At 38.8% G+C, this 105,157-nt stretch carries 68 protein-coding genes; 32 read left to right on the top strand and 36 right to left on the bottom strand.

What is annotated here, in order from left to right:
- The 9 genes from H4O18_RS22265 to H4O18_RS16380 all read left to right on the top strand — a co-directional run.
- A partial coding sequence (locus H4O18_RS22265; protein ID WP_343065471.1) for a tyrosine-type recombinase/integrase occupies window positions 1–1,265 on the top strand: 1,265 nt, incomplete at its 5' end.
- The gene (locus H4O18_RS22260; RefSeq protein ID WP_246474346.1) at window positions 1,266–1,634 is read left to right on the top strand and encodes a site-specific integrase; all 369 of its coding nucleotides are present in this window, start codon (window positions 1,266–1,268) and stop codon (window positions 1,632–1,634) included. It abuts the gene before it with no gap.
- Window positions 1,635–1,641: 7 nt separating this feature from the next.
- The gene (locus H4O18_RS16410; protein WP_187586548.1) at window positions 1,642–2,514 is read left to right on the top strand and encodes a hypothetical protein; all 873 of its coding nucleotides are present in this window, start codon (window positions 1,642–1,644) and stop codon (window positions 2,512–2,514) included.
- 630 nt (window positions 2,515–3,144) lie between these two features.
- Complete coding sequence (locus tag H4O18_RS16405; RefSeq protein WP_187586546.1) at window positions 3,145–5,955, top strand: hypothetical protein; 2,811 nt, start codon at window positions 3,145–3,147, stop codon at window positions 5,953–5,955.
- 9 nt (window positions 5,956–5,964) lie between these two features.
- Window positions 5,965–7,407, top strand: coding sequence for a hypothetical protein (locus H4O18_RS16400; RefSeq protein ID WP_187586544.1), 1,443 nt, complete (start codon window positions 5,965–5,967; stop codon window positions 7,405–7,407).
- Window positions 7,408–7,707: 300 nt separating this feature from the next.
- Window positions 7,708–8,016, top strand: a complete 309-nt coding sequence (locus tag H4O18_RS16395; RefSeq protein ID WP_187586542.1) for a hypothetical protein — start codon at window positions 7,708–7,710, stop codon at window positions 8,014–8,016.
- A 571-nt stretch (window positions 8,017–8,587) separates the two neighbouring features.
- Window positions 8,588–10,096 (top strand): DUF5677 domain-containing protein, encoded by a 1,509-nt coding sequence (locus tag H4O18_RS16390; protein WP_187586540.1) that lies wholly within the window; start codon window positions 8,588–8,590, stop codon window positions 10,094–10,096.
- Window positions 10,097–10,259: 163 nt separating this feature from the next.
- On the top strand, window positions 10,260–12,899 hold the full coding sequence (locus H4O18_RS16385) for a TrlF family AAA-like ATPase (RefSeq protein WP_187586538.1): 2,640 nt from the start codon (window positions 10,260–10,262) through the stop codon (window positions 12,897–12,899).
- Between the two features lie 621 nt (window positions 12,900–13,520).
- A complete protein-coding gene (locus H4O18_RS16380; protein ID WP_187586536.1) occupies window positions 13,521–15,107 on the top strand; it encodes a CehA/McbA family metallohydrolase in 1,587 nt (528 codons plus the stop codon).
- A 369-nt stretch (window positions 15,108–15,476) separates the two neighbouring features.
- On the opposite strand, the gene H4O18_RS16375 is transcribed toward H4O18_RS16380, so the two are convergent.
- The 6 genes from H4O18_RS16375 to H4O18_RS16350 all read right to left on the bottom strand — a co-directional run bounded on the left by H4O18_RS16375 (window position 15,477) and on the right by H4O18_RS16350 (window position 27,742).
- Window positions 15,477–17,588 (bottom strand): c-type cytochrome domain-containing protein, encoded by a 2,112-nt coding sequence (locus tag H4O18_RS16375; RefSeq protein ID WP_187586534.1) that lies wholly within the window; start codon window positions 17,586–17,588, stop codon window positions 15,477–15,479.
- 4 nt (window positions 17,589–17,592) lie between these two features.
- Window positions 17,593–19,047 (bottom strand): DUF1501 domain-containing protein, encoded by a 1,455-nt coding sequence (locus H4O18_RS16370; protein WP_187586532.1) that lies wholly within the window; start codon window positions 19,045–19,047, stop codon window positions 17,593–17,595.
- A 23-nt stretch (window positions 19,048–19,070) separates the two neighbouring features.
- Window positions 19,071–21,374 carry a PSD1 and planctomycete cytochrome C domain-containing protein gene (locus H4O18_RS16365; RefSeq protein ID WP_187586530.1) on the bottom strand — a complete coding sequence of 768 codons (2,304 nt, stop codon included), beginning with the start codon at window positions 21,372–21,374 and terminating at the stop codon, window positions 19,071–19,073.
- A 182-nt stretch (window positions 21,375–21,556) separates the two neighbouring features.
- Entirely contained in the window at window positions 21,557–23,077 is a 1,521-nt protein-coding gene (locus H4O18_RS16360) for a RagB/SusD family nutrient uptake outer membrane protein (RefSeq protein ID WP_187586528.1), read from the bottom strand.
- A 17-nt stretch (window positions 23,078–23,094) separates the two neighbouring features.
- Window positions 23,095–26,424 carry a SusC/RagA family TonB-linked outer membrane protein gene (locus H4O18_RS16355; protein ID WP_187586526.1) on the bottom strand — a complete coding sequence of 1,110 codons (3,330 nt, stop codon included), beginning with the start codon at window positions 26,422–26,424 and terminating at the stop codon, window positions 23,095–23,097.
- A 154-nt stretch (window positions 26,425–26,578) separates the two neighbouring features.
- The gene (locus tag H4O18_RS16350) at window positions 26,579–27,742 is read right to left on the bottom strand and encodes a FecR family protein (protein WP_187586524.1); all 1,164 of its coding nucleotides are present in this window, start codon (window positions 27,740–27,742) and stop codon (window positions 26,579–26,581) included.
- A 119-nt stretch (window positions 27,743–27,861) separates the two neighbouring features.
- Here H4O18_RS16350 and H4O18_RS16345 point away from each other — a divergent pair, with 119 nt between their 5' ends.
- Both H4O18_RS16345 and H4O18_RS16340 read left to right on the top strand, forming a co-directional pair.
- A complete protein-coding gene (locus tag H4O18_RS16345) occupies window positions 27,862–28,461 on the top strand; it encodes an RNA polymerase sigma factor (protein WP_187586522.1) in 600 nt (199 codons plus the stop codon).
- Window positions 28,462–28,947: 486 nt separating this feature from the next.
- Window positions 28,948–30,138: an alginate lyase family protein gene (locus tag H4O18_RS16340; RefSeq protein WP_187586520.1), complete on the top strand. Its 1,191-nt coding sequence runs from the start codon at window positions 28,948–28,950 to the stop codon at window positions 30,136–30,138.
- 540 nt (window positions 30,139–30,678) lie between these two features.
- Here the strand turns inward: H4O18_RS16340 and H4O18_RS16335 are convergent.
- From H4O18_RS16335 to H4O18_RS16310, 6 genes are all read right to left on the bottom strand, one after another.
- Window positions 30,679–32,409, bottom strand: coding sequence for an FAD-dependent oxidoreductase (locus H4O18_RS16335; RefSeq protein WP_187586518.1), 1,731 nt, complete (start codon window positions 32,407–32,409; stop codon window positions 30,679–30,681).
- A gap of 376 nt (window positions 32,410–32,785) precedes the next feature.
- Entirely contained in the window at window positions 32,786–34,204 is a 1,419-nt protein-coding gene (locus H4O18_RS16330) for a sugar porter family MFS transporter (RefSeq protein ID WP_187586516.1), read from the bottom strand.
- Window positions 34,205–34,456: 252 nt separating this feature from the next.
- Window positions 34,457–36,634 carry a hypothetical protein gene (locus H4O18_RS16325; RefSeq protein WP_187586514.1) on the bottom strand — a complete coding sequence of 726 codons (2,178 nt, stop codon included), beginning with the start codon at window positions 36,632–36,634 and terminating at the stop codon, window positions 34,457–34,459.
- A gap of 584 nt (window positions 36,635–37,218) precedes the next feature.
- Window positions 37,219–38,880 carry a RagB/SusD family nutrient uptake outer membrane protein gene (locus H4O18_RS16320; protein WP_187586512.1) on the bottom strand — a complete coding sequence of 554 codons (1,662 nt, stop codon included), beginning with the start codon at window positions 38,878–38,880 and terminating at the stop codon, window positions 37,219–37,221.
- Between the two features lie 20 nt (window positions 38,881–38,900).
- Complete coding sequence (locus H4O18_RS16315) at window positions 38,901–42,365, bottom strand: TonB-dependent receptor (protein ID WP_246474344.1); 3,465 nt, start codon at window positions 42,363–42,365, stop codon at window positions 38,901–38,903.
- Window positions 42,366–42,533: 168 nt separating this feature from the next.
- Complete coding sequence (locus H4O18_RS16310) at window positions 42,534–43,667, bottom strand: FecR family protein (RefSeq protein WP_187586510.1); 1,134 nt, start codon at window positions 43,665–43,667, stop codon at window positions 42,534–42,536.
- A gap of 168 nt (window positions 43,668–43,835) precedes the next feature.
- Here H4O18_RS16310 and H4O18_RS16305 point away from each other — a divergent pair, with 168 nt between their 5' ends.
- Window positions 43,836–44,393, top strand: coding sequence for an RNA polymerase sigma factor (locus H4O18_RS16305; protein WP_187586508.1), 558 nt, complete (start codon window positions 43,836–43,838; stop codon window positions 44,391–44,393).
- Between the two features lie 156 nt (window positions 44,394–44,549).
- Window positions 44,550–47,852, top strand: a complete 3,303-nt coding sequence (locus H4O18_RS16300) for an amidohydrolase family protein (RefSeq protein ID WP_187586506.1) — start codon at window positions 44,550–44,552, stop codon at window positions 47,850–47,852.
- Between the two features lie 296 nt (window positions 47,853–48,148).
- Here H4O18_RS16300 and H4O18_RS16295 read toward each other — a convergent pair whose 3' ends face one another.
- The 6 genes from H4O18_RS16295 to H4O18_RS16270 form a co-directional block, all read right to left on the bottom strand.
- Window positions 48,149–49,576, bottom strand: a complete 1,428-nt coding sequence (locus H4O18_RS16295) for a bifunctional metallophosphatase/5'-nucleotidase (RefSeq protein ID WP_187586504.1) — start codon at window positions 49,574–49,576, stop codon at window positions 48,149–48,151.
- A gap of 287 nt (window positions 49,577–49,863) precedes the next feature.
- Window positions 49,864–50,502 carry a TlpA family protein disulfide reductase gene (locus tag H4O18_RS16290; RefSeq protein ID WP_187586502.1) on the bottom strand — a complete coding sequence of 213 codons (639 nt, stop codon included), beginning with the start codon at window positions 50,500–50,502 and terminating at the stop codon, window positions 49,864–49,866.
- Between the two features lie 12 nt (window positions 50,503–50,514).
- On the bottom strand, window positions 50,515–52,173 hold the full coding sequence (locus tag H4O18_RS16285) for a bifunctional metallophosphatase/5'-nucleotidase (protein WP_187586500.1): 1,659 nt from the start codon (window positions 52,171–52,173) through the stop codon (window positions 50,515–50,517).
- Window positions 52,174–52,175: 2 nt separating this feature from the next.
- Window positions 52,176–52,598: a sulfur reduction protein DsrE gene (locus H4O18_RS16280; RefSeq protein ID WP_187586498.1), complete on the bottom strand. Its 423-nt coding sequence runs from the start codon at window positions 52,596–52,598 to the stop codon at window positions 52,176–52,178.
- A 94-nt stretch (window positions 52,599–52,692) separates the two neighbouring features.
- A complete protein-coding gene (locus tag H4O18_RS16275; RefSeq protein ID WP_187586496.1) occupies window positions 52,693–53,091 on the bottom strand; it encodes a DoxX family protein in 399 nt (132 codons plus the stop codon).
- 116 nt (window positions 53,092–53,207) lie between these two features.
- The gene (locus tag H4O18_RS16270) at window positions 53,208–53,525 is read right to left on the bottom strand and encodes a hypothetical protein (protein WP_187586494.1); all 318 of its coding nucleotides are present in this window, start codon (window positions 53,523–53,525) and stop codon (window positions 53,208–53,210) included.
- Window positions 53,526–53,929: 404 nt separating this feature from the next.
- On the opposite strand from H4O18_RS16270, the gene H4O18_RS16265 reads away from it, so the two are divergent.
- From H4O18_RS16265 to H4O18_RS16240, 6 genes are all read left to right on the top strand, one after another.
- Complete coding sequence (locus H4O18_RS16265; protein ID WP_187586492.1) at window positions 53,930–55,690, top strand: sensor histidine kinase; 1,761 nt, start codon at window positions 53,930–53,932, stop codon at window positions 55,688–55,690.
- An 8-nt stretch (window positions 55,691–55,698) separates the two neighbouring features.
- Complete coding sequence (locus H4O18_RS16260) at window positions 55,699–56,367, top strand: DNA-binding response regulator (protein ID WP_187586490.1); 669 nt, start codon at window positions 55,699–55,701, stop codon at window positions 56,365–56,367.
- A 138-nt stretch (window positions 56,368–56,505) separates the two neighbouring features.
- Window positions 56,506–56,982, top strand: a complete 477-nt coding sequence (locus H4O18_RS16255; RefSeq protein ID WP_187586488.1) for a (2Fe-2S)-binding protein — start codon at window positions 56,506–56,508, stop codon at window positions 56,980–56,982.
- A 4-nt stretch (window positions 56,983–56,986) separates the two neighbouring features.
- Entirely contained in the window at window positions 56,987–59,161 is a 2,175-nt protein-coding gene (locus H4O18_RS16250) for a xanthine dehydrogenase family protein molybdopterin-binding subunit (RefSeq protein ID WP_187586485.1), read from the top strand.
- A 147-nt stretch (window positions 59,162–59,308) separates the two neighbouring features.
- The gene (locus H4O18_RS16245) at window positions 59,309–59,773 is read left to right on the top strand and encodes a (2Fe-2S)-binding protein (RefSeq protein WP_187586483.1); all 465 of its coding nucleotides are present in this window, start codon (window positions 59,309–59,311) and stop codon (window positions 59,771–59,773) included.
- 14 nt (window positions 59,774–59,787) lie between these two features.
- A complete protein-coding gene (locus H4O18_RS16240) occupies window positions 59,788–62,010 on the top strand; it encodes a xanthine dehydrogenase family protein molybdopterin-binding subunit (protein ID WP_187586481.1) in 2,223 nt (740 codons plus the stop codon).
- Between the two features lie 201 nt (window positions 62,011–62,211).
- On the opposite strand, the gene H4O18_RS16235 is transcribed toward H4O18_RS16240, so the two are convergent.
- The 8 genes from H4O18_RS16235 to H4O18_RS16200 form a co-directional block, all read right to left on the bottom strand.
- The gene (locus H4O18_RS16235; protein WP_187586479.1) at window positions 62,212–63,978 is read right to left on the bottom strand and encodes a hypothetical protein; all 1,767 of its coding nucleotides are present in this window, start codon (window positions 63,976–63,978) and stop codon (window positions 62,212–62,214) included.
- On the bottom strand, window positions 63,965–65,206 hold the full coding sequence (locus H4O18_RS16230; RefSeq protein WP_187586477.1) for an MFS transporter: 1,242 nt from the start codon (window positions 65,204–65,206) through the stop codon (window positions 63,965–63,967). Before H4O18_RS16230 ends, H4O18_RS16235 begins: the two co-directional genes overlap by 14 nt.
- Window positions 65,206–66,255, bottom strand: a complete 1,050-nt coding sequence (locus H4O18_RS16225) for a glycoside hydrolase family 130 protein (protein ID WP_187586475.1) — start codon at window positions 66,253–66,255, stop codon at window positions 65,206–65,208. The genes H4O18_RS16230 and H4O18_RS16225 overlap by 1 nt, the downstream gene beginning before the upstream one ends.
- Window positions 66,256–66,375: 120 nt before the next feature.
- Window positions 66,376–67,860 carry a RagB/SusD family nutrient uptake outer membrane protein gene (locus tag H4O18_RS16220; RefSeq protein WP_187586473.1) on the bottom strand — a complete coding sequence of 495 codons (1,485 nt, stop codon included), beginning with the start codon at window positions 67,858–67,860 and terminating at the stop codon, window positions 66,376–66,378.
- Between the two features lie 17 nt (window positions 67,861–67,877).
- Window positions 67,878–70,922 (bottom strand): SusC/RagA family TonB-linked outer membrane protein, encoded by a 3,045-nt coding sequence (locus H4O18_RS16215; protein WP_187586471.1) that lies wholly within the window; start codon window positions 70,920–70,922, stop codon window positions 67,878–67,880.
- 210 nt (window positions 70,923–71,132) lie between these two features.
- Window positions 71,133–75,338, bottom strand: a complete 4,206-nt coding sequence (locus tag H4O18_RS16210) for a hybrid sensor histidine kinase/response regulator transcription factor (protein ID WP_187586469.1) — start codon at window positions 75,336–75,338, stop codon at window positions 71,133–71,135.
- Between the two features lie 263 nt (window positions 75,339–75,601).
- Entirely contained in the window at window positions 75,602–77,212 is a 1,611-nt protein-coding gene (locus tag H4O18_RS16205) for a sulfatase family protein (RefSeq protein WP_187586467.1), read from the bottom strand.
- A gap of 200 nt (window positions 77,213–77,412) precedes the next feature.
- Window positions 77,413–78,261, bottom strand: a complete 849-nt coding sequence (locus tag H4O18_RS16200) for a ThuA domain-containing protein (protein WP_187586464.1) — start codon at window positions 78,259–78,261, stop codon at window positions 77,413–77,415.
- A 302-nt stretch (window positions 78,262–78,563) separates the two neighbouring features.
- On the opposite strand from H4O18_RS16200, the gene H4O18_RS16195 reads away from it, so the two are divergent.
- Window positions 78,564–80,444 carry a sulfatase family protein gene (locus H4O18_RS16195; RefSeq protein WP_187586463.1) on the top strand — a complete coding sequence of 627 codons (1,881 nt, stop codon included), beginning with the start codon at window positions 78,564–78,566 and terminating at the stop codon, window positions 80,442–80,444.
- A gap of 197 nt (window positions 80,445–80,641) precedes the next feature.
- On the opposite strand, the gene H4O18_RS16190 is transcribed toward H4O18_RS16195, so the two are convergent.
- The 4 genes from H4O18_RS16190 to H4O18_RS16175 all read right to left on the bottom strand — a co-directional run bounded on the left by H4O18_RS16190 (window position 80,642) and on the right by H4O18_RS16175 (window position 88,329).
- Window positions 80,642–82,009: a DUF2231 domain-containing protein gene (locus tag H4O18_RS16190; RefSeq protein ID WP_187586461.1), complete on the bottom strand. Its 1,368-nt coding sequence runs from the start codon at window positions 82,007–82,009 to the stop codon at window positions 80,642–80,644.
- Window positions 82,010–82,020: 11 nt separating this feature from the next.
- On the bottom strand, window positions 82,021–83,475 hold the full coding sequence (locus H4O18_RS16185; RefSeq protein ID WP_187586458.1) for a DUF1501 domain-containing protein: 1,455 nt from the start codon (window positions 83,473–83,475) through the stop codon (window positions 82,021–82,023).
- A gap of 9 nt (window positions 83,476–83,484) precedes the next feature.
- Complete coding sequence (locus H4O18_RS16180; protein WP_187586456.1) at window positions 83,485–86,283, bottom strand: DUF1553 domain-containing protein; 2,799 nt, start codon at window positions 86,281–86,283, stop codon at window positions 83,485–83,487.
- 687 nt (window positions 86,284–86,970) lie between these two features.
- Window positions 86,971–88,329, bottom strand: coding sequence for a glucosidase family protein (locus H4O18_RS16175; protein WP_187586454.1), 1,359 nt, complete (start codon window positions 88,327–88,329; stop codon window positions 86,971–86,973).
- Between the two features lie 318 nt (window positions 88,330–88,647).
- On the opposite strand from H4O18_RS16175, the gene H4O18_RS16170 reads away from it, so the two are divergent.
- Entirely contained in the window at window positions 88,648–89,085 is a 438-nt protein-coding gene (locus tag H4O18_RS16170; protein ID WP_187586452.1) for a VOC family protein, read from the top strand.
- Between the two features lie 123 nt (window positions 89,086–89,208).
- Here the strand turns inward: H4O18_RS16170 and ppnP are convergent, their stop codons facing one another.
- The 3 genes from ppnP to H4O18_RS16155 all read right to left on the bottom strand — a co-directional run bounded on the left by ppnP (window position 89,209) and on the right by H4O18_RS16155 (window position 91,697).
- Window positions 89,209–89,490 carry a pyrimidine/purine nucleoside phosphorylase gene (ppnP, locus tag H4O18_RS16165; protein ID WP_187586450.1) on the bottom strand — a complete coding sequence of 94 codons (282 nt, stop codon included), beginning with the start codon at window positions 89,488–89,490 and terminating at the stop codon, window positions 89,209–89,211.
- 193 nt (window positions 89,491–89,683) lie between these two features.
- Entirely contained in the window at window positions 89,684–90,862 is a 1,179-nt protein-coding gene (locus H4O18_RS22510; RefSeq protein ID WP_222942440.1) for a sensor histidine kinase, read from the bottom strand.
- A 25-nt stretch (window positions 90,863–90,887) separates the two neighbouring features.
- Window positions 90,888–91,697, bottom strand: a complete 810-nt coding sequence (locus H4O18_RS16155) for an alpha/beta fold hydrolase (protein ID WP_281387357.1) — start codon at window positions 91,695–91,697, stop codon at window positions 90,888–90,890.
- On the opposite strand from H4O18_RS16155, the gene H4O18_RS22400 reads away from it, so the two are divergent.
- The 11 genes from H4O18_RS22400 (at window position 91,696) to H4O18_RS16105 (ending at window position 100,831) form a co-directional block, all read left to right on the top strand.
- Window positions 91,696–91,827 carry a hypothetical protein gene (locus H4O18_RS22400; RefSeq protein ID WP_281387356.1) on the top strand — a complete coding sequence of 44 codons (132 nt, stop codon included), beginning with the start codon at window positions 91,696–91,698 and terminating at the stop codon, window positions 91,825–91,827. The genes H4O18_RS16155 and H4O18_RS22400 overlap by 2 nt on opposite strands.
- Before the next feature lie 342 nt (window positions 91,828–92,169).
- Window positions 92,170–93,084, top strand: a complete 915-nt coding sequence (locus H4O18_RS16150) for a DUF3667 domain-containing protein (protein ID WP_187586444.1) — start codon at window positions 92,170–92,172, stop codon at window positions 93,082–93,084.
- 129 nt (window positions 93,085–93,213) lie between these two features.
- Complete coding sequence (locus H4O18_RS16145) at window positions 93,214–93,930, top strand: SGNH/GDSL hydrolase family protein (protein ID WP_187586442.1); 717 nt, start codon at window positions 93,214–93,216, stop codon at window positions 93,928–93,930.
- Window positions 93,931–94,301: 371 nt separating this feature from the next.
- On the top strand, window positions 94,302–95,267 hold the full coding sequence (locus H4O18_RS16140; protein WP_187586440.1) for a hypothetical protein: 966 nt from the start codon (window positions 94,302–94,304) through the stop codon (window positions 95,265–95,267).
- An 18-nt stretch (window positions 95,268–95,285) separates the two neighbouring features.
- A complete protein-coding gene (locus tag H4O18_RS16135; RefSeq protein ID WP_187586438.1) occupies window positions 95,286–96,260 on the top strand; it encodes a nucleoside hydrolase in 975 nt (324 codons plus the stop codon).
- A 15-nt stretch (window positions 96,261–96,275) separates the two neighbouring features.
- The gene (locus tag H4O18_RS16130) at window positions 96,276–96,623 is read left to right on the top strand and encodes a VOC family protein (RefSeq protein ID WP_187586436.1); all 348 of its coding nucleotides are present in this window, start codon (window positions 96,276–96,278) and stop codon (window positions 96,621–96,623) included.
- A 406-nt stretch (window positions 96,624–97,029) separates the two neighbouring features.
- Window positions 97,030–97,833, top strand: a complete 804-nt coding sequence (locus H4O18_RS16125; RefSeq protein WP_187586434.1) for a helix-turn-helix domain-containing protein — start codon at window positions 97,030–97,032, stop codon at window positions 97,831–97,833.
- An 87-nt stretch (window positions 97,834–97,920) separates the two neighbouring features.
- Window positions 97,921–98,466 carry a cupin domain-containing protein gene (locus tag H4O18_RS16120; RefSeq protein WP_187586432.1) on the top strand — a complete coding sequence of 182 codons (546 nt, stop codon included), beginning with the start codon at window positions 97,921–97,923 and terminating at the stop codon, window positions 98,464–98,466.
- Between the two features lie 473 nt (window positions 98,467–98,939).
- Window positions 98,940–99,581: a VTT domain-containing protein gene (locus H4O18_RS16115; RefSeq protein WP_187586430.1), complete on the top strand. Its 642-nt coding sequence runs from the start codon at window positions 98,940–98,942 to the stop codon at window positions 99,579–99,581.
- Window positions 99,582–99,595: 14 nt separating this feature from the next.
- Entirely contained in the window at window positions 99,596–100,051 is a 456-nt protein-coding gene (locus tag H4O18_RS16110) for an SRPBCC family protein (protein WP_187586428.1), read from the top strand.
- A gap of 156 nt (window positions 100,052–100,207) precedes the next feature.
- Window positions 100,208–100,831 (top strand): hypothetical protein, encoded by a 624-nt coding sequence (locus H4O18_RS16105; RefSeq protein WP_187586426.1) that lies wholly within the window; start codon window positions 100,208–100,210, stop codon window positions 100,829–100,831.
- Between the two features lie 97 nt (window positions 100,832–100,928).
- On the opposite strand, the gene H4O18_RS16100 is transcribed toward H4O18_RS16105, so the two are convergent.
- The 3 genes from H4O18_RS16100 to H4O18_RS16090 all read right to left on the bottom strand — a co-directional run bounded on the left by H4O18_RS16100 (window position 100,929) and on the right by H4O18_RS16090 (window position 104,425).
- A complete protein-coding gene (locus H4O18_RS16100) occupies window positions 100,929–102,149 on the bottom strand; it encodes a hypothetical protein (protein ID WP_187586424.1) in 1,221 nt (406 codons plus the stop codon).
- A 207-nt stretch (window positions 102,150–102,356) separates the two neighbouring features.
- The gene (locus tag H4O18_RS16095; protein ID WP_187586422.1) at window positions 102,357–103,541 is read right to left on the bottom strand and encodes a M20 metallopeptidase family protein; all 1,185 of its coding nucleotides are present in this window, start codon (window positions 103,539–103,541) and stop codon (window positions 102,357–102,359) included.
- Between the two features lie 485 nt (window positions 103,542–104,026).
- The gene (locus H4O18_RS16090; protein ID WP_246474342.1) at window positions 104,027–104,425 is read right to left on the bottom strand and encodes an endonuclease domain-containing protein; all 399 of its coding nucleotides are present in this window, start codon (window positions 104,423–104,425) and stop codon (window positions 104,027–104,029) included.
- Between the last annotated feature and the right edge of the window lie 732 nt (window positions 104,426–105,157).

Genomic DNA, 105,157 nt, shown 5'->3' with positions numbered 1-105,157 from the left:
CAAAATGGGTTGTTAATACTTCTGGCAGTATAAACTTTAATAGGTCCAATGATAATTCCAATGCGATCGTTTTTCCGCAAAGATCTTATTCTATTTTCAATTCACACACAACTTTTGGGATTGATCCAAAAGTACACGCAAACGTACACGTTTTCAACATGAAATTGAAGTATTCCGAACCCAAGATCTATACCGGCGGGGTAGATATTCATCAATGGTCAAAACTCTCTAAGAAAGCAAAAAAAGCAGCTCTGGACAAAGATTGGTACGTCTACTTTTCCTTTCGGGACCCCGAAACTGGAATCTTGAAAAGACAGACCAACATCAAGGCCGGTGCCAACAGCTACAAGGAGATGAGGAAAAGGATAGCGCACCTAAGGACCATACAAAGAAATCTTTTCCTATTGCTCGAGGCCGGATTTGATCCCTATGGTGACAATACCGAACTGGAAATGGCCTTTATGGGCAATTCACCAAGTACCAAGACCAAGGAAGGACCAGCTCCAGTAAAAACCACGGAACCCGTACCTCTCGCGCAACCCATTAGACCTGTAGTACCTATACCGTCCACTCCGGACTTTCTAAAGAAACAACCACTTCCAACACCACCAACCCCACCAGCACCAACACCACCAACCCCACCAGTTACAACAGTCCCAGCTGCTACACCCCTTCCACCAGTCCCGACCACAACAGAAATCGAATCAGAAATTGTTACCTTAAAAGAAGCTTTCGAGTTGGCCTTAAATACCAAACGAAACGCTCTAAATGACAATTCCTACATAAAATACAAGAGCAGAATAAACAGATTTCTTAAATGGCTGCAAGATAACTCGTTGGCGGACGGCCCTATACTGGACATCAAAAAGAAGACCGTCATCCTCTATTTGAACGAAGTCCTGGACAATTCCAGTGCCAGAAACCGCAACAATACCCGGACCGCTCTTAGTTCCCTTTTCCAGGTTTTGGAGAACAATGAGATCATCACAGAAAATTTTATAAAGAAAATAAACGTATTGAAGTCCACCCCCACTAGGAACAAGACCTATACACCATCCATGGAAAGGGAAATTGATACCCATCTTAAGGAAAAGGATCCCTTGCTCCGGCTATTCATTCAGTTTATTTGCTTTAATTTTTTAAGGCCCATAGAGGTTTGCCGATTGAAGATCCAAGATTTGGACCTACAGGATGGCAAAATCTACGTAAAGGCCAAGAACAGTCCTGTAAAGATCAAGATCATACCTGAAATACTCTTGAAGTAATTGCCCGATCTATCCAAAAAGCACAAGGATCATTTTCTATTTACACCACAGGGAATCGGTGGGGAATGGACGGCCTCCGAAAACGATAAAAGGAACTATTTCTCCAATCGATTTAAGAAAGTGAAGGACCATTTTGGATTGGGAACAGATTATGGACTGTACAGCTTTAGACATACCTTCATTACCAAATTGTATAGGGAAATGGCCAAGAACGAAAGCCCGATGGTGGTAAAGAGCAAACTAATGTTGATCACAGGCCACAGTACGATCACTGCATTGGATAAATATTTGAGGGACATAGACGCGGCACTACCTGATGACTATTCCCATTTATTCGATTCAACAAACAAGGACAAAGACAAAACCTAATCCACGCATGGGCACTATGAAATATTTTGGCATATTCAAAAAGGTAGACCTTAATGCTTTGACCGAACCTAAAAGAAAGCAACTGCTGGTAAAAAAAGGCATATGGGAAACGCGGTTCAGAATTAACCTACCCAGAGATGGAAAAATGAGCTTGGTAAGTGCCACGGCCGACAATGAAGTAATCTATGTTTCTGAAATTGTACAGGAGGAACTCTATGGGTTTATACTAAAAACCTACCAAGAGGAAATTGCCGTAAACTTCCAGGATTTCTATTACCGTTTCAATGGAGCCATATATGGGCTGGAACCTGGGGAAATAAAAAAATTGGCGTTATTACAGTTTACCTTTAACTTCAAAAAAGCATTTGACCTTGCCGTGGATTTTACGCGTACGGAAGAAAGGGCCCCGGGAATCCAGAAGGTTGAAAATATGCCCAAATTGGAATTGATGGAAGCCAAACAGAATGCCCTAAAAAGCAATTTGGCGGAGTCAGACAAGTTGTTAGAGTTTCTGATGGGCCATGAAGCCTATTTTAAATCCGAAGCGGTCTTGGACAGCCCCATAATATCTAGTCTCATAGATTTTGAAACGGCCTTCAGAATTTTAAAGGCCCTCAACTTTGAATACAACTTTGAGACCCCTAGTAAATTAACCCCGGAAAAACCTGTTGTTCAAGTTGATGAAGAGAAACCCCTTCCAGAAGATAATGTACCGAATGTAAATGCCAAAGAACCGAAAGCTGATCTTACGGAAGAAACACCTATTCCAAACGACATAACGTATGAGGTAAATATTAAAAAGCCCAAAGCGGAACCTGTATTCTCCGATGATGATGCATTAGCCTATTTGATGGCCAAGGTCTTTAGTAAAAAGAGATAGTATTAACATCAACTTCTACCATAAAATAGAAGTGGTTATACTGTGGTTGATCTATGGTTAAAAAACGTGGTTATGAAGTGGTTAAAAGTTAGTTACTCAATGGCTAACATCACAACTAGAATCGTATAACGCTATTTTTAAAGTAGTTACACTTCAGTTAAGTGTGATTGTTATTACAATGGCCTTGTGGTTAAACAATGGTTATGTTGTGGTTAAGAGTGGTAGGATTTTTTGCATTTTAATAGTGGATTAATTGGTCAATTAATTACTTTATGTTTCAGATGAATGTAGATTCCTAACAAATCCAAAATGTATTTCAACGGTTATTTTTGAATTTTATTGATTAAGCGAAAATAAATTCTGATATTAGCTATGTTAGATGTTCGTTTACAAACATTTAGTCGCAATATTCTCCCCTATTTACACTAGCAAAATTTTATAAAATTAATAAGATTCTAAATACGTTAAATTGTATTAGTATCTGAAGTGCGCACTTTTAAAATTGTGTTATACATAGATATACAACAGTTACAAGTTAATCTATCTGTATGTTCCTATCATTTTACCCCGAACTCCCCAACACAATTTAGCCTAGACTTAAACTAATCAAGTAACTAAAAACACACTGTTATGGAGGAAATTACTCGGTTTTTACAAATTAGATCCGTTCAAAAAATGGCAGATGAAAACAAATCTGCTCTTGGATTGCCAATATTTCCGAATGTCGAATTAACTGAATTTGCTGACAAATTAAAAAAGGCTGGCTGCAATAAACAGGAGTATAGTGAGCGTATTGAGAGATATAAGATAGATCCAAATTCAACATATATCAGAGATCTTCCATCTATAAATCCTATTATCCTAAAAATTTCGCAATGGATTGATTATAAATCAAAACCAATTGGAGGCCAAGATTTTAAAGATTTTTTTGAATCTTTTTTTGAAAACCATAAAAGTGAAATTTTAAAAATGGACTTTGAAAAAGAATTGGAAATATTAGGCGATAATTTTCTTGTTTCAATTCATGATCATTTAGTCGCCATAAATTATCATATAGATTTCACCTTACTCATTAAATCACTCTACGTTATAAAAAAAAGTATCGATAAACAAAATCATGTTAACATTTTAAAAGGCAATGAGTGGCTGAATAAAATCGTAAATGCTCCACTGTTGGTACCAGAGGGATTATTAAATTATAATTGCAGTGCAGAGAAATTGGTAAAAATTCCCAAGGTGCCGGAAAGGTTAACGGAAGAAAATGTAAAGTGTGAATGCAAGTGTAATGAAACCTGTGAATCTCCAAGTAGTCATTGGACTGTGCTACACCCATATGTTGCCGATCTTCTCATTGTTAAGGAAGAGTTGCTGCGTTATGAAGAAAGTGATGTGGCATCTATTGAAAATATTCTTGCAGGAGAAAGTTTGAAAAGAATTCATAGAAATGTTCTAAAAACTGAAGACATTAATGAAGAAGAAAATGAATCAATATCAATAGAAGAAAAAGATCATCAAGTAAGTGAAAAATTTGCTCTTCAAAATGAGGTTTCTAAAACGATTCAAGCTTCTTTAAGCGGAGATGCTGGTATTACGGCGACAATGAAATATGGCCCAACAACCACAATTACCGCACATGCAAATATTGCCGGTAACTTTTCAAAATCCCAATCCAATTCTAGTGCACGCTCCTATGCTAAAGATCTGATAGATAGATCTGTTTCTAAAATGGAGGAAAAAGTAAGAAGACTACAAATTTCAAAGATCGTTCAGGAAATAAAGGATAAAAACACTCATTCAATTGATAATACAAAAGGGGAACATAGAGCAGGAATATTCTACTGGGTAAACAAAATTACAAAAGCGCAGATATATAATTTGGAAAAACACCTTATGTTTGACATAGTTATTCCAGAACCAGCCTCAATATACAAGAAGCTTATAACTGAAAAAAATAAAATTACTAAAAAGAAATTTGAACCTCCTGTAAAACCTAATTTGACTCCTGCTAGTATCAAAAGGGCTACATACGGTAATTTGCTAAATGAATATGGTTTGGCTGGTTCTGAACCACCTCCTAATGAATTGATATGGCTTGAATTTTCCTTTCATAAAAATCTCTCTGAAAGTGACGCCAGTAAGCCTACTGGTTTTTCAGAGATTTTTCAATCTCCGCAGATTTCTGACGGCTACAAAGCAGTTTCATTAACATTTGATATTAGAGTCAGTACAGGTCACCCTAAGGGTACTGGTCCAAAGGATGAGGTTGCAGTTACGGCCAACATATGTAATAAATGTATATTCAGCGAATCTATGAATGAGCATCTAAACAATAATCAGTCGAACAAAAATTGGTCTAAGTCAGATACTATTGCTTTGAATGGTGAAGAAGGCATTCTTACAATGGCAATTTCCGGTTTTAGTTCGCTACCTCTATCAATAAGTGGTGGTGCTACAATAAAGTGTGAATTATCTCCGGAAGGTTACGATAGATGGAAACATAAGATTTACAATCTCATCATGGATAATTATATGGTTCAACTACAAACCTATAATGCCAGTTTATCACAGGATCAGGAAATTTTACATCAGATTAAGGGAAATAATCCATTCCTAAATCGAGAAACTGAAAAAAATGAATTAAAACGAAATATTATCGCCATCTTATTAAATAATTATTTTAATGGAATCGGTTCAATTCTGGAAAGGACAGCACCATGCGGATATCCGGAAATCGATTTTAGAAAACTTGAGCAAGACGCCCCGGTAATTCAATTTTTTGAGCAGGTTTTTGAATGGAACTATCTTACTTATTTGTTCTATCACAGTATGTGGGCTCGTAAGTGCAAATGGCCTGATTTAATCAATGAAGATTCTGGAGATCCGCTCTTTGATAAATTCCTTATGGCAGGTGCTTGTAGGGTACAGGTACCTGTCAGGCTCGGTATGGAAGAAATATTCTTATGGTATTTGAAAACCCGCCAAATCTGGGGTGCAAGCGGAATTCCTCCCATCTCAGGAGACATTGAATACGTTTCCATGATACAAGAAATCATTGAATCTCGTCAAGGCGATTATTCTATTCGAGAAGGATTCATTAAGGCCACTCAGGGCAATGAAATAATCAGGTTAACGGAAAGCAAATATTATTGGGATGTCTTTAATAACGTATTAAATGCCTTAAACTTAGAAAATGACATTGACAGGGAGATATTAATCAATTACAAAATATATCGAATTGTAAAAGTAGAGCAGGTAAACGTGGCTGATACAGATATTTGGGATATAACTTTGGATAGAGCCTATCTTGATCCTACAGCAAATTCCCTTAAACACGCAGTGGGAGCTCTATACGTAGGTGCACCATGGGAAGTAAAGATTCCTACAAAACTTGTATACTTGAGAAATTCTCAAGATAAATTACCCCACTACCCACTGTTATAACAATAAATTATGAGTAACGGTACTGATGGATATAGCGCATATCAAACCCCCCCCAAGCTTTATGGTCCTCCAACACAAGCAAAACCCATACAGAAACCCGCGACCATACCTGATCCTGAAGGATACATTGAACCAAGTGCTGAATACGACAAAACCTATTTGATGCTCGGTGAATTCTTAACCGGACTTTTAACGACTAATCTAAGATACCCCACTGTTCAAAGAGCAAACTGGTCTAGGGAACTTCAAAAAATTTTAGTATCTATTGGAGCTCCAGGATATCGCAACGATGTTGAGCTTGCAGAAATACAAAAAGCAATTCTTGAGCTAAAACAAGCATTTCTGAAAGATTACGAAGAGGCAGTGGATTATTTTCATAATCTAGTTGAAGAATATGAATTAGAAGTTGCTGATTTAGAATTGAGTGTCCTTTTTAGTGATGTTTATGTTTTGCAAGTTCTTAAAAAGGAATTTGAGAAACTAGATGTAAGAGCACTCAATTGTGGTTCATTTTTGATTCAGGAAGATTTAATTGAATTTGATGCTGTCCTAGCAAAAGAGCAGCACATTATTCAGGGAGAGAGATTGGCGGCTAAGGAATGGCAAAAAATTAAAGCTGCTGAGGAAGATATTTTAGGTATCATGAACGAGGAAGAATTAGAAAAGCCAACTATTGCAGGTACAGCCTGGCAAATTGTGGGTTGGGATAGTCCAGGAGATTTTGCATCTGATGTTTTACTAACAATTTTTACAGCAGGTATTGGTAAAGGTGTGAAAACAGCAGTAAAAGTAAAACGAGCCAAAAGAAAACTTGATAAAATTAAAAAACTTGCGGAATTTCGTAAAGCCAGAAAAATTCAAAGAATTTCCCGGATTAAAATTGGATTAGAGTCAGCCATTACATCATTAAGGGGAATATATAAAATAAACGTATCTGATGTTGTAAAATGGTCCAAAAAGGAATGGTTACAAGTAGGACAAAAATATGTCTCAGATGAGTTAGGTGAAAAGCTAGGTGGGAGTGATCTAGAAGCGAATAAGAATATTTTGGAACGATTAAGTGCAGAAAAAGTAAAAGCGTATGTTATTTATGTAATAAAGGCGGATTCAAAGAGAGAAAAAAAATTGATGCGTCTATTCTTAGCACTGAAAATCGCAAAGAAATCAGAAACAGCAGATAGGTTTCTCAATGAATATCTTAAACAAAATTTTAAAAGAAGGCTTTTAGGGAACTTTGTTTACTATGGTATAAAATACAAATCTGAAGGTAAAGAAGTCTTTTCACCCGATTTCGTACATTCGATTACTACAAATACAATTAGTGAAATGACCCAGGATTTAGTAAGCAATGTTTATAATCTTGGGAAACTAACAGAATTTTTGCTAGAAGTTGGAAGAAAAAGTATTCAAACGGCAGTAACAAATTGGCTTAAATACGACCTATCTCAATGATTCCTTCTTTCAAAAAATAAATCATAAATATTTAACCTTAACTTCTACGTTTAAACACCTACTGTGATCAACAGCATGTATTCCAAGACCTCTCGCACCGCACCTACCCATGCTTTCCCTGAACTATTTGCGGACCCAACCTGCCGGGACCTACTTGCCTTTCCAACCCTCAGAGCCGAACACATTGCCCGTGACTTCCATGGCATCCGCAGCGGTCCTGCCATCTGCCAACGCCCCTATTATCCTTTAAATCAATGACCCTTGGAAACCCGATGCTCAAAAATATGCCAATTGCAATTAATGGAAGGCAAACAGAATGCACTGAAAAGCAATCTAGCAGATTCCGACATGCTATTTGAATTCTTAATGGGCAATGTAGGGTATTTTGATTCCCAGCTTGCCGTGGACAATCCCCTATTGAAATCCATCATTGCATTTGAAACAGGTTTTAGGATTTTGACCAATCTCAACTTTGAATACCATTTTGAAGAAATTAGAAAACCATCCACCCCAATTCTCGAAGAAATAATACCTATTCCAAAAGAGAAACCAATGCTTTCCGATCAGGATGCCGTGGAATATTTTTTGGCGAATGTCTTCAATAAATAACAGTAACTAGAGCATAAACTTCTACAGGGTGAAGCTGTGGTGCACCCTATGGTGATAGGCGGTGTGGTGCTCTTGTGGTTAAACCATGGTTTAAGTATTAATAAAAAACAATAAATTACTGATTTACACAGTGTTACCTCGTGGTATTTTTGCGGGCGTTAAGGTGCACCTGTGCACCACAGGTGGTGAAATTATTAAGGCCGCACTGCATATACTTCCATAAAATGATTCTTATATTTATCCTTTTCCTATTTCATAGAGAATGCAACTTCTTAGCCAATCAAAAAAAATACCGTTCAACGGATATAATCTAATTTTTATCGATTAAGCAAATACAAAAACCAATATTTGCTAACTTAGAAGGTTAATAGCAAATACTTGGTTGTAGTACTCCCCCCTCTTTACACCAGCAAAAATTTTATTGGATTAATAGGATTTATAAGTCAAATAAATGTATTTAGGTCCGGCCTAGTTGCTTTATAGTTTGCTATAAGTGGTAAATCATCAATGATGATATCCAATTGTTGGCAGTAATGCTGACCAAACTAAAACTGAAAATTGAACTTTAAATATGTCGGCTAAAAAAAGAAGAGGAAGAGTCAGACAAACAAGGACTGAATTCCAAAAAGCATTTGACCCTTATCCTGGAATGATACAACCTTTTTCTTGGTCAGATAGATTACCCGAAGTTCTTCATATCTCAATGGCACTTACAGATTTTGATTTTGACACAGTAAAAGCTGATTTCAAAATCATAGCCGATTTTGTAAATGATAAAGTTAAATGTAAACGAAGATTCCATTTTAATCTTTCTCATACCATTGAGTTAATAAAAAAGGACACAACTATTCTCGATGCGATATTTAAAACTTGCATTAAATCAGCATTTAAACAACTTCTTCCATTTTATTCAGAATTATTTGATTTCCAGATAAATTTTGAATTTAAACCAAATGGAAGAACATTGTTTCTAGGTTATAAAAATATTTTGAATGGGCGTTCAGATATATCAATTTTGTGCAAATACATTATGATTCAGTATGACCAAATTGGTAGAGAAGACCCTTTTGGTTTATTCAATTGGCAAACTACAGAAGAAATACTTCAACCAATGAATGTTTCGCGAGTTATGTCGATGTTTCCACCTTCAATTGGACAATCAGAGAATTTTGATATAGAATTCTGCGAGTATATTTGGTCGTATAACTATGTAAAATCACCACTTGTGCCTAAACCAGACGATAGTAAAACAGAAGAAGAACATTTCGCTGAAATGCAAATAGGAGAATTCACCGAAGAATTCAAAGAATTATATGCTGAATTCAAGAAGATAAATATGCTTGCGGTTTTTCATACTTTCATTGCAGAAGTAAATATGGGATTTGTAGCTAGAATTTCAAATTTGACATTAGAAGTAGTAGATTTTGTTAAACAGCATAAAGGCGAAATTGCGGAATTGGTATTTCGTACAACTTTGGAAACTTTTATTGTAGCAAATTGGTTGGTTAAAAGGCAGGACATTAAACTTCACAAAAGGTTTAGGGATTTTAGTACTGGTCGAGATAGGTTTTTTGGACAAAAAATTCTTGAACAAGCGGATGACGAAGCTATGAAAGAGGGAGCAAAAAAATTGATAAGTGATGCGATAAAAGAAGCTGGAGTTAGAGATATAGAAGTAGCAACGGAACGTGGCGATATTTTCGAGTTAAGAATAGACCAAATGGCTGAAGAAGTTTGGGGAAAGGACAATCAATACTATTTTCTTTATAAACGGTCATCTGGAGTTACACACGGACAATGGCGAGTTATTGCCAAATATCATTTAGCAAAAAGTCATAATCCTATGCACAATGGATTATATTGGTATAATGAAAATCCAAATAAATTTGCTGGTTTGATTCCCGCATTTTGTTGTTTACCAATGGCTACGAATTTTTTAATTACAATGCTAAACAGCTTGGGAACAGATGAATATGACGAATTGATTAGAAAACTTTCTGATTTAGAAGATAGAATTTGGAAACAATATATGATTTACAATGACAAATATGTTTTTCCTAAAAAGCCTAAAACTGAATAACCACGTACTGCCAAAAACGTATATAAAAAATAGCGGTTTCGGTGCTTAAAGGAAAGATTAATAATAAAACTAAGGTTTGTTATTATCTGAAAAGTTAGCGGGTAAAAATCCCCTACTTTTCATATACCAGACCGTTGTAAAGCATTAGCAAAACAAAATTATTATGGATTTTAAAAGAGGCTCTGAATGGAGAATATGGGATTTACACGTTCATAGTCCTGCTTCAGGTTTTGGAACTGAAGGTGATTATCCAAATTTCATTTCTAATTTAAAAAACTCAATAGCGGATGTTATTGGTATTAATGACTATTCGACTATTGAGGGATACTCAAAAATCATAGAATTAGGTGGTGTTGAAGGAAAGGTTCTATTTCCAGTTGTAGAATTTAGGATGAACAATAAAATTAACCACAAATCCTCTTCGGCTACAGATGGTGGTGTAAGTATTAATTTTCATATAATCTTCGACAATCAACTCACTATTAAACAAATTAATACTGAAATTAACTCTTTAGAATGTTTTTATGAAGGCGGAAAACTTACAAAACTTGGTCATGCAGAAAGTGATAAGCTAAATGAACTTTCATTTGATTTCTTTAAAACTATCAAAGTACTAGAAGAATCAGATATTCTTAAAGGGAAGTTTTTAGTTTGGATACCATATGACGAATATGGTGGAATTGATAATATTGACCCTGTTAATGATGCATATTTCAAACTCGGAATAATAAATAAAGCACATGTTTTAGGCTCAGGCAACAAAAAACAGACTCAATTTTTTCATAGTGAGAGATGTTTGAAAGAAGTTGGCAAAAATATACCTTGTATAAAAGGAAGCGATTCGCACCAATTAGACTACCCATTTGGTAAATTAAAAGACAAAGAATCAAATGCAATAGAAAAATACTGCTGGATCAAGGCTGACTTAACTTTCGGAGGACTTAAGCAAATAGTTTTTGAACCAATCGAACGAGTTAAAATTCAAAAGGAAAATCCACAGTATGATTTTGATAAACCAGTATTTGAGTCTATTAAAATTGTATCTAATTCCAAAGTTATAGACTCAGATAATTCTAAATTGGAATTTATTCCCACTGTGATTCCATTAAACAGAAATTTAGTTTCAATAATAGGTGGCAGAGGTCAAGGAAAATCTATGTTGATTAATTATGTAGCAAATGCCTTTAATAAAGAGATTGACGAAAAACTACAAAGCAAATTATTACTTAATGAAGATGTTATAATTTATTGGAAACAATCAAATGAATCGACCCTAAAAGAGTTTAAATTATATAAAAGAACTGAGTTACCCTTTACATTTATTTATCAAAGCAAAATTAAAGAGATAGCTGATGACCAAGAAAAGCTCAAAGAAGAAATTATTGAGATTCTAAAGGGTGCAGGATACAAAAAACCAATCGAGAAATTTGATGAATTAGATATCAAGGAAAAGTTCCAAAACTACTGGAATCTTAAAGACTGGCTAAATAAAAAAGATGAAGATCACAACCTAATAAATGACATAGAATCGTCCAATAAAAAAATTGATTCCATTAAGGAAAATATTGCCTTAGCAACTGACAGAGATAGCAAAGATTTATTGGATAAGTACATTCAAAATTTAGCCAATATCGAAATTTCAAAAGGAAAAATCTCCAAACTGAATAAGGTCAAAATAAAATTAGAGGAATTTGAGCAAGAGACCAATCCATTGTTAAAAGAACTAAGTCTGTCTGAGATAAGTTTTAAGACACAAAATGTCGAGATTGAAAAATTAGTTAGCTCAGAAAATAATAAAATAGAAGCTTTAACTCTCGAAAATATTCAGATAAGAGAAAATAACTTTAAAGACTTTAAAGGTGATTTAACTCAACTATTAAATAATCTAGAAAATTATAGGAATGAAATAGTTCGTATAGAAGCTCACATTGCTAACATTCGAGATAAAGAACTTGAATTATCTATTGTAAAAAGACAACTAAATGAAGTAATTAAAAGCTTTTATGACGCTTTATTGTTAGAGGCTAAATCAATTAATGACACTTGGGAGAAAAACATATTTGATAACCCTAATAGAGGTGAAAAAGAAAACCTTTTAATAAGAAATATTCTAGACAAAAGAGACATAAAGATTGAAAGCGAAATATTTTTCAATGTAAATCAATTTCTTGCGAGTGCAGGAAAATATATTGATGGACGAGTTGTCAAATCCAAATTTGATAAAATTAAAGAAATACTTGTATTAGGTGATAATATGGCACAAAGTGTTTTGGACTTTACTATTGAAAAGATTGAAGAAATTAGGAATGATAACGAAGGTGTTTTTTGGAATGGCATTGAGAATGACATTGCCAATGCCTTTTTAGACAAGCAAATTAGAGATAAGTATATTCAAGTAAGACCTAAAATCACAATAAAAGGTGATGAGTTGGATGATTTATCCGCTGGTCAAAAAGGCACTATATACTTATGCTTGAAACTAGCCACTCAAACTTTTAGTGGTCCATTGGTTTATGACCAACCAGAAGATGATTTAGATAATGAATTTATTAATGAAGAACTGATACAGTTATTTTCTGAAATCAAAGAATTTAGACAAGTAATAATTGTATCCCATAATGCTAATTTGGTTGTCAATTCAGACTCCGAACAAATAATTATTGCAAAGAATGAACTTGGTGGTTTGACATATGAATCTGGTTCTCTTGAAAATGATTTAATAAATAATGGGATTTGTAGAATACTAGAAGGAGGTTCAGTCGCTTTTGAAAAGAGACGAAATAAATATAATAATGTGAATTAAAAACGCTTTACAACACTGTATCCTATGAAAAGCCCTAGTCTAGTTCCAAAAGCTTAATATTTTGTTTCGTATCCGTCTCTAATTTTCATTTTGAGGTGTTGAATTGCCGGCTTGTATGGAGTAATTTATTTCTTATTTAGCGTAGATGATATTTTAATCAGAATAGCAGGATTCTTTGTCGCACTATTTAACACGCCAAAGCTCCGTAAGTGCACCATAGGGTGAAACCTAAAACACCGTAGGGTGAATTAAAATTAACGTCAGATAATTAATAAAAAGCTACACAACTTAAGAGGGTTAAAGTAGGGTGCATCCTATGGTGATGGTGTGGTGAATTTCACTGGCTAAACTGTGGTTAATTAGGATTTTAATATAACATAATGACATTTAACACCTGGTTACTAAACATTTATGTAGCATCAAGACTATTTAAGTAGAGGGTGAGGGTGTGGTGCAGATGTGGTGTTTTTTTCACTTCTCCTTTGATTTAATGATATAAAAAAAGGAACAATGGCCGCGTAAGCGGTATAGTTTATTAGCTGCTTATAAATCTGGCCTATAAAAATTCAAGATGATATTTAATTGTTAACTTTAAAAAGGTCAATAGTTAAATCACCCAAAATGAACCCACTGAAATTAGTCCTTGTTTTTTTATGTTTCACCTTTTCGTTCCATTGTCTCTGCCAAAAAAGTACAACTTCCATTAAGGTTACGGTTAAGGATCAAAATACAGGAATGCCAACTCCGGTTCGAGTTAAAATCACCGATTCTTATGGATATGTGGCCGGCATCCCCAAGGAGGCCATTTCTATTATGTATGGAAGGGACGACAAAGCGGAACGCTACGGTTTTCAACCAGATAGCACCTACTATATTGATGGCCATTTTAATCTTGATCTGCGCCCTGGAAAATATAAAATTACCCTATCAAAAGGGTTTGAATATCTAGATCAGGCGCATACTATCGAAGTTAAGGAAAGTGGAGGCAACACTTTTAGTTTTGAGATGAAAAGGTGGGTTAAAATGTCAGATTTAGGTTGGTATTCCGCCGATGACCACATTCATATTCGCCGGTCTCCAAGGGAAAACCCACTAATTTTGAAATGGGTCGAAGCCGAAGGGCTAAATGTGGGGGTCTTACTTCAAATGGGAGATTTCTGGGCAACTTATTTTTCCCAATATGCATTTGGGGAAGATGGAACATATGGACAGAATGAAAGCTTGCTTTCTACTGGCCAGGAGGACCCAAGAACGCACCAAATTGGTCATACAATCGCCTTGGTAGCCGATGATTTTGTTCGGCAACAAAAAGACTATTACGAATACGATAAGATATTTGATAGGGTTCATGAATTGAACGGGATAACCGGGTATGCCCATCAAGGTATGTCCTTTAATGGCTCAAGGGGTATGACGTTAGATGTGCTAAGCGGCAAAGTGGACTTTCTTGAACTGCTCCAATTTTGTGTCAATGGGGGCCCTCTGCTAACCCAAAATTATTACCACTTTCTGGATTTGGGCTATAAACTTACGGCAACGGCAGGATCCGACTTTCCCTGGTGTGGCCTTGGTCCTTCATTTGGCACCGACGACCCAAGTTGGAATGCCCGAATTGGCAATGTCAGGTTTTATACTTGGATAGAGGGAAAATTTGAGTATGCATCTTGGAAGAAAAATCTAAAGGAAGGACACACCTTTGTCTCGTCCGGCCCTATGCTTGTTTTTAGTATCGATGATCATCTCCCAGGTGATGAAATTAAGCTATCGGCACCGCAAAAAGTCTCTATTAAGGCAAAAGCTTTAGGAAATAAAGACCAAATTCCACTTTCAAAGCTGGAGATAATATCCCATGGAAAAGTGTTGAAACAAATAACGCCCGATGGTGATGATCGATCTTTGGAAAACATGGAATTGAACTTTGATCTTGAAGTAGAAAAAGGGACTTGGATAGCCGCACGCTGTTATGCAGGCCCAAATCAAGTTGCCCATACTACACCTATTTATATTACTGTAAATGACGGTGGTTTTCACAACCCGGAAACATTCGATGACTACTTGACATTAAATGAAAAGTATCTGGATGAACTGGAAGCGGAGTTGGATCAACCCAACGATCGGGTAGATATGCGCGCTTGGTGGTATCGTGACCCGCTACAAAAAAGAATTGCCGAAACACGAAAAATCATTGAAACATTGAGAGAAAAATAGAAATCGGAATTAGAAAATGTACTTCAGGAGTTCTTATTAGATATGCTCAGAAATGAACTTTCAACGTAAACGTCAAACTGTTTGTAATAGCGTTAAATAATATTAAAAAAAATAAACCGGCATTGAATTCACAACACCGGTTTAAACTCAACTAACTCAATTAATGGGCAATGCTCCTAATTATGGATGCGGAATCCGCAATATTCAGAATTTGGTTAAAAGAATTAAACCCATTTTTTTATCTACTCCCTGACTACTAATGAGACTTTAAAATATCCACACTTCTTTGGAATCTTTGTAAACTTCCAGCGCTGTTGCCAGATAACATTAAAATAGACTCTTTTTTATGCCATATCCCTTTTAGGATTCCTAAAAGAAAAACAGTTGATTCACCCGCATGGTACTATCTGTATTTGGCTGCCCTACTATTTTAAAATACTTCATGGACGACTCGGGAAACTTTATATAGATTTCTTTCAACTTTTCCATGTTGAGCTCATTGGCAAGGGTCAACTTCCTCAATAAAATCCAATTCTCCTTATCGTTGGAAGACCAAATTTCAATATACTTCACTGACGATTTCTTAGCTCCATTCGGATTACCACAACTAAGGACCACTTCTTTTATTGTAGGATTGGATGTACTAAAATCAGCTATGGCTATGAGTGGTTTAATATTGAAGGAAGCCCAAAATTTTGAATAATAGTAGGTATTGGCATCATTTTTAGAATCATCGCTCAATATTTCTGCTGCCTCGCCAGTGTATGAACTTAAAATTCCAGGATGAACTACCTCGACTTTATCGGGAACAAACCCCTTATCATAAAATGTAAATGATGAAACTTCACTTGGTAACCAGTCGTCTTTGTATGCAATTGCCTTTACTGTTTTAGATCTTTCACCTTGTAAATCCAATGCAATTCCAGAATCATAAATTGCGGATTTTTCATTGGGTTCAGTTTCGTCCAAAGTATATCTAATACTCACTCCGTTCATTTTATGCCCTAAGGAAATTTGGTCTCCCGAACTTATGATGTTCTTCTCACCTATTAGGATTGGTGGTGTTAAGCCCAGTTTTACTTCCGGGTCCGGAATATAGCCTTCATTTATCGTTACGCGTGGCAATTCTTTGCTAAGCGCCACAATGTCGGCATCTCTAATTTGCGTGTTCCAAATAAATAATTCCTTTAAATTTTTTATATTCTTTAAATACTTTAGAGCCGCAATGTCAACGGCGGTGCCTGCCAAGGAAAGTGATTGTAATTTGACACTGGCCACAAGGGCAGCCAAAGCATCATTGGTAATCTCGGTAAAGTTTAGCACTAAATGCTCCAAATTTTTAAGTTCACCTACGAATTGCAAGGTCTGGTTATCAATAGGCAAATTGGCTAAATTTAAGTACACCACCTGCTCCTTAACTTTTACCAAATCGGTTAAAAACTCTGGCTTGTAGGCACTCTTGCCATAAATAGCAACCTCAATTGCTGGTGAACTGGGAGATTTTTGAACTACAGATCGATAAGGATTATTGAGTTCTTCTATTAGTCTGGTACCTGCAAAATCAAATGTATAAGATTCTTTTTCACTATCTCCTTTGAGCCATTTTTTAGTTATCAATTGCTTTAGGCTATCCTCCTTTTTTAATAGGGCATATGAAATTTCAGTATCCGCACCGTGCCTTATCCAGCTTTCTATCAGCTCAATTTCTTGTGCCGTCAATTGTGTCTTGCCATCAGGGGGCATGTGCTCTTCATCTTCCAAGGGCAGTGCCACTCGCTGCAGCAACAAACTTTTTTCAGGATTGTGCGCCAACCATACCTCGCCGTTCTCGCCCCCTCTTGCTATGGACTCAACATTTGTTAAATCTAAATCTCCCTTGTGTTTTTGCGGATTATGACAACTTGTACACTTCGCCGCTAAAATAGGTTCGACGTAAGCGGTATAAATAGGTGTATTTTCGTCAAATTCCTTTTTATTAAGGGCCGTAATCGGTTCCATTAAAAAATTACTTCCATGTGTCAACCCGGCGCCGAAATGTCCTCCAAAAACAACACCCACAAAGCTTGTATAAAGCAATATCCTGTACACTTTTTTGGATTGATACATCAAGACCAAAGCATATACTATAAAACTGATCGCAATTCCAATCCATTTATGTAACGACATAAGTTCCGACTCATATCCTTCCAAGGATAGCACTAGGCCCATAATCGTTGCCAGTACCGTAGTAAGCGAGGTCAGCAGTAATAGAAAATAGTTTATCTTTTCAAAAGAAATGGGGTCTATATGTTTTCTAAACAGATTTAGCAATACCAGAAGCGCAATAAAAGCTACAGGAAAATGCAACACCAAAGGATGCATTCTACCTAAGGGTTGTAGCCAAAAGGGAATTTCTAAATAACTTTCGAAAACCACTAAAAAGGCCAAAAATATATGCAGAAAGAACAGTACGTTCAAAAAAAAGGGAATCGGTCTTTTCATAGTTTTATGCCAAAAGATCTTTTACTACATTGCCATGAACATCGGTCAAGCGGAACCTTCGCCCTAAATGTTTATAGGTCATCTTTTCATGATCTAGACCCATTAAGTGCATAATAGTAGCATGTAAATCGTGAATGTGCACTGGGTTTTCAGTAATATTATATCCCAATTCATCGGTTTTACCATAAGAGATCCCCGCTTTTACACCGCCACCAGCTACAAAAATACTGAAGCATCTTGGATGATGATCCCTACCATAATTATCCTTGGTCAATTTTCCTTGGCAGTAATTTGTTCTACCAAATTCCCCGCTCCAAATGACAAGGGTCTCATCTAATAGTCCCCTTTGTTTTAAATCGGTAATCAATGCTGCCGAAGCCATATCTACATCTTTGGCCTGACCTTGCATTTCACCCACCAAATTTGAATGCTGGTCCCAACCCTGGTGGTATAATTGCACAAAACGAACGCCCGATTCCGACAGCTTTCTAGCTAACAAACAGTTGGCGGCATAGGTGCCAGGAACCATGCAATCCGGGCCATACATCTTTTTAATATGGTCCGGTTCTTTGGACACGTCGGTAATCTCGGGAACGGCCGTTTGCATTCGAAATGCCATTTCATACTGTTTTATTTTTGCCGGGATTTCTGGATCTCCGAACTCATCATATCCCAGTTGGTTCAGGGAAGCCAAATTATCTAACATGGTTCTGCGTGTTTTCCTATCCATCCCATTAGGATTGTTCAAATACAAAATTGGGTCTTCGCTGGCACTTAATTGCACCCCTTGATGCGAACTATCCAAAAAGCCGTTGGACCATAGTTTTGAATATACTCCTTGTCCGTTGCCTTTTCCTTTTGACAACAATACACAATAGGCCGGCAAATTTTTATTTTCGCTGCCAAGGCCATAGCTGAACCAAGAGCCTATACTGGGTCTATTGCCTACCTGTGCCCCAGTCTGCATAAATGTTAGTGCGGGGTCATGGTTGATGGCATCGGTATGCATGCTCTTTATAACACAGATATCATCGGTAATCTTGGCTATGTTCGGGAACAGATCACTTACCCAGGTCCCGGAATTACCATATTGTTTAAATCCGAACTTTGAACCTACCAAGGGAAATGATTTTTGCCCAGCCGTCATACCTGTCAACTTTTGATCTCCTCTTACGGAGGGAGGAAGGTCCTGTCCGAACATATCATTCAATTTGGGCTTATAATCAAAACTCTCCAATTGGGATGGAGCGCCATTTTGAACCAATAGGATAATACGTTTCGCCTTAGCTGCAAAATGTTTTAAACCTAAGGGCAATTGGTCTTCAGCGACTTCTTTTCCAGATAACAAATCCGGCATCAATAAGGACCCCAAAGCCACGCCACCAAAGCCCAGTGCCATTTTACCCAAAAAATGCCTACGATTAGCGTTCAAGTGATGTTCAAAAATTTCCTTTTCCATAAGTTTTCCTATTTAAGTTTTGATCAACCTTTAACTATAGTTTCCTCCAGGTTATATATCGTGTGAATAATTTGCATAAGCGCGGCCACCTTAACGACATCCCTATCTTTGGCGGCCGGAAATTCCCCGACATCAATAAATGCTGCGGCCATTTCCGTTTCTTTTAAGAAGGCGGCTTCTTGTTCATGGTAGTAGCTCAGCAACATCTCTTTTTCTTCGGGTTTGATAGTTCTACATACAATTGTACCAAATGCCTTTTCAATTTTTGCTGCAACAGTACTTTCCTCCTGCATCAAATTTTCGGAAAGCACCCGAGCCGACTCCAAAATAGTGGGATCGTTTAGCGTTATCAAGGCTTGTAAGGGGGTCATTGTAGACTGTCTTTGCACCTCGCACTGATCACGTGTAGCGGCATCGAAAGTGAGCTGTACCGGAGGTAAAGTGGTACGCTTAATAAAAATATAGATGCCTCTGCGATATAAATCCTTACCGTGATCTTGCACATAGTTGGCCAAAACTCCCCTTCCTGAGCTGGCTGCTTCCCACAATCCGTCCGGTTGGTACACTCTTACACTTCGTCCACCGATTTCAGGATTTAACAAGCCACTGGTGGACAGAGCATGGTCACGTACCATTTCGGCATTAAAACGCAAGCGCGACATTCTTGACAGGTATTTATTATCCGGATCAATGGCCAGTTTTTCTTCGCTTACGACCGATGATTGTTTGTAAGTGGCTGACATGACAATTTTCTTAATCAACCGTTTCATGTCCCAACCGTTCTCCATGAAATCTGCCGACAACCAATTTAACAAGTGGACATTCGTAGGCAAATCGCCTTGCATTCCAAAATCGCCGGATGACCTTACGATGCCAGCACCGAAAATCTCTTGCCACATTCGGTTGACAAACACCCTACTGGTCAATGGGTTTTTAGGGTCGAACAGCCACTTTGACAAGCCAAAACGGTTGCGCTCATATACACTGTCATCAAAGGCTAAAACCGATTCTGGTGTCCGGGCCGTTACTTCTTCGCCCACATCATCATATATTCCCCTATTTAGAACGTGAGTAGTTCTAATATCCGGCTTTTCTTCAATGACCATTACGTCAACATCCTCCACTTCCTTTTTATTAATGAAAGGAAGTTTTTTCTCGACAACCTCGTCACTAATCGTTATTAGAGGAGGCTCCGCCAACACTTCGCCTATGCCTTTTGGCCTAAGGGGCATTCTATCGAAAAATGCAAATGTGCTGAAATAATCCTTATGGGAAATGGGATCATATTTATGGTCGTGACATTTTGCACATTCAAAAGTCAATCCCAAAAACGCCTTTCCAAAAGTATTGGTTCTATCGGTTACATTTTCAACCCTAAATTCTTCTTCAATAATGCCAGCTTCCTGATTTATTTTGTGGTTTCTATTAAAACCAGTGGCCAAAATTGTTTCCATATTTTTCTGTGGAACCAAATCGCCAGCCAATTGATAGGTTACAAATTTTTCATAGCTGTAATTTTGGTTAAACGCATGAATCACCCAATCCCGCCATGGCCACATGGTTCTTAATTGGTCATTTTGAAACCCATGGGAATCGGCGTATCGTGCAACATCCAACCAATGGCTTGCCATCTTTTCACCATACTGTTCGCTAGCCAATAGTTCATCGACAATTTTCTCATAGGCATCCTTGGCATCATCCTGTATAAATTTTTTCTGCATTTCTGGAATTGGGGGCAGTCCTGTAATATCTAAGGAAACTCTCTTTAACAGTCGCTCTTTATCCGCCGCTTCATTGGGGGTCAAACCTATATTCGACAATTTTTGCATTACGAAATAATCAATTTCATTATTTACCCAATCCGCATTTTTCAATTTGGGAAGTTCGGGTTTGTGAACTGCCACAAAGGCCCAATGAGGTTCATAGACTGCCCCTTGCTCGATCCACTTTTTTAAAACTTTGATTTCATAGGAAGACAATTTTACATTGGAGTCAAAAGGAGGCATTAACTCGGTACTGTCCTTTGCTGTGATTTTTTGATAGAGAACGGACTTTTCAAGGTTTTTGGGAACAATGGCAAATTCGTTATCCCTGTCCTTGAGTGCCTTATAGGCACCTTCAGGAGTGTCTAACCTCAAATCTTCGGCTCTCTTATTGACATCTGGCCCATGACAGGTAAAACATTTATCGGATAGTATGGGCCGAACATCAAAATTATAGTCCACAAACTCGGGAATTTTTTTTGATGGAATTGCTGCGTATTCACCTTCTTGTTTGCATGAAATTAAAACAGTGCAAAATAAAACAAGGTATAGTGTTTTCTTCATTTTGTAGTCATTTTGAAATTCTCATTTTGAGTCAATATTAACTTCTGCCATGCTTTGCCAATTTACAGGAACCCGTTAGAAATTTAAGTATGCTGACGATAGCCATGTATTCAAGGGCATAAATTAATTTCCCAATTACTATAAAAAGGTAATGCACTCTTTCAAGTGCATTACCACAATTATTAATACCCAGGATTTTGTTGCAAATTGGGATTTACGTCCATTTCAGATTGTGGAAATGGCCATAAATAATGTTTTGCTGGATTAAAAACACGCGGTGTTCCACTATCAGGTTCAACCAAGGTATTAAGATAGGTCTCGGCCAATTTCCATCGCTTGATATCTCCAAATCTTAGTCCTTCCAAAGCAAATTCGACCCTTCTCTCATTCCATATTCGGGCTCTCATTTCATCTTTTGTCAATCCGGCAGGGAGTGGTGGCATATCAATTCCCGGCCTTCCTCGCACTGCATTGACCGCATCATAAACCTCTGTTGTAGGCCCGCTAATTTCATTTGTTGCTTCTGCGAAATTCAACAATACTTCAGCATACCGAATCAATATCCAATCTTGTTCGCTTTTCGTGGAATAATCTACCGGCAGCTCCTCTACATCAGCTCCCTTGGTCGGCATAAGTCCTGTTGACGAAGGTGTATTATAGGCATAATCTACAACCTCTCCCGATGCCTTTATTGCCGGGTCATCAAAGGGTTTTAATGTAAATTCAAGCCTGGGATCACGGTTTGATTTAAAGTTATTAGGATCGTACAAAGGTGATGTTGAAATAGGAAGGCCATCTGTACACTCGAATGCATCCCTAAGTTCCGCGCGAGGATGCCAAGCTCCCCACCATTCTATTTGAATATCTTGTTGACTGGAATTATCAGGATTAAGATATCTGGTCGAAAACATTATTTCGGGATTGCCATCTTGCCCATATTTCAAAAACATGTTTTTAAAGTCATTGGAAAGGCTAAATTTTCCATCTGTCATTACCTGCTGAGCTGCAGCTGCAGCCCCCGACCAATCTTCTTGAAAAAGCAACACCCTTGATTTAAGCGCCAACGCAGAACCCTTTACGGCATGTCCAGAACTACTATAATCCGTATTGGGCAATTGGGCGATAGCAACATCTAAATCAGAAATGACTTGGTTAATTACCTCCGTCTTTGAACTTTGAGCTACTTTGGCCTCATCAATGTTTTCAAAAGGTTCGGTATAAAGCGGAACCCCTCCATAATAATCGGTCAACGTAAAATAAAACAAAGCCCTTAAGAACAGCACCTCTGCCTTATAAGTATTTATGGTACTGGCAGAAATAGGGGTCTTATCAATATTGGCCAAAAAATAATTACATGATGCAATTCCCTTATAACAATCGGTAAAGACTGATGAAATAAGCCCTCCTGATGTAGATTCTATAAGACCTAGAGCCATATTTTGTGCGTTCCCGTCGCCCCTGCTAACCTCCCCTCCAAGAACATCAAAACTCATGCTATGAAAATTGAATGTACTTGTATTCAACCTTGAATAACAACCGGCCAAAGCCATATCGGCATCATTCTGCGTATTCCAGAATGTAGGGCTGGAAATTTCCGTCAATGGATTTTTATCCAAAAAATCTTCCTCACATGAAAGGGTGAAAAGCGTTGATAAGACCATTATCGCACTTAAAACTTTGCCCTTAATTATATATATCTTCATAATATTATATTTTACAATTAAATTTTCAATTTAACTCCCATAGTGTATGTTGTTAGCTGGGGGTAGGCCGTAAACCAACCCGTATTCGCTTTTTCAGGATCAGATCCTGGCCACTTGGTTATGGTAATTAAATTATCGCCGGACATATAAACATTAAGGCCTTGTAAACCAATCGTTTTACAAATTTCTTTGGGTACATTATATCCGATAGACAAGTTCTTCAATCTTAGATATGAAGAATCTAATAACCAGTAGGTGTTCTGTGTTCCTGTGACAGGTCCATATCCTGTAACAAACATGGCAGGGTGAGAATTTGTAGAACCTTCTCCTGTCCATCTATTGTTTACAAAATCAAGAGTTGGGGGAGATCCCTGCATGTATGGCGTAAGTCCCCATGCTAAGGTCTGGACATGTGCTTTGGATCCTTCAAGCCCCTGGAAAAATAAAGACAAATCAAAGTTTTTCCAAGAAAGGTCTAGAGTACCCCCATAAAAGTACTTGGGGTGAGCACCATCTACCACGACCCTGTCGTCAGAGTTTATCGTACCATCTCCGTTTGCATCCTTAAATTTCAGGTCTCCCGGTTTTGGATTGAACGGATGAACGGCAGCTGCATCAATTTCAGCTTGATTTTGAAATATTCCATCGAATTCCACCAAATAATGGGAGTTAAATGGAAGGCCTACCTGTGTGGTGGTTTTTCCATACGTCGGAGATAAGATTTCAAGCACTTCATTTTTGTAACGGGAATAATTAATACTGGCGTTATACGAGAAATCACCAAACTTTTTCTGACTACCTACAATAAGATCTATACCCGTGTTCTTCATTTTACCAAAGTTCACTGTTGGAGCCGACAGTCCAATACTTGCAGGTACAGGAATTTGATAAAGGATATCATCCGTAACTTTGTCATACCAGTCGAAAGTTAGACTAAACAAACCATTTAGAACACTTATATCTACCCCAACATCGGTCATGGTGGTTGTTTCCCATTTTAGATTCCGATCCACCATACGGTTCTGAATTACGCCAGGTTCAGAAGAAATAAACGGGTACGAAGTGGTAGATAATACTTCTTGATAAGGATAAAGTCCAACATTTTGGTTACCCAATTGGCCCCAAGAAGCCCTTATTTTCAAATTGTTCAACCAATCCACATTATCCATAAACGCTTCTTCTGAAACCCTCCACCCTGCAGAAATAGAAGGAAAAAATCCCCATCGTGTATCAGGTGAAATTCTAGAAGTGCCATCATATCTTGCATTGGCCTCAAGTAAATATTTGCCCTGATAATCATAAGTTAAACGCCCAAAATATGATTGAATCGCCCATTCCGTTGCGCCACCCCCGGTAGATTGGCCATTAGAGGCTCCGGCATCTAGTTCTTTTAAGTCATTGGTCGGAAAATTAATTCTCTGACCTCTAAGATATCTGTCCTTAAATCCTTCTTGATTGTATCCTGCCAGGATACTAAAATTGTGATCTTTTAAGGACTTGGTATAATTCAAGGTCGAATAAAATGTAGTCAACTTGCTAGTCGTCCATCTATCTTCTACCCCTAGCCGCCAAGTAGCATTATTATGTGCATATGAACCATCTTTAAAGTAATAGTTGTCAACCGCATGCTCATGGTTCTTATACTGATTATTGTCAATAGTTAGGGCATATTTGGAATTCCAAGTCAAATCTTTGGTTAGATTAATCTCACTATAAAATTGAGGCAAAACATTGTACCGCGTCTCCGTCATCAGACCACTGGCATCTTGAGCGTCAGGGTTTCTTACTGTCCATTCAGCAATATCGGAACTATATCGGGCGACATATCCCGTACTTCCATCCGGTAAAGTCATCGTAGGTGTATAATTAGGTGCCGCGCCATATATGGCAAGAATTTGATAATCTACATTATTGTCCCAGTTACTTCTGGTTATTTCCTTGTTGACAAACTGTATATCACCACCGATCTTAATCCAGTCATTTAATCTTGAATCGACGGTAACTCGTCCGTTGAATTTTTGATATTCGTAATTACTGGTAATACCAGGTTGGTCAAGATAACCAAGGGAAGCACTGAAAACCGTGTTTTCATTTCCACCACTTATACGGAAGGACTGGTTATGCGCTATGGCTGTATTAAAAGTATGGTCGATCCAATTAAAATTGGGATAATTCACCGGATCGTTAGGATTGTTCCTAAAGCCATCTATTTCCGCTTGGGTAAAATGCGGGGCTTGACCATTCCTTGCTCTAGCTTCGTTCCAATATTGCATATAGTCGGCGGAATTATATAACAATTCTGGCAATCTGCTAGCACTCTGTGCCTGAACATTTCCGTGATAATCAATGACAAGGCCGCCGGCCTTTCCTTGCTTAGTGGTTATAAGGATAACCCCATTTGCGGCTCGGGCACCATAAATGGCGCTTGATGCAGCATCCTTTAATACAGAAACCGATTCGATGTCATTAGGGTCAAGGTTGGTCATATCACCACTTATGCCATTTATCAACACCAATGGATTACTTCCTGCTCCACTAAATGTACCTATTCCCCTAATACGCAAAGTATTTCCTTCATCCCCAGGTTTACCAGAAGAAGAAGAAACTTGAAGGCCAGGAACTCTACCCTGAAGTAAATTCTCGACATTGGATGCCGGTCTTTTGATAAGTTCGTCGGAACTTACCGTAGCTACAGAACCCGTAAGGTTTTCTTTTTTTTGCGTACCATAGCCAACTACAACCACTTCTTCCAAACCTGCGGCATCTTCGTCCATATTAACCACAATATTCGTCTGCCCACTAATTGGAACTTCTTTAGTTGCAAAGCCAATATAGGAAACAACTAGAATAGCATTTTGGTTTGTTATTTCCATGGAAAATTTTCCATCGAAATCAGCTGTAACCCCATTGTTGGTCCCTTTTTCAACAATGTTGGCTCCTGGTAAGGGCATACCTTCATTATCTGTTATGGTACCACTCACTTGAAATTGCAGTTTCTTATCCAAGATCTCAACTGAACTATTTTCAGATGTATACGCTGAACTTTTTTTCACTACAATAGTGGAGCCATCTGTGAAGTTGTAAGTAAAACTTAAAGGCGACAGTGCTTTATCCAATAAATCCCCTGCCTTAATCACTCCCTTCTTGAGTTGAATATTTGGAGCCGCTTTTAGGAGGTCGTGTCGATAGATAAACTTATAATCGGTCTGCTTGTTGATTAGCCGAAAGACCTGTTTAACGTTCAAGGTCACATCTGAATCGACAATAATCTCTGCATTTTGGCCTGTCCCATTGATAGGGTTTAGTGCTAATGAAATCGAACAAAATAGAAAAATTATGGATTTCATAATGAGATGTAAGAAAACTTTGCCCATTGGGCAAGGTGGTCGGTTGATTAATTTAATTTTCATAAATTTGTAATGGTTTAGTTAAACATTGTTTTAATTGATCTACTGGGAAAAAGGCTATTGCTGTGGAAGGTGCTGGCCTTTTCCTTTTTTCTTAATTGATATTAATTGTTTTATCGTTAATTTCAAATTTTAACTGGCCCTCACTTGTGGCCTCAATAAGTTTAAGAATATCTTCCACCGCTTTGGTTCTTTCCAATATTCCCGTAAAAACAAAATTCTTTTGTTTGGCATTCTCAAAAATAACCTCGGTATCATACCATCTTGAAAGGACTGTCATTATTTCCACCAGTGGTTTTTCATTAAAGGAAAACAAACCTTTTACCCATGATATTTCCTGGGACACATCAATTTCCTCAATATCTATTTTATCGCTTTCATGGCTAATTGTAGCCTGTTGGTTGGGCATTAGGGTTTCAGTAACTTCTCCTTTTTTTATTTTAACTTTCCCTACAACCAAAGTGGTAGCCATAACCGGGTCATTATTATAGGCCTTAAGGTTAAATTCCGTACCCAAAACATCGATCTCTTGGGATTTAGTAAGGACTTGAAAGGCAGCGCCTTTGTTTACGGTACTTGGCGAAACCTTAAAATAAGCCTCACCATATATAAGTTCTACCTGACGACTAATGCCATCCGTGAATTTTACAGGATATTTCAATTTAGTTTCTGAATTTAACCATACCTCCGTACCATCCGATAATTTTACAAAAAATTGGCCGCCTCTTGGGATGGTCAAATAATTGTAAAGAGGTACTTTATCACCAACCTCGCTTTGTCCTTTATCAGCATATACCAATTCCTCCCCGTTACTACTTACTTTTCCTGTTTGATATTTTTTTCCTTTTTCCAGCGCCACCTCATCTCCGTTTTCAAGGGTAAGTATGGCCTTATCGGTGCCAACTACAATTAAATTAGGTTGTTTTTCAGGTTCAGGCGTTTCTACTTGGCCGCTATTATAGAACAGGTAAAAGGCCATGCCAAACGTAAATATAACCGAAGCTGCAAGGGCCATTTTCCTATATAGATATACCCTTCTTGTCTGTTTACTCTTTTTCAACCTAGTTTTAATGGTCTCCTTGGCCTTATTAACATCGTATTCTGTCATGGAAAGTGTACTTAGGTATTGTGTTTTAACATAACTATTAAAGACTTGTTTGCCCCCTTCATTCTTAAGAAAATCTTCCAATTTTTCCAACTCCGAATAATTTGCTTCTTGATTTAGAAACTTAACGATTATATTCTCTAATTCGACCATTTGAATTTCAACAATTATGCACCTAATACGTTCAAAATTTTAACACCCCTCTATTTTTTAGGAATTTTTTTTCGATATTTATCAATATTGTTTAGAAATATTGATAATAACCTATTTCAATGGACCCCCTGAAAAACCAACAATTAGCCCAGAGATTAATTTTAGGTGATTGCAAAGCCTACGATTTCTTAATGAATTCTTACTACCAACGTTTGTGCGTGTATGCCCAATCTTTGTGCAATGACCATAATATGGCAGAAGATATTGTTCAAAACGTATTTGTAAAAATTTGGGTCAAGAGAAAAAAAATTAATCCCGACTTATCCATCAAGAGTTATTTATATAAATCGGTCTATAATGAATTTATCAATCAATACAGAAAAAATAAACCCGTAATATACCTGGAGAAAAAATATTTTGAGGCTATTGATTTGGTGGTTGACATAGAGCCGGAAGAATTGGAAAGTTTAATTAAATTGATGAATACCGAGATCGAGAATTTGCCTTCAAAATGTAAGGAAATATTTTTAATGAATAAAAAGGAAGGCCTTACCCATACGGAAATCTCCGAATACCTTAATATCTCTATAAAAACAGTTGAAGGTCATATTACACGTGCCTTTAAAATTCTTACTGAAAAACTGGGCACTAAAGTGGAAGCAGTTCTTTTTTTACTTTTTGGTTTTAACAAAAAAAAGGGACAGTCCTCCGTGAGATAACGTAATTTAATTTTGTCCAGTGGTACAGAAGGATTATTGAACTATTCCACTTTTATTATTATTAAAGTTACGTTTAATCCATTTTTGGATTACCTTAAAATCTTCGATAGTAATCAAAAAATTATTCCAACATTTTCTTGGTTTTATTGCACCGCCACCCCCTTTAGGCCCAACGAGCCAGCGCAGCCTGCGAGTTAATGCAGTTTGTCCTAAAACAATTAGAATTAACCTCTTAATAATTTTTTAATTATGGTTGAGCATCGGCATTGTCAAGTTAAAACCTTAAAACAAAATCTGTGGTAGTATCAATTACCCAACTGCGTTTGAGTATATGGATCCCAATAAATAACTTTAATCCGGCTGTATCTTTAGATTTCATACTAAAATAACGCTATTGAAAAAACCTGTGTGCTTTACCTTTGTTCCTCCTGTAAAACACGTTGACGACCGAAAACTCAGTGAATAACCATCGACCAAAATAGAAATATGAATATTTTAAGACTAATACCTTTTCTTTTTGCCTGTTTATTACTGAGCAACTGTAAAAATAAAGATGAAAGTTACAAGGCACAAATTGAGGAAGTTTTACAGGATTCTGTATTGGTCAGGGCAAATAAATTTTTAAAATTAACTCCTGTAACCATAACATCCTTCGCTTCACCCAGAAGTTCCGGAGGAATCCATGACTTTTTTTCAGAAGGAGACTATTGGTGGCCAGACACACTTAATCTTGCAGGACCTTATATTCAACGGGATGGACTTAGCAATCCCGATAATTTCACTGAACACCGGGAAGCTTTAATAGGTTTAAGGGAAATTGTTGGGAATCTTACCTCGGCATATATTATAACAAAAGATACCACATACGCCAATGCAGCCATAAAGCATTGTAATGCATGGTTTATAGATGAGAGCACTAGGATGAACCCACACTTTCTATATGCCCAAGCCATCAAAGGCAGGCATACAGGAAGGGGCATTGGAATTATAGACGGAATACATTTTATGGAAGTTGTTCAATCTTTATCTGTTTTGGGGAAAGAGGGACTGATAGACAAAAACAGCGAAACCCAGTTTAAAAAATGGTTTTCGGATTTTGTAGTGTGGTTAACAACCCACAAATATGGCAAGGACGAAATGAAGCACCCCAATAACCATGGAACTTGTTGGAATATGCAGGTGGCTTTGTATGCCGATTACACCAATAAGGAAAATATCCTTGCTATGTGTAGGGATAATTATAAAAATACCCTTCTACCAAATCAAATGGCACCCGATGGTAGTTTCCCTCTTGAGCTGAAAAGAACAAAACCATACGGATATTCCCTTTTTAACTTGGATGCCATGGTAATGAATTGTCTAATCCTCTCGAACAAAGCAACCAATTTATGGGATTATTCAACACAGGACGGAAAATCCATATCACTTGCTTTAGAATTTATGGCTCCGTATATAGAAAATAAAAATAACTGGTTTAAAGAACCAGATGTTATGTATTGGGAAGAATGGCCAGTGGCCCATCCTTCTTCCCTTTTTGGGGCGATCGTTTTTGATCGACCTGATTTTTTTGAGCAATGGAAAATAAACGAACACACACCAGAAGTTTTTGAAGTGAAAAGAAATTTACCCATAAGAAATCCCTTGATCTGGCTTGATCGGTTGGAAGCAGGAAAATAATAAAACCAACAAAGACATTATACCTAATGGCTTAAGACAGGGTTCATGGCTCACTTAAAAGCCAACTGGGTTTGACAGGAAGGATATCATTCAAACCAAGTCATAACAAGGATAATTTCTCAGGAAGACATACTTCTATTTTTGTACGAATCAATTTATTAATCGATACCGATAATTTTCAAATGTCTTGGTTTCTATTTTTATATTATGATTGAAGAAACCAAAACATTAGAAAATTTATGGCCAAGCCCCTTGAAAAGTTCCGGGTCTGGATAGAGGAAAATAATGAAGGTTTGTAGCAGCTAGAACACCATTTATAACCATAAAAAATAGTACCATGCAAAAAATATTCAGGGCACTCTTGGCCGGCTGGGGAGCCAAAAAAATCGGAGGAGGAAAATGTGGATGTATAGGCGCTATCATCGTATTTCTGATTCTATACTGGCTTTTAGGATACGTTTTCAACTAGTACCTCCTATAAATTACTAATTAAAAAGTTCCCAAACCAAGTTAGGGAAGGGTTTCCACAACCAATTTCTTTTACATTTTTTCGTTAGGCCAATGGGTATCCACTCCTTGACTACGAATGAGACTTTGAAATTTCCGCACAGCAGCGACATTCTTGTAAATCTCTTGGGGACTTCTGCCAGTTTCCATTAAATAAGGCACAAACATCCCTATGGCCTCACCTATACTCCATTCTACAGGGTGCAGTCTATAACATCCATTGGTAAGATGCGTGGTTCCAATATTTTTATTCACTGGAAATATATTTTCCATCCGTTGTGGAATTAACGCTCCCAATGGAATTTGAAATGGAAGGGAAGAAAAGTCGATGTAATTATCCCCGCCACTACTTGGATGCAGATCAATATGATAATATCCTATCCCCACACTATCTTCAAAATTTTTAGCACGGGCTTCAGCTTCCGAAACTCCTTGTATACTTGCTCTTTGGATTTTCCCCACATGATGTTCGGTTATTCGAAATAAAGGCTTAATTCTTCTAGCTTCCCTTATATATGGATATTTCGCCAGTCCATCATTAGTGCCCATTACATCCTGCCTTAATCTAATTCCTGGCCAGCCTTTCCCTCCATCGGCCCTAGGAGCTTCCTTTTGCAACCAGTACAATAGGGACAGACTTAATTGTTTGGCCCTATTAATATGATGTTTTAGCTCATTATCACTAACATCGACGATATTTCCTAAAAAATAATCGTTTTGGGGGTAATTAACCAAGGTGATATCCCCTCCAAGAAAACCGTCCTCAAAATTATCCTTGGCCAATATTCTGCGATAAATCCACAGGTTCAATACGTCCTTCATATAATTTCCCCTAGGATCAAAACCCAAATCCTTGGGCAAAAGAGTCCGTGGGTTGGAATAATTGAGCTCGAGTAATTTCCCGGCCCATGGCGTCTTCATTTCTGGGGTAAAGTCGCGCCAAAACCCATACTCCTCTGGCTTGTCTATAGTCCAATCCTCTTTGGGCCTGTAATCCATAGCAAAGCAGACCGTAAATGCTTGATTATTTCTGGGATCTGCTATTTCCGCGGCGTGCAATTCCCCCGTATCGGATTTAGCTTCGGCCCCACAAACATATTCGGTCCCTGTCATGGGTAATAAATCGCCCAATTCCGTCGCGTCCGCAAAGTAAGGCGCAATTAAATTGCGTATCTCCCCGTTGGGTTGAGTTTTAACCCTTACAGATTGGACCTTATTTCCAAAAGTAGAAGCATCCAAAGCCACTGTTTCTTTTAAAAGCACCAATTTACCGGCACTGATATAGGGGTCGAACATAGTTTCCAACACCCTTAACGAAATCTTTGGCTCATGGCTAATTTCTGAAACACTGGCATTACCTGGGTTAAACCTTTCATTTTGGGCAAGCTCCGCCTTTAAAGGATAGTTATGGCGATAATAGCCCCTAACTTTTTTTCTAAATTCCCGATATAATGCCGTAGCACCAAAGTCGTTGATCCATTTATGCTCATCCGGGGGTACCCCCTGTTGTGTTAATTGTCCGCCTATCCAATCTGTTTCTTCGGTCATGATTACCGTCAGGCCATTGCGAAGTGCCCCTAATGCAGTGGCACACCCCCCTGTTCCACCACCGATAATTACAAGATCTGCTTTTAAAGTCCTTCCCTCTTTATTAATACTGTTGACCTTTTCAGTATTCTTTTTTCCATTGGATGCATAAATTGGGTTTAATACCACCAATCCGCTTCCTGCGGCCAAATTGCCTAAAAAATTTCTTCTTTTCATAGGTATTAAATAAGGTTACAAGCAAACCACAATAGGTTGGGGCAGCAACAATATTAACAGCAAAACTAAAATAGCAATTTTTGACTTAAGGTGAAGGTGTAATGAATTCATGTAGTTTGGAGATGTGGTGTTTTTTTAAGTTCGATACCTAAGTTTACATTTTAAGGTCGCATTCCCTTTATCAGAAACAAAAAAGAAACAATAGTTTCCGACTTTTCATTAAACTAGCAAAAACTCAAAGCACTCAATTTTTGGGTGATGCTGGAAGGGTTTGTTATCAAATTAATTTTGCCCTTATACCCTTCCAGATCGATAGATTTATTCACGATTAAGAAATATGAGCTATTAAATAATTAAATAAAATACCTACTCATTTTTATTGATTACTTTTTCCTTTCCAATATTGCTCGATTTCCTCTAGACTTTTTCCTTTGGTCTCCGGAACATATCTATAGAAGAAAATGGTCGCTATCAAACACATGAATGCAAAGGTAAAAAAGCCAGCACCCACACCGATCTTCTCAACATACCATGGGAACAGGAAGGCCGTCAGAAAATTGATGCCCCAGTTGGCAAAGGTGGCAATGGACATGGCACGCCCACGGATACGGGTGGGAAATATTTCCCCGATCAGCACCCAGATTACCGCATTGATGGAAATGGCCAGTGAGGCCATATACACGCATAAAATAATAACGATCCAAATGCCCGATGTCTGTCCTGTGATAAATAGAGTCGCTATAATTATCAAGGAAATAAAGACTGCGGACATGCCCCAGATTAACAATGGGCGTCGTCCCCAACTATCAATTTTCCATAATGCGATGATAGTGAATATCAGGTTGATAATTCCGATGGCCACCTGGAACTGTAATGCACTGTCCAATTGGAACCCAGCATCTTCCAGGATGGTGGGCCCGTAATACACGATAATGTTAACCCCAGTGAACTGCCCGAAGACCGACAGCCCAATCCCTACGATCAAGGCCAGACGCAATCCTGGCTTTAAAAGTTCACTGATCTTTCCTTTAAATTGTGTAACTGTCTTTTTTATTTCCTCCAGTTCGTTCTTGGCCACGGCTGCACCACTGATCTTGGACAATATAGTATAGCCCTTATCCGATTTTCCATTTTTTATCAACCAACGGGGACTTTCCGGGATAAGAAACAATAATAACAGGAACAATCCCGAGGGGATCATCTCTGATCCAAACATACCCCGCCATACCTCGGACACCATAGTCTTATGAAAAATTCCTGTTCCACCGAAGGCCTCCATATTTCCACGTGAAAACCCTAACAGGGACCAATTGGAAAAATAGGCCAGCAATATTCCGATGACAATAGAGAGTTGGTATAGGGCCACAAGCCTTCCCCTGATCTTGGGTGGGGCAACCTCGGAAATGTATAGCGGTGCCAGTACCGATGCCATACCGACCCCGACACCCCCAATAAGTCTGGCAACAATCAGAAAGTTAAAGTTCGGGGGTACCATAGACCCCAGTGCCGAAACAAAGAACAATAGTGCTGCAATCATGAGCACAGGTTTTCTGCCAAAACTATCACTTAAGACCCCGGAAATGGCGGCACCCCCAATGGCCCCTATCAAAGCGGAACTGGCGAACCAACCTACTTCTAATTTATCCAGGGTAAAAAACGATTCCACAAACCCGAAAGTTCCTGAAATGACCGCCGTGTCAAACCCAAAGAGTACGCCCCCCAATGAAGCCACAAAACAGATCAGTGCGAGATATCCTTTATTTCCCTTATTTATGTTCAGTACAGTTGTATCCATAGTTTTTTTTAGCCGTTATCCTTGCTTATTTCTTCCAATGTTTTCCATGCTTGATACATAAAAGGGTGGCATTTGAAAACATCCTTTCCTTATCGGTCAAGGCAGCAAAAACAGCCTCGCGATTCCTTGCCTGGCGAATATTTTCCCCAAAAGGAAACCTTATCGTTTAACAAAGCCCCTCTATAGTGTTTAGAAAATTCCGTTATTTGCATTAATTGAAAATCTAAATTTTTTATATAATTAGTGTACCATTTAATGCTCTACTCCCGGCAACATTTGTTGCCAAACTTCCTCAATTTCGATTCCAACTGTAGATTTCTTAGTCTTCTCCCAATAGCTCGTATTTTCAAGTTTTAGTGCCAAAGTTGTAGTGATAAAGCTCTGTGTCCATCCTGTCAGGGTTCCCCAAGCACCCCAGCCGTGGTCGGCATTGGAACCATAATATTCCCAGTCTTGGAAATCGAAGGCACGAAACCAACAGCCATCCAGATCTGCCCTTCCAGAAGAGGTGCTTTGAATACGAACCAGAAAATCGGCCAATTTATCAATGGCGGTCAGATATCTTGGTTCCTGAGTTGCCTGTGCAGCTTCGTTCAAAGCAAAAAATGCAAAGTTGGTGGTATATAGCATATCTGCCACAGGGTCTCCATTAATATGAATTACGGGCGCTTCTGCCTGCCCATAGCTTTCGTTGGACTTTGGCGCACCGTATCTTCCATTATCACCAATTCCCAATTCTTCCCTAAATGCCCCAGATTCTACCTGATGTTCCAATAGATCATCGCATATTAAATGTAGCCAATCCCTGTGTTGTTGTGTGTCTTCGGCTCGCACCAGCCACGCAAGTGGTAAGATCATCCGTGCACGTTCCTGCTGGAGACCATTGGTCCACAACCAATTTGTAGGGTAGTTTTCCATGGTAATGGAAATGGCTCTCTTGGCTTTGTCCAACAAGGGTTTGTAGCCTGTCTTATCGTACAACCAGAGATAGGTGGCCCATATCCATGACTCGTAGTGTGGGGCAATATTTTCCAGATCCCTTTCCATGAGTACCTGCCAAGTGGTTTGGTCAATATCTTTACCATTTAGGGCACCTTTTCGAAACCCTTTATAGCCAGAGGTCCGGAAATTGGCCAAGATCAGTTCCAATATCTGCTTGTCCCATTTGGGATTCATCATCGTCTGTGCCGCCAGTACCGAACCAAGGATCACCCGGGCATTGTCATCACCATAATATCGATGTTTATTCGTATCTGCCCATCCTATCAGTCCATAGGAAGATTGCTTTGGATCTATACTACTGGTAGTTTTAAAGGTTTCCGAATTAAATACAAAATCCATCAGATTAGTGGCTGTTTCCAAATATTTAGAATTTTGTTTTATCCCGTTCGCGGTTGCCAATGTCATTGCGGTCTCGGCTACACAATCGGCACGCAGCCAATATCGGTATTGTTGGCTCCCATCGGGGTTGATATAGGAGTAGTGGCCTTCCATAACGCCTAATGAACCATCTCCTGAAGGCAGTGATAAATCCATTGGAGGGCCTACAGGTAATTTTAAAGTATCGATACTGCGCCAATGATCTTTCCAATCTGGATGAATGAGAAACCTGGCCTTATCGTACCACCCCGCTCCACGATCGACCGCGGTGCGATAATCATCTTGGGAAATAGCTATCGAAGCATTGAAGGTTGGCCGTACTATGGGTTCCCATTGTATAGCTTTTTCTTCCATATCTATGCTCAAGTGGGACAGGATACCGCCTATAGCGTTCCGCCACGCATTTTGGGGGGAATACCGACTTTTGTTGAAATCGCTCAACTTGGTGGTAGACACTAGTACAGCGCCATCTTCAAATAAAATGGGGAAATTTGGAGTGTTTTCAAGACCATAAACTGCGTTTTTGAATCCTGCTACTTTAGCTCCCTTTAGGTGGGACGCTCTTTCTGTTACATTTACATACTTGTAAAGACCCGCATCCAAAATTATTAGCGATTCCAGACGTTCCCCAAAAAAATCAGATGTGACCACCAAGCGTTCTTTTTCGGTCGATTTTATTTCTCCCGTGATTCCGGTCGACAATCGATCTGGAAACTCCACATAGACCTTCAGATTCTTTTCCTTGGCCTTGGCATATAAACCCTCGGGGAGCACGGTCTTTTCCTTCGGATAGTTTTTGGCCAAAATCAATAGTCTCTGACCATTTAAAGTACCCTCCACAGCCATTTCAATATTATCATAACGGTTCACCTCATATTCGCTGGACAAGAGTAATTGGTACAGATTATTGTCTTCATTACAATAAATATTTATAGTATTATTTTGTAAAGGATTAACTATTGAAGTATTGTTATCGGTTGTTATCGCCTTACATGACATTGTTAAAATACTTAACGCCATAACAGCCATTAATCCTAATTTTACACTCATAACCTATTACTATTTTAAAATCATCTTAATTAGTCTATTCTGTCCCAATATACTTCTAAATTCATGTTTAGTGAACTGAATTCTTAAACTTTATGGCATTGACAAAACCTTAAAGCATTGATGCTACCGCACAACGGCGGAAGGATTTCGACTACTCCGGGATTCCGATTCATTCATTTTGGAATAGAACCTACCCTCAAATATGGCAATACAGTTAGGACGGAGGCATTTGTTATCCAATAATCTTGTTTCTTATAGCCTTTCAAGTTAATAGGTTTATTTTAAAATAAGAAACAAGAGGTAATTAGATAATATTTAAACATGGGATATGCACAGCATACCTAATCCGTCGAAACCAAAATTGAACATTATATTACCATTGTACTGTTGCAGCCGTATTTCTATTTAATTCAGATTAGTTTTTCTCAAATGATTTCAATGGCCACTTACGGAATCTCCCAATCCTAATTTTTCCTGAGTGAATTTTTCAAAGTTTTGAGCTTTGTGCAAAATTGAAAAAGGGGAAGAAAATAATTCCTGTCCCCTTTCACAACTAACATAAACCAACTATGCCTTAAGTACTTCTAATAACCTGAATTTTGGATAATCAATGGATTTCCGCTTTCATCGGTGCCTCCAAGATCCACTTGGGATTGCGGGATAGGAAAGTATTCATGTTTTCCTCCAATAAAGTTTACCCCACTGAGATATGGCCGTATAACCTTTTCTGCCGTTACATAGTTATTTATAACCTGTTCTGCGGTGCCCCAACGCACAAGGTCAAAAAAGCGGTGACCTTCATGGGCAAACTCTAATCTTCTTTCCATTCTTAAGACAGTCATCGCCTGATTGGCATCTGTAAAAGCCGGGTACTCCTCTATCAAGTAATTGGCTGCTGTAGCACTGCCATCAAGAGTCATTACTTTATTCCCGTCCCTTGCTCTTTTTCTGATATCATTTATTATGGTTCTGGCTCCTTCCAGGTCATCCGTGTGTATAAGCGCTTCTGCTCTCCACAATAATACATCCGCATATCGGATAATGTAGTAATTCATAGCATTAACATATGGCCAAACTAGGAGGTGATTGGATGAATTGGCTGACACTATTCTTTTCTTGGGACCATAAGGACCATAGGTTGCCAAATCACGTGCCCAATCTGCTTGATAGAGAATTCCAAGGTCCTTATATGGTATTCCTGGTCGTCCTAAGGTAAAATCTATTCTGGGATCTACATTATCGCTTGCGGTCAATTCTGAATTGTCCATAGTTGGCAAACCTACGTTATTTGTTTTATAAGCATTTACCAGGTTCTGTGTAGGACGTAGAAATCCATACGCAGGATATCTTGGTCCGCCCGGGGCAAGTAATCGGTCGCCGATAGATCCGTTGTAATTATTGGGGGCTCCATCATTTATAGACTGCTGTATGCTAAAAATAACTTCCGGACCATTATCATTTTCGGGAAGGAACGCATCTTCAAAATTATCCATTAAACCATAACCACCGTTTAAGATCACGTCCTCTGTGGCGGTAAGTACCTGGCTCCATTTTTCCTGAAAGAGATATACCTTTGCCAAGTAGGACATTGCCGCATATTTGGTAGGTCGTCCTTTCTGTGATTGTGTTGTGGGCAGCGTGGCGTACGCATCATTGAAATCAGCTTCAATCTTGCTCCAAAGCTGTTCATCGGTCAGTTCGGTGTTTGAAACTTTAAAATCTGACAATGAAGTGGCGTTCTCATCCAAAAATGGAATTCTGTTATAAATCTTTTTAAGCTCAAAATAAAAATGACCCCTTAAAAACTTCATTTCTGCCAGTCGTTGTTGTTTTAAATCAGCCGTAATATTATCGGTATCATTCAATACTCCAATAACAAGGTTAGTTCGCCTAACCCCTTCATACAAAGCCTTCCATTTTCTTTCAATGTCTATAATGGATGGGTTGGTATTAAAAATTTCCATTTGGTGAATATTATTTTGATCACCTGTACCTCCACCACCTTTATATGCATCATCGGACACAACATCTCCGAAACTCCAGTTGGAAGCCGGAGAATTGAACGCATTACTGGCATTGTCTATCTGCCCATTTAAAATGCTGTAAGCCCCTACAATTAACGATTCAAGGTTTTCTTCCTTAGAAATCTGTTCTTGGGTCAATTGCCCATAGGGATCTCTTTCCAAAAAATCCGAGGAGCACGAAACCAGCAGTATTGCTAGTGTAAAATTTATAATATGTTTCATTTTTTAAATTTTTTTTATAATTAAAAAGCAATGTTCAATCCCAAAGTAACCGTGCGCGATGGTGGGTAAATAGCACGGTCCACACCAATATCCAGATTACGGTCATCAGAGGTGTAATTCTGCAGACCTATCTCCGGATCGATACCGTCATAACCAGAAATCGTAAACACGTTCTGTAAGTTCAGGTATAGTCTTAATCTGTTTAAGGATAGACTCTCAAGGGTACTTTTGGTAAAGTTGTACCCCATTTGCAATGTTTGAAGTTTAACAAATGTCCCATTCTTAACATAATAACTGGATGGCCGTATATTATTGTTGGGATCATTCAAGGATAGTCGTGGTATGGACGAACCAGTATTGGTAGGCGTCCAAGCATCAGCAATTCTTGAATGTTTGTTGTACGATGATAGATTGTAAAAATCCGAGTAATATCTGGTAAGATCATAAACATCATTTCCGAAGGAAGAACGAAAGAACGTTGTCAAATCCAAATTTTTATACTCAAAATTAAGGTTTAAGTTAATACTGAGATCCGGGTGTGGATTACCTATGAACTTCCGGTCTTTGTCGTCTATGACGTTATCATTATTAATATCCCTAAAACGAATGTCACCAGGGGAAGTGGATGCATTCTGAAACGAGTGGGCATCGATTTCCGATTGATCCTGAAAAATACCATCGGCCACCCAACCAAAAAAGGATGCAATGGGTTGACCTACTGCTGTCCTAGAAACCTCTTGGTCAAAATTGTTACTATGCAAAGTTACTGCGTCAATTCCAACAAAATCTACACCTTCTTTCAAGGAAGTAAGTTCGTTACGAATAATCGACATATTTAGCCCTGCGGAAACTTGTAGTTCACGATCGTAATCATTTCGGTAATTGGCTCCCAACTCAAAACCTTTGTTGTTCATGGTTCCTACATTGTCCCAAACAGAACTATTGGTACCTCCCGCTATAGGTGCCAATTGGCGTTCGAGGAGCAAATCTTCGGTGGTCTTATTAAAATAATCCAAGGTAAAATCCAATCTATTGGACATAATCCCGATGTCTACACCTATATTATACTGCTCAGTGGTCTCCCATTTTAAATCCGGGTTACTGTTCCTAGAAATAATATATCCGTTAAAGACACTATTTTGAGTGCCATCCAAGGCATAATTGGAATTAAAAGGATTACTAAAATAGCCACTGGAAGTAACATAGGGTGGAATATCTTGATTTCCATTTTGCCCCCATCCCAATCTAAGTTTTAAATTATTTACCAGCTCACTATTATAAAAGGCTTCGTTAGAAATTTTCCAACCCAAGGAGGCGGCCGAAAAGGTACCCCATTTGTTATTGGCCAGTTTAGACGTGCCGTCTCTCCTAATGGTATAGGAGGCCAAATAACGATCGTCATAACTGTAATTTGCTTTTCCAAAGAAAGAAACCAAAGAATTCTCAAATTTTATATTGGTATTTTGTTGGGTCCCTGCATCACCGGCGTTTAAAACTTGAAAATTGGAGTCGTTACCTGGAAACCCTTGACGGAACGCTGATAAAGTTTCTAATTGTGATTCAATACTCTCATAACCCGCCAATAGATTTAGGTTATGAAGGTCGTTGAATGTTTTGTCGTAATTTAGGGTATTCGTGAAGGTCCACTCCATCAGGTTTTGTTCCGATTTCGTTAAACTTGCCTCTACTCTTTGAGTGTTGGGTTCCTTGTAAGTAGGGCTAAAATTGGTGCCCGAAAAATTGCTTACCGTTAAACCATAATTGGTTTTGAATTTAAGACCTTTTGCCAATTGGATTTCAGCAAAAACGTTTCCAAAAAGGCGTATTGTTTTATCTTCATTATCCTTGTTCCTATATAGTCTGCCTACTGGATTTTCAATATCGTCCAGAGGATACCCCGTAAATTCTCCGTTGATGTCGTAAATAGGGGCTATGGAAGGCATTAGGAAGGCGCTATAAACGGGACTCCCAAGAAGAGCATTGGTGTTAATATCAGTATTGTTGGAAAACGACGCGGAAAAATTTTCCCCTACGGTAACCTTACTTCCAAGTTTATAATTGGTATTGGCCCTAAAAGTATAACGATCAAACCCTGTGTTTTTTAGAATTCCGTCTTGTTTGTAATACCCTAAGGAGAAAAAACTATTGGAAGTATCGGTCCCACTAGAAAAGGAAATATTATGGGAGGTTACCAAAGCAGTATTGAACAAGGCGCCCAACCAATCCGTATTTGCCGACGGAATTGTGTTTTCGGCATCGAGAAAATCCGGGATTACCGGGGTACTTCCTGTACCGTAAATATCATTGGAAGGTGTAATGCCATCATTGGCAAAAGCCTGCCAAAGTCCCTCACCATATTGCGAGGCAGAGGCTAATTTTGGTAATCGCATAACCGTCATTGCGCCTGCATAACCGTCATATGCTATTTTAACTTTACCTTCCTTTCCTTTCTTGGTGGTAATTACAACCACACCATTGGCTGCCCTAGAACCATAAATAGAAGCGGAGGATGCGTCTTTAAGAACTTGCAACGACTCTATATCGTTTGGATTAATTAAGTTAATTCCGGTAGTAGTGGGCACACCGTCAATAACATAGAGCGGATCATTATTTCTTATTGTACTAAATCCCCTGATTCGAATTGCAGCATTACCACCAGGAGAATTGGAACTAAGAACTTCGACACCTGCGGATCTACCTTGAACAATCTCATTTACACTGGCTAAAGGTTGATCCGTCATCTCGTCGATTTTAACTATTGAAACCGCACCTGTAAGATCGCTCTTTCGTTCAGAAGTATACCCCGTAACGATTACTTCATCGAGTTTTGCGGAATCCTCTTGAAGTTCTATAATCAATTGGTTTTGGCCTGCTATAGGTTGTTCCTTGGTTATGAAGCCAATGAATGAAACCACCAAAACAGCATTCTCACTGTTTATGTTTATGGAGAAATTTCCATCAAAATCAGCTATAACCCCATTGGTAGTACCTTTTTCAACAATATTTGCTCCAGGTAAAGGGGTGCCATCCATATCCATTACCGTTCCCGAGATGACAGACTGGACAACCAATGGTTCTCCAGGATTATCGGCTAGAGTAGATACCTCGATAACTTTGTTGGGCTGACTCTGCCATAAAATAACCTGAGTACCCTTGACTTTATAGTTGGTATTCGTACTCTCAAACAACTGATTGAGCACTTTGTCAATGTGTTCCTGGTTAAATTTAAGCGATAACTTCCGCTGAAGATTGACATGTTTAGTGTTATAAACGAAATTAAATTTTGTGTTTAATTCAATGTTATCTATAACCTCTTGTACGGTAGCGTTTTCGACATTCAGGGTTACTTTGGCCTTTTGAGCATAGCTGTCATTGGCGTGCAAACCCAATAAGGCGGTCATTAGTAATAGCAAGGTCAATTTCATTTTTAAGTCGAATTTCAACAATGTTGATTCCAACCTCGGTTGGATGAAGTTTTTTTTCATAATTTTAAATGTTTATCAGTGGTTAGCAAATTAATTTGCACGATCGCTTTTTATTTCCGGGAAATGTTAGCGCATTTTCCGGTTTTGTTTTGTTTTAGAATAAAGCGACGGCGTTTGAGATTTTAATCCATAGGCGTTCAAATTTGTTTTTGTTACAATTCTGTTATTTTACTTTATTATTACTTTATTTCCCTGAATCCTAAAATCGATGCTATGGATATCATTAAAGTATCCAAGCACTTCTTCAATTTCAACATTATCAAAACGCGCATTGAAGACCTCTTTTCCTAGTACAACATTAGTATTGACTATTTCTATGTTATAATGGCGTTCGAGTTTTTTCAAGATACTATCAAAAGTCAAATCTCTAAATACCAAATGACCTTGCATCCAAGAGGTGTAAAGGCTAGTATTTACTTTATCCACCAATATACTCTTGGAATCTTGTTCATAAGTTCCTTTTTGTCCTGGAGACAACTCAACAGACCCCCTTTCAAGTTGGTCCTTTTTGTTCATACCAACGGAACCTTCAACCAAAACAACATCTATATGCCCATCTTCGGCATAAGCTGAAATATTAAATTCCGTACCAAGTACCATTACATCCAGTTCATCGACATTTACAATAAAGGGGTTTAAAGCATTACTGGTAACATCGAAATAAGCCTCTCCGGAAAGATATACTTGCCTGGGACCCTCCTCTAGAAAATTAACCGGATATCTTAAGGAACTACCGGCGTTTAGGTGCACCAAAGTACCATCGGACAATTCCAATTGAAACTTTTTACCATTCGGAATTTTTAGAGTATTAAAAACCAATTCTTCCCTTTCTGTTACCTGGGAATAACTGATCTGATTTTGTTTTTGAGTCCCCACAATATTTCCCTCTGAATCCTTTACTTCTTTGACGCTCTTGATATCAATAGTTTGAATTGTACCGTTGCTCAATTCCAAGGTTATAGATTCATCCTTAGGAGCAAGAACTTCGAGGTCTTCCCGGGAAAGGAAACCTTGTTGAAATAAAAACCCCAAACCAAACAACAATACAATTGCAGCGGCATACTTAGACCAAATTGGGAAAAGCCTTTTAATCGGTCTTTTGTTACTGTCTATTTGCTGGGCCACCTTGTGGTAGGCATCATCAAGATTGCTTTCTAATGTTGCCAAGTTTAGATCGTGATAATCACGAACATAAGATTCAAGAACAGACTGGTTTTCTAGATCTTTCAACCAGTTACGAAGCTCCATTATCTCCTTTTCCGTAATGGTGCCAAGAAGCAACTTTGTTATATTTTTTTTCATTACCTTTTTCCCAATTTTTATCCCGCTTTGTGTTCGTTATGAAATAACTTTTATTACACATTACACAACCAATACTTTAAAAAAATATAAAACCCTTAAAAAGAATTAAAAAAAATTTGATATTCGCAATAATGTTCCAAATGCCATGTAAATAAACAACCAGCTCAAATGAATGAAATTGAGGCAGTAGTTGCCATGAAGAACGGAGACAGGAGTGCATTCAGGTATCTCTTTAATACATTTTACGATCGACTAGTGGCGTATATCACCACCAATAACCATGACAAAGTACAGTCGGAAGATATTGTTCAGCACGCCTTTATTCGCCTATGGGAGGATAGGTCTAAGTTGGACGAAACCAAATCCCCAAAGGCATATCTCTATGCCATAGCGTACAATAGATATATTGATACTATTAAGAAAGCCAAAAAGCAGGAAAAACTACTAAGTCAAATTTGGGAGCGTGCGCTTTTGGACCGAATAGAAGAGGATTCAGATGCCTTGGAAAAACGTATTCAGAAAATGAAACAGGTCATTGATTCCCTCCCTCCAAAGTGCAGAGAAATAATAATGCTGAATAAAACACAAGGGGTTAAGTATAAAGATATTGCAGAACAAATGGGGATTTCTATTAAAACCGTGGAATCTCAAATGCGGATAGCCTTTACCAAAATTAGGGAGGCCTTTAAGGAGGACCCCGCGATGTTGTTTTTACTGTTCAAGTAAGCGCTGCGCAAAGTCTCCCAACTTCGAGTACCTCCGCCAACACATGTTCAACCCAACGTGCGAAGCCATATTTCTATAGGGCAGTTTAATCCAAAATACTATCTTTAAAGTTTTATTTCAAACCTAAGCGCTTAACAATTGCAAGCCATACACTCTATGAAAAATAGTATCCTATTCACCCTTTTAATACTTATTTGCCAAACTTCCAATTCACAAGATACAGAAGAAACCAAGAAAGACAAATGGGATGTGTCCAACCCCGCTCTATCATTCAAAAATGTCTCCATCACCTCGGACGAAGGTTCTTGGATGAGTCTGGATGTAAGTCCTGACGGCAGCCAAATAGTTTTTGACATGTTAGGCGATATTTACACAATGCCCATCACCGGGGGTAGCGCAACCTTGATAAGGGAGGGACATGCATATGAGGTTCAGCCTAGATATAGCCCTGATGGCAAGCATATTAGCTTTACCAGTGATGCCGGCGGAGGAGATAATATTTGGATCATGAATACGGATGGTACCGAAGCCAAACAAATAACCAAGGAAGATTTTAGACTTGTAAACAATGCGGTATGGTCGGTAGATGGCAACTATATCTTTTGCAGAAAACATTTTACGGCAACCCGTTCGCTGGGAGCAGGTGAAATTTGGATGTACCACAAATCGGGCGGAAAGGGCATTCAACTTACCAAAAAGAAAAATGATCAACAGGATGCTGGGGAACCTTGGGCCTCACCGGATGGTAAATATGTATATTACAGCGAAGACGTTTATCCCGGTGGTGCCTTTCAATATAACAAAGACCCCAACAGCCAGATATATGTCATAAATAGATATAACCTTGAAGATGGGGAAACCGAAAGGGTAACAGGTGGTCCAGGTGGAGCCATACGCCCTGTAATTTCACATGATGGCAAAGTGATGGCCTTTGTAAAACGGGTACGGGAAAAAACAGTGCTCTACCTGCATGATCTTAAATCTGGGAAAGAATGGCCCATATACGATCAACTTAGTAAAGACCAACAGGAAACCTGGGCAGTCTTTGGGCCCTACACAGGGTTCAATTTTACTCCTGACGATAGATCCATTATTATCTGGGCCCAGGGGAAAATCAAAAATATTGATGTCTATTCCCTTAAGGTAACCGACATACCCTTTGAAGCAACGGCCAACCATAAAATTGTAAACGCCTTAAGATTTAAAAACAATGCGGCCCCGGATACCTTTAGCCCAAAAGCCATACGCAATGCCGTAACTTCCCCCGATGGTAAAAACTTAATTTTCAATGCAGCCGGGTATTTGTGGAAAAAGGCACTTCCAAATGGCACCCCGGTGCGACTCACTTCAGGGACTGACCTTGAATTTGAGCCCTCCTTTTCAAAAGACGGCAAATACCTGGTTTATGTGACTTGGAACGACGAAAATATGGGAACTATCCAACGATTGGATTTAACCTCACCCAAAAACAAACCTGTAACCTTGACCAGTGAAATGGCCATTTACAGAGAGCCTTCTTTTTCACCTAAAGACAACAACCTTATTGTATATCGGGAAGAAGCTGGAAACGGGCATCAGGGTTATGTAAATACCAAAGAACCCGGGATTTATTTGTTGGATGTAAATTATACCAAAAAAGGCGGATTCAAATCCAACAAGAAATTGGTCATAAAGGAGGGCGAATTTCCAGCGTTCAATAAGGATGCGAGCAGGATCTATTACCAAACTGGGGGATATCTTTTTGGAGAACTCACCAAAACCCTGAAATCTGTAAACCTAGAAGGCAAGGAGGCTCGAGAATTGGTGAAATCCAAATATGCACAAAGGATAATTCCGAGTCCGGACGATAATTGGATAGCATTTACGAATTTATACAAGGTTTATATTGCAGCCCTACCTATGACAGGGAATACCATTGAATTGGACGGAAAGGCCACCAATGTCCCCGTTGCCCAAGTAGCTCGTGATGCCGGAATTAATTTGCATTGGTCCGCTAATAGCAGCAAACTCAATTGGACCTTAGGGGATGCCTTTTTTAGTACGGCCATTAACCAAAGGTTTCTCTTTTTGGAAGGCGCTCCGGATTCTATTCCAAAAATGGATACCCTAGGTATAAAAATCAACCTTAGCCTTGCATCGGACAAACCAAAAGGCACTATCGCTTTTACGGGAGCAAGGATTATTACCATGAATGAAGATGAAGTATTGGAAAATGGCACCATTCTAATCAAGGATAATAAAATTACGGGTATTGGTCCCACGAACTCCCTTAGTATACCTGCAGATGCCAAAATTATTGATGTAAGTGGTAAAACAATTATGCCCGGCTTAATAGATGTACACGCGCACCTTGGACATTTTCGATTTGGTCTTAGCCCGCAAAAACATTGGCAATACTACACCAACCTAGCCTATGGCGTTACTACAACACACGACCCTTCCGCTAATACCGAGATGGTATTCTCACAATCTGAAATGGTACGTGCTGGAAATATGGTGGGTCCCAGGATTTTTTCAACTGGCGCAATTTTATATGGCGCAGATGGCGATTTTAAAGCTACCGTAAACAATTTGGAGGATGCACGTTCGGCCATTTATAGAACGAAAGCCTTTGGAGCTTTTTCGGTAAAAAGTTACAACCAACCAAGAAGGGATCAAAGGCAGCAAATTATAAAGGCCGCCAATGAATATGAAATTCAGGTAGTGCCTGAAGGGGGCTCCACATTCTTTCATAATATGTCCATGATTTTGGACGGACATACCGGAATAGAGCACAATATACCGGTTGCTAATTTGAGTAAGGACGTTGTTCAATTATGGGCCGCTAGTCAAACTGGCTACACCCCTACCCTGATCGTTAATTACGGTGGATTGAACGGGGAATACTACTGGTACCAAACCACCAACGTTTGGGAAGATGAAAAACTATTAAAATATACCCCGAGGAGTGTTATAGACTCCCGATCTAGGCACCGTACCATGGCTCCCATAAAAGAATATGAAAACGGCCATATCCTGGTCTCCAAAAATGCCAAAAAATTGTCGGACGCAGGGGTAAAGGTAAATTTGGGTGCACATGGCCAGATACAAGGTCTTGGAGCACATTGGGAACTTTGGATGCTGGCACAGGGAGGAATGACGAATATGGAAGCCTTAAAAGCAGCAACCATAAACGGGGCCAATTATTTAGGGATGGACGATCAGATAGGCGCCCTAAAAGAAGGAATGTTGGCAGATTTGATAGTTTTGGATAAAAATCCGCTGGAAAATATTCGAAATTCCAACTCGGTAAGATACACCATGATCAATGGCAGATTATACGATACGGAAACTATGGACGAGGTTGGAAATTATGAAAAACCTAGAAGTGCCTTTTATTGGGAAATGAACGACTACGCGCCAGGTTTTGACTGGCATGGTGAAACCTACTCTGGATGTTCTTGCGAAATTGGGCATTGAGATTTGAAATAATTTATATATCCGTGTTGTGGACAACCACCTATAGCCTCAATATTTCCAATTAAAACCTTTGTGCAACGAATAGGGGATGATGGCAATGTGGGAAGGAAAACGGTTTAATAGCAAAAAGAATCACCCCCCCTTTACAATATTCGCACGCTCAGCGTTATACGACATCCTCGCCACCCAAATGGATGGATTCTTGGTCATGTTTTGAATGCTTACTACATTCATAAATGCTTAGGAACATTCAGCGGATTTTCTATAGGGATTTAAATTCTCTAGGGCCAATTTGACTAAACCAAACGATAACGTTCTGTATTATCCGGGCTAAAATCGGGATTCTCCTTTAAAAATGCTTTCATGGCTTCCACAGCTTTTTGACTGTGTTCTTTACGGTTTTTGCCATATTTTTTGGCCACCCCCTGGGTAGTTACAAAACTTACTTTATAGGTCTTTTCAAAATTGAGGTGTGACCCTTGGTAATAGATTTCCTGAATGCGATGTCCCGTCGGGTTTTCAATTCGCATATTCACCTGCAGCCCTAAAGTTCGTTTTACATACCCTCCCATTTGTCCAAATGGGTCGTTGCTAAAAGTGCGCTCCAGATTTTCTTCGAGCATTTCCTTGATTTCAGTTCCGGTGAGTTCTACCGTAGAGACAGGCGGATTCATAGGGGTAATATTGAACAGATCATTTTCGGTAATATCCCCTACGGGTATGGGCGCTCCATAACGCCAGCCATTTGAAAAAGCAATATCGGTCTTTGTAACGTGGGCAATAGCCTTCAGGAGCAAATTGTCCATGGTAGAATTCGTTGCACAATAACGATGCAATATCTCGTCTGTACGGCCTAAAACTGCAGTCCTAATTTTTTGATACGGTTCCAAAATGTTTTGAACCAATTTATCCACTTCTGTATGTATCGGGAGGGAACCGTCAACCTTTATAAGCTCGTAATCCCAGCCCGTAATTTCTTTTTCTTTAAAATCGATGGTGAACTTCCCCACAAATGCCCCATGACACCCACATTGTACTATGCGTGCTCCATTAACCTCAACGGGACTATAAATTCGGTTGTGGGTATGGGCGCTCAGGCAGATATCGATGCCGTCGACTTTTTTCAATAGTTCCACGTCCTGCGGAAAACCGTTATGGGAAAGCAGCATGATCATATTAGCTCCATCAGCTTTCAATTGCTTGATATACCTTGGAACTTCCTCCATGCCTGAAGTGAATTTTAGACCCTTACTAAACTTCACCGGCATTACTTTGTCCACAATCATAGCACACACGCCAATGACTCCTATTTTTAGGTGTTCTTTTTCTAACATTATGGTGGGTTGTAAAAAATTGGACCCATCCTCAGAATACACATTACATCCCAACATAGGGAAATTCAACTGTTTGTTGATTTCCTGTAACCGGTCCGGACCATAACCAAAATCCCAATGCCCTACCAAAGCATCAGGCTTCAGTGCATTTAAAATGGGTATAATAGCTTCGCCCTGCGAATCAACCAAGGGTTTGGTGCCGTGTAAGGTATCGCCCCCGTCAAAAAGAAGTGTATTAGGGTTTTCCTTGCGAATATCCTCCACTACGCCTGCAATGTGGGCATAACCTCCAGCCATTTCCACTACCTCCCCTGTTTCATCATAAAACAATTCTGGATGTGGGGCAAGGTAGCCGTGTACGTCGTTTATAAACAAAATATTCAGTTTCATCTTTTTAGTGCTTTAGTGTCCTATCAGTTTCGGTTATTATTAAGCCGAATATGGCAATAAAAAACCATTGATTAATTTACAAATAAATTGGATTCAGAACCTCTGAAAATAGCCTTTCCCCCAATTTTTTTTCAGTCTTGATTTCAATTTCGCCTAGGTCATTGTGCAAAAAATCGACTACATGCCCAACAGCAAATGGCAAGCTTGAATGCCATCCATAATCATAGGTTTTCCTAAAAGGGACAGTTCAATGGTTTACATCTTCCCATCCCGTTTGGGAAAAACACTTACTTTAAACTATGCAGGAATTTTTTGAATTCCGGGTCGCTATAATCGGCCATACCCTCATGGGTCAATACCAAATTTCCATCGGTATCAATAATAAAGGTAGTAGGGATGGCAGACGATTGAAACATGGGGGGCAAATTGCTTGCAGGGGCGTAAATTGGCAGGTCGTACCCTTTGCGTTTATCAAAAGCCTTGGCTTTTTCAAAATCCTGATCCAAGGAGAGCATTACAAATTCCACCTCATCCCCCATTTCTTCATGCAATTTGTCGATGCTGGGCATTTCTGCAATACAGGGCGGACACCAGGTTGCCCAAAAGTTTAAAAAGATGACCTTGCCTTTCAATTCTGCCAAAGACTTGCTATTCCCATCCTTATCTATCAACTGCAGATTGAAATCTGCTTTGGGAAAATCCGACACCTTGGCCATTTCACCCTCATTCTCTTTTTCCTCCTGCCGCAGTTCTGCAATCTCCTCCACATCGGGGTTCATTAAACCGGTAGCGAGCAGTCCGCGTTGTGCAAAACCGATTACATCGGTATGCAGACCCGTGGCGTACAGCGTAATGGCCACTACGGCAATAACTCCGTACTGTATCCACGTTCTCTTTATGTTCTTATTTTTTATCTTATTTGCCATAATTTCTAATTTTTATTGAAATATATAATCGGTTTTAGGGACGGTCGAAAAGGAATATGCTCCGAGATATTCGCAATATGCCCTCCCTTCCAAAGTGGGAGATACAGGTGTATTTATCTTGAGATACTCTTCAACAACCTCGTGTATGGTATAATCCTTTACCTCAACATCCTTGACATTCGGCATTCTACAAAGATTGTCCAGCGGATCCCCAGGCCGTACACAGGCCGAGATGGTGTAGTATTCATCATCATGCATGGGCTCACCGTTTACGGTTATTGTGGAAATTCGGGTGCCCTTTGCATTCTGGCTGTTGAAATCTACCTTCATCCCAGAGAACCGCACCAACCAACCGCCAAAACGTTCGGTCGGATTTTCGGAGAAGGCATTGTGCATTTCATTTTCCAACCAAGCCTTGATCTGTTTTCCTGTGGCCTTCCCGGTTTTTATCTTTTCGTTTACCGGGAGCAAATTCCATAGATTTGCCCTGGTGATGGGCGCAGGTTTTCCATGTTCTGGAACGATAGGGTTGCCGAAACGAAAACCGTTTGAAATTGAAATATCGGCTCCCGTTTTCCAGCGGGCCGCATCGGTAATCATATTGTCCATCGGATTTTCCACGGTCAGGTACCGGTAAATAGGCGTTTCAGTATAACCCACCACGGTTTCCAAGTGTTCCCTATATGGCGCCTTTGCCTTGTCCACAAGAGCTTGGATAACCTTGTCTGCAGGAAATACTTTAGGGTCAACATCGATGAGCTCGTAATCATCACCCACCAATTTTCCGTCCACAAAGTGAAGCGTCAACTTACCCACAAAGGAACCAAAAGCACCGGGTTCGGTAACCTTGGCATATTTGCCCTGTATGGGCTCGCGCACCCGTTCATGGGTATCATTGCCCAACACATAATCTACATTTTCGGCAATGGGGTTATTGGCGAGTTCCACCTGCTTAAAAATACCGATATGGGTTACCAAGAAAAGTACATCCACCTTTTCATCGACCTTGATTGCGTCCACCATCTTTTTCAACTTGTCATCAAGGCCGCTGAAACCTATGCCTTCGCTAAAAATAGGATTCTGTCTAACCGGAACGTCTGGGTCGTTAATACCAATAAAACCGATTCGGACCCCTTCAATTTCTTTTATGGAATACCCAGGGAACAAGGGCTTTTCGCTTTTATCATGATACATATTCTGGGCGATTACATCAGTTTCGTAACCTTGCATTACATCCATCATTATATCCTTCCCGTAGACCACTTCCCAATTTCCTGGGATGATAACATCATACCCCATTCTTTTAATAATATCGGGCATCACCTTTCCTTCAGACAGGGCAGTATAACCACTACCCTGTATCAGGTCGCCACCATCTACGATGATGGTTCTATCTGGATGCTTTTGGCGCTCCCGATCAAAAAGGGTCTTGATATTGGCGAGGCCCCCACGGTCCTTGAAAACAACTTTTTCATCTTCCCAGAATAGTTCAGGGTGTGTATCAAGCTGCCCGTGAATATCGGCGGTTTGTAAGATCGTAATACTCAAAGTATCCTTAACGGCCGCATTGCTAGCCAGTACCTTCGTTTTTCCCGTTTTATAGGCCACCATTACCAATAGTATGCCTACAAGGGGGAGCGTAGTTAAAAGGAATCTCTTAAAATTTCTCATAACTATAGACTTATGCTTTTATAACCCTTCTTCTGAAGCTGAAAATTGTATAAGATCCTGTTTTCTACCACCTTTATTTCCTTGGGGATTCTTTTTTTATCCACATTGAATTTATTCAGTGAAAACCCACAGGCCACAATATTTACCCCTGCCTTTTCTGCCTTGTCAATAAACTTTCCAATTTTATCGGCTTCGGTAATATCACCTATTTCCTTGCCACATATAATGACCTGAAAATCGCCGAAATTCTCTCCATCCTCTGCCTTTAACGCTTCGGCCGTGAGGATAATGGGCTGTAATTGCGGTACTTTTTTGGTAAGCACCACATAATTGTTTTTACTGTTTTTTATTTCCTGCGCCCTTAGGTTAGCCGTGCTAAACAGGGCGAGCATTATAAAGATTGAACTAATAATGTATTTTTTCATATGTTATTTTTATTAATTTTTAAAGGTCATATGTAATACGCCATTGAGCTTCTCGGTCAGTATCAAGAAGTGTTATGGCTCATTACGATATGAATTATTTTAAAAGGTTATCGGTGTCGTTCAGAATAAAAAAAAGAAGTCCACCTAAAATTGCTATGTTTTTAAACAGCGGGCCCAAGGTCGTAATCTGTCCTACTTGAACAGTTAATGTTATGGGAATCAAAACCGCCATCAGGATAAGTGCCGCCCATTTGGTTTTATACCCGATCAGGAATATAAAACCTGCTGTGAGCATTACGATACCGGACAGAATAATGAGCCATTGAGGTTCTCCAAAATAATAGGCGATCCCCTTAAAGCTGGCCTGTTCTATCCGCTGGGCGGTCTTTTCTACATTAAGCAGGTGATTGAAACCTGCTATAAGAAATATGCCACTTACCAATATGCGCAACAGTTGTATGGAACGACGGCTGATTAAAATTTTAGTCGTCATTGTAAAAATTTAATGTGTGATTTTGTATGGTGTTTGTCCGTAATAGTTCCTCCTATAATATTTTAGGGATAAAGAATTACTCGAGAAACACAGCTTAAAAGGCTGTGAAATGTTTGTTAGCCCAACCGAGGTGGCGGAGAGGTGGTATCCAAGTATAGATAACTTAACCTAGAAGAGAAATGTTCGTTAAAAATTGAAATGGGTTCTGAGTAATCCGCTTCCCAAGAGAACAGCTCCAATTTAAACTGCGAAGTACAAAAGCCATTTAATACAATTACTTCAGAAGTTAAGTCGTCGGCTTGTGAAAAACTGGTTGTATTCTTGGTCAGCTTTGGGGGATTGTCATTTTTACAATGCGGGTTTACAAAAGCTATATCACTTCCGCCGAACAGGTGATTGAGACCATTTGCATCTATGGCAACAAATTTTGCCATAAAGATGAAGGTTAATAGTACCGCTATGTAAGTTTTAGCTTTCATGATAGGCACAAAAATAAGAAAGAGGATACCCTATCTTTGTAACCTTTGTTACCTAACGGTGTTAAATTGATATTAAAATAGATTTTTTTGTCCCTTTTATTAGTGCATTAGTTGCACTTTTAATCGCTTGCTTTAGTTGTTTTGTGGAAAGATGCTCCCTAATTACCACTCACCTGACCTACTGGCCACAGGTAATTTTAACAAAAAGCGTTCCTAAATGTGAAGGCATTTTGTATTTTGGAGGGATGAATTTTAAGTTTGGTCCGTCCCTCATTATTGTCCTTATTTACAATTGTTGTCTAGCTGGTTTTTCCTCTGAAAACATCACAGTACATCCTACCACCCTTAACTCCTTTTCTGTGCAAACGGAAACAGATTCATTAGGACAACTCATAAAAGAAATTGGAGTTTTTGCAAAAAAGAAAGACTACCAAAGTGCTATTATCCATTCCAAGAAATTGCTCCATAAGGCCCAATTTGCCTCTGATAGTAGTTATATAATCAATGCCTATTGGCGGCAAGGATATTATTTTAAAAGAATGGATCAATTGGATTCGGCCTACTTTTATTTTGATAAATCCTATTCCATGAATTTAAAGTTACATGACAGTATTGGTGCTGGGGACCGATTGCTGGATATGGCCAACATTCAGAAAAGTTTGGGTGATTATAGTGGAGGTATGATTACCGCAACCGAGGGGCTAAAATATCTGGAAGGCTCCAATGAAATAGAATCCATCACCGGTCTTTATCAAACAATTTCGGTCTGTCAGAAAGAATTGGGAAACTATAAAGAATCCCTCCGCTGGAACGACAAAATTTTTAGCCTGCTAAACGCACATCCTACCGCGGACATTACCACAGAAAATCTGTCGGCCATTACCATCACAAGAGCTAATATTCTGGCGGCACTGCACAGCTACAATTCCAGTTTTGGCATACTGGATAGAATAGCACAAAGTACCAAAGGGAATAATCAAATTCAATATTCCCGCGCCATTTGTAATATGGGCCATTTTAAGTGGTTGGAAAATAAGAATAACCCAGAAAGCGAGTCACTCCTCTTAAACTCCTTAAAAATACGGCAAGAATTAAATACGGTTTCCGGATTAATATCCAGCACTATCCATTTGGCAGAATACTATTTTGAAACCAATAAACCTTTGGCTTTGACTTATGCCCAAAAAGCCTTTGCCTACTCGAAAAAACTAAATAATTCAGTCGCTATTTTGGAAGCTTTGGATTTATTATTACCCCTAAAAAAATCCCTTGGACAGGATGTTTCCGAGGAGGCTATCTATTATTCCAAGGTGCAGAACAAGCTTGAAAAGACAAAACAGGCCGTTCGCTCTATTTATGCCGCTACGAAATATGATAACGACACTTTAGAAAAAAGAAACCTTATGCTATTGGCCCAAGTTGCCAATAAAGAAAAACAGAATATTATGGCTCTGTCCGCCACAGTAATTTCATTGATACTAATTGTCTTTGTGGTCTTTTATAAAAATCAGCAGAAGAAAAAGGAACAATTGGAGATGGCTTACAAGACCGAACTACGTCTTTCAAAAAAATTACACGACGAACTTGGCAATGATATTTTCTACCTCATGACCCAAGTACAAAAAGACCCTCAGGAAATAGTGGCATCCGAAAAGGTTATAATCCTGGAAGGCTTAAACAGTATTTATAAAAGAATAAGGGATATCAGCAAGGAATATACGGCCATTAATACAGGAGAAAACTTTGGAAAGGAATTTTTGGCCCTTCTTAATTCCTATAGCTCTCCTAAAACTAAAATAATAACCAAGGAACTGACTTCGGATTTTTGGGACAAGGTATCTGCAGAAGCGAAAATTGAAGTATATAGGGTACTACAAGAGTTACTGGTAAACATGAAGAAACATAGTCAGGCTTCCATGGTCGCCATTACCTGTGCCAAGAACAATAAACAAGTTGTTATTAAGTATGTGGACAACGGAGTGGGTTTTAATGCAACGGAGAATTATCTAGGAAATGGACTTACGAATGTGGAAAACCGCATGAATGGTATTAACGGAAATATTAATTTCGATTCAAAACAAAACGAAGGTGTCACGGCTACAATAACATTTGCCATTTAAAAATACATATGCGATTTGATAGAATATTTGTATCTGAGGATATAGACAGCAATAATTTGGGGGTTACCACCATGCTTAATTCATTGGGATATACCAATATTGGTCATTCCCAATACTGTGATGAGGCACTTTTGAAACTGAAAAGAGCAATCTTGGATGGCACGCCTTTTAGGCTGTTAATAACCGATTTGTCCTTCGACGATCCAAGAAACAATAAAAAACTTCAAAACGGCCAAGAACTTATTACGGCTATAAAAGAAATTTATCCAGAAATAAAGATTGTTGTTTTTTCTGTGGAGGACGACCACAACACCATAAAATCATTATTTGAAGACCAAAATATTGATGGTTATGTTTGCAAGGGATTGAACGGCCTCAAGGAACTTCAGAACAGCATTGAAGCCATTGCCAACAATGAAACCTACACCTGCCCCATAGCCTCGGCCGCACTCCAGCAAAAAAACGCCTTGGAATTAAATGATTATGACCAAAAATTATTGTCCTTATTGGCAATAGGTTATAAACAGAACGAAATAAGCATAATACTCAAAGAAGACGGCATTTCGCCCAATAGCATAAGGTCAATTGAGGCCAATATCAGTAAATTAAAGGACTATTTCGATGCCTCCAATACCACCCATCTAGTTTATATAGCTTCCAGTATGGGGCTGATATAGCCTAATTACTCTTAATCTATCGTTTAGCCAGAACCCAACCCCAAATACACTATAGAATACCTGTTTACCTAAATTTTCAAACTTACAATAGGCTACATCCTTCTTTTTCAGTAATTTAATGGGAAACATTTCTATCTCATGGCTACTTATCAACTGGACATAAATAATTCAAAATTCAAAGTTGAAGTTACCGAGGGTACTTCTTTGCTTTGGGTTTTAAGGGAACATTTGGGACTTACCGGAACCAAATACAGTTGTGGTATTGGACAATGCGGGTCATGTATGGTTCATATCGACAATCAACCCATGCGGGCCTGCTTATTGCAAGTGGACAATTTTGCGGAAGGCCAAAAAATTAAAACCATAGAGGGTTTGTCCAAAAACGGGGACCATCCGGTTCAAAAAGCATGGATTGAAGCCCAGGCGCCACAATGCGGCTATTGTCAGTCTGGACAAATCATGCAGGCCGTTGCCCTTTTGGATGCCAACCCCAATCCTACAACTGAGGAAATTAAGACCCATATGAATGGTATTCTTTGTCGTTGCGGTACCTACCTGCGTATTATTAAGGCCATTGAATTGGCTGCTGCTTCCCAATCTAAAATTGAAAATTAAAATCATGGACCAAACTAAAACAATTATTAGTCGGAGAAAGTTCATAAAATCATCCAGTGGGGTGGCCCTATTTATTGGAGTTTCAGGAATGCTGCCTCAACTAATCTCTTGTAGGGATCCAAAGCAAATAGAGAAACAACTCGCACGACATCCGCTTACGGCCTGGGTGAAATTATCGGAAGATGACCTAATCACTATTTATAATCCAGCCGCCGAAATGGGGCAAGGATCTATGACCTCTTTACCTTTGCTTTTTGCGGAAGAAATGGATGCGGACTGGTCCAAGGTGAAGGTGGAGTTTTCTCCTCAGGAATCTGAGGTATATGGTTCTCCTGGATGGGCCCCAGGTAGCAAGCTTATGTTTACGGTGGGGAGCAGAACTACAAATAGTTACTACCAGGTTATGCGAAAGGCAGGTGCCCAGGCCCGTTATGTATTAATGAGTAGTGCGGCCAAACATTGGGAAGTGCCCATTTCGGAAATAACAACATACAAAAGTTTTATAGTTCATAAAAAAACGGATCAAAAAATAAGCTATGGTGACTTGGTTCCATTTTTGGAAATGCCCGAAACACTACCCGATTTTACAGAAGAACAATTAAAAAATCCCACGGAATTCCAGTTGGTCGGAAAAGATATTCCCCGAACTGAAATCCCTGCCAAGGTGGATGGCAGTGCTCTATTTGCAATTGATATTCGCTTGCCAGGAATGGTTTACGGAGTTTTGGAAAGAGGAAATCTGCACGGTTCCAAACCTACTTTGACCAATGAATCGGAAATCCTGGCCATGGAAGGGGTACTAAAAATAATCCCCTTGGATTATGCCATTGGGATTGTTGCCAAGACTTTGGAACAAGCCTTGAACGCCAAAAAGAGCTTAAAAATAAATTGGAGTCAATCGAAGGCTAGCGGACATAATTCCCAGGAGGTTTATGCCACCTATGAAAAAATAGCGTCACAAAAACAAAGTGGTAAGGTAATCATAGAAAAAGGGGATTTTCCAAAGGCCATAAAAACTGCCGCCAAAACTTATAAGGTCGATTTTAAAAACGATTATGTTTACCATGCCCAGATGGAACCTCTAAATGCGGTGGTGCAGGTTGCTGAAGATGGTGGTAGTGCCGAAGTATGGGTTGGTAGTCAACAGGGTCCGGACACCAAGTTGGGTGTACCCAAAATCCTGGACATTGCCCCGGAAAATGTAAGCGTACACCTTCAGTATTTGGGTGGTGGATTTGGCAGGCGAAGTATGAACGATTTTGTTGAGGAATGTGCCGTACTGGCCAAAGAAATGGCACCACTTCCCGTAAAACTAATATGGACTAGGGAGGACGATATTACCTATGGGGCTTTCCGTCCTCTTTCCCTACAGCGTTTAATTGCAAGTACAGACCCTAATGGTAGTGTCACCGGTTTTTCGCACAGTGTTATTGGGGACGGTGGAAACCTAGTGGCAAGTGCTGTGGCAAATGACCATTATGATATCCCCAACCAATTTGCGGAATGGCGGGAAGCCTCCAATGGCATTCGCTTAAAACATTGGCGTGCCGTGGGCCATGGTCCCAATAAGTTTGCTATTGAGTGTATGCTGGATGAAATTGCGAGTGATCAGGGATTAGATCCTTTGGAACTTAGGAGAAAATTAATGGCCAAGGCACCTAGGGCATTGGCTACACTGGAAAAAGTCGCTGAAATATCCAATTGGAACACACCATCCGTTAATGGCCGGGCCAAGGGTATGGCTTTTGTGGAACATGGATCATTGGGGACAGGAGTTTGTGAAATTTCTGTTGACCGCAGTACGGGCAATATTAAAGTACATCATTTCTGGGTTGCCTTGGATTCCGGAGTGGTGGTTCAACCGGACAATGTAAAAGCACAAATGGAAGGTGGCATCATTATGGGCATGAGCAGTGTACTGAAGGAACAAATTACCATAGTTGATGGCAAGGTGCAACAATCCAATTTTCATGATTACAATTTACTCAGGATGCAGGACATCCCGGAAAGTATTGAAACGGCAATCCTTGAATCCACAGAAATACCCGAAGGGGTTGGTGAAACGGCAACACCTATGGTTGCCTGTGCCATAGCAAATGCATTTCTGAAATTAACGGGGAAACCATTAAGACATCTACCATTTTCCCCAGACCGTGTTTTACAGGCTTTAAATACTTAATTCATTTAAAGTATAAGACCTAACTAAAGCCATTGAACACATTCTGAAAAATCCAATAATTATCTAGATGATCAGCTTTACTACTGAATTAACAATTCATTTGTTTTGGAAAAGCATTTCATTATCTTAGAAGCTAAACTTGTAACCATGCCAACCTACCACCTCAACATCAATGGTTCCCAAAAAAAGGTCGAAACAGAAGCCGATACCCCCTTACTCCATGTTTTAAGTGATTATCTAGAGCTGAACGCACCTACATATGGTTGTGGACTTTCGCAATGTGGGAGCTGCACAGTGTTGGTAAATGGCACTGCTACTACTAGTTGTATGTTACCAGTTTCGTCCATTGGTAAATCTGAAATAACCACCTTGGAAGGTCTTGTAAGTGATAACGGAAAACTACATGCCGTTCAGCGAGCATTTGTAAAGGAACAAGCCGCCCAGTGTGGTTATTGCCTCAATGGGATGGTGATGACCACTATTAGCCTGTTGAACAAAAACCCCAGTCCGGATGATGTGGAAATCAGAAATGCGCTCGAAGGCAACATATGCCGTTGTGGTAGCCATACAAGGATAATCAGGGCAGTTAAAACCGCAGCTAAAAGCCTCTAAACTATACTCACACTATGACCGAAATACCCCTTCAATCCAGAAGAAAATTCATCAAGAACATGGGTTATATCAGTGTAGGGTTCTCACTCCTTGGGGCTTGCATAGGCTCGGAAGACCCTACTATAGCTTCCCGTGCTACTTATGACGGAAAACTTCCTGGTAGTATAGGTCGTGCCAAAACCGTGAACGCTTGGTTGGAAATATTGGAAGATGGCAACATTAGGGTATTATCAGGAAAAGTAGAATTGGGACAGGGGCTACGCACCGCCATCCAACAAGTTGCCGCAGAAGAATTGGATATGGATTTGGACAAAGTTCAAGTGCATCTGGCAGAGACCGGCCTTACGCCAAACGAAGGCTATACGGGCGCCAGTGCCTCCATTCAAAATAGCGCTATGTCCGTACGCTATGCAGCGGCCACAGCAAGACAGGAATTACTGGGATTGGCAAGTAAAAAACTAAATACTCCCATTGACGACCTGCTGCTATTCAATGGCATTGTTAAGTCGAAACTGGGCAACAAATCCCTCACTTTTGCCGAAATCCTCGAAGGTGAACAAATAGACAAGGAAGTAATTGTTCCGGTACCCATTAAAAACAAAGCAGAACACCGCTATGTTGGAAAATCTATTGCAAGAACGGATATAGAAGGAATGGTTCGGGGACAGGCGGGCTATATTCAAAATCTACGCTTTCCAGGTATGGTGCATGCCAGGGTGGTAAGACCACCTGGGTATGAATCAAAACTGCTTACTCTTGATGAGACCGGCTTAAAGGCAGAAGTACCTGGCGTCCTTAAAACGGTAGTGAAAGGAAGTTTTGTGGGGGTAATTACCGAAAGGGAACATCAAGCAATAAAAGCCGAACAATACCTTAGGAACCACTCTGAATGGACTACCTCAGCACCCTTTCCCCAAATAGAAAATCTGTTTACGCATATCAAAGAAATTGCCAACGATCCTGAAACTGTAAGGAATGAAGGTAATGTGGAGGCCGCCTTTAAAGGGGTGGAAACCATTAAAGCGAGATATACCAAACCCTATATAAAGCACGCTTCTTTAGGCCCGGCTTGTGGATGGGCTATGTTTGATGGTGAAGTATTGCACATCTGGTCCCATAGTCAGGGGATATATCCTTTGAGGGAAGCCTTGGCGACCATGTTGTCTATGGAGGCCGAAAAAATACATATTATAGCTGTTCCAGGGGCAGGTTGTTTTGGTCATAGCACGGCTGATGATGCTGCAACTGATGCCGCCCTTTTGGCAATGGAATACCCCAATACCCATGTTCGGGTGCAATGGTCCAGACAGGATGAACATTTATGGGATCCCTATGGTCCGGCCATGATTGCCGAATTGGAAGCCAGCCTTGATGAAAACAATAGAATAAATTCTTGGAAGGCCGATGTGTGGACCGACTCCCATAGCCAACGTCCCAATAAGGATGCTGGGACGGTATTGGCGGCGCGGTATTTGGAAACTCCTTTTACGATGAAGTCGAGAGGATATTTGGGAGGTGGCCATAGAAACGCCGATCCGTATTACAACATTCCCAATATGAAGCTAAATGCCCACTATTACAACGGGCCATTTCGTGTTTCGTCATTGCGGAGCTTGGGATCTTTTACCAATATCTTTGCTATAGAGTCCCTTATGGATAGCTTGGCCGAAAAGGCGGGACAAGACCCCTTGGATTTCCGTCTAAAACATTTGGAGGACGAAAGGGCCATTGCGGTCATCCAGAAGGTAAAAGAACTTACCGCTTCCCAAAATATAGCGGATAATCAAGGTGTCGGCTATGCCTTTATGAGGTACAAGAATACGGACGCCTATATAGCCATGGCTGCCAAAGTTGCCGTAGATAAGGTCACGGGCAATATTGAGCTTATTAAAATGTGGGCAGCGGTAGATGTAGGAGAAGTGATCAATATGGATGGGATTACGAATCAAATTGAAGGTGGATTGATCCAGGCGGCCAGTTGGACCCTAAAGGAACAGTTGACTTTCAATACCAATGAAATCACTAGCACAGACTGGATAAAATACCCCATTTTACGATTTTCGGAAATCCCTGAAGTGGAGGTCGCCATTATCAATCGCCCTGAAGAGGATGCCAAGGGTGTGGGAGAAGTCCCTATGCCTCCAACTCCTGCGGCAATTGCCAATGCCATCTATAAGGCTTGCGGAAAACGGGTGTATGATCTGCCGATTACGCCTGAGAAGATTTTGAATGGCTAGCCCTGGACTCGTAATTGTTTAAAACAATAACCTCCCCTATCATTTCGACATAACTAAGTAATAGAAACAATGAATCTTTGCCTATACATCTTCTAAATCCCATAAAAAACAAAAGAAGGCCATCCTAATCCTGTAGGAGGCCTCCCTTGTTATCTAGAAAATCTTCCACATGAAGGTGCGAATGATATTTCTAGGGGGAACTTAGTTTATTCCATAATCATAGTTATAATCTATAACAACATCATCAGCATATAATTTACCTCCTTCTTCCTTAATTTTTGCCGTCGCTGGTATTAGAACCAATAAACATGATGACTCCCCTTCAACCTTAAAAGTAAAGTCAAATTTCGTTTTTTGAGAAATAAATTTACGTTCAATGGCATCATATATTTTTAGATCCTTATCACCAATAGAAATTACTACTTTTTTGGATTCCTCATTTGGGTTGTAGTATAAGTAACTTGGATATGCACTGTCCCGATAGAAATCTGTAGCCAATAAATCCAGTTGAAGTATATTTTCAACATTGGTTTTGGAAATAATGGCCCCAGCAATTCCAACATGTCCACTACCATATACACTAAACTGGGAAACTTTAGGATTGTCCTTATTCCATTTCATACCATCACCAATGGCAACGGGAGCCTGTATATCCAAGTATAACCCCTCTTCTTCATAATGTGAACTTTTTATTAGTCCTTCATATGCGATAACCCCTTTGGTATGCTCTTTTTCCTCAGGAATCGTTTGGTGGTCATCAGGAATTTCATACGGATAAAATAGCTTGGAAGCATTTGCCGCATTTAACATCCATTTTCCGATAGTGTTCGCATAGCGCTGATCATAACGCACCAAAGGAACAAGGGGCCACATGGTGTCGTATGTATTCATTAAAAAAGCAAAACCTCCATTATGTGTGGTACTCCCCACTAACCCGGAAACATCATACCCATTCCAATTGTCAGCCAGCACTCCCCAGCCCTCTCGGCATGCCGAAGTGCCATCAAAGGTCCAGTCCAATATTTCTGCAAAGTTGTAATTGGTGCCCTGTTCCGCATTCATTCTTGCAGCGACATAAGCGCCGAAAGGCATCAAAATTTCATAGAAATAATTTTCTTTCTGGTTTAATAGTGCCTCCAATGATGATTTGGCACCTTCCAAATACTTTGGGTCATTAAATTTTTGGTAAGCCGCATATAGTACGTACGCATGACCTGCTGCTGCATCTTGTTGTGTACATATCCAAGTCTTGCTAGGTTGCATGGTAGCATAATCAAAAAAGGAATAATCGTAGTTACCATTTAACACCGAGTCCGCCTCATAAAACTTATCCGCCACTGAGCGAAGAATATCATCGTATTCATTTACCTCCGGATAAAGATCGGCGACGGCATAAAACATAACATTGGGGTAAACATCATACCACCAATCCCTAGCATATCCTCCTCCAAGCTGGGCCACTTCAGGACTGGTATTGTTCATCATTATATTCCAATTGGTTTCACTGTTGTAGTAATTTTTTAACATGCGTACATAGTTTCCACCATTTTGATTCGACTTATCAATCCCCACCAAACTTGCACCAAGCACAGATCCAATACTTGCAAGTGATTCATGAAAAATGCCTTCATAATGTTCTTTACCCTGTCTAACATCGCCCATGGCAGTGTAGATTCCGTAAGTTTCCTGGTCAAAGTTTTTTCTAGAATTATCTTTCCAAATTAATGGCCAATATTTTCCGGTTTGATTTTCATCGTACACCTTTTTGTCATATTCCTTAGCCAAGGTGTTGAAATCCAAAATTTTAAACGGTTTTGGCATATTTGGCATAGAATCAATCCTTTGAACACCTACTTGAACTATTGGATTGGCTTCCTCAAACAAATTCTCTTTTGCTGCCTCATTACATGAGCTTAAACCAAGACCTAAAATGGAAAATAGGATAAGATGAAGATTAAATGCTTTCATTTTCTAGTTTATTTTGTTGCGTTAATAATTGTTTTGCAATTACTATGGCCAATAATTGCAATGTTCCTATAATTAATAGAGCATATCGTAAAGCGATATCGGCATCCCCAAAAAATGCGATACCTAGGAATGTACCAGCTCCTATAAGCCTACCTACGAACAATCCAAATTCATGATTTAGTATATAGGCAAATTCGTTTCTGTTCTCCAATTCGGACAATAAATCAATTACTTTAAGTTGAATGGGAAAATAGGCTATATCCAAAATGGGTCTGGCAATCAATAGGAGAAAGATAAAAATGATCACTCCGACCGAACTAAATAATACCGCATTGAACAAGGATGCCAAAAAGAAACAAATCAATCCAAAACTAAAGATGATGAGTCGGTGTTTTGGTTTTGATAATTTACCCAAAATGAGCATTATTACGGCCGCTATAATTGCTCCAATGGATTGGGCAGTACCCAAGGCTCCCTCAGATGCGAAAAATTTCATCATTAGGATGGCAGGGGCCGTCACTATAAACCCTTGAGCCAATCCTTTTATCAAAGCCATTTGAAGCATTTTGTTCCAAAGTTTATGAAACTTGAAATATAGAAATTTCTCGCTCTTGGGCTTTTCGTACGTTCCAAAATGAAAAATAACAGAAGCGATGATTGTAAAAACAAAGACAACGGCCGTCACCACCTTATACCCTGAATTTACCCCTTCGTTGCTGCTATCATCTCCACTCATTAGATACCACCCAATAATTATCGGCACCAAAACTGCCGTGGTGGTATAAAAGAATGTGTCAAGACCATAATAAAAATTTCTAGTTTTATCAGATGTGGTTGCAAGTACCAAATAATCCCTATTGGACCAGTACAAACCAAAAGACATCCCCATTATTAATCCAGCGGAAACCAAGCCAGAATAAGAAATCTCTTTTAATGACATCATAAAAACCATGGATACCCCACTTAGTAGCATCCCAAGAGAAAATAGTCTTTTTATATTGAAACGATTAAGTAAATACCCATTTATGTAAAAAGTTATAGGTATACCTGTATATATAGCCAATTGATATAGCATAACCTTTGATGGATCATTGGAGTTGCGCATAATATAGGATGCCACAAAAATATCTATAACAGGCATTACAAATGCATAGACCAAATTTGTTAAAATCAATATTTTGGCACTCCTTGAGAAATCCTTCAGTCCAATTTTAGCTACAACTCCCATTATTTTTTAAGTGATTTTAAAATTGATTTAATGGAAAGAGTTGCTAGGCATACATGTTCATCCGAAGCTCCGTAATACAACTTAATTTCGTCTCCATGTACTGTATGGCCATTCGTAAAAACTACATTACCAAAAAATCCAGTTTTTTCATACTCGGCCAATGGTTCCATAATCGGTTCCTCAGACCTTGCAATTACAATGGAGGGATCATACAAATCCAACAACAAAGCCCCTAAACAATATCTATTTTGCTCTGTTGCCCCATGATAGATTGCCAACCAACCTTCTTTAGTTTTAATAGGTGAAGCTCCTGCTCCAAGTCTTTTACTATCAAATTTGGAAGCTCTGGTTTTAGCAATACACTTGTGATTGCCCCAGTGAACCCCATCGGGTGATTCAGCGGTCCAAATATAATTTCCACCTAATTCTGGACTGCTTGGTCTATGCAGTGCATAAAACCTGTTATTGATTTTCTCTTCAAAAATGGCACAGTCCTTATTGTGTGGACTGAAAATCATTCCTTTTTTATCAAAGTCTTTCCAATTTTTGGTAGTTCTCAAGCCAACACCAACTCCGTTGGGAGAAACCATAGTATAGGTTAGATAATAGATGTCATCAATTTTTGAAACCCTACAGTCCTCAATACCATAACTTTCGTATTCCCCTTCACCAAAGAGTGCTGCATATTCATCCGCCTCGGAGAATGTAATTCCATCATCGCTGAAAAGTAATCTAAGATGGGAAATAGTGGTTAGGTAATCCACTCCGTCATAATTAATAACCCTTGCGTCCGAACTGTCCAATTTGGGGTCATCGAGCTTAAAATCCAAAATCTCTACCTTTCCAAGGTTATTATAAAATGGGACGGATACAAGGCCATCTTTTTTGACAGTTCTTTCGGCAACACGCACTAAGAGGCCTATTTTACCATTAAATTCGAATGTCCCAGGATTTAGCAAACATTCTATAACCATGTTCTCATTGCTTGCCTTTAAATCTTTGGGCGACAACAAAGGATTTTCACTATATCTATTTGCAATATCTGTCATTTTTCGTTTCTTTTTAAATCGGAGCTGGGTAAAAAAGAGAAGCAGTACTCTAACAACTTACTGCTTCTCAACTTATTAAAACTCAACTATCAACTCAATTATTAATATTATCAATTCTATTTAATACCCTGGATTCTGTGTGATTGTTCCTCCAGACTTATCAATATCCCTTTGGGGAATTGGGAATAAATAATTTTGGTCTTGGAAATTTCTACCCAAATCCGATAATACCGCTTTTGCAGTTCCCCATCTTTTTAGATCATTGAACCTATGGGATTCGAAACCTAATTCCACCCTTCTTTCAGACATTATCCATGTTGCAATTTCCGATGTATCGGTTGATGCAGGTCTATCCAATAATGTTCCAGGGGGCACTATTGAACCGTCTGCAGTAGCACTGGTCCTAGCCCTAGTTCTTATTTGATTGATAATATCTACAGCTCCGGTAAAATCCCCAGTTTCATTAAGTGCTTCAGCTTTCCATAGCAACACATCTGCGTAGCGTATAAAAACTCTATTACCATAATCAATCCTATCGGTAGTGGAACCAATAATCTTAAAGGAACGCTTATCATCTGGATCGGCTGTTGTAGTATATAGCAATCTTGGATCATTAGCTTCAAAGGCGGCTACAAAATCATCCGTTGGCGCAAAAAATCCCCATCCGATTACATCATTTAAACCGTTGGTATTGTTAGGTGTTTCGTTTGAACGATGGTCGTAGGCGAAAATCACTTCATTATCAGAAAATTCCATATCGGCGTTAAAACTGTCGAAATAATTGGCATTGAGACTGTAGTTTCCCAGGGCATCCAATTCGGTAATTGAAGTCAGCACTGAAGACCAATTCTCATTGAACAATGCAACTTTGGCCTGTAATGCAATAATAGCACCTTTTGAAACCCTCCAAGGTTCGGTTGGATCTGGGTACTTCGCGTTGGACGACAAGGATTTTGCAAGGGCAATATCGGAATTTACCTGGGCCATAACCTCTTCCTTAGGTGCCCTAATGGCCACCGCCAATGCTTCCTCAAAAGAATCTGGAGTTGCACTGATCAGAGGTACATCCCCAAAGTTATTTACCAAATCAAAATAGTAGTAAGCCCTTAGAAAATGTGCTTCAGACAAAAGTTGATTTTTACGGGCCTCGGTCATTCCAGCGCTTTGGACGGTAGCTGCATCGGATAAAAATCCTATAGCAAGATTGGCCCTATTGACCCCAATAAAGTCATAGACCCAAATTCCGTTAAAAGCTTGGTTTTCTGGCGTAAAAGTATAGTTGCCCACTTCATCCATCCAAGGTTGATCCCCATCTGGATTCCATTTTTTGTTCATATCATTGGCTGCGATGTCCTGCAACACAATATCATTTCTAAATACGGTTCCCAAATCCCATCTCCAGCCTGGTATAACTCCATTTAAGGTGTTTTTTAGCGGTTGATAAATTGAACCTACCGAAGCCTCTAGGGTTACCAAAGCCAGGTCGTTGTCTATGATGTCTTCCGTTAGCAGCCCTATAGGCTCTTTTTCCAATTCGTCCATACAGCCCACTGCAAGCGATGATATGAAAAGGACAATTAGTATTTTGTTAAATATATTTTTCATGATTACCTTTTTTTAAATTAAAATTTAACATTAACACCAAACAAGAAGGATGTAGATAATGGATATGTTCCCTTATCCACTAAATCCGATGCTTCGGGATCCAAACCTGTATAATTGGTGGAAGTAAGTAGATTTTTACCGGATACATAAAGTCGTGCGCTATCAAATCCTTTGATGCCATCTATGGTATAACCTATTTCAATATTTTTCAAACGGAAGTAAGAGGCGTCTTCAACAAAAATACTGGAGACCTTACTACTACCGTTATCTTCAAAAGCCACTCTTGGAATACTGTTGGTACTGCCTTCACCATCCCATGCCCCTAAAATAGCTGTAGTGTAATTGAATGGCCTTGTATCAAAATCTATGATTTTTTTTCCATCATTATACCTGTCGATACCTTCAACACCCTGAAAAAGCATGGACATATCAAATCCTTTATATTCCCCGGTCAAGAAGACACCATAGGTAAGATCCGGTATGGAAGACCCTATAAATTCGCGATCAAAATCGGGGCTTATTTTGCCATCACCATTAATATCCTTGAACTTAATGTCCCCCGGTTTAGAATTCCCTTCCAAAAATAAATGACTATCTATTTCTGCTTGGTTCTGATAAATACCTTCCATTCTATATCCGTAATAAGCATCCAAAGGCTGACCAACAACCGTTCTGGATTCGTTATTAACTATATTGGGGACATTTGGGTGCAATTTCTCAACATTGTTGGTTACTGTTGAAAGGTTGGCGTTGATATTATATTTAAACTCCCTTTCTGAATTTCTAAAATTGACGGAAAATTCAAAACCTTTATTACTCACCTCACCAGCATTGACAATAGTAGGTTGCAAATCTCCAAGGAAACCGGGCAAGCCTATTGGCAATAATATATCTGTTGTACTTTTGTCAAAATATTCAGCAGTAAAACCTATTTTATTTTTGAAAAGACCTAGGTCGATTCCCAAGTTGGTCTGAGTTGTAGTTTCCCACTTTAGATCAGGATTACCGTACCGTACTTTTCTAACTATACCTTCCGTTTGTTCAATTAGTTCTGCGTAGGTGTAGTTGTCTATATTCTGGTTACCCAATTGACCCCAACTAGCTCTTAATTTTAAATTGGACATCCAATCCACTTCGCTTAAAAAATCTTCCTGTGATATCGTCCAACCTCCAGAAACAGATGGAAAATACCCCCATCGGTTATTTTCTGCAAATTTTGAGGATGCATCCGCTCTTAAATTGGCGGTTACCATATATTTATTGTCATATGAATATGTGGTAGACCCAAAATAGGAAAACAGAGCAGATTCAGTACCTGCACCTCCGTTATTTTCATCGAGTCCTTCACCTCCAAAGGACAAATATCTAAATTCGTCTATTGAATACGGGAAACGAAACCTACTAGCATATATATCCGACTCTGTCTGAGTAACATATTCAGTACCTATCATTGCACTGAAGTCATGTTTTTCACCAAACGATTTATTATAATTTAAGGTATTACTAAAGGTTAAGGCCAATGATTCCCCTCTTCTCTCGCTTAAATTATTGGGCCTGTTTCTTCTTCCCAACCCTTGGTCGATGGCACTTCCACCTCCGTCATCATCTCCGAAATTTTCATTAAAAGTCTTGTCATGAAAAAAGGTAAGGTCTACCCCAACATTGGACCTAAATGTTAGTTCTTTATCCTGTAAAAATGAATACTGACCATATACGTTGCCGAATGTTTTAAATATTCTAGTCTGATCATCCGAAAAATAAGCTTGCGCTATAGGGTTTCCAACCATTTCATACATGGTTCTATTCAACCCTTGATCATAACCGGTGGGCGTAAAGAAAGGCATATCGGTAAAAGGGTCTCTTTCAGAATAGGTAGGATCATTTACATCTTTAAAAAGTGGTATTACAGGAGCCCTTAACAACGCAAATCTTATTAAACTTTCACCTGTAGAAGGAACTTTGTCCTGTGTTGATGAGGACAATTGCACGTTGGCGCCAACCTTTAATCTATCGGATAGCTCAGCATTGATATTTGTTCTAAAATTTAATCTTCGGAACTTGTCATTATCGTATACTACTATACCGTTCTCACCATAATATCCCATGGACATTAAAAACTGAACTTTTTCACTTCCTCCACTTGCGGACAACTGTAGATTTTGCGAACTTCCTCCTTCGAACAATTCGTCCAAATAATCAGTATCTCCAAAATCTGCCCTACCCCTATCGGCGGTATACGGATTGGCACCAGTATATGTGTTGTTCCATGCTTTCTCGGTAGTATTGATATATTGTTCAGCATTTAGCATGGTTGGAAGGTTGGAAGCAGATTGAACCCCATACCAGTACTCGGCTTCAAGTCTCATTTTTCCTATTGAACCACTTTTTGTGGTAATCAATACAACTCCTGCTGATGCCCTTGAACCATATATCGAAGCTGCCGCTGCATCTTTTAAAACCGACATCGTTTTTATATCGGACTGATTTAAAAAAGTAATATCACGCGATGGAACGCCATCCACAATATATAATGGGTCATTATTCCCTATTGTACCAACGCCACGGACCCGAACTTGAATCCCTCCGCCTGGTGCACCGCTACTGGATGCTACCTGCACGCCTGCAACTTGCCCCTGTAAGGCTTGGGCAACATTGGATGTACGGGCCTTCCCCAAGTCATCAACATCTACCACAGAAACAGCCCCGGTCAAAGTTGATTTCTTTAATGTAGAATACCCTACAAGAACCACTTCGTCCAATGCATTGGCACCTTGGGTCATGGTAACAATAATCTGGGTTTTTCCATTAACCGGAACCCTTAGTGTCTCATATCCTATATAGCTAAACACCAACACTGCATTGGTATCTACATTGGATATGGTGTAATTACCATCAAAATCTGTCGAAGTACCGATCGATGTTCCTTCAATAATAACATTTACACCGGCAAGAGGACCTTCATCATCCGAGACAATACCGGTAATGGTCTGAGCCAACAAGGAACTCCCGAAAAGGAAAGTCCCTAAAAAAATTAGCTTTCTGATAAAATTTTTCATCTTCATAAGAATTGTTTTTACAATTAAATTTGGTTAATTAAGTAGATCACTTTTTTACTCCGATTAGAAAGTTGGAATAAATTGTTAGGTGATTTTAAAAAGCTCGTTTTAAGTTGAAGTAAAGTTAGAAGGAGGGTACACTAAAAGGTGTACACTATTTAATCAATATTGTACACCTGAGTGCAAACAACTGATTATCAATAAATTGTGAAGATTTTATAAATTGGACCTCGACTTAAGCTGATAATTTTTAGGAGTAATGTTATACATTTTCTTAAACTCCCTATAAAAATAAGAGCGATTATTGAACCCAGATTGATAACAAACTTGTGAGACGGTTAGGATATTTTCCCTCAACAGGGTAGCAGCATGTTTCAATCTAATAGTCCGTATTAGATCTCCGGGAGAAAAACCGTATAAATATTTAATTTTTCGATAGAGTTGGGAACTGCTTATTCCCAGCTCTTTCTCAATTAATGAACTTTGAAGGTTTTCATTTTCAATATTGCTTTGAATAAAAGTTACCACCTTTTTCATAAAGTCCTTCTCCTCATCATGTTCCAAACTGTTTGTAAGACTTTCAATGGGCGTTTCTTTGGACAGATGTTTCAACATCAGTTCCTTTTCCTCCAGAAGATTTTGGACTTTCACCTGCAAATAATCAGGATGGAATGGTTTTGGAATATAGGAATTGGCCCCACTTTCCAAACCTTCAATACTATGGATAACCGAATTTTTTGAGGTTAGCATAATAAAAGGAATATGACAAGTAAGAACATTGCTCCTTATTTTTTTACATAATTCCATCCCATCCATTTCCGGCATCATAAGGTCACTGATAATTATATCCGGCATTTCCTTTTTGATAGCATCAACGGCCTCGGCACCATTATTTGCTGTCAAGACATTATATTTTTCAATTAGTAATTCTTTTAAAAATACCCTAACATCTTTTTCATCTTCGACAATCAACACCACTTTACGTTTATTTTGAAGGACATCAAGGGACGTTAATTTATTTGAAATATCTTCAGAATTATTAGAAACGTCCTCCAGAATATTTTTTAAATGATATGAAATATTTACTTGACCTGAATGCTCCTCCAATTCCGTATCTTGAAAGCTGACCTTACTACAGGGTAGCAAAACATGAAACGAAGTTTTCTTATCGACTTCACTTGAAACTGTAATTTCACCTTTTAAAACTGTCACCAGACTTTTCACGTATGCCAGGCCAATACCAGTCCTAAACTTATCTGTGTCCGTATCCTTACTCTCATCCAATAATACAAATCTGGTAAATACACGATCCAATTTTTCTTTTGCAATGCCCTTTCCTGAATTGGATACAATAATATTTAGAATATTAAAATCCTCCTCAATAAATATCTTTAGGTTAATTTTTCCATTATCCGGAGTATATTTAAAGGCATTGGAGAGTAGGTTAAATACAATCTTCTCAATTTTGTCCTTGTCAAACCAACCTTCCAATAATGATGGTATGTCCAATTCGTATTCAATATTTTTCTGAATGGCCCATTCATCAAATAATTCGGCAATTTGTTCTATTAGGTTCACTAGATCAAATTGCCTGACCCGTACCTCTACATAATTGCTTTCAGCTTTCCTAAATTCGAGTAATTGTTGTGTTAAAAAGAGTAATCTAGAGGAGTTCCTTTCAATCATATTTATAAACCTCTGGTTCTTTTCACTTAAACCAACCATTTCAGAAAGTTTTTGAACAGGTCCGGTAATTAAAGTCAAAGGCGTTTGAAACTCATGTGCCACATTCGTAAAAAAAGTAAGACGATTTTGATGGATCTCTTCTTCCCTTTTTTGATGAATAATATTTTGAGTTAAAGATTGCTTTTTCTGGTAATAGCTGTAAATCAACACAAGCAAAAGAAGAAAAAGCAGCAAATAGACCGCATATGCCACATTTGTTCGCCAAAGAATTGGATCTATTTTTATATCAATAGCTCTTGTTGGATTGCTCCAAACACCATCGCTATTGGTCCATTTCAACCACAGAGAATACTTACCAGGTGGTACATTGGTAAAGGAAATGTTTCTTCTGTTGTTGATGTTCACCCATTCGCTGTCAAACCCAATAAGCTGATAGGCATATTTACATTTTTCACTGTGGATATAGGTTAGGGCGGCAATATCTATGTCGAAATAATTTTCATCGTGATCTAAATTAATGGAGGGAAAGGAGATAGCGTTTGGAGAAACTACTAGATTTTGATAATAAGGTATTTCCTTATTTTGCCCACTTATCTTATCGATAAGGATATCTGGAACAAAAAGATCCTCTTCTATTTCAGAAGGCAAAAAATAATTAAAGCCTTTTATACCTCCCATAAATACAAAATCCGAGTCAGTATCCCTATAAAAAGCACCATCCGCAAACTCATTATTTTGTAAGCCCTCATTTTCGGTATAATTAATGAATCTGGATTCATCGATTATAAAATTGGATAAACCAAAATTAGTGCTTATCCAAAGGTTTGATCTTTTGTCAGAAACAATCCCATGAATCGTGTTGTTCGGCAGGCCGTCTTTTACGGTATAGCGTTTAAAATTTGCCTCTTCATCATTTCCTATTTCCTGTAATAAATTCAACCCGAAACTGGTCCCCACCCAAAGCTTACTTTTTAAATCTACATATAGGCAAAGAATATCATCATTGGATAGGCTTTGCGGGTCGTTTCTTTTATTTTTAAAAATCTTGAAAGAGTTCGATTCCTTATTAAAAAGGTTTAAGCCACCTAACCTAGTTCCCACCCAAAGTTCACGTTCATTCCTAGGTTGAATTGAAAAAATAATATTACTGCTTAAACTGTTGTCCTCAAATTCGCCTGCCGCATATTTCTTGAATTGAGAGACTTTAAGCCTTTCTCCGTCGCGATCAATTTTGAGGCGAATCATTCCATAACCATTGGTACCCAACCATATATAGCCTTTCTTGTCTTGATAAATAGCATAAGTTGACTTAAAATAATCGCATTGGTCACTTTCCATTATTTGGGACCAATTTACAATCCGTGATTTTTTTAAATCAAAAACATCTATTCCTTCCCCATCGGTTCCTATAAAGATTAAACTGTCCCTTCCTTTATGCAATGCATAAACCGAATTGTTAATACCGCTATTATTTTGATTGAAATTTTCATACTCTAAAGACTCATTAACATTCTCGTAAAATTTTGACGGAAAGCGGAATAATCCCTTTCCTTTGGTTCCAACCCAAAAAGAATTGCCTGGAGACTCGGTAAATGTTCTTATAATACCCTCACTGAACTCGGGCACTTCAGCCTTTGTAATTAGATTAAATGATTTTCGGATGGGATATAACTTAAAAATTCCTTCCCCATCGGTACCTACCCAAATAACATTTTCATTTCCCTGAAAAATAGTGGTTATCTTTTGGTCTTGAAGGAATTTCTTCCAGGGAAGATCAACTCTATTTCCTGAAATATCAATAATCAAAAATTCAGATTTATTGGATAGTATGAGACCTTCAGATATATTTCCAATTACGTTTGTAACATTCCTTTCGTCAACTACAACTGAACTTTGATCCAACAATGACCATATCTCTACCTTTCCGGTTTTAGAAATAATACATAATTTTTGATTTTGGATTATTCCGAATTCATGAACATTTTCAGAAACCATCTCAATACTTGATATGCTTTTTTGATCATTTTCCTCGGTAGTTATCTTTAATTGGTACAATTCGCCATTAATATACTGTAGAAGCAAATCTCCTGAAGCAGTGAATACCATCTTTTTCACAGCCTCCGTAGGGAGATTATGGGAATTCAATTTTTGAAAACCGTCCTTATAAAAGTAGCCCATACCCCAATCTTTCACGGCACAGAACACAGTTTTGGTTGCATCAAGTGCCATGTTAAACTCAGATTCTGAGACTGGAGGATTGTTTATTCTAGTAAAATAATAACGCCGAAAGGTATTTGTTTTCTTATCATAGCTGTTTATTCCATGAATTGTTGACACCCAAATTTGACCAGATTTGTCTTCATCAATTTTAAGTATCACCTGATTGCTTAAACTATTCTCGTTATTTAGCTCTGGACGGAATATTTTGAATTTACTACCATCATAGCGATTTAAACCATCCCACGTGCCAATCCATAAGAGGTTATCCGAATCTTGAAAAATTGTATTAATGGAACTATTCGATAAACCTTGGGAATTGTCAATTTGCTGAAATTTATATTTTAATTCAGGAGCAATTTGAGTATTGTTCCATTTATTTAGGCTATTAATAGTAGGATGGTTCTTAGGGCCGAGCGAGATATTATTGGAATTAACTGACCTATTCTGAGCAATACAAATGCCGATGTAAAAAATAGTAATGAACAGGGAAGTACTTTTTACATTAAAAAACGGCATAAACCAATATAAACTAAAAATGATTAAAAATTAGGCATGAACTACCTAAATAATGAAATAATCAAGGATATAAGGTGTTTTAATTTACAAAACCGATCCTAAGCTTTATTACTACAAAATTTAAGCATCCAATCTTTACGTAAGCGGCTAATTTATGAAATATTCACTCTATAAAGTCTAGCACTATCAAGGCCATTTAACAAAAAAATAGCGGGCAAAATGCCAGCTATTTTTTTGAAGCTTATTTAATTTAATGGAATCCTTTAATACTTCTTGGATTGTTCAATATACTTATCATCCAGTTCTTTGGAATCCTTGTATTTTGTCCGAAGTTTGGCCAGTTTTTCCTTTAGTTCTTTTACGACCTCGGCATAGTCTGGATCATCATAGACATTGTTCAACTCCTTGGGATCTTTTTTACGGTCATACAATTCCCATTCATCTACGTCATAATAAAAATGTGCCAATTTGTACTCCTTTGTAACAATGCCATAATGACGTTTTACCATATGAACACTGGGATACTCATAATAGTGGTAATAAACGGCCTCCCTGTTCCATTGGTCGCTTTGCCCCTTTAACAATGGCATTAAACTTTCACCCTGCATATCAGCTGGGGCCTCTATTTGTGCCGCCTCCAAAAACGTCTGGGCAAAATCGAGGTTCTGTACCATTTCTTCCTCAGTGGTCCCCGGTTTAATTACATTGGGCCAGCGGATCAGCAATGGGGTTTTAAACGATTCATCATAAATAAAACGTTTGTCGAACCAACCGTGTTCCCCTAAATAAAACCCTTGGTCAGAAGTGTAGACCACTATGGTATTTTCGGCCAGGCCGTTGTCATCCAAATAGTCCAACACTCTTCCTACATTATCATCCACGGAAGAAATACTGCCCAAATAATCCTGCATATACCGTTGGTATTTCCAGGTCATTTTTTCCTTGTCTGTCATCGAAGGCCATTTCTCCATAAAATCCTGGTTTATAGCATCGATAATAGGCTTGTATTCTTGCCTTTGTTCTTCATTTCCACGATTGAATTCGTTGTAAACATCTGCCTGTGAACCTTCAACAAATGGCTCTACGCCTCCCATGGCCTCCAAGGTTTCTGGCCAGATTTTGCTATCATGGCTATACTGCATATGGTACAATAAATTCATTTCGGCAGTTTTGGCCGCAGTGCCCCTATTCTTATAATCGTCAAAAAGGGTCTCCGGCAAGGGAAATGTTTTTTGGGTATACTCCTTAAACTTATCTGCTCTTGGCCACCATGGTCTATGGGGGGCCTTATGCAAGTACATTAAAAGAAAAGGCTTATTGGGGTCCCGTTTTTTGTCCAACCAATTAAGACTCATTTCAGTGATTATATCAGTTACATATCCCGTAATGGTAGTATCTCCTTTCTGGGTGATAAAATCCGGATTAATATAATGTCCCTGTCCTGGCAGAATCATAAATTCGTCCACTCCTTTGGGATTGTTTCCAAAATGCAACTTCCCGAACATGGCCGTTTGATAACCCGCCTTTTGAAACAGTTGCGGAAAAGTAACCTGGGTGGTATCAAAAGGATTGTGATTATCAATCTTTCCGTTGATATGGGTATGCTTCCCTGTAAGAATAGTCGCCCTGGACGGCGCGCAGATAGAATTGGTAACACTGGCATTTCTAAACAGAATGCCTTCCTTGGCCAAACGATCAATATTTGGGGTCTGGATCAAGTGGTCACTATATGAACTTATGGCCTGATAAGCATGGTCATCGGACATGATGAACAGGATGTTGGGTTTCTGGGGCTTCTTGTTTTCTTTCTCTGCACAACTGTGCAACGACAAAAGGCATAGTGTAAAAAGGGAAAATAATGGTAATGCTTTCATTTGGTTGTTTGTATTTGTAAAACTCTCTGTTAAAGAGAATAAATATAAACGGTTTAAGGATAAACTTCAAATATTTTTGCCTTATGCACTTCTTAATGACCAGAAAGGCAAAATAACTGCACCTATACCAAAATAGGAAAAGCTCTAATGACCTGTTACTTCAACTGCATAAATCCTCAAAGAAATTATGAGCAGCTTTATCATTCTTTATTCACTACCCATTTTATTCCTTCTATAAGATGTTGTCGTCCAAAATCCGTATTCAATGAGCGAATGTCATGACCCAACTCTGTATAGAAAAATCTTCCTCCGCCCCAAACTCGGGTCCATGCTATAGGATGATCCTTTCCCATTGCTACGCCTCCTCTAGTTTTGAAATACTCTCTAACCGGTTCGTATGTGGATTCGTCTACCCTGAGTAAAACCTGTACGCCCGGCAAACCTGTAACAGAGTTGGTGTGGTTGGTCCAATCTGCTTCGTACCAAAACTCTTTACCCATCCCCTTAACGGCAGGATGATCCATGGCCGTGGGATCAACCACCAATTTAGCTTTTAGAAATTCAGAATCACTATTGAAATCACAACCTCCCAATTCCATAATCCAAGGCCAGTTTTCCTGATGCACCAACAATGCATGTAAACCAACAATAGCTCCCCCTGCTTTATACCATTCCTCTATGGCAGTGCGTTGCCCTTCATTAAAAACTTTATCAAGAACATTTGCATTGTTGAACAGCAATACATCATAATAGCTCAGTTTTTCCTTGGAAATATCACTTCCAGTTTCACTTACATCTATCTGCATATTGTGTTCGGCACCTAGCCGTACAATCCATCCATTTACTATGGGAATGTCCGGATGGCGGAACCAACCCGTACCGGAAAAGAGTAAAACCTTCAATGTAGTGCCGTCTCCCATCGCATTGCGCTCATGCATTTTCTTTTGATGGTCCACATCAAGGTGCTCCTGAGAAATTAACTGAAAGGTGGATAAAAACAATAACGATAAAAAGATAGCTGAAACAATTCGGGTTCTTTTGTTTTTCATAATTGGCAATTATTATTTTTTCGAATTAATTAAGTATATGTATACTTTACATTTGTTTCATTAAAAATAAGGGTTTTGCGGGTATAATTAAGAGTCAATATCTTCTTGACGTGAGTTCTCCCATAAAATTAGGCTTATTTAAAATAGTGAACGCAGAATATTTAATGCATTAAAGAACTTGATGCAAGGACAGTAAACGCATCACAAAAACAGCGCGGATATGGAAGATTTGCTATATTGGGGACTTTCACAATAATCATGTGCCAAAAATAGCCTACCATAAATTCAAACCGTATACTCCAATGTTTAAAAATAACTATAGCATAATTTTCAAGATTTGCATAATTCTTCTGTGTGCCATCACTCTTATTAGTTGCCAAACAAAACCAAAAGAGGAGCTGCCCCCAAATATAGTATGGATCACCTCCGAGGACAATTCTAAGCATTACCAAAAGCTTTTTGATGATAATGGAATTCATACCCCAAATATTGAAGCGCTAGCCAAGGAAGGTTTGATCTTTAGTAGGGCATTTTCCAATGCCCCGGTCTGTAGTGTTGCCCGTTCGGCAATAATATCTGGTTGCTACGGACCTCGTATCGGGTCCCAATTTCATAGAAAGATGGCCGTTGTTCCCATGCCCGATTCACTCAAAATGTTTCCCACCTATTTAAAACAGGCCGGTTATTACACCACCAACAATAGCAAAGAGGATTACAATATAATTAAAAGTGAAGGAGTCTGGGACGAATCTTCAAAGAAGGCCAGCTGGAAAAACAGGGCGGAACAACAGCCCTTTTTTCATGTTTTTAATATTGGGGTTTCCCATGAATCCAGCATGCACTTTACTGCTCAGGGCATGGATACTATTGCTACTGAAACGGATATAAATTCCTTCAAAATTCAACCCAATCATCCCAACACCGACTTATTTAAATACACGAATGCTCTGTACCGTGATAAAATCAGGGAGATGGACCGCCAGGTAGGGAAGATTATTAAGGAACTAAAAGAGGATGGTCGCCTGGATGACACCTTCATTTTTTACTTCGGTGATCATGGTGGCGTATTGCCAGGAAGTAAGGGATATCTTTATGAAACCGGACTACATGTCCCTATGGTGGTCCATGTTCCCAAAAAATATAGACATCTAGTAAAAAACCAGATAGGTAGCACCATAAATGGTTTCGTGAGTTTTATAGATTTGGCTCCAACCATTTTAAATCTTGCTGGTATTAATATTCCCAAAGAAATAGATGGAACCGCCTTTTTAGGCAAGGATATAGAGAGTGAGGAATTGAATTCCCGTGATGAGACCTATAGTTATGCCGATAGGTTTGATGAAAAATATGATATGGTTCGGGCTGTGCGAAAAGGGAAGTATAAATACATAAGGAGCTATCAGCCATTTAATTATGACGGACTAATGAACAACTATCGTTACAAGCAATTGGCCTATCAGGAATGGCAGTCCTTGTACAACGATGGTAAACTCAATGAGGTGCAATCCGCTTTTTTTGAAAAACGTGCCCCAGAAATGCTTTTTGATGTTGATGCCGACCCCTATGAAACAAAGAATTTGGCAGATGATCCAGCGTATAGCTCTACACTTATTAACATGCGAGAAAAACTCGCTTCTTGGGTAAAAGAAATGCCTGATCTATCTTTCTATCCCGAACACTTCCTGATTGAGAAGGCGTTCCAAAATCCTGCCCAATTCGGAAAAAAGCATAAAGACGAAATTCAAAAATATATTGAAATTGCCGATTTAAACCTATTGAATTTTGATGATGCCAAGAATTCCCTTACCACCGCCCTAAAGTCATCCGATCCATGGGAAAGATATTGGGCAATTATCGCTTGTAGTGCTTTTGGGCAGCAAGCCATGGGAATGGAATCCCAGATTACGGAAATGGCCTCACAGGACACAGAGCTAATTAACAGGGTGCGAGCAGCCGAATTTCTAGGCATCGTAAAGAAATTGAACCCTTCAACCGTGATGACAAATTCCTTGTACGAATCCGAAAAACCAAGTGAGGCGCTTTTAATTTTAAATTCGGTGGTACTTATGGAGTCGGGCAAATACAACTATAAATTTAATATTCAGTTGGACAGCATATCCAAAACGGTTGCTGAGGATTCAGAAGTGCAGCTGAGATTGAAATACCTGAATATTCTAAAGTAATGTTCAGTATCAATATATTAGCCTGAAAATCAAGAACAAAGGAAAAAAATTTAGTTTTCATTTTAATCGGCAACCTTCTATGCGGACAAATACAGGATATAATCAATTTATATGTTCAACAATTTGCTTTCTACACATCAAACATTTGTGTTGAATGAAGTTATATAATAGCGATAATTATTCCATTGAGTATAGATTCAGATGGCACCACCAAGATCAATTAAAACATTTCCACTATTACTGTTTTCCTCGACCATCTGCTGGGTTACCTTGGTTTTCCACAAATACAACCTTCTCAAAGAATCAATATCCAACAACAATTTTAAACCTTGGTCGGAAACCTCCGTGTCATAAAGGTTGATCACTTCCAAATGCATATACTTTTGTAATTGCTGCATTGCATTATCGGTGATCGGATTTGAATGTAAGTCAATTTTGGTAAGATGCCTCAATTCGGGCAACTTGGCCAGCATAGCATCAGTCAGTCCGCAATTGGATAGGTTCAAAAAGGTAATATTTTCACCAATTTGTTTCAATAATTCAATTTGTTCCTGTCCTATAATTGATCCGTCGTAACCTACATCCAATAAAAAATTATCTTCTCCCAACCTATTGACCGAAAATCCATTTTCGGTCAATAACGCTACTTTTTGTTGATCAACTTCCTCAACCACAATAGTTTCAACATAGGGCCTGGGATTGTAGTCCAAATTATAATCCCTGATCATGAGCTGCAACAATTCCCTTGGCATACTGTTATGGTCGAACACTGCCAAGCTATCCGCACCCGTATTTATCCAATATTCAAGGATTTTCAGTTCACTATAACTTAAGGGCTTGCCCTTTGAAGGCATAAATTTTTTATTGTTCAATGGTAGACTTATGCGCTTAAATAATTCACTTTCTTCCAAAACGCCCTGTACAATTGGATATCCACTTTCCGCCTCTGTGAACAAGTCCTTATATCCTTCAAGATTAAGACCTCCTTTTTGTTTATCATTATTATGGCAGGAGGCGCACTTTTGGTCGAACATAGGTTTAACAATATCTCCGTAAATTAAGATCGAGTCTTGATTTTTAGGTAGGATTCCTTTTTTTGAATCCGCAATTTCAAATCCTGCCATATTCTTTATTGCATCCGGGGCATAGGTAAGAAGGTATTCTTCTCCATGGGTAAGCACACCGCCTTGATGCCCTGTTAGTCCAACAAGGATTATAAATACTGAAGATACTATCATGGAATGCTGCCGGTCGTACTTAGGTATTTTAATTTTAAGAACTAATACCAAAACAGAAAATACCGCCACCCCGATCCCCAGCCATTTGTGCTGACCAAGTGTTTCTGCATTGTATTCCCCTCCCTGGGACAGTAACAGTCCGGTAGCAATAGCAATAAGGCTGGACACTATAACTGCTATTAGGGCATATTGAACAATGCGGTTATATATCTGCCTATCTTTCTTGAACAGACCAATACTTTCAATAATTACGGCCAAGACAATAAACCCAATGGGCAAGTGTACTACCAAGGGGTGAAATCTCCCCAAAAACAAGTCTAATTCCATATGTACTTCTGCTATGTTAAAATATCCTTGATCACGTTGCCGCTCACATCCGTAAGTCTAAAATCCCTGCCTTGAAAATGAAAGGTAAGCCTTTCGTGGTCCAACCCCAATTGGTTAAGAATTGTTGCCTGTACGTCATGAACATGGACCTTACCTCTTATGGCCGAATAGCCTATTTCATCCGTTTCGCCAAAAGTGAACCCCTTTTTAACACCTCCTCCTGCCATCCACATGGTAAAGGCCTCTCCGTGGTGGTCCCGTCCAAAGAAACCTTGCCCCGATCTTGCCTCCATCATGGGAGTTCTGCCAAACTCACCGCCCCAAACAATTAGGGTTTCTTCTAAAAGTCCCCTTTGTTTTAAATCGGTAAGAAGTCCAGTCATAGCTTGGTCGATCCTACTACATTTATTGTACAGCCCAACATCTACCCCATTGCCTGCGCCGACCCCATGTGTATCCCATCCGTCATCATATAGCTGAACAAAACGCACCCCATTTTCTACCAACCTTCTTGCCAGAAGACAATTATTTGCAAAGGAGCTTTCCCCAGGAGTTACGCCATATAGCTTTTTAATATATTCCGGTTCACCATCTATACTCATAACCCCCGGCACCGATGTCTGCATTTTAAACGCCAGTTCATATTGTGACATTCGCGTTAGGATTTCAGGGTCCCTTGATTCTTGATATTCCAGTTCATTTATTTTGTTTATGGCATCGACAGATTGTTTTCTCAGTGCTGCATCCACACCTTTAGGGTTTTGTAGGTTCCTGACCGCGGGACCTTTGGACTGACATTGTACCCCTTGATATACGGTAGGTAAAAATCCACTTCCCCAAAGGCGTTTTCCACCGGAGACCACCCCTCCCGAAAGCAAAACGATGAAGCCGGGCAGGTTTTCGTTTGGCGATCCCAATCCATAGGTGGCCCAACTGCCCAATGAGGGGCGTCCCTGTCTTGGCGATCCAGTCTGCATTAAAAACTGTGCCGGAGCATGGTTGAACTCTTCCGTATGCACGGCTTTTAGAAAACTGATCTCATCCACCACGCTGGAAAATTTTGGCAAATAATCGGAAACCCAGCTACGGGATTCCCCATACTGATTAAAACTGGCCTGCGAGCCCAGCATTTTAGGAGTACCCCTAATAAACGCAAAACGTTTGCCTTCCAGTAAGGATGGGGGACAATCCTGTCCATTCAATGTATTCAGCACAGGTTTATGATCAAAAAGCTCCAGTTGCGATGGCGCCCCTGCCATGTGCAAATAGATCACATGCTTTGCCTTGGGCAAAAAATGGGGGATTCCATTATCTGTAATAGGCGAGGGCGAATTGTTCGCGAACAAATTTCCTCCCAACATGGAACCGAGTGTCATGGCCCCCATGCCCGAAATACAATTTTTTAAAAAATGCCTCCGGGTATTATATTCGCTCTCGCGATAATGTGCCTCGTTTAAAATATCCATATTACCATATTATCCTTTTACAATAAATTCATCCAGGTTTAGGAATACATTGGCCACCATGGTCAGTGCCGCCAACCTAGATTTATTTTTGCCTGAATACTCCAGTGCTACCTCAGGAAACTCCGAACTATCCATATTATTTACATAATGCAAAAGTGCATCGTTATATAGCTGTGTCAATTGCATTAATTTTTCCTCCTTAATGTTTTTGCCCATCACCTTGAAATATCCGAATTTTATTTGATTCTCCAGCTGCTTGTCCGCCTCGAACATCTGTTTTGCCAATTCCTGCGAAGCTTCAAAGAAGGTTTTATCATTTAGTAAACTAAGGGCCTGTAAGGGTGTATTCGTCAGCACCCGACTTGAAACACAGGCCGACCTATCCGGGCTATCGAATACGATCATGTTCATAGGGGGGTTGACCCTTTTCCAAAATGTATATATTGAACGCCTATACATGGCATCGTCCCCTTGAATTACATATTCTGGAAGTGTGTTCCAGCCACCTGCAATTTCAACATCTGCATTTATAACACTCGGCCCTCCGATCGTTCGGTTCAACAGGCCGCTCACCGACAGAATTTCATCACGGATCTGCTCCGCTGAAAGACGTTTTCGCGCCCCTCTGGAAAGCCAGTTATTGGCCGGGTCCAATTTTATTATCTCGGGATGCGAATTCGACGATTGTCGATAGGTAGCCGATAGGACCAAGTCGCGCAATAAAGGTTTTACCCTCCACTTGTATTCCTTCATCAATTTTACCGCCATCCAATCCAACAATTCCGGATGACTTGGGTCTTTGCCCTGGGAACCAAATTCCTCCATAGATTCCACCAAGCCCCTTCCAAAGATCTGTTCCCAAAAACGATTTACCACAACACGTGCGGAAAGCGGGTTCTTACCACTTACCATCCACTGGGCAAATTCCAACCTATTGCCCGGCTCTTTATTTTCCGGGATACCGTAGATATTTGGAATCCCCATATTGACCTCTTCCGTCAAATTTAACCAACTGCCCCGATCAAATATAAAGGTTTTACGGCTCTCGTCCCCTTGTAATTCCTGGATTATGGGAGTACTTGTGGTCGGGATTTGGGCAAGCTTCTCCAGTTTCCGTTTAATTTCCCCATCATACTTTTCCATAAGAGGTTCTTTTTCATAATAGAAAATCTTATCCAAATAGAAAAGATGTGCCACATAGCTCTCGCCTTTGTGAAACTGCAAAAAAACATCGTGCTCACCTGCAATCTCCGGTATTCGAACACTAAACTCTTTTACTTTGAAGCCGTTTTCAACACGTTTGGATCCTTCCGTACTACCAATGCGTACTTCACCAATTTTTCTGCCATTGAGCGAATCCAAATGAATGGAAATGTCCCCTGCATAATCTAGGGTAGCAGAGACCAAAAAGCCCATTTTATTAACTTTCCTTAAATCAACGTTATTGTAACTGGCCCATGAACTATCCTGGATCTGCCATAAAAAATTCAGGCCCTCATCCAATTCTATAAACGGACTGGTTTGATCAAATGCCTCAGCTTCTTTGAGCCGATATCCCAAATGCGTCAACAACGCCTCTTTCTGATCGTACAAAAACCGTGACTTGGCCACTTGCCCGTCACTAGGCAGCAATTGGCCGTTAATGTATTCCATAAGGCCTTCTACTTCTTTTTTATTCTCCTTGGAATAGGTAAAAAGTTTGGGTCGTTCAAAATAGGAATCGTCATCGGCCGCATTATTGAAAAATGCCATGGTCTCATAGAACTCCTTGTGCCTAAAAGGGTCGTAGGGGTGACTATGGCATTGAACGCAGGCCATTGTAGTGCCCTGCCAGACTTCGTAGGTCGTTGCTACCCTTTCCACAACAGAGGCCACTCTAAATTCTTCATTATCCGTTCCACCTTCATCATTGGCAAGCGTATTCCTATGAAATGCCGTGGCGATCAACTGTTCCTCCGTTGGCTCCGGAAGCATATCCCCCGCCAATTGTTCAATTGAAAATTGATCAAAGGGCATATCCTTATTAAAGGCCGCTATTACCCAATCCCGAAATTTCCAAATTTCCCGATTGGTATCCTTTTCAAACCCTTTGGAGTCTGCATATCGTGCCAGGTCTAACCACATACTGGCCCATCTTTCCCCGAAGTGCGGAGACCCCAATAATTCATCTACCAATTTTTCGTATGCATCCGAGGAATTATCCTCCAAAAATGCATTGGCCTGTTCAATGGTCGGTGGAAGTCCCGTTAGATCTAAATAAAGCCTTCTCAACAAAGTATTCTTATCTGCTCTTACTGAAGGAGATAGTCCCTTTTCCTTTAATTTGGAAAATACAAATTGATCTATCGGATTCTTGGCCCAACCACTATCGACTACTACCGGGGGTACAATGTTTTCTTTAGGAGGAATATACGCCCAGTGTTTTTCCCATTTCGCCCCTTGATCGATCCATTTGGCCAAGATATCAATTTCCTCCTGGGAGAGTTGTGGAGACTCAAATGGCATCCTGATCTCCGGGTCTTTGGATACCAATCTTCTATACAGTTCACTTTTTTCATGGTTCCCCCGCACAATGGCAGGTTTACCGGATTGTGTTTTACTAAATGCATCTTCTTCAAATAACAAACTAAACTCTCCATTGGCCTTAACCCCTCCGTGACATCTTAAACATTTACTATTTAAGATGGGGCGAACATCGCGATTGAAACTTATTTCCTTATTTGATGAGTCATTGCAGGACCCTAAAAATAGGATAGTCAAAATCCAAGAAAGTATATAAATACTGTTTATACAAACAGATTTTGCCATTTTAAATAAAAAATTATATGTCAATTTTCTAATCCTTTTCTAATTCACAGTTTATAATACATTCGTATTCCATTCATCTTTAAGAAGGAAAACCCTAACCTTAACAAAGCTCTACCCTTTGACTTTCATTGTTCATCTCCTATTATTTAGGATTAAGTATGCGCACGGTTAAACCTTTAAGCCGTATTTAGCATTGTTTAAAACAAAAAGAACTTGAGAATCCACTAATGAATTAAATATTTACAAAATATTCATAAATATACATGAAAAAGTTAAAGGCATAAATTCTCCCTATATTATAACCAATAAAGAAAAAACAATCAGAAATTTCTTGTAAATAACGAAAGCTCGAAATATTACCATCGGGAAATCATTGGATTAAATACCGGCTACAAAATCATTGGTAACTATTTTATTATGGCTTGTACCAGGTGTTTAAAATATGCTTAATACCGTAATCCGTAACCGCGAGGCCATGGATTCCGATTGTGATGAGGCAGTATTATTCCCTGATGTGACCCTTATTAAGAATCGACGGTCATCTTCGAATTTGTAACTTTTTAAATTGGTGATGATTTTGTTGAAACAATCCCAGACTTAAAAATAAAAATTAACACTTGCCTTTAATGTTGCCATGGAAAGGCCAATAAACCCTGAAAGAACGTACTTATAAAATTTCTTTGAAGATCAAGGTTTTACAATTTTTCTAAACGCAGCCAAGGGACAACTTACCGTAGTCATATACAATGGGTTTTGTTTGTGTCCGGAAGGATGAAAACATTCATAGGGCGCTCCGTATTCCACCCCTTTTCTAAAATCGTTTACACGTAGGTCCTCTATGTATTCTTGGGCCAATTTCTGGGCAAGTTTAAAATTGGTTTTAGCTATGGCATGGCATACCCATCCCGTTGGAGTTCCCCAATATGCCCCATTCTGGTAGGTGTTTTTCCGGGCCAATGAAAATTCCCAGGCTGTGGACTCGTTAAAATCATCCGTGGTTAAAATGTGCCTAATATTCCCCTTGTATGCTAGGTGGCCTTTTTCATAAGCGTGGGACAAGAACCGGCTTGTTCTTTCAGTATTTTCCTTACTTAAGATATCGTAATAAATCGCTAAGGCCGTGGACCAAACATCGGCCTGACTTCCTTTTCCATTTGATGCTTTAAGCATGCCCCTTTCATCCATAAACACCAACGGTAATGCCTCCTTGATTTTATTGGCTATCATACTGTATTTTTCCGCCTTGGCTGGGTTGTTAAGTTTTTCAAATAATTCCACAAGATTCAAGGCCGCCCTAAATTTTAGGATGGACGGGTAACAAAGATCCCCTGTAATGGTCATAACATCCCTAAAACCAAAATCGATGCCCCTAAAATGATCCGTGGTAGTAACAATATGATTATCCAATCTTGATGGAGGTACATTAAACGCAATTTCAAGTCGATCTATAAGCCTGGTACCATTAATTTCCTGTTCCAAAATGGTTAGGTCTGCTGTAGTTTTTATATAATAATGAGCCATTTGAACAAAGAAAAACTGATCGCCGTAAGGCGGGGTCCTACCGAATTGCGGAGTTCCCTGCTCCTCGAAACTATACGTTCCGGGAAAGTATATGGGCAGACTATCGTCCATACGAATATGATCTGCAATGGCACCAAAAGGAATCAAGGATCCATTTTTGGTAATCCATGTTCTATCGGCTTGGGTAGAAGCCGTCAACATTAACATATTTCTTTGTTCCTCCTTGGTAATAAATCCCGATTCCAAAGACATGGCATAATCACGAATCCAAAAAGCAGGATAACTCCCCCTACCTCCCGGTTTCACCAAAACCATTCCTGTGTTATTGTTACCCATTTGATCAGCAACCTTCTGGCCTGGGTAAATACGGGAACTATCAATTATTGTTTTGGTCAATGTTTCCAGAAATTGAAAATTCTTACCACTTAATATACGATCCGTAGCTGTCGTTTCGGATTGCCCAATACCAGAGGCCGTAATGGCAATGGAAAATAAGGTTAATATTGACTTCTTCTTAAAATTCATTATGGCTTCAAAATTAATACAATGGTTCTTTGAGAAATGGAGGAATGCCTAAATTACGATTTTATATTTGACATAGTTCCAAACCTAAAAGACTGGATTAAAGCACTAAACACAAGCTGACAAAAACTTAAAACAGCTGTTGAAGAATAAGGAAATATTCTAATTTTAAACGGGGTATTTTGACAGTCGATAAATATTGATCTGGGTTAACTCCTTCGCAAGCTCCTTTTATTTTAAAGGAAGGAAGTATTCGAAGTCCAAAAATAATGGCGATGCGAATAATTCGTTATCTTACATACAAGATTAAAATGAATATTTATGAGCCAAAGAAAAACATTTCTCCAAGACAATTTCAACGGACTGCAGCACCTTGGACTACCTGTTTCCAACTTAAAGGCTTCTTTGGAATTTTACGAATCCCTGGGTTTTAAGAGGATCATGGATTCCCATGTAGATGTTCCGGAAGAGAACGACACCATACTTGTGGCAATGATGGAACAAAGGGGAGTGATCATTGAGCTATACCAGGTTACCAAAAACGACCTTTTGGAATTAAAATCGCGCAAAGATGGCCATGTGGACCACATAGCTTTTGATGTGGCCGATGTTGAAAAAGCATTTCACGAACTTAAAGAGGCGGGTTTTACAATGGTAGAGGAAAAGCCTGTATTCCTAAATTTTTGGGAAAAGGGGTGTAAATATTTTGCTATACGAGGACTGGATGGCGAAAAACTGGAATTTAACCAGATTATGTAAAGCCATTGAAACTTGCTAATAAACCAAGACCGACCCCCAATAACCATTAATTAAAATAGTCATAAGAGACTAGTAATTTTTACTGATCTATTAGCCTATTAACTTAAAATCAGAAAATTTCCTTTATTCGTATTGACACAAATAGGATGTTTGCCCTACCGATTTTACCTTAAAAGAAGTATTGGCCCCCACTTTAAAAGAAGTGCCAGTCTTAAACGATTTCCATTCGGATTCGCCTGGCAACAAGGCTATTAATTCCCCTTCGACGACAATCATGGTTTCCTTGGCAGAGGTTCCAAATTCATACTCTCCTGGTTCCATTACACCAATGGTAGATTTTCCAGTAGCAGAAGTGTAACCTAAGGATTTTACTGTCCCATCAAAATATGCGTTGCTCGTGATCATAAGTTTTCCTTTAATGTAAGGCCGCAAATATAAAGAAAGGAAGTTCAGAATTGTGATATTCATGCCCTTATTAGGTTCAATATCATTATTTATTTAAATAATAAAATAAATTTCTTTAGAACTTATATATATTCAAAAAAAATGGATTTAGAGTTATAAATTCATAACGCCTTGTATAAGGGTTCATTATTACTCATGATAAGTAGGGTAGTAAAATTGTAAATTGCGACCCTCCCCCAGCAATGTCCTTTATTAAAATATGACCATAGTGAAGATCAACTATCTTTTTACAATAAGCCAGTCCCAAGCCTGTGCCACTTCCGACATGAAATTTTTGTAGAAGTCCAAAAATTTTATCTTGATCGTTAATCGGAAATCCTTGGGAATTGTCCTTAATCCGTATTTGGATAAAGTCCGTATACCTGTAGGCGTCTTGTACAGTCTTATAATAATTATCCTTGATCAAGTCTGATGAAATTTCGATGTACAAGGGTTTCCCTTGGGTTCGGAATTGGTATGCGTTGGCCAATAATTCCTTCAATACCCATGTCAGTCTTGGTATATCTCCACGGACATCCTTTACCCTCAAGTGGGTCAAATCTGGCTGAATCTCCGGGATACTCAGCTTTGAGATGGCCGCTTGAATCATTTCTTCCAAGTTGCCCGTGGTGAAGTTGTTAATCCTACTTTCCAAGGAATGATAGTGCTGTAACCGCATCAATAAGTCACGCGAATATTCTGAAAGACCCTGAAGTTTCTTAAGATAGGATCCAAATTCTTCCCCAACTCCCTCTTTCTCAGTCTTCCCTTCAAGGAGACCTGCAAATAGTTGTATTTTACGCAAAGGTTCCTGCATATCATGGGCAAGTACTTTATTAAATTCCACATGCTCCTTATTAATACGTTTTAATTCCCGTAATTGTTGTTCCAGTAATTCCTGGTGCCTTTCCAACTCGGCCTTCATTTTCAACAACACATCGTTCTCCTTAAGTGCCTTTTCTGCTGCTTGCTTGGCCTCAAGAATTCCTTTCTCGTACTTATTGCGTTTAGCCATATGAAGACCTACGGCATCTACCGTCGGAGTGTCCGAATTACCCGATAGGACCATATTCATAAGAACTGGATATTCCTTGCCAGATTTGGAACTTAAGGACAGGAACATTTCATCTACCTTACCCTGCATCAATAACATTGGCAAAAAATGGGTCTTATAAAAAATCCGGCTACCACCAGTAAGTAAGTCTTCAAAGCGGAGGCGACCAATGACTTCCAATTCATCATATTCCAAATGACTAAGCATCAACTGGTTTATGTGTGCTAGATTACCATCTACCGAAAAAGAAAAAATATAGCACGGGGGTTTAAAATTCACAGATTCATTTAATTCAATCGTTCAACTAGGCAGAAATATTTTCTTTTTGTAAATATTGCTTTATGTATTTAATCGTTTCTTCGGGATCACTCATATGTGGGCAATGTCCAGTAGCCTTCATATGATATATTTCAGAGTGCCTTAGATTATCCTGAACATATGCGCCCACCTTGTCACTGGCAATATCATCTTCGGTACACTGAAGAATGAGGCTAGGAACCTTTACCTTAGGAAGATCTTTCCTATTATCCGAAAAAAAAGTGACTTTGGCAAAATTTCCCGTTATTTCTTTATCCATAGAACAAAAACTTTCTCCAAGCTCCTGAACCAGTTCCGGTCTTTCTGTATTTTTCATAACCACGGGCGCCAAAAAACTAGCCCAGCCAACATAATTGTTTTCCATGACCTCCATAAGTTCTAGTAAATCCTTTTCCTCAAAGCCTCCTGTATAGCCAGGCTTATTAATATAACAAGGGGAAGGACACACCAGAATCAATGAACGGAACAATTCCGGTTGTTGAATTGAGGCCAACATGCCAATCATGGAACTTACGGAATGCCCCACCAAGATAACATTTTCTAGGCTTAGTGTATTGCAAATTTCTAGAACATCTTGTGCATAACCATGAAGAGAGCCGTAACGATCCTCATTATATTGGCCGATATCGGATTTACCACAGCCCACATAATCAAACAAAACCAATTTATAATCCTCTTCAAAAGCTGGGGTAATATATCTCCACATAACCTGATCGCATCCAAAGCCATGGGCAAACATGATAACCTGACTTCCCTTTCCAATAATATTTACATTATTCCTTTTTAAAACATCCATGTTCAATTTTTTTTTAAAGATAGAAAAAAGTGTAAATATTTTATTGCAATTCGAGGGAGGAGCCCACATCTTAAAAAATAATCAGGAATTAGCTTCTATCTCCATAGCTGCTTTTGATGGTACTACATAAAAACCCGACCATCACCTCAACCTATATGGGTAAAGTTTTTGTTCAAATATAAAAATGTCCGATCATTGGTAGAGATACTTAAGATAATGATTAAAGTTGACACAGTACTGGGGAGTCATGTTTTACTGTAGAATTCTAAGCTAATATTGCCCATGAAATCTTTCTGGGAAATGATGTAAATTTGGTAAAACCAGCGGGTATAATGTATAGGCTAATTTAGAACTGGGGATTACAACTTTCCCAAACTGTTAGGTCCAAACCAGATAGAGCCAACTATTGTTCATTTCGCAGTGTTCCATTTTGTCCATATGGCCAATCACCTAAAACAAAAGACCTTTTAAAATGACCGAGCGAAACAAAATTAATTCCGAAGAGACCTTAGAAAAACTGGAAAATGCCGAATGTAAGAACTGTAAAACACAATTTACAGGTAAATACTGTCCTAATTGCGGTCAGTCTGTATACGAATTTGAAAAACCCTTTCGTTTTTTAATTGTTGATCTTGTAGGAAATATTTTTGCCTTTGATACCAGGATATGGAAATCCATGTCATCTTTAATCTTCCGTCCCGGAAAATTCGTAGAAGAATATTTAAGTGGTTATCGGGCAAGGTATATGTCACCGTTTAGGCTTTATATATTTATGAGCTTCATATTCTTTTTGTTATTGTCTATCTATGCTGGAAGAAAAATTCAAATTAGTGAAATAGACAAACAGGAAATAAACCTATCTATTGATAAACAGGTCAACCACAATAATACTTCTGCCGATTCCTTAGGTACCAACCAATTAAATTTTGGCAATACACCCATTGCACCTGAGAAATTGTCCAATGCCCTAAGAAAGGTCTTAAATAATCCTAAAATGTATATGGATAGCTTCCTTAAATTCGTTTCGTGGTCCCTATTCTTTCTTATGCCCGTTTACGCATTCTTCCTGTGGATGATATTTAGAAAAAGCAAAAAATATTATTATAGTCACCTGGTCCTAGCCATAAATCAACACACTTTCGTTTTCCTATTGTTTATCGTAATCATTTGTCTCAAACTTATATTCCCCATTCGTACTTATTATCCGGAAAATTACTTAATGGCATCCATACCTATTTACCTATTTTTCGGAAAATTACACCTCTACAAACGTAGCTGGTTAAAGACTCTTTTAAGAATGCTTGCCATTCTTCTGCTATATGGAATCACTCTGTGCATTACTTTATTTTTAATTTGGTCTTTTTGGGTAAAAATGGAGCTACTATAATTTTTATTTATAAGAAATGTATCCATTAATAAAAAGATATCCTAAACCAATGACGCCATTGCTCAAACCTTTTCAACATGGTTTTGTGTGGCTTTAAACCTCTTTGTAACCCTTTTGAGAACAAACGAAATGAAAAAAATAAAATTCACCATAGTAATAACATTACTATTTTCCTGGTTTACAAATGCTCAAAACAAGATTGCCACTCCTTCAGATTATTTAAAGGATATTAAAGAACAACTTGATAAAAAATGGCCGGAAAATAGAACGATAAATTTAGTTTTTCACGGGCATTCGGTTCCGGCAGGATATTTTAGGACACCTGATGTCAATACCTTGGACTCCTATCCATTTCAACTACTAAAAAGAATTAAAGAACAATATCCATTTGCAGTGGTCAACATTATAAATACCTCCATTGGTGGTGAAAATTCAGTAAGCGGAGCCCAACGGTTTGAGTCCGAAGTCCTAAACCATAAACCTGACGTTCTTTTCTTGGATTATGCCTTAAACGATACAGGGGTTGGACTTGCAATATCATATGACGCATGGAACAAAATGATTAGTAAAGCTTTAAAAAAAGGAATTAAAATAATTCTTTTAACGCCTTCCCCCGACCAAAGAATAAACATTATGGAAACCAATAATGTTTTGGAACAGCACAAAAATCAAATTAGGCAATTAGCCGAGGAGAACGGTGTTGGTCTTGTGGACAGCTACCTCCTGTTTCAAGAGAAAATTATAGAAGGAGATAGCATTTCAAAATTTATGTCTCAGGTAAACCATCCAAATGCAGATGGGCATCAAATCATTGCGAATGGGATTTTTAATTATTTCCAAAAATAAGCTCTACATGATCTAAATTACATGGAAGCAATAAGGGATATTGATTAGTGGAGGGAGTACCAATATGAGAAGCATTTTCATTTCCAAGAACCAATCATAAATAAGTTATCGTAGAATGGCATTATTTAATTTGCATATGGAATATAGAGCTGTCATAAAAAATAGATTTCACAACACCTTTTAAATTAAGCTTTTAACATTTGCTTTTTACTGATTTCATTCGTATTTTGTTTCAACAAATTCCCCCTCCAAAACTCCCTCCGGTCAAAAGATTCCCCAAAGTATAGATTTGAACATACCTTGGCGTGCTGTTCATATTATGAAATGCCCGCTAGAGTTTTACACTATATACATTGGAAAAAACTACAACTATGAAAGCACTACAACCCTTCTTTAAAACCCACGGAAATACAGTTAAAATATTAATTATTTCAGCGTTTATACTGCACAGTTGTGGCCCGGATAAAAAAGCTAACACAGACGAAAAATTAGTTGCCAAAAAGGATAGCATTGTCCAGATCACAACAACGGTTATGGACTTTAAAAGCCCCGATACAATTCCATATGGCTGGAATACTTTTAATTATCAAAACAAATCTACAGAAACACATTTCTTTTTACTGGACAAATATCCCGAAGGCAAGACGATCCAAGACACAAAAAATGAAGTCTTTCCACCCTTCGACAAGGGAATGGATTTAATTAATGAAGGAAAAACAGAAGCAGGTTATGCCGAATTCAACAATCTACCCGCATGGTTTTTTGAAGTAGTATTTTCAGGAGGATCTGGACTGGTTTCACCAAATAAGAACAGTACTACTACAGTTAAATTGGAACCTGGATATTACATTTTGGAGTGTTACGTAAAAATGCCCAATGGAAAATTTCATTCCTCGATGGGCATGGCAAAACCAATCATTGTATCTAATGAAAAAAGTACCATTTCGCCTCCTTCTCCTACTACAATTATTACTATTTCCAGTACTGAAGGCATTAACTATAGTGGATCCATTACAAAAGGTCCACAAGTCTTTTCCGTAGAATTTAAAGACCAAGTTGTACATGAAAATTTTGTAGGACATGATGTAAATTTGGTTAAATTAGCGGATACCACCAATCTTGAGGCTCTTGAAAGTTGGATGAATTGGGCCGATCCCAAAGGACTTATCACCCCCGCCCCAGAAGGCGTTACTTTTTTGGGAGGCGTTAATGATAGTCCTGCCGGTAGCATTGGTTATTTCAAAGTGGATCTTGAACCAGGTTTTTACGCCTTTATCTCAGAAGTGCCCAATACTATGAAAAAAGGGATGTTAAAAACGTTTTCAGTCCAAGAATAATTCATCCCATAATCATTTATGAAAACAATACTTTGGCTTCCCCTGATCTTACTAACTATCCATTGTACCGCTCAAACCAAGGTTATTCTGGATACGGACATTGATTCCGATGTTGATGATGTACAAGCTTTGGCCATGTTGCATTCCTATCAGAAACTGGGAAAAATAGATTTAATTGGGGTGATAGTCACCAGTTCCGACAATTATTCTTATCAATGTGTAGACGCCATAAACACCTTTTACAACCAGGCGGATATCCCGATTGGCTTTTTGAAACAACAGGATAATCTCGCTAATTTTTCCAAATACACCAGGCAGATTAGTGAAGAATTTCCACACGCCATAACTTCAATAGATCAAACCACTGAAGCTGCGGAACTATACCGAAAGCTTCTACACGAAAGCAAGGACAATTCAGTTGTTATAGTTACCATTGGGCATTTGACCAGTCTTCAAAATTTGTTGAAATCTGAAGGCGATGAAATTTCCCCATTGAAAGGAAAAGAACTCGTGAACAAAAAAGTAAAAAAATGGCTTTGTATGGGCGGAACATATCCAAAGGGCTTGGAAGCCAATTTTCATCGCCCAGATCCGGCCTCCACGGTGTATTGCCTTGACAATTGGGAAAAGGAAGTTATTTTTTGCGGCTGGGAATTGGGAAATCAAATTATTACAGGCGGAGATTATTTAAAGTCGAAATTAAACACCTCCAATCCTGTATACCGAAGCTATGAACTTTATAACAATTTCACTGGCCGACCTGCCTGGGACCAAGCATCGGTAATACTTTTGGATAAGGATACAAGTTCCCAGTTTTTCAACCTCAACACCAATGGTTGTGTTTCCGTAAAGAAAGATGGGAGTAACGAATGGCATTTTGGTCAAAGCAAAGAAGGTAAAAATCACGCTCATATTTCCATCAAGGAAAATATAAATCCGGAGGTCATTGCCAAAACCATGGATAATCTAATTCTGCAACTAGAGTCCAATTAAAAACTACTCCCTTAAATGAAAGCCAAAGACAAGCATATCAACTATATAGAATTCAAAGCAAAGGACCTCGAAGAAATAAAGAAGTTCTATGAAACCTCCTTTGATTGGAACTTTACAGATTATGGACCCACTTATGTAGCTTTCTCCAACAGTGGAATTGAAGGTGGATTTGAAAAGACAAATAATGAAATTGAAAATGGTGCATTGGCTATATTATACCATAGTAGTCTTGACACCATAAAAAATAAAATTGTGGAAAGTGGGGATGAAATTTCCAAAGATATCTTTTCCTTTCCTGGCGGACGAAGATTCCATTTTAAAGACCCTTCCGGAAACGAACTTGGCGTATGGTCGGATCAGTAGTAATTTAAGGTGAAATATATTTAAAATGAAAGTCACAGGAATGATTATCAATTAATTAAAGATAATATTTTTGTCTCCCGGAGCGCTGTCGAGAGGTTTTTGACAATTAAATCTAAAATTAGGTCTCTCCCGATAACCATCGGGATGCGCATACCTGAGGAAGGCAGGCTAAACCAGACAACATAACCCTATTCAACGCATTAGAAATTAAAAACCATTAGAACTCGCGTTACTCCATCATCGCCATTCTACTAATATACTGTCCTGCACGGAAGATTCCAAGCAAATATCATATACCAACCTTGCTAATCCCCTAAAGTTTTTGCATATTTATATAACGCATTTTCCATCCGAAAATCGTTGCGGCCCAACTAATACCAATATAAAACGAACTGCACTTTTATCTATGGATCCAGAAGCCATAAAAATATCGAGAATAGCAAACAAAACCACTTCCAAAAAAAAGGAGGGGTACTATTCGGTTTTCTGGATTCAAAACGGAGTAAAATCACTTGAAATAGACAAGGTTTTGTACAGAAATGTGTCAAATTCAATTTTCTTTCTTCACCCTAGTATCGAATGGAAATTATTAAAGGAAAATTCGGACTCATCCTCTGGCTATATTTTGTATTTATCCCAAGAGATATTGGACAACCCGTTGTTAAGCAAACTCCACATTAATGAAATAAGGCTATTTGCTTCAGATGCAATTCCTAAAATAAATCTCTCCCCTGGCATAGAAAAAAGGATCCAGTCTATTTTGGAAATGCTGGACGAGCTGATTGGATCGGAACTTAACCATAAGGACGACGCTATAATATCCTTATTGAATACCATTTTTGTCTATTGTGACGGCCAATGCAACATTAAATCGGTCATATCGGAAAACAACTCAAAAAAGGCACTCGTTTATAAATTTAAAAAACTGGTAGACAAACGCTTTTCCGTGAACCATAAAGTCTGCGACTATGCGGAGATGCTCAACGTATCCGACAACTACTTAAATGAATGTATAAAGGAAACCATTGGGGTAAACGCCAAGGCCATTATTACCGAGAAAAGAATAATGAGCTCTCGCCACCAATTAAAATTTACGGATAAAACCATCAAAGAAATCTGTTACGAACTGGGCTTCTCCTCTCCAGATTATTTTAGCTATTTTTTTAAAAAACACACTGGGATTACCCCATCCATGCTTAGAGAAAACTAAAAGTTGCAAAATCTAAGGATATACCCTGTTTTTCACATTCCATTGCTTTAAGTATTAGCCTAATTTGCTATTTCTAAAAACAATATTATGGACAGGAAGAAATTTTTAAAAGCATCTGGAATAGGGTTGGGAATTGCATTGGTACCAGGAATGATACAATGTCAGTCGGTCTCAGCAAACAATGACTATTCAGATAAAACGGAACCCAAGATTATTAAGGACGAGGAAGGAAATGTTCTAAATGTAATAGGGGATATACAGACCCATAAATTAGTGGGTAGCGAAACGGGAAGCCAGATCGTGGAATGGGTGGATAACGTGGGCCCGGGAGTAGGTATACCGCCGCACATCCACACTAAGGAAGATGAAATATTTAGGGTAATTAAAGGACAGGTCGAAATAATGGTCGATGGGGAAACCACGCTTTTAAATGAAGGTGATGTGGCCTTTGCCCCAAAAAACATCCCACATTCCTGGACAGTTGTAGGCACGGAAAATGCCAAAATGATTACCTCTGCCTTTCCGGCCGGGATAGAACATATGTTCACTGAATTATCCCAACTACCACCTGGCCCACCAGACTTTCAAAAGGTAGCGGAGATTTGCGCAAAACAAGGTATTACCTTTGTTTAATTTTAGAATAATACAGAATTAAGGTCCAATAGTACTTTCTTAGATACTTGCAGCAAAGGGCGAAAAACCCGATTTTTATATTCATAAAAAACGTAGTCACATCTTGTATTGTGTGACTACGTTTTTTTATAATCAATTCCTCCCTGGTTTTTGCCAAATATTTCACCTTAAGGCTGTTTATCTAGCATGCCCCAACAAATTTAAATTAGTTTAACAATAAAAAAACAAGAACAGTTTCTTAAACCTTACTTAATATTTAATAAGGACCACATCTTATCATAGGAGATATTACGTACATTTAATAAACTATTTTTACAATGGAAAATCTACCTTTTGCCAAAACACAAATACCACAACATTGTTGCCGTGCCAATATTAAGGCATCAATCTTACCCTAAATACAAGACGAAGTACCTCCTTACCGCATTATTTCCAACTGAAATAATTAAGGGATTCTAAATAATTAAATTACAATGGACAAGTTATTCGAAATAATATTGCATACCGATGATGCTTTATTGGCCTTGGTGGCCAATAATGTTTTTTACGCCTATGTTCTACTTTTTTTTATCATTATGCTCGAGACCGGCCTTATCGTCTTTCCTTTTTTGCCTGGGGATGGATTATTGTTTTCTGCCGGAGTAGTTGCCGCTTCGACCAACCTAAACATTTGGATTTTGCTGGTAATTCTTATAATAGCCGCCATTATCGGAAACCTTCTAAATTTTATCACTGGAAAATATTTGGGTGAAAAATTGGAACGCAGCGAAAATTATTTTCTAAAAAACTACTTGTTGAAACATCTGCCAAAAGCCCAGAAATTTTATGATAAACACGGGGGAAGGGCCATAATTGTTGGACGTTTTTTCCCAATTATTAGAACCTATATTCCATTTTTGGCCGGTATGGTCTATATGGAACGCCGTTTATTTTTAAAGAATACTGTTTTAGGGGCTATTTTATGGATAAGCCTTTTTTTATTGACAGGTTTTTTTGTTGGTGAAATTACTTGGGTCAAGAATAATTATGGACTAATCTTCCTCTCTTTAATATTAATTACAACGCTGCCCCTCGTATTTTCATTATTATTAAGAAAGAAATCAAATTCTAATTAATACATTTAGTACACATGGGATTTTATCAATTTAAAAAAACACAAGAAATTAATGCCAGTCTTGAAGAAGTATGGAATTTTATTGCCAACCCTACCAATCTAAAAAAGATAACCCCGGATTATATGGGCTTTGATATTACTTCAGCAGATATTCCCACAACAATGTATGCAGGCATGATTATAAGCTACAAGGTCTCTCCCTTATTAGGGATTAAAACTACTTGGGTCACAGAAATTACGCACTTAAAAGAAAATAGCTATTTCGTGGATGAACAAAGAGTAGGTCCATATAAGATTTGGCATCATCAGCATATTATAGAATCTAGATCCAACGGGACTTTAATGACCGATATTGTTAGCTACCAACCTCCATTGGGCTTCTTGGGGAGTATAGCCAATGAATTGATTATTAAAGCAAAGCTGAACGAAATATTCGATTATAGGACCAAGGCTTTGTATGAAATATTTTAAAAAGTATATATCAATTATTTGGTGAATTAAGCTAAATTTGGGCAAGTCGTCATCATGTTATCTGGTAAAGAAATCTTAGTTAAGATGCTTTGAAATGACCTTTATTCATATTAAATTTTAACTTTCTTCTGTATCATTAATTTAGAATGTAAGCAAATGAATGGCAAGTCCGTTATAAAAATCCAAGAAGGCAAAGTAGGAATGATCGGCTACGGAATGTTATCCTCTTTGGAGAGCCTTGAGGAAATTCTAGGAAGAAAATACCAAGATCCTATCTATTGGATACATCTCAACGGTATGCAGCGCGCTTGGAATTTTGTAGCCCCCAATAACGATCCAAATTTTCCTGCAGAATATATAAAATATGAGTCCTTTTATCTTAAAAATAACAATGCCATACCTTACGAAAAGTCTATTTTTCTAAATATTATAGAGAATAAGGACATACGATTAAACTGTACCTTGTATTTCTTGACCCATGAGGAATTAGCATTGTTTGATCAATTTGAATTAGGGTATACAAGAATTGATGTCACAGATCGCGTTGAAGAATACTACTTTGAAAACGGTAAAGTCTATGCCTACAAGGCACTGCCGGCATATGAGTATGATGCCATTAATGACGAGGACAAAAGTATTATAGAAAAAGGCTATTTAGATATAGTATTGGCATCCTATGATAACCTGGGAAATGAACACAAACTGGAATTTGAACAATCCACATTACCCCATGACCCCAATTTGGTAGCTCCTGTAGTTCATAGAAAGGTCAGGGAATAAATTGGTTTCAATATAAAATTACCTGCTGGGTTTAAAAACTTAAACCACTATACTTTCCTTAAATATAGCATTCCACAATTATTGGAGTGGACCAATCCTATCCTACAGTGCCCCTATTTTTATCCTTAAAAGTAACAAGAACAAAGTGCAGTGATATCATTAAAAGAAGTACAAATAAATATTCATTAAAAAAATTATCCTTGGCAGGAAAACTGGGAACATACAGCTTAAACGAAACCATATAATTTATTAGGCACAAAGCCAATAAAAGGATTCTATAACGCCAATTCTTAAAGCAATCCAGATACAGACCAGGCCTGGATAGAAGGGTTAAATCCTTTCCAAACAATTGTCCGACCAAAGGCCATATAAAAAAAAGTGGCAATGCAAATAGCCTTGTTTCCCTAGCCAAAGTAGCTGCCATTACAATGGGAGAATTTATCACTAGAGCAACCAGAAAGGCCAATACGTATTTTTTTTCCAAAAGGGTAAATGCCTTTGGCTTCATGGACATATAAAGAAAATAAAGACTGGGACCTAATACCAAGAAAAATGATACTATAGTTTCTACGGAGCTGGAATACGTTCCAAAATTCTCAAAGTAACAACTGAGTCTATTGGCGACCACCTCGGAGGTTTCCTTCCAAATACCGGTTGCCCATAAAAATATCCCCAAATAAATACCGTATAAGGGAAGGGGTAAAAAAAGCAGGAACAATTTTTTTCTTACTGTTGGCGACCACATATTTTTTGATTTCAAACTTAGACCAGAAAATATAATTACCAAGCCGGGCCAAAGAAAAACAGTACTTTCCCTAGCTATGGTGGCCATTAAAAATAATGGGACATAATGCCGCCACTTCTGCTGGATCAAAGCCAATACACTGAGCATGATCAAACAGTACTGAAGCGGCTCATCATAGCTGAAAACCGGAGGGAAAAAAGCGAAAAGAATGGAAAATGTCAAAAAATAGGCAACTTGATTAAATAGTGCCTGACCTTTTGTAGCATTAAGCTTTATTGAAATGATATATATCAATATCCCACTGACAAATAACAATAATAGGTTGACAAGAACAAAAGACTCACCCAAGGTCACCCCAAAAATACCGGATGAACCTTCGATCAACAAAGATGTTAATGGGCGTCTCGCAAAGGGTGCAAATTCCTGATGATATCTAATCTGGGAAGCCAAAAAAACATGGGATAGTTTAGTGTTGTTTTCATTCAGCATACTATCCGACACCGGCAGCATATGAATGGCATAGATCATTAGCACAAACAGAAAACTAATAAAATACTGCAAATAGTTTTTCATAGTATACGCACCGATGGAATGCCTAAAAGTAAACAAAACATTAATTGGTTACCATAAAGCCATTTATTTATTCCACCCATAACTGCAAAAGGCCAGCATTTAGTCCCAACACGAATATCACTCAATAAGAAGAGGTATTTTTCATCCTAGCACAGGGCTTAACTGTAGGCATCCTTGTCGCAAGTATCCATGCTGAAAGATCAATGCCTAAGCAAGAGACTCCAAAGCCAGCCATGCCATTAATCCCCCACCTGTCCCCAAGGCAGATTCATCTATATTAAAGGTTGGGGTATGCAAGCCAGAAGTAATTCCCTTTTCAGTATTCCCCACTCCCAACAAATAAAAGCAGGCTTGGTTTTTTTGGGTGTAGTAAGCAAAATCTTCGGCGGCCATCCATAAATCCAAGTCAACTACATTATCTTCTCCTAGGAACGATATTGCACCTTGTTTCATGGATTTGGTCAAGGCTACATCATTTTTAAGATGTGGATATCCTCTTGGAATATCTACTATACATTCCGCTCCCATCCCTGCTGCAATGGATTTCACCATCTTAGTGAGTTTTTCAATCGCTTCCGTTCTCCACACTTCATCGTAGGTCCTAAAAGTACCTTCAATAGTTACCTTGTCCGGTATTACGTTGTTGGCACCATCCCCAATAATGCGACCAAAGGACAATACGCTGGGAGTCTTAGGCGATGCCATTCTACTGACCACTTGTTGGGCAGCCACAATAATATGGGAAGCAATTAGAATGGGATCTATGCATTCTTCAGGTACAGCTGCATGACCGCCCTTTCCTAATACAGTAATATAAATCTCATCCATACTGGCCATAAACAGTCCAGGCCTAAAACCTACTTTCCCAGCAGGAAGATTTGGCATCACATGCTGACCTAAATGGGGAATTGGGCCCAAGGTCTTATAGGCGGCCTCTTTCATTACCAAGGTAGCCCCACCTGGCATTACTTCCTCACCTGGTTGAAATAATAATTTTACAGTTCCAGAAAATTCATTTCTAAGCTCATATAATATTTTAGCGGTCAGCAACAAAGAGGTCATATGTACATCATGGCCACAGGCATGCATAACCCCCTTATTTTGGGAAGCGTATTCCACCGTATTTTCTTCATGAATGGGTAGGGCATCCATATCCGCCCTTAAAAGGATGGTTTTGCCTTTATTAGTTCCATGAATAGTAGCCAATAAACCTGTTTCAGCCACAGATTCAATAGTGCCGATTCCAATAGCTGTAAGTTGCTGCCGTACATAGGTACAGGTTCCATACTCTTTAAAGGACAGTTCCGGGTGCTGGTGCAGATACCTCCTGATACCTACAAACTCTTGGCTATAGGTTTGTGCAAGCTCTTTTATTTTATCCTTTATATTCATATAACTTCCCGAATAACTTGTATTAAACCACAATATAACAATTAAAATCTGTGCTCAGTGCATCATCCCTTATTCCCCCAATATATCAACCACTTTGCTCCTTCCCTTGACAAGGGAAGGTGGCTTTTGGACCTTTTTATGGGACAAAAGTCGGAAGGGATCCAGCTCTGAACACCAATTGACCCTCCGTTAATCACCCCTTCCGTCCCAATCCACTCAGCCGTGGATTGGTCCACCTTCCCCTTCTAGGGGAAGGAACCCTCTATTCTTTTTTCATTGCTATAATTCTCATGTATTTCCTAAATATAGCAATATCATTAGCACCTTCCCTTGTCAAGGGAAGGTGGCTTTTGGACCTTTTTCAGGGACGAAAGTCGAAAGGGATCCAGCTCTGAACAACAATTGACCCTCCGTTAATCACCCCTTCCGTTCCACTTCACTTCAGGTGAAGCAGAACACCTTCCCCTTCTAGGGGAAGGAGCTTTTTATTCTTTTTTATCATTAAAATTATCCCTTATTTCCTGTAAAACGCTGAGCAAATTTTCAAAAACCATTTTATTTTCAAAACGGATAACCTTGTATCCATTCCTATTCAAATATGCAGTTCTTTTGTCGTCATTTTCGCCTACGATTGCATGATTATGAACCTCTCCATCCAATTCTATTATCAAATTCTCCTCAGAGCAATAAAAGTCCATAATATAAATACCTATAACATGTTGTCTCCTAAATTTCCTGCCATTCAATTTCTTTCCCTTCAATTCGTTCCAAAGAAAGGCTTCTGCTGAAGTCAGGTTTTTTCGAAGCTGAATTCTATTTGTTTTGGTTTCAGGTCTGTTATGTATCTTTTTAGGCTTCATATCCCTCTCAAAAATAATAATCATTGTGCTCCTTCCCTTGACAAGGGAAGGTGACTTTTGGACCTTTCTCTGGGACAAAAGTCGGAAGGGATTCAGCTCTGAACCACAATTGACCCTCCGTTAATCACCCCTTCCGTCCCAATACACTTGAGGTGAAGCAGAACACCTTCCCCTTCTAGGGGAAGGAACCCTCTATTCTTTTTTCATTGCTATAATTCTCATGTATTTCCTAAATATAGCAATATCATTTGCTCCTTCCCTTGACAAGGGAAGGTGGCTTTTGGACCTTTTTATGGGACAAAAGTCGGAAGGGATCCAGCTCTGTACAACAATTGACCCTCCGTTAATCGCCCCTTCCGTTCCACTTCACTTGAGGTGAAGCAGAACACCTTCCCCTAATAGGGGAAGGAACCCTTTATTCTTTTTTCATTGCTATAATTCTCAAGTATTTCCTAAATATAGCAATAACATTTGCTCCTTCCCTTGACAAGGGAAGGTGGCTTTTGGACCTTTTTATGGGACAAAAGTCGGAAGGGATCCAGCTCTGAACAACAATTGACCCTCCGTTAATCACTCCTTCCGTTCCACTTCACTTGAGGTGAAGCAGAACACCTTCCCCTTCTAGGGGGAGGAACCCTTTATTCTTTTTTCATTGCTATAATTCTCAAGTATTTCCTAAATATAGCAATAACATTTGCTCCTTCCCTTGACAAGGGAAGGTGGCTTTTGGACCTTTTTATGGGACAAAAGTCGGAA

It is taken from the genome of Arenibacter arenosicollis, assembly GCF_014397245.1.
GTDB classification, from domain to species: domain Bacteria; phylum Bacteroidota; class Bacteroidia; order Flavobacteriales; family Flavobacteriaceae; genus Arenibacter; species Arenibacter arenosicollis.
Note: the sequence above shows the minus strand (reverse complement) of the source record. Positions and strands in the feature narration are given on the sequence as shown.

Excerpts from the sequence above, each read along its gene's own strand:
- H4O18_RS16255 (WP_187586488.1), top strand. The coding sequence starts at position 56,506 with ATGGCTACTTATCAACTGGACATAAATAATTCAAAATTCAAAGTTGAA.
- H4O18_RS16175 (WP_187586454.1), bottom strand. The coding sequence starts at position 88,329 with ATGAATTTTAAGAAGAAGTCAATATTAACCTTATTTTCCATTGCCATT.
- H4O18_RS16250 (WP_187586485.1), top strand. The coding sequence starts at position 56,987 with ATGGACCAAACTAAAACAATTATTAGTCGGAGAAAGTTCATAAAATCA.
- H4O18_RS16105 (WP_187586426.1), top strand. The coding sequence starts at position 100,208 with ATGAATGGCAAGTCCGTTATAAAAATCCAAGAAGGCAAAGTAGGAATG.
- H4O18_RS16345 (WP_187586522.1), top strand. The coding sequence starts at position 27,862 with ATGGACCCCCTGAAAAACCAACAATTAGCCCAGAGATTAATTTTAGGT.
- H4O18_RS16335 (WP_187586518.1), bottom strand. The coding sequence starts at position 32,409 with ATGAAAAGAAGAAATTTTTTAGGCAATTTGGCCGCAGGAAGCGGATTG.
- H4O18_RS16405 (WP_187586546.1), top strand. The coding sequence starts at position 3,145 with ATGGAGGAAATTACTCGGTTTTTACAAATTAGATCCGTTCAAAAAATG.
- H4O18_RS16100 (WP_187586424.1), bottom strand. The coding sequence starts at position 102,149 with ATGAAAAACTATTTGCAGTATTTTATTAGTTTTCTGTTTGTGCTAATG.
- H4O18_RS16270 (WP_187586494.1), bottom strand. The coding sequence starts at position 53,525 with ATGGCAAAATTTGTTGCCATAGATGCAAATGGTCTCAATCACCTGTTC.
- H4O18_RS16370 (WP_187586532.1), bottom strand. The coding sequence starts at position 19,047 with ATGGAAAAGGAAATTTTTGAACATCACTTGAACGCTAATCGTAGGCAT.
- H4O18_RS16145 (WP_187586442.1), top strand. The coding sequence starts at position 93,214 with ATGAAAAAAATAAAATTCACCATAGTAATAACATTACTATTTTCCTGG.
- H4O18_RS16215 (WP_187586471.1), bottom strand. The coding sequence starts at position 70,922 with ATGAAGATGAAAAATTTTATCAGAAAGCTAATTTTTTTAGGGACTTTC.
- ppnP (WP_187586450.1), bottom strand. The coding sequence starts at position 89,490 with ATGATCACGAGCAACGCATATTTTGATGGGACAGTAAAATCCTTAGGT.
- H4O18_RS16320 (WP_187586512.1), bottom strand. The coding sequence starts at position 38,880 with ATGAAACATATTATAAATTTTACACTAGCAATACTGCTGGTTTCGTGC.
- H4O18_RS16350 (WP_187586524.1), bottom strand. The coding sequence starts at position 27,742 with ATGGTCGAATTAGAGAATATAATCGTTAAGTTTCTAAATCAAGAAGCA.
- H4O18_RS16300 (WP_187586506.1), top strand. The coding sequence starts at position 44,550 with ATGAAAAATAGTATCCTATTCACCCTTTTAATACTTATTTGCCAAACT.
- H4O18_RS16340 (WP_187586520.1), top strand. The coding sequence starts at position 28,948 with ATGAATATTTTAAGACTAATACCTTTTCTTTTTGCCTGTTTATTACTG.
- H4O18_RS16220 (WP_187586473.1), bottom strand. The coding sequence starts at position 67,860 with ATGAAAAATATATTTAACAAAATACTAATTGTCCTTTTCATATCATCG.
- H4O18_RS16205 (WP_187586467.1), bottom strand. The coding sequence starts at position 77,212 with ATGAAAGCATTACCATTATTTTCCCTTTTTACACTATGCCTTTTGTCG.
- H4O18_RS16305 (WP_187586508.1), top strand. The coding sequence starts at position 43,836 with ATGAATGAAATTGAGGCAGTAGTTGCCATGAAGAACGGAGACAGGAGT.
- H4O18_RS16185 (WP_187586458.1), bottom strand. The coding sequence starts at position 83,475 with ATGGATATTTTAAACGAGGCACATTATCGCGAGAGCGAATATAATACC.
- H4O18_RS16360 (WP_187586528.1), bottom strand. The coding sequence starts at position 23,077 with ATGAAGATATATATAATTAAGGGCAAAGTTTTAAGTGCGATAATGGTC.
- H4O18_RS16120 (WP_187586432.1), top strand. The coding sequence starts at position 97,921 with ATGGACAGGAAGAAATTTTTAAAAGCATCTGGAATAGGGTTGGGAATT.
- H4O18_RS22400 (WP_281387356.1), top strand. The coding sequence starts at position 91,696 with ATGTTCAATTTTTTTTTAAAGATAGAAAAAAGTGTAAATATTTTATTG.
- H4O18_RS16235 (WP_187586479.1), bottom strand. The coding sequence starts at position 63,978 with ATGAAAGCATTTAATCTTCATCTTATCCTATTTTCCATTTTAGGTCTT.
- H4O18_RS16155 (WP_281387357.1), bottom strand. The coding sequence starts at position 91,697 with ATGGATGTTTTAAAAAGGAATAATGTAAATATTATTGGAAAGGGAAGT.
- H4O18_RS16260 (WP_187586490.1), top strand. The coding sequence starts at position 55,699 with ATGCGATTTGATAGAATATTTGTATCTGAGGATATAGACAGCAATAAT.
- H4O18_RS16290 (WP_187586502.1), bottom strand. The coding sequence starts at position 50,502 with ATGGCAAATAAGATAAAAAATAAGAACATAAAGAGAACGTGGATACAG.
- H4O18_RS16355 (WP_187586526.1), bottom strand. The coding sequence starts at position 26,424 with ATGAAATCCATAATTTTTCTATTTTGTTCGATTTCATTAGCACTAAAC.
- H4O18_RS16210 (WP_187586469.1), bottom strand. The coding sequence starts at position 75,338 with ATGCCGTTTTTTAATGTAAAAAGTACTTCCCTGTTCATTACTATTTTT.
- H4O18_RS16095 (WP_187586422.1), bottom strand. The coding sequence starts at position 103,541 with ATGAATATAAAGGATAAAATAAAAGAGCTTGCACAAACCTATAGCCAA.
- H4O18_RS16390 (WP_187586540.1), top strand. The coding sequence starts at position 8,588 with ATGTCGGCTAAAAAAAGAAGAGGAAGAGTCAGACAAACAAGGACTGAA.
- H4O18_RS16330 (WP_187586516.1), bottom strand. The coding sequence starts at position 34,204 with ATGGATACAACTGTACTGAACATAAATAAGGGAAATAAAGGATATCTC.
- H4O18_RS16400 (WP_187586544.1), top strand. The coding sequence starts at position 5,965 with ATGAGTAACGGTACTGATGGATATAGCGCATATCAAACCCCCCCCAAG.
- H4O18_RS16200 (WP_187586464.1), bottom strand. The coding sequence starts at position 78,261 with ATGAAAAACAAAAGAACCCGAATTGTTTCAGCTATCTTTTTATCGTTA.
- H4O18_RS16195 (WP_187586463.1), top strand. The coding sequence starts at position 78,564 with ATGTTTAAAAATAACTATAGCATAATTTTCAAGATTTGCATAATTCTT.
- H4O18_RS16325 (WP_187586514.1), bottom strand. The coding sequence starts at position 36,634 with ATGAGTGTAAAATTAGGATTAATGGCTGTTATGGCGTTAAGTATTTTA.
- H4O18_RS16225 (WP_187586475.1), bottom strand. The coding sequence starts at position 66,255 with ATGACAGATATTGCAAATAGATATAGTGAAAATCCTTTGTTGTCGCCC.
- H4O18_RS16280 (WP_187586498.1), bottom strand. The coding sequence starts at position 52,598 with ATGAAAAAATACATTATTAGTTCAATCTTTATAATGCTCGCCCTGTTT.
- H4O18_RS16365 (WP_187586530.1), bottom strand. The coding sequence starts at position 21,374 with ATGAAGAAAACACTATACCTTGTTTTATTTTGCACTGTTTTAATTTCA.
- H4O18_RS16275 (WP_187586496.1), bottom strand. The coding sequence starts at position 53,091 with ATGACGACTAAAATTTTAATCAGCCGTCGTTCCATACAACTGTTGCGC.
- H4O18_RS16180 (WP_187586456.1), bottom strand. The coding sequence starts at position 86,283 with ATGGCAAAATCTGTTTGTATAAACAGTATTTATATACTTTCTTGGATT.
- H4O18_RS16115 (WP_187586430.1), top strand. The coding sequence starts at position 98,940 with ATGGACAAGTTATTCGAAATAATATTGCATACCGATGATGCTTTATTG.
- H4O18_RS16285 (WP_187586500.1), bottom strand. The coding sequence starts at position 52,173 with ATGAGAAATTTTAAGAGATTCCTTTTAACTACGCTCCCCCTTGTAGGC.
- H4O18_RS16230 (WP_187586477.1), bottom strand. The coding sequence starts at position 65,206 with ATGGGAGTTGTAGCTAAAATTGGACTGAAGGATTTCTCAAGGAGTGCC.
- H4O18_RS16170 (WP_187586452.1), top strand. The coding sequence starts at position 88,648 with ATGAGCCAAAGAAAAACATTTCTCCAAGACAATTTCAACGGACTGCAG.
- H4O18_RS16090 (WP_246474342.1), bottom strand. The coding sequence starts at position 104,425 with ATGATTATTATTTTTGAGAGGGATATGAAGCCTAAAAAGATACATAAC.
- H4O18_RS16190 (WP_187586461.1), bottom strand. The coding sequence starts at position 82,009 with ATGGAATTAGACTTGTTTTTGGGGAGATTTCACCCCTTGGTAGTACAC.
- H4O18_RS16395 (WP_187586542.1), top strand. The coding sequence starts at position 7,708 with ATGGAAGGCAAACAGAATGCACTGAAAAGCAATCTAGCAGATTCCGAC.
- H4O18_RS16130 (WP_187586436.1), top strand. The coding sequence starts at position 96,276 with ATGAAAGCCAAAGACAAGCATATCAACTATATAGAATTCAAAGCAAAG.
- H4O18_RS16315 (WP_246474344.1), bottom strand. The coding sequence starts at position 42,365 with ATGAAAAAAAACTTCATCCAACCGAGGTTGGAATCAACATTGTTGAAA.
- H4O18_RS16310 (WP_187586510.1), bottom strand. The coding sequence starts at position 43,667 with ATGAAAAAAAATATAACAAAGTTGCTTCTTGGCACCATTACGGAAAAG.
- H4O18_RS16245 (WP_187586483.1), top strand. The coding sequence starts at position 59,309 with ATGCCAACCTACCACCTCAACATCAATGGTTCCCAAAAAAAGGTCGAA.
- H4O18_RS16380 (WP_187586536.1), top strand. The coding sequence starts at position 13,521 with ATGAACCCACTGAAATTAGTCCTTGTTTTTTTATGTTTCACCTTTTCG.
- H4O18_RS16135 (WP_187586438.1), top strand. The coding sequence starts at position 95,286 with ATGAAAACAATACTTTGGCTTCCCCTGATCTTACTAACTATCCATTGT.
- H4O18_RS16125 (WP_187586434.1), top strand. The coding sequence starts at position 97,030 with ATGGATCCAGAAGCCATAAAAATATCGAGAATAGCAAACAAAACCACT.
- H4O18_RS16295 (WP_187586504.1), bottom strand. The coding sequence starts at position 49,576 with ATGAAACTGAATATTTTGTTTATAAACGACGTACACGGCTACCTTGCC.
- H4O18_RS16385 (WP_187586538.1), top strand. The coding sequence starts at position 10,260 with ATGGATTTTAAAAGAGGCTCTGAATGGAGAATATGGGATTTACACGTT.
- H4O18_RS16240 (WP_187586481.1), top strand. The coding sequence starts at position 59,788 with ATGACCGAAATACCCCTTCAATCCAGAAGAAAATTCATCAAGAACATG.
- H4O18_RS16140 (WP_187586440.1), top strand. The coding sequence starts at position 94,302 with ATGAAAGCACTACAACCCTTCTTTAAAACCCACGGAAATACAGTTAAA.
- H4O18_RS16150 (WP_187586444.1), top strand. The coding sequence starts at position 92,170 with ATGACCGAGCGAAACAAAATTAATTCCGAAGAGACCTTAGAAAAACTG.
- H4O18_RS16375 (WP_187586534.1), bottom strand. The coding sequence starts at position 17,588 with ATGAAAAGACCGATTCCCTTTTTTTTGAACGTACTGTTCTTTCTGCAT.
- H4O18_RS16410 (WP_187586548.1), top strand. The coding sequence starts at position 1,642 with ATGGGCACTATGAAATATTTTGGCATATTCAAAAAGGTAGACCTTAAT.
- H4O18_RS16110 (WP_187586428.1), top strand. The coding sequence starts at position 99,596 with ATGGGATTTTATCAATTTAAAAAAACACAAGAAATTAATGCCAGTCTT.